The sequence below is a fragment of the Pseudoxanthomonas winnipegensis genome, assembly GCF_030322905.1.
GTDB classification, from domain to species: domain Bacteria; phylum Pseudomonadota; class Gammaproteobacteria; order Xanthomonadales; family Xanthomonadaceae; genus Pseudoxanthomonas_A; species Pseudoxanthomonas_A winnipegensis.
In genome coordinates this window covers 1945389-2056978 of record NZ_CP095475.1, presented here as the reverse complement: position 1 = coordinate 2056978, position 111590 = coordinate 1945389, and the positions used below count along the sequence as shown (strand labels likewise).

103 protein-coding genes, 1 tRNA gene and 1 pseudogene (1 of these 105 only partly in view) are annotated in these 111590 nt (G+C 69.6%); 46 read left to right on the top strand and 59 right to left on the bottom strand.

Annotation, left to right across the window (positions count from 1 at the left end):
* From der to ndk, 7 genes are all read right to left on the bottom strand, one after another.
* A protein-coding gene (gene der, locus MWN52_RS09165; RefSeq protein ID WP_286577547.1) for a ribosome biogenesis GTPase Der crosses the window boundary here: on the bottom strand, nt 1-1380 show its 5' portion. Its footprint begins 21 nt before the window's first position; the window shows 1380 of its 1401 coding nt (coding positions 1-1380); its start codon is at nt 1378-1380; its stop codon lies beyond the left edge, outside the window.
* A gap of 163 nt (nt 1381-1543) precedes the next feature.
* Entirely contained in the window at nt 1544-2731 is a 1188-nt protein-coding gene (gene bamB / locus MWN52_RS09160; protein ID WP_286577546.1) for an outer membrane protein assembly factor BamB, read from the bottom strand.
* On the bottom strand, nt 2731-3372 hold the full coding sequence (locus tag MWN52_RS09155) for a YfgM family protein (RefSeq protein ID WP_286577545.1): 642 nt from the start codon (nt 3370-3372) through the stop codon (nt 2731-2733). Before MWN52_RS09155 ends, bamB begins: the two co-directional genes overlap by 1 nt.
* 61 nt (nt 3373-3433) lie before the next feature.
* Nucleotides 3434-4303 (bottom strand): RodZ domain-containing protein, encoded by an 870-nt coding sequence (locus MWN52_RS09150; RefSeq protein WP_425477711.1) that lies wholly within the window; start codon nt 4301-4303, stop codon nt 3434-3436.
* On the bottom strand, nt 4300-5118 hold the full coding sequence (pilW, locus tag MWN52_RS09145; protein ID WP_130531312.1) for a type IV pilus biogenesis/stability protein PilW: 819 nt from the start codon (nt 5116-5118) through the stop codon (nt 4300-4302). Before pilW ends, MWN52_RS09150 begins: the two co-directional genes overlap by 4 nt.
* A complete protein-coding gene (rlmN, locus tag MWN52_RS09140; RefSeq protein ID WP_130518654.1) occupies nt 5105-6316 on the bottom strand; it encodes a dual-specificity RNA methyltransferase RlmN in 1212 nt (403 codons plus the stop codon). The genes pilW and rlmN overlap by 14 nt, the downstream gene beginning before the upstream one ends.
* Before the next feature lie 7 nt (nt 6317-6323).
* Nucleotides 6324-6749 (bottom strand): nucleoside-diphosphate kinase, encoded by a 426-nt coding sequence (ndk, locus tag MWN52_RS09135; RefSeq protein ID WP_130518656.1) that lies wholly within the window; start codon nt 6747-6749, stop codon nt 6324-6326.
* 217 nt (nt 6750-6966) lie between these two features.
* Here ndk and MWN52_RS09130 point away from each other — a divergent pair, with 217 nt between their 5' ends.
* The 3 genes from MWN52_RS09130 to MWN52_RS09120 all read left to right on the top strand — a co-directional run bounded on the left by MWN52_RS09130 (nt 6967) and on the right by MWN52_RS09120 (nt 11420).
* Nucleotides 6967-7599, top strand: a complete 633-nt coding sequence (locus MWN52_RS09130) for a TetR/AcrR family transcriptional regulator (RefSeq protein WP_130518658.1) — start codon at nt 6967-6969, stop codon at nt 7597-7599.
* Nucleotides 7600-7627: 28 nt separating this feature from the next.
* A complete protein-coding gene (locus MWN52_RS09125) occupies nt 7628-10048 on the top strand; it encodes a 3-hydroxyacyl-CoA dehydrogenase/enoyl-CoA hydratase family protein (protein WP_286577544.1) in 2421 nt (806 codons plus the stop codon).
* Between the two features lie 163 nt (nt 10049-10211).
* Entirely contained in the window at nt 10212-11420 is a 1209-nt protein-coding gene (locus MWN52_RS09120) for an acetyl-CoA C-acyltransferase (protein WP_286577543.1), read from the top strand.
* 320 nt (nt 11421-11740) lie between these two features.
* Here the strand turns inward: MWN52_RS09120 and galU are convergent, their stop codons facing one another.
* The 8 genes from galU to cmk form a co-directional block, all read right to left on the bottom strand.
* Nucleotides 11741-12640, bottom strand: a complete 900-nt coding sequence (gene galU, locus MWN52_RS09115) for a UTP--glucose-1-phosphate uridylyltransferase GalU (RefSeq protein ID WP_130518664.1) — start codon at nt 12638-12640, stop codon at nt 11741-11743.
* Nucleotides 12637-14547: a polysaccharide biosynthesis protein gene (locus MWN52_RS09110; RefSeq protein WP_286577542.1), complete on the bottom strand. Its 1911-nt coding sequence runs from the start codon at nt 14545-14547 to the stop codon at nt 12637-12639. The genes galU and MWN52_RS09110 overlap by 4 nt, the downstream gene beginning before the upstream one ends.
* A 7-nt stretch (nt 14548-14554) precedes the next feature.
* Nucleotides 14555-15526 (bottom strand): MraY family glycosyltransferase, encoded by a 972-nt coding sequence (locus MWN52_RS09105; RefSeq protein ID WP_286577541.1) that lies wholly within the window; start codon nt 15524-15526, stop codon nt 14555-14557.
* Nucleotides 15526-16704, bottom strand: coding sequence for a lipopolysaccharide assembly protein LapB (lapB, locus tag MWN52_RS09100; protein WP_286577540.1), 1179 nt, complete (start codon nt 16702-16704; stop codon nt 15526-15528). Before lapB ends, MWN52_RS09105 begins: the two co-directional genes overlap by 1 nt.
* Nucleotides 16705-16710: 6 nt before the next feature.
* Nucleotides 16711-16992, bottom strand: a complete 282-nt coding sequence (locus MWN52_RS09095) for a LapA family protein (protein WP_130518670.1) — start codon at nt 16990-16992, stop codon at nt 16711-16713.
* Between the two features lie 109 nt (nt 16993-17101).
* Nucleotides 17102-17410: an integration host factor subunit beta gene (locus MWN52_RS09090; protein WP_130518672.1), complete on the bottom strand. Its 309-nt coding sequence runs from the start codon at nt 17408-17410 to the stop codon at nt 17102-17104.
* An 81-nt stretch (nt 17411-17491) separates the two neighbouring features.
* Nucleotides 17492-19183 (bottom strand): 30S ribosomal protein S1, encoded by a 1692-nt coding sequence (gene rpsA / locus MWN52_RS09085; protein WP_130518674.1) that lies wholly within the window; start codon nt 19181-19183, stop codon nt 17492-17494.
* Between the two features lie 162 nt (nt 19184-19345).
* Nucleotides 19346-20026 (bottom strand): (d)CMP kinase, encoded by a 681-nt coding sequence (gene cmk / locus MWN52_RS09080; RefSeq protein ID WP_130523030.1) that lies wholly within the window; start codon nt 20024-20026, stop codon nt 19346-19348.
* Between the two features lie 177 nt (nt 20027-20203).
* On the opposite strand from cmk, the gene ykgO reads away from it, so the two are divergent.
* From ykgO to MWN52_RS09050, 6 genes are all read left to right on the top strand, one after another.
* The gene (gene ykgO / locus MWN52_RS09075; RefSeq protein ID WP_010342887.1) at nt 20204-20329 is read left to right on the top strand and encodes a type B 50S ribosomal protein L36; all 126 of its coding nucleotides are present in this window, start codon (nt 20204-20206) and stop codon (nt 20327-20329) included.
* A 101-nt stretch (nt 20330-20430) separates the two neighbouring features.
* Nucleotides 20431-20757: a hypothetical protein gene (locus MWN52_RS09070; RefSeq protein WP_130531304.1), complete on the top strand. Its 327-nt coding sequence runs from the start codon at nt 20431-20433 to the stop codon at nt 20755-20757.
* Nucleotides 20758-20879: 122 nt separating this feature from the next.
* On the top strand, nt 20880-21911 hold the full coding sequence (locus tag MWN52_RS09065) for an agmatine deiminase family protein (RefSeq protein WP_286577539.1): 1032 nt from the start codon (nt 20880-20882) through the stop codon (nt 21909-21911).
* A gap of 110 nt (nt 21912-22021) precedes the next feature.
* Nucleotides 22022-22906 carry a carbon-nitrogen hydrolase gene (locus MWN52_RS09060; protein WP_130531300.1) on the top strand — a complete coding sequence of 295 codons (885 nt, stop codon included), beginning with the start codon at nt 22022-22024 and terminating at the stop codon, nt 22904-22906.
* A 22-nt stretch (nt 22907-22928) separates the two neighbouring features.
* On the top strand, nt 22929-23468 hold the full coding sequence (locus MWN52_RS09055; RefSeq protein WP_286577538.1) for a GNAT family N-acetyltransferase: 540 nt from the start codon (nt 22929-22931) through the stop codon (nt 23466-23468).
* Nucleotides 23469-23471: 3 nt separating this feature from the next.
* A complete protein-coding gene (locus MWN52_RS09050; RefSeq protein WP_286577537.1) occupies nt 23472-24704 on the top strand; it encodes a TraB/GumN family protein in 1233 nt (410 codons plus the stop codon).
* A 37-nt stretch (nt 24705-24741) separates the two neighbouring features.
* Here the strand turns inward: MWN52_RS09050 and MWN52_RS09045 are convergent, their stop codons facing one another.
* The 4 genes and pseudogenes from MWN52_RS09045 to MWN52_RS09030 form a co-directional block, all read right to left on the bottom strand.
* Complete coding sequence (locus MWN52_RS09045; protein WP_286577536.1) at nt 24742-27822, bottom strand: efflux RND transporter permease subunit; 3081 nt, start codon at nt 27820-27822, stop codon at nt 24742-24744.
* 82 nt (nt 27823-27904) lie between these two features.
* Complete coding sequence (locus MWN52_RS09040; protein WP_286577535.1) at nt 27905-28774, bottom strand: aspartyl protease family protein; 870 nt, start codon at nt 28772-28774, stop codon at nt 27905-27907.
* Between the two features lie 178 nt (nt 28775-28952).
* A pseudogene (locus tag MWN52_RS09035) lies at nt 28953-32357 on the bottom strand (efflux RND transporter permease subunit); the annotation flags it as partial.
* A gap of 10 nt (nt 32358-32367) precedes the next feature.
* Nucleotides 32368-33507 carry an efflux RND transporter periplasmic adaptor subunit gene (locus MWN52_RS09030; RefSeq protein ID WP_286577533.1) on the bottom strand — a complete coding sequence of 380 codons (1140 nt, stop codon included), beginning with the start codon at nt 33505-33507 and terminating at the stop codon, nt 32368-32370.
* A 272-nt stretch (nt 33508-33779) separates the two neighbouring features.
* Here MWN52_RS09030 and MWN52_RS09025 point away from each other — a divergent pair, with 272 nt between their 5' ends.
* Nucleotides 33780-34166 (top strand): c-type cytochrome, encoded by a 387-nt coding sequence (locus MWN52_RS09025; protein WP_130531287.1) that lies wholly within the window; start codon nt 33780-33782, stop codon nt 34164-34166.
* 7 nt (nt 34167-34173) lie between these two features.
* Nucleotides 34174-34626, top strand: coding sequence for a c-type cytochrome (locus MWN52_RS09020; protein WP_130518693.1), 453 nt, complete (start codon nt 34174-34176; stop codon nt 34624-34626).
* Between the two features lie 762 nt (nt 34627-35388).
* Here the strand turns inward: MWN52_RS09020 and MWN52_RS09015 are convergent.
* On the bottom strand, nt 35389-37179 hold the full coding sequence (locus MWN52_RS09015; protein WP_286577532.1) for a transmembrane repetitive protein: 1791 nt from the start codon (nt 37177-37179) through the stop codon (nt 35389-35391).
* 14 nt (nt 37180-37193) lie between these two features.
* Nucleotides 37194-37787 carry an NfuA family Fe-S biogenesis protein gene (locus MWN52_RS09010; RefSeq protein WP_130518698.1) on the bottom strand — a complete coding sequence of 198 codons (594 nt, stop codon included), beginning with the start codon at nt 37785-37787 and terminating at the stop codon, nt 37194-37196.
* 95 nt (nt 37788-37882) lie between these two features.
* On the opposite strand from MWN52_RS09010, the gene MWN52_RS09005 reads away from it, so the two are divergent.
* Nucleotides 37883-38230 (top strand): 4a-hydroxytetrahydrobiopterin dehydratase, encoded by a 348-nt coding sequence (locus tag MWN52_RS09005; protein ID WP_130518700.1) that lies wholly within the window; start codon nt 37883-37885, stop codon nt 38228-38230.
* Entirely contained in the window at nt 38227-38664 is a 438-nt protein-coding gene (locus MWN52_RS09000; protein ID WP_286577531.1) for an energy transducer TonB, read from the top strand. Before MWN52_RS09005 ends, MWN52_RS09000 begins: the two co-directional genes overlap by 4 nt.
* Nucleotides 38665-38882: 218 nt before the next feature.
* On the opposite strand, the gene MWN52_RS08995 is transcribed toward MWN52_RS09000, so the two are convergent.
* Nucleotides 38883-39788 carry a LysR substrate-binding domain-containing protein gene (locus MWN52_RS08995; RefSeq protein WP_286577530.1) on the bottom strand — a complete coding sequence of 302 codons (906 nt, stop codon included), beginning with the start codon at nt 39786-39788 and terminating at the stop codon, nt 38883-38885.
* 140 nt (nt 39789-39928) lie between these two features.
* On the opposite strand from MWN52_RS08995, the gene MWN52_RS08990 reads away from it, so the two are divergent.
* From MWN52_RS08990 to MWN52_RS08975, 4 genes are all read left to right on the top strand, one after another.
* Complete coding sequence (locus MWN52_RS08990) at nt 39929-41197, top strand: MFS transporter (protein WP_286577529.1); 1269 nt, start codon at nt 39929-39931, stop codon at nt 41195-41197.
* Between the two features lie 46 nt (nt 41198-41243).
* Nucleotides 41244-41735: a pyridoxamine 5'-phosphate oxidase family protein gene (locus tag MWN52_RS08985; RefSeq protein WP_130518709.1), complete on the top strand. Its 492-nt coding sequence runs from the start codon at nt 41244-41246 to the stop codon at nt 41733-41735.
* A gap of 132 nt (nt 41736-41867) precedes the next feature.
* A complete protein-coding gene (locus MWN52_RS08980) occupies nt 41868-42077 on the top strand; it encodes a hypothetical protein (RefSeq protein WP_130522435.1) in 210 nt (69 codons plus the stop codon).
* 203 nt (nt 42078-42280) lie between these two features.
* Nucleotides 42281-43381 (top strand): Glu/Leu/Phe/Val dehydrogenase dimerization domain-containing protein, encoded by a 1101-nt coding sequence (locus MWN52_RS08975; protein ID WP_286577528.1) that lies wholly within the window; start codon nt 42281-42283, stop codon nt 43379-43381.
* A 102-nt stretch (nt 43382-43483) separates the two neighbouring features.
* On the opposite strand, the gene MWN52_RS08970 is transcribed toward MWN52_RS08975, so the two are convergent.
* Complete coding sequence (locus MWN52_RS08970; protein WP_286577527.1) at nt 43484-46249, bottom strand: autotransporter serine protease; 2766 nt, start codon at nt 46247-46249, stop codon at nt 43484-43486.
* 261 nt (nt 46250-46510) lie between these two features.
* Between MWN52_RS08970 and MWN52_RS08965 the strand changes: the two genes are divergently transcribed.
* From MWN52_RS08965 to MWN52_RS08945, 5 genes are all read left to right on the top strand, one after another.
* A complete protein-coding gene (locus MWN52_RS08965; protein ID WP_286577526.1) occupies nt 46511-47686 on the top strand; it encodes a thiolase family protein in 1176 nt (391 codons plus the stop codon).
* Between the two features lie 137 nt (nt 47687-47823).
* Nucleotides 47824-48174 (top strand): hypothetical protein, encoded by a 351-nt coding sequence (locus MWN52_RS08960; RefSeq protein ID WP_130518717.1) that lies wholly within the window; start codon nt 47824-47826, stop codon nt 48172-48174.
* Nucleotides 48175-48676: 502 nt separating this feature from the next.
* Nucleotides 48677-49051: a hypothetical protein gene (locus tag MWN52_RS08955; RefSeq protein ID WP_130518719.1), complete on the top strand. Its 375-nt coding sequence runs from the start codon at nt 48677-48679 to the stop codon at nt 49049-49051.
* Nucleotides 49052-49843: 792 nt separating this feature from the next.
* A complete protein-coding gene (locus MWN52_RS08950) occupies nt 49844-50356 on the top strand; it encodes a bactofilin family protein (RefSeq protein ID WP_286577525.1) in 513 nt (170 codons plus the stop codon).
* Nucleotides 50353-50736, top strand: coding sequence for a hypothetical protein (locus MWN52_RS08945; protein WP_286577524.1), 384 nt, complete (start codon nt 50353-50355; stop codon nt 50734-50736). Before MWN52_RS08950 ends, MWN52_RS08945 begins: the two co-directional genes overlap by 4 nt.
* A gap of 43 nt (nt 50737-50779) precedes the next feature.
* On the opposite strand, the gene MWN52_RS08940 is transcribed toward MWN52_RS08945, so the two are convergent.
* Genes MWN52_RS08940 through MWN52_RS08930 form a run of 3 tightly spaced genes read right to left on the bottom strand, consistent with a single transcriptional unit; the run spans nt 50780 to nt 53144 of the window.
* The gene (locus MWN52_RS08940) at nt 50780-51037 is read right to left on the bottom strand and encodes a DUF6587 family protein (RefSeq protein ID WP_130519761.1); all 258 of its coding nucleotides are present in this window, start codon (nt 51035-51037) and stop codon (nt 50780-50782) included.
* Complete coding sequence (gene feoB, locus MWN52_RS08935) at nt 51037-52896, bottom strand: ferrous iron transport protein B (RefSeq protein ID WP_286577523.1); 1860 nt, start codon at nt 52894-52896, stop codon at nt 51037-51039. Before feoB ends, MWN52_RS08940 begins: the two co-directional genes overlap by 1 nt.
* Nucleotides 52893-53144, bottom strand: coding sequence for a FeoA family protein (locus MWN52_RS08930; RefSeq protein ID WP_130519757.1), 252 nt, complete (start codon nt 53142-53144; stop codon nt 52893-52895). Before MWN52_RS08930 ends, feoB begins: the two co-directional genes overlap by 4 nt.
* A 140-nt stretch (nt 53145-53284) precedes the next feature.
* Here MWN52_RS08930 and MWN52_RS08925 point away from each other — a divergent pair, with 140 nt between their 5' ends.
* From MWN52_RS08925 to yeiP, 3 genes are all read left to right on the top strand, one after another.
* On the top strand, nt 53285-53773 hold the full coding sequence (locus MWN52_RS08925) for a GNAT family N-acetyltransferase (RefSeq protein WP_130519755.1): 489 nt from the start codon (nt 53285-53287) through the stop codon (nt 53771-53773).
* 81 nt (nt 53774-53854) lie between these two features.
* Complete coding sequence (locus MWN52_RS08920) at nt 53855-54625, top strand: SDR family NAD(P)-dependent oxidoreductase (protein WP_130522427.1); 771 nt, start codon at nt 53855-53857, stop codon at nt 54623-54625.
* Nucleotides 54626-54744: 119 nt separating this feature from the next.
* Nucleotides 54745-55311: an elongation factor P-like protein YeiP gene (yeiP, locus tag MWN52_RS08915; protein WP_130519751.1), complete on the top strand. Its 567-nt coding sequence runs from the start codon at nt 54745-54747 to the stop codon at nt 55309-55311.
* 42 nt (nt 55312-55353) lie between these two features.
* Here yeiP and MWN52_RS08910 read toward each other — a convergent pair whose 3' ends face one another.
* From MWN52_RS08910 to MWN52_RS08900, 3 genes are all read right to left on the bottom strand, one after another.
* Nucleotides 55354-57219 carry a DUF7844 domain-containing protein gene (locus MWN52_RS08910; protein ID WP_345783511.1) on the bottom strand — a complete coding sequence of 622 codons (1866 nt, stop codon included), beginning with the start codon at nt 57217-57219 and terminating at the stop codon, nt 55354-55356.
* On the bottom strand, nt 57216-57527 hold the full coding sequence (locus MWN52_RS08905) for a DUF2388 domain-containing protein (protein ID WP_130519749.1): 312 nt from the start codon (nt 57525-57527) through the stop codon (nt 57216-57218). The genes MWN52_RS08910 and MWN52_RS08905 overlap by 4 nt, the downstream gene beginning before the upstream one ends.
* A gap of 95 nt (nt 57528-57622) precedes the next feature.
* Nucleotides 57623-59011 (bottom strand): FAD-binding oxidoreductase, encoded by a 1389-nt coding sequence (locus MWN52_RS08900; RefSeq protein ID WP_286577522.1) that lies wholly within the window; start codon nt 59009-59011, stop codon nt 57623-57625.
* A 142-nt stretch (nt 59012-59153) separates the two neighbouring features.
* Here MWN52_RS08900 and serA point away from each other — a divergent pair, with 142 nt between their 5' ends.
* Nucleotides 59154-60392 (top strand): phosphoglycerate dehydrogenase, encoded by a 1239-nt coding sequence (gene serA / locus MWN52_RS08895; RefSeq protein WP_286577521.1) that lies wholly within the window; start codon nt 59154-59156, stop codon nt 60390-60392.
* 198 nt (nt 60393-60590) lie between these two features.
* Here serA and MWN52_RS08890 read toward each other — a convergent pair whose 3' ends face one another.
* Nucleotides 60591-61142, bottom strand: coding sequence for an NUDIX hydrolase (locus MWN52_RS08890; RefSeq protein ID WP_286577520.1), 552 nt, complete (start codon nt 61140-61142; stop codon nt 60591-60593).
* Nucleotides 61143-61305: 163 nt separating this feature from the next.
* Here MWN52_RS08890 and MWN52_RS08885 point away from each other — a divergent pair, with 163 nt between their 5' ends.
* The 5 genes from MWN52_RS08885 (at nt 61306) to mtnC (ending at nt 66372) form a co-directional block, all read left to right on the top strand.
* Nucleotides 61306-62823 (top strand): amino acid permease, encoded by a 1518-nt coding sequence (locus tag MWN52_RS08885; RefSeq protein ID WP_130519742.1) that lies wholly within the window; start codon nt 61306-61308, stop codon nt 62821-62823.
* A gap of 86 nt (nt 62824-62909) precedes the next feature.
* Complete coding sequence (locus MWN52_RS08880) at nt 62910-64337, top strand: amino acid permease (protein WP_130531249.1); 1428 nt, start codon at nt 62910-62912, stop codon at nt 64335-64337.
* A gap of 36 nt (nt 64338-64373) precedes the next feature.
* A complete protein-coding gene (locus MWN52_RS08875) occupies nt 64374-65015 on the top strand; it encodes a methylthioribulose 1-phosphate dehydratase (RefSeq protein ID WP_286577519.1) in 642 nt (213 codons plus the stop codon).
* Between the two features lie 95 nt (nt 65016-65110).
* On the top strand, nt 65111-65668 hold the full coding sequence (locus tag MWN52_RS08870) for a 1,2-dihydroxy-3-keto-5-methylthiopentene dioxygenase (RefSeq protein ID WP_131660004.1): 558 nt from the start codon (nt 65111-65113) through the stop codon (nt 65666-65668).
* Complete coding sequence (gene mtnC, locus MWN52_RS08865) at nt 65668-66372, top strand: acireductone synthase (RefSeq protein WP_130522422.1); 705 nt, start codon at nt 65668-65670, stop codon at nt 66370-66372. The genes MWN52_RS08870 and mtnC overlap by 1 nt, the downstream gene beginning before the upstream one ends.
* A 450-nt stretch (nt 66373-66822) precedes the next feature.
* On the opposite strand, the gene MWN52_RS08860 is transcribed toward mtnC, so the two are convergent.
* From MWN52_RS08860 to MWN52_RS08810, 11 genes are all read right to left on the bottom strand, one after another.
* Nucleotides 66823-67332 carry a hypothetical protein gene (locus MWN52_RS08860; protein ID WP_286577518.1) on the bottom strand — a complete coding sequence of 170 codons (510 nt, stop codon included), beginning with the start codon at nt 67330-67332 and terminating at the stop codon, nt 66823-66825.
* 78 nt (nt 67333-67410) lie between these two features.
* A complete protein-coding gene (gene uraH / locus MWN52_RS08855) occupies nt 67411-67746 on the bottom strand; it encodes a hydroxyisourate hydrolase (protein ID WP_286577517.1) in 336 nt (111 codons plus the stop codon).
* Nucleotides 67743-69164 carry an FAD/NAD(P)-binding protein gene (locus MWN52_RS08850; protein ID WP_286577515.1) on the bottom strand — a complete coding sequence of 474 codons (1422 nt, stop codon included), beginning with the start codon at nt 69162-69164 and terminating at the stop codon, nt 67743-67745. Before MWN52_RS08850 ends, uraH begins: the two co-directional genes overlap by 4 nt.
* Nucleotides 69161-69559: an oxalurate catabolism protein HpxZ gene (hpxZ, locus tag MWN52_RS08845; protein ID WP_130522418.1), complete on the bottom strand. Its 399-nt coding sequence runs from the start codon at nt 69557-69559 to the stop codon at nt 69161-69163. The genes MWN52_RS08850 and hpxZ overlap by 4 nt, the downstream gene beginning before the upstream one ends.
* The gene (locus tag MWN52_RS08840; protein ID WP_286577711.1) at nt 69556-70749 is read right to left on the bottom strand and encodes a pyridoxal-phosphate-dependent aminotransferase family protein; all 1194 of its coding nucleotides are present in this window, start codon (nt 70747-70749) and stop codon (nt 69556-69558) included. Before MWN52_RS08840 ends, hpxZ begins: the two co-directional genes overlap by 4 nt.
* A 37-nt stretch (nt 70750-70786) precedes the next feature.
* Nucleotides 70787-72010 (bottom strand): allantoate amidohydrolase, encoded by a 1224-nt coding sequence (locus MWN52_RS08835; RefSeq protein ID WP_286577710.1) that lies wholly within the window; start codon nt 72008-72010, stop codon nt 70787-70789.
* Nucleotides 72011-72048: 38 nt separating this feature from the next.
* Nucleotides 72049-73047 (bottom strand): nucleoside hydrolase, encoded by a 999-nt coding sequence (locus MWN52_RS08830; protein WP_286577514.1) that lies wholly within the window; start codon nt 73045-73047, stop codon nt 72049-72051.
* On the bottom strand, nt 73044-74624 hold the full coding sequence (locus MWN52_RS08825) for a gamma-glutamyltransferase family protein (protein ID WP_286577512.1): 1581 nt from the start codon (nt 74622-74624) through the stop codon (nt 73044-73046). The genes MWN52_RS08830 and MWN52_RS08825 overlap by 4 nt, the downstream gene beginning before the upstream one ends.
* Nucleotides 74624-76006: an AtzE family amidohydrolase gene (locus MWN52_RS08820; protein ID WP_286577511.1), complete on the bottom strand. Its 1383-nt coding sequence runs from the start codon at nt 76004-76006 to the stop codon at nt 74624-74626. Before MWN52_RS08820 ends, MWN52_RS08825 begins: the two co-directional genes overlap by 1 nt.
* Nucleotides 76007-76011: 5 nt before the next feature.
* On the bottom strand, nt 76012-76977 hold the full coding sequence (locus MWN52_RS08815) for a PDR/VanB family oxidoreductase (RefSeq protein WP_286577510.1): 966 nt from the start codon (nt 76975-76977) through the stop codon (nt 76012-76014).
* Nucleotides 76977-78038 carry an aromatic ring-hydroxylating oxygenase subunit alpha gene (locus MWN52_RS08810; protein WP_286577509.1) on the bottom strand — a complete coding sequence of 354 codons (1062 nt, stop codon included), beginning with the start codon at nt 78036-78038 and terminating at the stop codon, nt 76977-76979. The genes MWN52_RS08815 and MWN52_RS08810 overlap by 1 nt, the downstream gene beginning before the upstream one ends.
* Nucleotides 78039-78159: 121 nt before the next feature.
* Here MWN52_RS08810 and MWN52_RS08805 point away from each other — a divergent pair, with 121 nt between their 5' ends.
* The 9 genes from MWN52_RS08805 (at nt 78160) to uraD (ending at nt 85738) form a co-directional block, all read left to right on the top strand.
* Nucleotides 78160-79122 carry a LysR family transcriptional regulator gene (locus MWN52_RS08805; RefSeq protein WP_286577508.1) on the top strand — a complete coding sequence of 321 codons (963 nt, stop codon included), beginning with the start codon at nt 78160-78162 and terminating at the stop codon, nt 79120-79122.
* A 108-nt stretch (nt 79123-79230) separates the two neighbouring features.
* Nucleotides 79231-79509, top strand: coding sequence for a CopG family ribbon-helix-helix protein (locus MWN52_RS08800; protein ID WP_286577507.1), 279 nt, complete (start codon nt 79231-79233; stop codon nt 79507-79509).
* Nucleotides 79497-79787 (top strand): type II toxin-antitoxin system RelE/ParE family toxin, encoded by a 291-nt coding sequence (locus tag MWN52_RS08795; RefSeq protein WP_286577505.1) that lies wholly within the window; start codon nt 79497-79499, stop codon nt 79785-79787. The genes MWN52_RS08800 and MWN52_RS08795 overlap by 13 nt, the downstream gene beginning before the upstream one ends.
* A gap of 178 nt (nt 79788-79965) precedes the next feature.
* Nucleotides 79966-81390 carry an XVIPCD domain-containing protein gene (locus MWN52_RS08790; RefSeq protein ID WP_286577504.1) on the top strand — a complete coding sequence of 475 codons (1425 nt, stop codon included), beginning with the start codon at nt 79966-79968 and terminating at the stop codon, nt 81388-81390.
* Between the two features lie 9 nt (nt 81391-81399).
* Entirely contained in the window at nt 81400-82200 is an 801-nt protein-coding gene (locus MWN52_RS08785; protein ID WP_286577502.1) for a hypothetical protein, read from the top strand.
* A 180-nt stretch (nt 82201-82380) separates the two neighbouring features.
* The gene (locus MWN52_RS08780; RefSeq protein ID WP_286577501.1) at nt 82381-83733 is read left to right on the top strand and encodes a nucleobase:cation symporter-2 family protein; all 1353 of its coding nucleotides are present in this window, start codon (nt 82381-82383) and stop codon (nt 83731-83733) included.
* Nucleotides 83733-84230, top strand: coding sequence for a GNAT family N-acetyltransferase (locus tag MWN52_RS08775; protein WP_286577500.1), 498 nt, complete (start codon nt 83733-83735; stop codon nt 84228-84230). The genes MWN52_RS08780 and MWN52_RS08775 overlap by 1 nt, the downstream gene beginning before the upstream one ends.
* Nucleotides 84231-84293: 63 nt before the next feature.
* Complete coding sequence (puuE, locus tag MWN52_RS08770; RefSeq protein ID WP_345783510.1) at nt 84294-85232, top strand: allantoinase PuuE; 939 nt, start codon at nt 84294-84296, stop codon at nt 85230-85232.
* A complete protein-coding gene (gene uraD / locus MWN52_RS08765; protein WP_286577498.1) occupies nt 85229-85738 on the top strand; it encodes a 2-oxo-4-hydroxy-4-carboxy-5-ureidoimidazoline decarboxylase in 510 nt (169 codons plus the stop codon). Before puuE ends, uraD begins: the two co-directional genes overlap by 4 nt.
* Nucleotides 85739-85952: 214 nt before the next feature.
* Here the strand turns inward: uraD and MWN52_RS08760 are convergent, their stop codons facing one another.
* From MWN52_RS08760 to MWN52_RS08715, 10 genes are all read right to left on the bottom strand, one after another.
* Nucleotides 85953-87293: a carbohydrate-binding protein gene (locus MWN52_RS08760; RefSeq protein WP_286577497.1), complete on the bottom strand. Its 1341-nt coding sequence runs from the start codon at nt 87291-87293 to the stop codon at nt 85953-85955.
* A gap of 607 nt (nt 87294-87900) precedes the next feature.
* The gene (gene hisIE / locus MWN52_RS08755; RefSeq protein ID WP_286577496.1) at nt 87901-88620 is read right to left on the bottom strand and encodes a bifunctional phosphoribosyl-AMP cyclohydrolase/phosphoribosyl-ATP diphosphatase HisIE; all 720 of its coding nucleotides are present in this window, start codon (nt 88618-88620) and stop codon (nt 87901-87903) included.
* 11 nt (nt 88621-88631) lie between these two features.
* Nucleotides 88632-89408: an imidazole glycerol phosphate synthase subunit HisF gene (hisF, locus tag MWN52_RS08750; RefSeq protein WP_130519688.1), complete on the bottom strand. Its 777-nt coding sequence runs from the start codon at nt 89406-89408 to the stop codon at nt 88632-88634.
* Nucleotides 89402-90160, bottom strand: coding sequence for a 1-(5-phosphoribosyl)-5-[(5-phosphoribosylamino)methylideneamino]imidazole-4-carboxamide isomerase (gene hisA / locus MWN52_RS08745; protein WP_286577495.1), 759 nt, complete (start codon nt 90158-90160; stop codon nt 89402-89404). Before hisA ends, hisF begins: the two co-directional genes overlap by 7 nt.
* A gap of 23 nt (nt 90161-90183) precedes the next feature.
* A complete protein-coding gene (hisH, locus tag MWN52_RS08740) occupies nt 90184-90786 on the bottom strand; it encodes an imidazole glycerol phosphate synthase subunit HisH (protein ID WP_286577494.1) in 603 nt (200 codons plus the stop codon).
* Nucleotides 90783-91859: a bifunctional histidinol-phosphatase/imidazoleglycerol-phosphate dehydratase HisB gene (hisB, locus tag MWN52_RS08735; RefSeq protein ID WP_286577493.1), complete on the bottom strand. Its 1077-nt coding sequence runs from the start codon at nt 91857-91859 to the stop codon at nt 90783-90785. Before hisB ends, hisH begins: the two co-directional genes overlap by 4 nt.
* Entirely contained in the window at nt 91856-92959 is a 1104-nt protein-coding gene (hisC, locus tag MWN52_RS08730; protein ID WP_286577491.1) for a histidinol-phosphate transaminase, read from the bottom strand. The genes hisB and hisC overlap by 4 nt, the downstream gene beginning before the upstream one ends.
* Nucleotides 92956-94287 carry a histidinol dehydrogenase gene (gene hisD, locus MWN52_RS08725; protein WP_286577490.1) on the bottom strand — a complete coding sequence of 444 codons (1332 nt, stop codon included), beginning with the start codon at nt 94285-94287 and terminating at the stop codon, nt 92956-92958. Before hisD ends, hisC begins: the two co-directional genes overlap by 4 nt.
* On the bottom strand, nt 94284-95198 hold the full coding sequence (hisG, locus tag MWN52_RS08720) for an ATP phosphoribosyltransferase (protein WP_130522397.1): 915 nt from the start codon (nt 95196-95198) through the stop codon (nt 94284-94286). Before hisG ends, hisD begins: the two co-directional genes overlap by 4 nt.
* A gap of 11 nt (nt 95199-95209) precedes the next feature.
* Nucleotides 95210-95533, bottom strand: coding sequence for a YerC/YecD family TrpR-related protein (locus tag MWN52_RS08715; protein ID WP_130519675.1), 324 nt, complete (start codon nt 95531-95533; stop codon nt 95210-95212).
* 156 nt (nt 95534-95689) lie between these two features.
* Here MWN52_RS08715 and MWN52_RS08710 point away from each other — a divergent pair, with 156 nt between their 5' ends.
* On the top strand, nt 95690-96958 hold the full coding sequence (locus tag MWN52_RS08710; protein WP_286577489.1) for a hypothetical protein: 1269 nt from the start codon (nt 95690-95692) through the stop codon (nt 96956-96958).
* 382 nt (nt 96959-97340) lie between these two features.
* On the opposite strand, the gene hisS is transcribed toward MWN52_RS08710, so the two are convergent.
* Complete coding sequence (hisS, locus tag MWN52_RS08705; protein WP_286577488.1) at nt 97341-98723, bottom strand: histidine--tRNA ligase; 1383 nt, start codon at nt 98721-98723, stop codon at nt 97341-97343.
* Nucleotides 98724-98876: 153 nt separating this feature from the next.
* Here hisS and MWN52_RS08700 point away from each other — a divergent pair.
* A tRNA-Pro gene (locus MWN52_RS08700) sits at nt 98877-98953 on the top strand.
* A 110-nt stretch (nt 98954-99063) separates the two neighbouring features.
* On the opposite strand, the gene MWN52_RS08695 is transcribed toward MWN52_RS08700, so the two are convergent.
* Nucleotides 99064-99936 (bottom strand): LysR family transcriptional regulator, encoded by an 873-nt coding sequence (locus MWN52_RS08695; protein ID WP_286577487.1) that lies wholly within the window; start codon nt 99934-99936, stop codon nt 99064-99066.
* 110 nt (nt 99937-100046) lie between these two features.
* On the opposite strand from MWN52_RS08695, the gene MWN52_RS08690 reads away from it, so the two are divergent.
* The gene (locus MWN52_RS08690; protein ID WP_130531184.1) at nt 100047-100565 is read left to right on the top strand and encodes a phenolic acid decarboxylase; all 519 of its coding nucleotides are present in this window, start codon (nt 100047-100049) and stop codon (nt 100563-100565) included.
* A 503-nt stretch (nt 100566-101068) separates the two neighbouring features.
* Nucleotides 101069-101266, top strand: coding sequence for a hypothetical protein (locus MWN52_RS08685; RefSeq protein ID WP_286577486.1), 198 nt, complete (start codon nt 101069-101071; stop codon nt 101264-101266).
* 104 nt (nt 101267-101370) lie between these two features.
* Here MWN52_RS08685 and MWN52_RS08680 read toward each other — a convergent pair whose 3' ends face one another.
* Genes MWN52_RS08680 through MWN52_RS08665 form a run of 4 tightly spaced genes read right to left on the bottom strand, consistent with a single transcriptional unit; the run spans nt 101371 to nt 104445 of the window.
* Nucleotides 101371-102099: a glycosyltransferase family 2 protein gene (locus MWN52_RS08680; RefSeq protein WP_286577485.1), complete on the bottom strand. Its 729-nt coding sequence runs from the start codon at nt 102097-102099 to the stop codon at nt 101371-101373.
* Nucleotides 102096-102698 (bottom strand): class I SAM-dependent DNA methyltransferase, encoded by a 603-nt coding sequence (locus MWN52_RS08675; RefSeq protein ID WP_286577484.1) that lies wholly within the window; start codon nt 102696-102698, stop codon nt 102096-102098. The genes MWN52_RS08680 and MWN52_RS08675 overlap by 4 nt, the downstream gene beginning before the upstream one ends.
* Nucleotides 102695-103453, bottom strand: a complete 759-nt coding sequence (locus MWN52_RS08670; protein WP_286577483.1) for a PIG-L deacetylase family protein — start codon at nt 103451-103453, stop codon at nt 102695-102697. Before MWN52_RS08670 ends, MWN52_RS08675 begins: the two co-directional genes overlap by 4 nt.
* A complete protein-coding gene (locus tag MWN52_RS08665) occupies nt 103441-104445 on the bottom strand; it encodes an acyl-CoA dehydrogenase family protein (RefSeq protein ID WP_286577482.1) in 1005 nt (334 codons plus the stop codon). Before MWN52_RS08665 ends, MWN52_RS08670 begins: the two co-directional genes overlap by 13 nt.
* A 380-nt stretch (nt 104446-104825) precedes the next feature.
* Between MWN52_RS08665 and MWN52_RS08660 the strand changes: the two genes are divergently transcribed.
* Nucleotides 104826-107627, top strand: a complete 2802-nt coding sequence (locus tag MWN52_RS08660) for a TonB-dependent receptor (protein WP_286577481.1) — start codon at nt 104826-104828, stop codon at nt 107625-107627.
* A 7-nt stretch (nt 107628-107634) separates the two neighbouring features.
* Complete coding sequence (locus MWN52_RS08655) at nt 107635-109236, top strand: alkaline phosphatase D family protein (RefSeq protein WP_286577480.1); 1602 nt, start codon at nt 107635-107637, stop codon at nt 109234-109236.
* Between the two features lie 15 nt (nt 109237-109251).
* Here the strand turns inward: MWN52_RS08655 and MWN52_RS08650 are convergent, their stop codons facing one another.
* Together MWN52_RS08650 and aroA are read right to left on the bottom strand one after the other, a co-directional pair.
* Entirely contained in the window at nt 109252-109893 is a 642-nt protein-coding gene (locus MWN52_RS08650) for a hypothetical protein (RefSeq protein WP_286577479.1), read from the bottom strand.
* A 119-nt stretch (nt 109894-110012) separates the two neighbouring features.
* Nucleotides 110013-111323: a 3-phosphoshikimate 1-carboxyvinyltransferase gene (aroA, locus tag MWN52_RS08645; RefSeq protein WP_286577478.1), complete on the bottom strand. Its 1311-nt coding sequence runs from the start codon at nt 111321-111323 to the stop codon at nt 110013-110015.
* Nucleotides 111324-111590 lie beyond the last annotated feature (267 nt).

The window sequence follows — 111590 nt, the reverse complement described above, 5'->3', positions numbered from 1 at the left end:
GCGGATCAGGCGCTTCTTCTTGGCGATCTGGCGCTCGGTCAGCACGTTCTTCTTGCCCTCGTAAGGGTTGGCGCCCTCGCGGAACAGGAAGCGCACCGGCGTTCCGACCAGCTTGAAGCGCTTGCGGAAGAAGTTCTCCAGGTAGCGCTTGTAGGATTCGGGCAGCACCTTCAGGCGCGTGCCGTGGACGATGAACGTCGGCGGGTTCTCGCCGCCCGGATGCACGTAGCGCAGCTTGGAGACATGGCCGCGGATGCTCGGCGGCGGGTTGGATTCGTAGGCGATCTCCAGCGCGGTGTTGACCTCGCTGGTGCTGAAGGTCTTGGTGGCCGAGGCATGCGCGCGGTGGATGGCGCGGAACAGCTCGCGCAGGCCCGAGCCGTGCTTGGCGGAGATGCGCACGGCCTCGGCCCATTCGACGAAGCCCAGCTTGCGCGAGAGCAGCTGCTCGGCCTGCTGGCGCTGGTAGTCGGTCAGCCCGTCCCACTTGTTGACCGCCACCACCAGGGCGCGGCCGGCGTCGAGGATCGCGCCCAGCACGCTGGCGTCCTGGTCGGTCACGCCTTCGCTGGCGTCCAGCAGCAGCACCGCGACCTGGCACTGCTCGATGGCCTGAAGGGTCTTGACGATGGAGAACTTCTCCACCACCTCGTCCACGCGGCCCTTGCGGCGCAGGCCGGCGGTGTCGACCAGCCGGTACAGGCGGCCCTCGCGCTCCAGGTCCACCGCGATGGAGTCGCGCGTGGTGCCCGGCACCTCCGAGGCGATCATGCGCTCCTCGCCCAGCAGGCGGTTGACCAGCGTGGACTTGCCCACGTTGGGCCGGCCGACGAAGGCGATGCGCATGCGCTGGGGGTCTTCGTCCAGCAGTTCGCCGGCGCCCTCGGCCGGGACGCGTTCGAGCACTTCCTCGACCAGTTCGTCCACGCCCTGGCGATGCGCGGCCGAGAGGGTCAGCACATCGCCGAAGCCGTAGCGGGCGAAGTCGGCGCGAGCGGCCTCCTCGTCCACGCCGTCGATCTTGTTGAGCACCAGCAGGGTCGGCCGCGCGGTCTTGCGCAGCCAGGCCAGGATCTCGTCATCCAGCGCCGAGGCCCCCTCGCGCGCATCGACGATGAACAGCACCAGGTCGGCCTCGGCCGCGGCAGCGCGCGACTGGCGCGCGGTGGCGCCGGCCAGGCCCTCCTCGTCCCCGGCGATGCCGCCGGTGTCGACCAGCACGAACGGGGTCTCCGGCTGCAGCCGGCACACGCCGTAGTTGCGGTCGCGGGTCACGCCGGGCTGGTCGTGCACCAGCGCGTCGCGGGTGCGCGTGAGCGCATTGAACAGCGTGGACTTGCCCACGTTGGGGCGGCCCACCAGGGCGACGAGAGGCAGCATTGGAAACCAGACCTGGAAGGCGAAGAACGAACGGGGCCGGTGCCGACGGCCCGCCGTGCGGACCAGGCGGCGCGGCCATGGGCACGCGGCGAAGGCGGCACAGGATACGAAAACGGGGAGCCGGACGCATGTTCCGGCTCCCCGTGGGTCTTGCGTGGAGGGCTTACTTGATGCGGAACGCGGTCAGCTTGCCGTCGATGTTCTGGACCAGCAGCACGCCATCGGCGACCACCGGGTTGGCACGGATCGGGTCGCCGCCGGCGCGTTCGCGCGCGGCCAGCTCACCGTTGTCCAGGCGCAGCCAGTGCACGTAGCCGTCGTAATCGCCGACCACCGCGTAGTCGCCCTGCACCGCCGGCGCGGTCAGCGCGCGGCGCAGCAGCTTCTGGTTGGACCACAGCGAACCGCCGCTGGTCTTGTCCAGCGCCCACACCACGCCGCCCTTGTCCGACAGCACGACGCTGGACGGGGCCAGGCCCAGGCCGGCGACGCCGCCCTTGTCGCGGCTCCACATCGGGCGGCCGCTGGGGCCGTCGATGGCCAGGGTCGCGTTCTTGTAGCTGGAGGCGTAGAGCGTGGTGCCGTCGATCACCGGCGGCCCGTCAACGTCGGCCATGCGGTCCAGCTCGGTGCGGCCCTCGGGCTGGCCCACGGTCTGGTCCCACAGCGCATGGCCGTCGTTGAGCGCCAGCGCGGTCATGGTGCCGTCGTCGTTGCCCACGAACACCAGGCCCGGGCCCAGCGTGACCGGGCCGTTGCCACGCACGGTCAACGCCGGCTGCTCGCGGTTCCAGAACCAGCGGCGCACGCCGTCGGTCACCTGGAAGCACAGCACCTGGCCGTCGTTGGCGTGCACCAGCACGTTGCCCTGGCCGATGGTCGGCGGGGCGATGATCTCGTTGCTGGCCTTGGCGGTCCACTTCTCCTCGCCCGTGGCCGGGTCCAGCGCGAAGAGCTTGCCCGACAGCGTGCCGACCACCACCAGCCCGTCGCCGGCGCCGACGGCCGAGACGCGCTCGTCCTTCATCTTGTGGTGCCACAGTTCCTTGCCGGTCTGCAGATCCAGCGCCTTGACCCCGCCCTCGATCGCCGCGGCGTAGACGTGGCCGTCGGCCACGGCCGGGCCCTCGCGCACGCCGAGCAGCTTCTCGCCCTTGCCCACGCTGGTGGACCAGAGCTTGTCGACCTGGATGCTGGGCTCGAACTTCTCCAGCTTGACCGGCTCGGTGGCGGCCTTCTCGGCGGCCTTCTTGTCGTCGGTGAACCAGCCCTTGACCGTGCTGCAACCGGACAGGACCGCCACCAGCGCGACCACGGCGGCCGCACGCTTCATGTTCACAACCACTTTCATCAGATCGACTCCGCGGACCCGGGCGGCGTGCCGCCGGCGTTGGTGAGCTTGATTTCGACCATCTGGCGCTGCGGCGAGGCCACGTCCAGGCTGGTCAAGGCTTTCAGATAGGTCTCGCGGGCCTGGTCGCGCTTGCCCGCCAGGACCAGCGCATCGCCGCGCACTTCCAGCGCCGAGGCGCTGTCGTAGGAGGCCAGCAGCTTGATCGCCTCGTCCTGCTTGCCCGCGGCATTGAGCAGGCGCGCGGCGTGCAGGTCGGCGTACGGCTTGACCGGCGAATCGGCCTTGACCGCCTTGAGCGTCGCCAGCGCGGCGTCGTTCTGCTTGGCCTTGACCTGCGCCTGGGCCAGCTGCAGCAGCGCCAGCTCGGTGTAGATCGAATCGGCGTCGTGCTTCTGCAGCGCGGCGACCTTGTCCTGCGCGGCCTTCAGATCGGTGCCGCCGATGGCCTTGACCGCCTCGGCGTAGCTGGCATAGCCGGCCTGCGACTGCTGCTCGCGGTGCTGGCCGTACCACTTCCATCCGAAGATCAGCGCCAGCCCCAGCGCGATACCGCCGATAATCCCGGCGCCGTTGTTCTTGAGCCAATTGCGGACGCGCTCACTCTGCTCGTGCTCGTCCAGCAGGTCATCGATTGCCATGCGTACTCTCGCCCCGCCATTGCGCGGGGTCATCTAATTGCGACAGGTGGACCCTCGCGGGTCAGTCCTGAACCGGCGCGAGTGATCCGTCGGAGGATACCGCAAAGCGTGCCACGTTGGCCCGCTGATACGGCGTCAGGTCCACCGTACTCCCGGCTCGCTGAACCTGAACCGCGTTCGCATTGCCCAGTTTGACCCGGGCCACCTGCCCGGCCTGGAAGCTGCGCGTCTGGCCGGCCTTAAGCAGGCCGCGCTCCAGGCTCTGGCCATCGGGGCCCTGCACGTCGACCCAGCTGTCGCCGCTGAAGGTGAGCGTCAGCGCGGCGGCGGCCGGCGGGGTCTCACGGGTCAGGCGCGGCGCCATCGAGGCGGTGATCGGGGCGTTGTCCGGCTCGACCTGCGGCGCGGGCGCCGGGGCGGCCACGGGCGCGGCGGCGGTGACGTTGGAGGGCGCCAGCGGCGCCATCGCCTTGGGCACTTCGTCAAGCGAGGCGGTCTTCAGCGCCGGCTTGCCCGAATTGTTGGAGACCACCAGCCAGAACGGCACGGCGAAGAAGCACACCGTGATCACCACATACACCGCGCGGCGCGCGGTGGACTCCAGCACGCGCTGGTAGCGCGGGGTGTGGGTGCGGCTGACCAGCTCCACCGGGCGCACGGCCTGCAGCAGCGACTGGTCCAGGTAGGCGCCGATGTCCACGCCCAGGGCGCGGGCGTAGCTGCGCACGTGGCCGCGGACGAAGACCGGGGCGCCCAGCGCCTCCCATTGGCCGGATTCGAGAATCTCGACCACCCTGGCCGGCACCTTGAGCCTGGTGCCCGCCTGGGCGACGGTCATGCCCTGCTGCTCGCGCGCCTGGCGCAGCAGCGCCGCGATCTGCGCCTGCTGCGCTTCGCCGGATGCGGGTTGGGTCGTGTTGCGATCCATCATGGTCTTGCACTATCCCCGGGACTTGCCGCAGCGGCTTGTGGGAACTCCGCCCGCAGACGCTGTCGATATCTCTCGGCGGCAGCCTTGTCGCCAAGCCTGTTCTCAATGTCAGCCGCAAGTTGTAACACGCTTGCGTCGACGGGTGCAGCCGCGATGCGCCGCTCGATGAAGGCGCGCGCGTCCATGTCGTGGCCGATCCGGTGTTCGTTGCGCGCCATCGACAGCAGCGCATAGGCATTGTTCGGGTCCAGCGCCAGCGCCTTGCGCAGGTCGCGCTCGACCCGCTCGTACTGGCCGGTCTGCAGGGCGCAGCCGCCGGCGTTGGCCAGGGCCGCGGCCGGGGTCGGATAGCCCGGCGCGGCGATGGCGCGGTCGAACCAGACCAGCGCCTCGGCCGGATAGCCGTTGGCGCACAGCCAGGCCCCGTAGTTGTTCATCATGCCGCCGTCCTGCGGCGCCAGTTCGGCCGCCTGGCGGTAGTGCTCGCCGGCGCCCTTGGTGTCGCCGCGCGCGCCATCGACGATGGCCAGGATGGTGTGGGCCGCGGCGGACTTCGGGTTGGCGCGCAGCACCTTGTTCGACTCGCGCTCGGCGGTGTCCAGGTCGCCCACGCGCAGGCGCTGCTCGGCCATGCCCAGCGATTCGCTCTCCTCGATCCGCTTGCGCGTGGCCTTGTCGTCGCTGACGTGATAGTCGCTGGCCGGCGTCTGCACCGGCTTGACCCCGCCCTTGGGCCGCACGAAGGTCAGCCGCGAGCAGCCGGTCGCGGCCACGGCCACGAGCAGCCCGGCGAGCAGGAGGTTATGCGGCCGCATCGCCCAGGCCCTGCTCGCGCAGCTGGCGGTTGAACTCGGCCTGGCGCCGGGTGCGGTCCATGACCTGGCCCTTGAGCTGGCCGCAGGCCGCATCGATGTCGTCGCCGCGGGTGCGGCGCACCATCGTCAGCACCTGCGCATCGAGCAGGATCTTCTGGAACGCGCGGATCTGCGCCTCGTCCGAGCGCTCGTAGCGCGTGCCCGGGAAGGGATTGAACGGGATCAGATTGACCTTGCCCGCTTCGCGCGACTGCATCTGGTTGCCGAACTGGCGCATCAGCCGCGCCAGCGAACGGGCGTGCTCGGGCTGGTCGTTGACGCCCTTCATCAGGGTGTACTCGAAGGTGATCGAGTCGCGCTTGGGGCTGGCCTTGAGGTAGCGCGCGCAGGCGGCCATCAGCTGCTCGACCGGGTACTTCTTGTTGAGCGGCACCAGCTGGCTGCGCAGTTCGTCCTGCGCCGCATGCAGGGAGACCGCCAGCGACACGTCGCTCTCGGTGGAGAGACGGTCGATCATCGGCACCATGCCGGCGGTGGACAGCGTCACGCGCTTGCTGGCCAGGCCGTAGCCCAGGTCGTCGCGCATGATGCTCATGGCGCGCACGACGTTGTCGAAATTGGCCAGCGGCTCGCCCATGCCCATCATCACCACGTTGGTGAGGCGACGGATCTGCGCCGGCACGTTGCCCAGGTGGCGCGCGGCCACCCAGACCTGGCCGATGATCTCGGCCGTGGACAGGTTGCGGTTGAAGCCCTGCGTGGCGGTCGAGCAGAACTGGCAGTTCAGCGCGCAACCGACCTGCGAGGACACGCACAACGTGCCGCGGGTCTTGTCCGGGATATAGACCGTCTCGATGGCGTTCTTGCCATCGGCGCCCATCGACAGCAGCCACTTGTGCGTGCCGTCGGCGGAGGGCTTGTCGAACACCACGTTCGGCACCACCACCTCGGCGTGCTGCTGCAGCTTGGCGCGCAGCGGCTTGCCCAGGTCGGTCATGCCGTCGAAGTCGGTGACGTAGCGGTGATGGATCCACTTCATCACCTGGTGGGCGCGGTAGCGCTTCTCGCCGAGGGTCTCCTCGAAGAAGCGCTCCAGGCCCGCCCGGTCCAGGTCGAGCAGATTCTGCTTGCGCGCCGGCGCACCGGCGAGCGGCTCGCCGGTGGTGGTCACGCTGGGAATCGGCGCGATCTGGCTCATCGAAGGCTCAGCGCGAAACCACTTCGGTGGCGGCGAACCAGTACGCCACTTCGATCGCCGCGTTCTCCAGCGAGTCCGAACCATGGGCGGCGTTGGCGTCGATCGAATCGGCGAAGTCGGCGCGGATGGTGCCCGGCGCAGCGTCCTTCGGATTGGTGGCACCCAGCAGCTCGCGGTGCGCGGCCACGGCGTTCTCGCCTTCCAGCGCCTGGATCATCACCGGGCCGGAGATCATGAACTCGACCAGCGCGTTGAAGAACGGGCGGTCCTTGTGCACGGCGTAGAAGCCCTCGGCCTCGCGGCGCGACAGCTGCTTGTACTTGGCGGCCACGATCTTCAGGCCGGCCTTCTCGAAGCGGGCATAGATCTCGCCGATGACGTTCTTGGCGACGGCATCGGGCTTGATGATGGACAGGGTGCGCTCCAGCGCCATGAGAGTTCTCCGAAGTTCGGGGCCAGGGTCGACCCAAGTTGGCTTAAGAAAAAACCCGCGTGGAAACGCGGGCTTGAATTTGATTTCTGCGGCAATTCTAACGGATTGCAAGGCCGCTTGCATCTGTCCGCAGGCGTCTTTGACGCAGTGCAACATGACATCGGGATCGGGCTCGGCGCAAACTCAAACAAGCGTTTGATTCAGAGCCCCCGTTCACATGGTCACCGGCACCCAGTTCTCGACCAAGGACCGCATTCTCGGCGCCGCCGAGGAGCTGTTCGCCCTGCATGGCTTCGCCGGCACCTCCCTGCGCCAGGTCACCACCCGGGCCGACGTCAACATCGCCGCGGTCAACTATCACTTCGGCTCCAAGGAGAACCTGGTCAACGAGGTCTTCCGCCGGCGCATGGACGTGATGACCGCCGCACGCCTGGGCCAGCTGGAGCAGGCCCTCAAGCGGCCCGGCGAGCTGGAGCCCATTCTGGCCGCCTTCGTCGAGCCGGCCCTGGCCATGGCCCAGGACGGCCAGGGCGGCGGCGCCTTCGTGCGCGTGATCGCCCGTGCCTATGCGGAGAAGAACGACAACCTGCGCAAGTTCCTCTCCGACCACTACGGCCATGTCCTGCGCGAGTTCGCCAAGGCCATCGCCGCCTGCCTGCCGGGCCTGAGCAAGCAGGAGCTGTACTGGCGCCTGGACTTCCTGGCCGGCGCCCTGACCTATGCCATGGCCGACTTCGGCCTGATCAAGCGTCCCGCCGGCGTCACCGAAGCGGCGCATCGTGAACTGGCCGCCCGTGAACTCATCCGCTTCGCCGAGGCCGGCTTCCGCGCCGGCAGCGTCCAAGCGTAATTTCAATCAAAACAAAGGTTTGTTGAATATGTCTGAGAAACTGCTTGTACGCCGCGCCGCCGTGCTCGGCGCCGGCGTGATGGGCGCGCAGATCGCGGCCCACCTGACCAATGCGGGCGTGGACACGATCCTGTTCGACCTGCCCGCCAAGGAGGGCCCGGCCAGCGGCATCGTGCTCAAGGCCATCGCCAACCTGGGCAAGCTCTCCCCCGCCCCGCTGGCGGCCAAGGGCCTGGCCGAGGCCATCACCCCGGCCAACTACGGCAGCGACCTGGACCTGCTGCGCGGCTGCGACCTGATCATCGAGGCCATCGCCGAGCGCATGGACTGGAAGCAGGACCTCTACGCCAAGATCGCCCCGTACGTGGCCGACCACGCCGTGCTGGCCTCCAACACCTCGGGCCTGGGCATCAACAAGCTGGCCGAGGTGCTGCCCGAGCAGCTGCGCCACCGCTTCTGCGGCGTGCACTTCTTCAACCCGCCGCGCTACATGCATCTGGCCGAGCTGATCCCGGCCAAGGGCACCGACAAGGCGGTGCTCGAGGGCCTGGAGAGCTTCCTGGTCACCACGCTGGGCAAGGGCGTGGTCTATGCCAAGGACACGCCGAACTTCATCGGCAACCGCATCGGCGTGTTCTCGATCCTGTCCACCATCCACCACACCCAGGAATTCGGCCTGGGCTTCGACGAGGTCGATGGCCTGACCGGTCCGCTGGTCGGCCGGCCGAAGTCTGCCACCTACCGCACCTCCGACGTGGTCGGCCTGGACACCATGGCCCATGTCATCAAGACCATGGCCGACACCCTGCCCGACGACCCGTGGCATGCGTTCTTCAAGTCGCCCAAGTGGCTGGAGGCCCTGATCGCCAAGGGCGCGCTGGGCCAGAAGACCGGCGCGGGCATCTTCCGCAAGGTCGGCAAGGACATCGTGGTGCTGGACCTGGAGCAATTGAAGAGTCTGGCCAAGGATGGCCAGGCTTCTGCGGAGGGATCCGCAGGTGCCTACCGCACGGCCGACCGTGGCGCCGCGCCGGAAGTGGTCGAGATCCTGAAGATCAAGAACCCGGCCGAGAAGTTCGCCAAGCTGCGCGAGAGCCAGCACCCGCAGGCCCAGTTCCTGTGGGCGACCTTCCGCGACCTGTTCCACTACAGCGCTTACCACCTGGCCGATATCGCCGAGACTGCGCGCGATGTGGACCTGGCCATCCGCTGGGGCTACGGCTGGTCGCTGGGCCCGTTCGAGACCTGGCAGGCCGCCGGCTGGAAGCAGGTGGCGCAGTGGATCGCCGACGACATCGCCGCCGGCAAGAGCATGAGCAGCGCGCCGCTGCCGAACTGGGTGTTCGACGGCCGCGACGGCGTGCACGGTGCGGAAGGCTCCTACAGCCCGGCCAAGGACGCCAAGCTGCCGCGCTCGGCGCTGCCGGTCTACAAGCGCCAGCGCTTCCCCGATCCGGTGCTGGGCGAGCAGTACCCGCAGGGCGAGACGGTCTACGAGAACGACGGCGTGCGCCTGTGGCACGACGGCGACGAGGTGGCCGTGGTCAGCTTCAAGACCAAGATGCACACCGTCTCGGACCAGGTGCTGGACGGACTGCAGGAAGCCGTCGGCCGCGCCGAGCGCGACTTCAAGGGCCTGGTGATCTGGCAGCCCAAGGAGCCCTTCTCCGCCGGTGCCGATCTGGCCGGTGCCCTGGGCGCGCTGCAGGCGGGCAAGATCGCCGAGTTCGAGGCGATGGTCGCCAACTTCCAGGCCACCAGTCAGCGCATCAAGTATTCGCTGGTGCCGGTCGTGGCCGCCGTGCGCGGCCTGGCCCTGGGCGGTGGCTGCGAGTTCCAGATGCACAGCGCCAAGACCGTGGCCGGGCTGGAGAGCTATATCGGCCTGGTCGAGGCCGGCGTGGGCCTGCTGCCCGCCGGCGGCGGCCTGAAGGAACTGGCCGCGCGCGCCTCGGCGGCCGCGGGGCCTGGCGGCGATGTGTTCGCCGAGCTGAAGAAGACCTTCGAGACCATCGCCATGGCCAAGGTCTCCAACTCGGCCGTCAATGCCCAGGAGCTGGGCCTGCTGCGTCCGACCGACAAGATCGTGTTCAACGCCTACGAGTCGCTGTACATCGCCAAGAACGAGGCCGCGGCGCTGGCCGAGTCCGGCTATCGCCCGCCCCTGCCCGCGCGCCGCATCCAGGTCGCCGGCGACGTCGGCATCGCCACCTTCAAGATGATGCTGGTCAACATGCTGGAAGGCCGCTTCATCAGCGAGTACGACTACGAGATCGCTACCCGCATCGCCACCGTGCTGTGCGGCGGCGAAGTGGATCGTGGCGCGGTGGTGGACGAGGAGTGGCTGCTCAGGCTGGAGCGTCGCCACTTCGTCGAACTGGCCCAACAGGAAAAGACCCAGGCGCGGATTGGGCACATGCTCAAGACGGGGAAGCCGCTTAGGAACTGAGATTGGGGATTTGGGATTGGGGATTCGTAAAAGCGAGTCTCCATACCCAACCACTCTCGCCTCCAACAAATTCATCCGCCGGGCAGATGCATTCGGACACCAGGATCCGCTCCAACGAATCCCCACTCCCGAATCCCCAATCCCGGCTTTCGGAGAAAGCCAAATGACCAAGCAGATCCAGGACGCCTACATCGTCGCCGCCACCCGCACGCCGGTCGGCAAGGCGCCCAAGGGCATGTTCCGCAACACCCGTCCCGACGACATGCTCGCCCACGTGCTCAAGGCCGTGGTCGCGCAGGCGCCGGGCATCGACCTGGGCCGCATCGACGACGCCATCATCGGCTGCGCCATGCCCGAGGGCGAGCAAGGCATGAACGTGGCGCGCATCGGCGTGCTGCTGGCCGGCCTGCCCAACACCGTGGCCGGCCAGACCATCAACCGCTTCTGCTCCTCCGGCCTGCAGGCCGTGGCGCTGGCGGCCGACCAGATCCGCCTGGGCAATGCCGACCTGATGCTGGCCGGCGGCACCGAATCGATGTCGATGGTGCCGATGATGGGCAACAAGATCGCCCTGTCGCCGTCGGTGTTCAAGGACGACCACGTCGCCATCGCCTACGGCATGGGCATCACCGCCGAGAAGGTGGCCGAGGAATGGAAGGTCTCGCGCGAGGAGCAGGACGCCTTCGCCCTGGCCTCGCACCAGAAGGCCATCGCCGCGATCCAGACCGGCGAGTTCGCCTCGGAGATCACCCCGTACGAAATCCACTCCTACCAGCCCAATCTCGCCGACGGCAACACCATCGCCCTGCGCAAGCTGCGGGTCGAGCACGACGAAGGCCCGCGCCCGGACAGCTCGCTGGAAGGCCTGGCCAAGCTGCGCCCGGTGTTCCGCAACGGCCAGTTCGGCGGCAGCGTCACGGCCGGCAACTCCTCGCAGATGAGCGACGGCGCCGGTGCGGTGCTGCTGGCCTCCGAGCAGGCGATCAAGGACTACGGGCTGACCCCGCTGGCGCGCTTCGTCAGCTTCTCCGTGGCCGGCGTGCGCCCGGAGGTGATGGGCATCGGCCCGATCGCGGCGATCCCCAAGGCGCTCAAGCAGGCCGGCCTGACCAAGGACCAGCTGGACTGGATCGAGCTCAACGAGGCCTTCGCCGCGCAGTCGCTGGCCGTGATCCGCGACAGCGAGCTCGACCCGTCCAAGGTCAACCCGCTGGGCGGCGCCATCGCCCTGGGCCACCCGCTGGGCGCGACCGGCGCGATCCGCACCGCGACCATCGTCCACGGCCTGCGCCGCCGCCAGCAGAAGTACGGCATGGTGACCATGTGCATCGGCACCGGCATGGGCGCGGCGGGCATCTTCGAAGCGCTTTGAGACTGGGCGTTGGGGTGCACCCCGTCCGACCACGCCGCCGTAAGCGCTAGTGGCAGCCGTGCGTGGAAGATCAGCGATAGTGATCAGCGGCGGTGATGGAGTTCGGTGTTGTTGTGGGAGCCGCCATGGCGGCGATCGGGCTTTACCGGTAAAGCTTCATCGTCGCCATGGCGACTCCCACGGCATCAGTTGGCAGCGAACGTTGCGCTGGTGAGATCGTCGGCTCGGGCCTCTCTGCAGGCTTCCGGGTCTGGAAACGAAAAAGGCGGCCCATGGCCGCCTTTTTTCGTGGTCGGAGCTAGCCCGCGCGCGGGACGGACTCAGTCCTCGCGCACACCCAGTTCCTTGAGCGCTTCGCGCATCGCCTTGGCCGCCGCTTCGCCGATCTTCTCGCTGTGCAGGGCGTAGCTGATGGTCGCCTCGACCAGGCCGATGTGCGCGCCGCAGTCGAAGCGCGTGCCCTTGAAGCGATACGCATGCACCGGCTTCTGCTGGAGCAGCGTGGCGATCGCATCGGTCAGCTGGATCTCGCCGCCCGCGCCCGGCTTGGTGGCTTCCAGCAGCTTGAAGATGCTGCCGTCGAGCACGTAACGGCCGACCACGCCCAGGTTGCTCGGCGCATCGGCCGGCTTGGGCTTCTCCACCATGGCGGTGATCTTGCCGCTGCGGTCGTTGAACGCCTCGGTGGCGACGATGCCGTAGCTGTCGGTCTTGTCCGGGGCGACGTCCTGCACCGCGATCTGGCTGGCGCCGGTGGCCTCATGGGCATCGGCCATCTGCTTGAGCGCGCCGGCGCCGCTGCGGTTGACGATGAGATCGTCCGGCAGCATCACCGCGAACGGCTCCTCGCCCACGATCGGCTTGGCGCACAGCACCGCATGGCCCAGGCCCAGCGCCTCGGGCTGGGTGACGAAGATCGCGCGCACGCCATCGGGCAGCGGCTTGCGCACTTTCTCCAGCAGCTCGTGCTTGCCGGACTGCTCCAGGCGGTGCTCGAGCTCATAGGCCTTGTCGAAGTAATCGCCGATGGCGTGCTTGTAGCGGTTGGTGACGAAGATCAACGTATCGCAACCGGCCTCGACCGCCTCATCGACGGCGTACTGGATCAACGGCCGGTCGATGATCGGCAGCATCTCCTTCGGCACGGTCTTGGTGGCCGGCAGGAAGCGCGTGCCAAGTCCGGCGACGGGGAAGACTGCCTTGCGAATACGTTGGGTCATCGGTGGTTCCTGGCCTCTCGAGTGGGGAATTGGACGACGGTGTTCATGGCCTCATGCTCCGGCGCCGGGATGAACTCCGGGATCGCCGCATGCAGCACGCGGCGCATGGTTTCATCATCGTAATCGGCGACAGCTTGACGCAGCTGTTGCAATGCCCGCGTGACAGCCTCGAGCGAAACGTCGCGGGCGCGGGCCTCGAGGATCTTCGAATGCGCGGTCGGCCGGTACAGCTCCTCCGCATGGAACAGCGTCTCGTGCAGCTTCTCGCCGGGGCGCAGGCCGGTATAGGTGATGGCGATATCGCGCCCGGGCTGCTTGCCCGCCAGGCGGATCATCTGCTCGGCCAGGATGCGGATCGGGATCGGCTCGCCCATGTCCAGCGTGTAGATCGAGGCGTGCGCGGCGCTGGCGGCGGCCTGCACGATCAGCTGACAGGCCTCGGGGATGGTCATGAAGTAACGGGTGACGTCCGGATGGGTCACCGTGACCGGGCCGCCGGTGCGGATCTGCTCGCGGAACAGCGGCACCACCGAACCGGCCGAGTCCAGCACGTTGCCGAATCGCACCGTGGTGAAACGCGTACCGCCGCCCCGCTCGTCCAGGCTCTGGCAGGTCATCTCGGCCAGGCGCTTGCTGGCGCCCAGCACGTTGGCCGGGTCCACTGCCTTGTCGGTGGAAATGAAGACGAAGGTGCCGACCTTGGCCTCGCGACAGGCGCGCGCCATGGTCTCGGTCACCAGCACGTTGTTGCGGATCGCCTCGCGCAGTTGGCCTTCGAGCAGCGGCACGTGCTTATAGGCGGCCGCGTGGAAGACCGCGTCGGGCTGGACGATGGCCAGCGCGCGGCGGATGGCCGCCGGATCGCCGCAGTTGCCTAGGAACGGGATCACTTCCAGATCGGGGAAGGCCTTGGTCAGCGCCTGGTGCGAGCGGATCAGCGCCCACTCGCTGATTTCCATAAGCGCGATGCGGGCCGCACCATGGCGGGCGCACTGTCGGCACAGCTCCGAGCCGATCGAACCACCGGCGCCGGTCACCAGCACCGTGCGGCCACCGAGCCAGCCGCGGATCAGCTTCCAGTCCGGGGTCACCGGCTTGCGGCCGAGCAGGTCGTCGATCGCGACCTCCTTCAGCTCGCCCGGCATCGAGCGGCCTTCCAGGATGTCGACCAGACGCGGCACCGTGCGGAACGGCAGCCCGGCGTTCTCGCAGATGCCGACCACACGCTGCATCTGCGAGGCGTCCAGCGAGGGCATCGCGATCACCACCAGGCGCGCGGCGGTTTCGCGCGCGATGTTGGCGGCATCGTCCAGCTTGCCCAGCACCGGCACGCCACGCAGCTTGGTGCCCTGCAGCTTCTCGTCGTCGTCCAGCAGGCCGACCGGTTCCCAGGCGCCGCTGCGGCGCAGGTCGCGCAGCAGCGCCTCGGCGGCACGGCCCGCGCCCAGGATCAGCACGCGCTTGGCGCGCACATCGACCGCATCGGCGATTTGATGGTCCTTCCAGGCGCGATAGAGCAGCCGCGGCAGGCCGAGCAGGCCGACAAGACCGAACGGGTACAACAGCAGCGCCGCGCGCGAGACCGCGTCGATGCGGTTGTAGATCACCAGGCAGATGGCGATGACGAGCAGGCCGATCAGGCCCGCCTTGAAGATGTTGGCCAAGTCCGGAACGCTGGCGAAGCGCCACAGGCCGCGATACAGGCCGACGCGCCAGAACACGATGCCCTGAGCGATCAGGACGATGGCGCTTTCGGTGGACCACCACGGCAGCGGCGGCGCGCCCGGCACCATGGCGTAACGTAGCCAATGCAGTCCGTGCCAACACAGCCACACCATCAGCAGGTCGTGGCACACGATCGCCACGCGCGGCACGGTGACCGAGAGGCGCGAGCGCCAATTCTTCATGCAGTCCTCATCCTTGGAGTCCGGTCCTGGCCTGCAGCCGCACCCAAGTCCATGAGGCGAAGGCAAAGCAAGTTGCTGCGATCACCAGGGCGGACCATCCGTCCCAGTGCCATGACATCACCATCATGATCGTAGCGGTCAGCGTGAAGATGGCACAAGCGGCTGTCACCCTGGTATGCCCCAGACGACGGGCGGTGCGCTGGTAGGCGTGCGTGGTATGCGGCTGCCACCACGGCTCGCGAGACAGTACACGACGCGAAAGGGTGAAACCCGCGTCAACGCTGAACATGGTCAGCGGCAGCAGCACCAGGATCGGCGATGCAGCCTGCGCGGCTGCGACCGCTGTAAGCGCTGCCAAGGCGTATCCCAGCGCACCGCTGCCGACATCTCCCAGGAAAATGCGGGCCCGCGGAAAGTTGAACGGGAGAAAACCCAGACAGCCCGCGCACAGCGCCAGCGCCAGCAGGGACCAGCCCGAAGGCAGCACCAGCGCGAACCCGGCCGCGGCGATCGCGGCCTGGCTCGCCGCCAGCCCGTTGATGCCGTCCATGAAATTCCAGATGTTGATCAGGCTGGCGGCCAGGACGAAGCCGGCCACGACCAGCCAAATTGCATACCCCAGCCGCCACAGCGCGATCGCCAGCAGCGCGGCGGCGATCAGGTGGATGGAAAAGCGCAGCCGCGCCGAAAGCGGGCGATGGTCGTCCAGCCAGCCGATGCCGGCGACCAGGGCGAAGCCCACCGCGAACAAGACGATGGGTGTGCCCTGCCCGGCGTCCGCGTTCCAGGCCTGCCAGACGCAGCCCAGCAGCACGACCGCCACGATGGCGATCCCGCCGCCGCGTGGGGTGGCGATCTGATGACTGCGACGCTCGCCCGGCGCATCCATCAGCCCGCGCCGCAGCGCGTAGAGGCGCGTCAACCAGGTCAGGAGCGCGGCAAGCGCGGCCAGACCCACGCCATAGGCCAGGACCGGCATCAGACGACGGCGTAGTTCAGCAGCGGCTTGACCGTGCCCCACTCCTTGCAGCTCGGGCATTGCCAGTGGTGGGTGCGCGCGCCGAAGCCGCAGCGCGTGCAGCGATAGCTGGGATTGCGCACCAGCAGTTGGTCGGTGATGTGCTTGAGGTCGTGCAGGGTGGCGTCCGCATCGGTGCCCTCGGACAGGGTCAGGTCGATCAGCGCCGCCTCGCCGCGCACCGAAGGCCGGTCCTTCAGCTGGCGCGCCAGGTAGACGCGCGCCTGGTGCAGGCCATCGTGGCGCTCGACCAGCCGGGTCAGCGCCAGCACCGGGGCGATGCCGCGGTAGTGCTCGCACATCTCCGACAGGAACGCGCGTGCGCCCGGCACGTCGCCCACCTGCTCGTAGCTGGCCAGCAGCCCGGGCAGGATTTCGGGTAGGTAGTCCGGGTCGTGACGCGCGGCGCGCTCGAAGGCGCGGATCGCGGCCTCCGGGTGGCCGGCCTCGACCTCCAGGCGCCCCTCCAGGATACCGGCGCGCACGCTCTTGGCGTCGGCCTGATAGGCGCGCGCGACGGCGGCGCGCGCGGCCTCGACCTCGTTGGCCGTGCGATAGCGCTCGGCCAGTTCGCACTGGAACATCGCCACCAGCTTGCCCATCGGCTCGCCGGTGACTTCCTCATAGCGCGTGGCGTTGTCGATCGCCTTCTCCCAGTCGCGCTCGGCCTGGTAGATGCTGATCAGGTGACGCAGCGCCTGCGGGGCGCGCTGGTCGATGCGCGCCAGGTCGGTGAACACCGTTTCGGCGCGGTCGAGTAGGCCCGAGCGCATGTAGTCCTCGCCCAGCGCCAGCAGGGCCTGCACGCGCTGCGCGTCGGTCAGGTCGTTGCGCTGGACCAGCCCCTGGTGCAGGCGGATGGCGCGATCGACCTCACCGCGGCGGCGGAACAGATGGCCCAAGGCGACCTGCGTCTCGAAGGTCTCCTTGTCCAGCTCGGCCACATGCAGGAACAGCTCGATGGCCTTGTCGTTCTGCTCGTTGAGCAGATAGTTCAGGCCGCGGAAGTAGGTGCTGGACAGGTGGCTGACCTGGGTGACGTTGTGGCGCTGGCCGCCACGACGGCCGATCACCCAGCCCACCAGTGCGGCCAGCGGCACGAACAGGATGAACCAGAACCACTGGTCGAGGAATTCCATCGGGCGTCAGACTCCCGGACCCGGCGGCACCGCGTCGTTACGCGTGGCAGGGGCGCTGACGCGACCGGCCTTGCGCAGGCGTGCGTACAGCGGCCAGGCCACGGTGGCCAGCACGATCAGCGCGCCGATGCACACGCCGGCCAGCAGCGAGACGATGATGGCCGCGCCCGAGCCGGTGGAGATCTGCGTGACCAGCAGGTTGAGCGTGATGGGCTGGGTATTGAGGATGCCGATGATGAGCCCGATGGCCAGACAGACCAGGGCAATGATCAGGCGAACGATATTCATGGGATCCCTCCGGGAGGCGAATGGCGCCTAGCTTAGCCGAGGCAGCCAGCTGGGGAAGGCTGGGCGTAAGCCCTTGTTGCGGAAGCGACGCTACGGCGCGAGTGGCGCGCTAGTCGCTGCCGATTTCTTCGATCGGGGCCACGGTGCTGACGCGTTCGCGCAGCTCCTTGCCCGGCTTGAAATGCGGGACATGCTTGGCCGGCAGGGCCACGGCGTCGCCGGTCTTAGGGTTGCGCCCCATGCGCGGCGGACGGTAATGCAGGGAAAAACTGCCGAAGCCACGGATCTCGATACGCTCGCCGCGGGTCAGCGCGCTTCCCATCATCTCCAGCAGCGACTTGACCGCCAGGTCGACGTCGTCCGGCTTCAGGTGCGGCTGTCGGCGGGTCAGAATCTCGATCAGTTCGGATTTCGTCATCGGCTGCGGGGTGCGCGTTGGGCATGACCATGGCCGGCCCGGACGAACCGGGCCGGCATGGTTTTCAAGCGTGTTGCGGGATTACTCGGACTTGCCGCCGTCCAGCTGCGCGCGCAGCAGCGCACCCAGGCTGGTGGTACCGGTGGCGGCCTCGGCGGCGGTCTTGTTGTACTCGGCCAGCGCCTCGGCGGTCTCCGCCTCGTCCTTGGCCTTGATCGACAGCTGCATCGTGCGGCCCTTGCGGTCCATGCCGATGAACTTGGCCTCGACCTTGTCGCCGACCTTCAGGTGCTGGCTGGCATCGTCCACGCGCTCGTGGCTGATGTCGCGGGCCGAGACATAGCCCTCGATCCCGTCGGCCAGCTCGATCGTGGCGCCCTTGGAATCGACTTCCTTGACGGTGCCTTCGACCTTGGAGCCCTTCGGATGCGAGGCCATGTACTGGCCGAACGGATCCTGCTCCAGCTGCTTGACGCCCAGGCTGATGCGCTCGCGCTCCGGATCGACGGCCAGCACCACGGCGTCCAGCGTGTCGCCCTTCTTGAAGTTGCGGGCGATGTCCTCGCCGGTCGAGTTCCAGCTGATGTCCGACAGGTGGATCAGGCCGTCGATGCCGCCGTCCAGGCCGATGAAGATGCCGAAGTCGGTGATCGACTTGATCTGACCGGACACCTTGTCGCCCTTCTTGTGGATGGCCGCGAAGGTCTCCCATGGATTGGCGGCGACCTGCTTCATGCCCAGCGAGATGCGGCGACGCTCCTCGTCCACGTCCAGGACCATGACTTCCACCTCGTCACCGACCTGCACGACCTTGGACGGGTTGACGTTCTTGTTGGTCCAGTCCATCTCGGACACGTGCACCAGGCCTTCCACGCCCGGCTCGATCTCGACGAACGCGCCGTAATCGGTGACGTTGGAGACCTTGCCGAACACGCGGCTGTTGGACGGATAGCGGCGGGCGATGTTGTCCCACGGATCCTCGCCCAGCTGCTTCAGGCCCAGGCTGACGCGGTTGCGCTCGCGGTCGTACTTGAGCACGCGCACTTCCAGCTCCTGGCCGACTTCCACCACCTCGGACGGATGGCGCACGCGCTTCCAGGCCATGTCGGTGATGTGCAGCAGGCCATCGATGCCGCCCAGGTCGACGAACGCGCCGTAGTCGGTGAGGTTCTTGACCACACCCTTCAGCACCACGCCTTCCTGCAGCTTGTCCATCAGGGCCTCGCGCTCCTCGGAGTGCTCGGACTCGACGACGGCGCGGCGGGAAACGACCACGTTGTTGCGCTTGCGGTCCAGCTTGATGAGCTTGAACTCCAGCTCCTTGCCTTCCAGGTAGCCGGGATCGCGCACGGGGCGCACATCGACCAGCGAACCGGGCAGGAACGCGCGCACGTCCTTGATGTCGACGGTGAAGCCGCCCTTGACCTTGCCGCTGATGCGGCCGGTGATGGTCTCGTTCTTCTCCAGGGCTTCTTCCAGCTCGTCCCACACCATGGCGCGCTTGGCCTTCTCGCGCGACAGGACGGTTTCGCCAAAGCCGTTCTCGAGCGAGTCGAGCGCGACCTTCACCTGGTCGCCCACACCCACGTCGATCTCGCCGGCGTCGTTACGGAACTGTTCGATCGGCACGATGCCTTCGGACTTCAGGCCGGCGTTGATCACCACCACGTCGTTGCGCACCTCGACCACGGTGCCGACGACGATGGCGCCCGGCTTCAGCTTGGCCAGATGGGTCTGGCTCTGCTCGAACAGTTCTGCAAATGATTCGGTCATTGTTGATTACTCAGTTGGACACACGGACAGGTGCTCACCGCCTGCGCGGCCTGGCCCCTGTCCACCCGTTGCGGCACCAAGGTCGGCTGCCGTGTGTTGGTTGGTTGGATGACCACCCCGGCCGACATGGACGAGGTGGAGTTGATGTCTGCCGCGATCGACTCAGGCGGCGGGCGATGGCACCAGGGCCAGCACCCGCGTCACGACGGTCTCGATGTCCAGGCCGGTGGTGTCGATGAGGACGGCGTCTTGCGCCGGCCGCAGCGGCGCCACCGTGCGCTGGGCATCGCGGGCGTCGCGCGCGAGGATCTCGCGCAGCAGACCGTCGATTGTGACTGAAACCCCCTTGTCTTTCAACTGCTTATAGCGACGCTCGGCCCGCTCCTCGGCGCTGGCGGTCAGGAACACCTTGTAGGGGGCGTCCGGGAAGATGACCGTGCCCATGTCGCGGCCGTCGGCGACCAGCCCGGGCGCGGTGCGGAACGCCCGCTGGCGCTCCTTCAGCGCCGAGCGCACCTCGGGGATCGCGGCGATCGCCGAGGCCACCGTGCCGGTGGTCTCCAGGCGCAGCTCGTCGGTGGCGTCCACGCCGTTGACCAGCACCCGCATCTCGGCGCCGTCCTGGTCGCGGAAGCTAACGTGGGTGTCGAAGGTGCAGCGCACCAGGGCGGCGGCGTCGGACAGGTCCAGGTCGGCCCAGCTGGCCGCCACGCCGACCGCCCGGTACAGCGCGCCCGAATCCAGGTAGTGCCAGCCCAGCCGGGTCGCGGCCAGGCGGCTGACGGTGCCCTTGCCCGCCCCGGACGGACCATCGATGGTGAGAACGGGAACGGAGGCTGTCATCATGTGGCGGCTCGGCAGGGGAAACGCCGCATTATCGCCGACGCGCGCCTCCTCGCCGGCACCCTCCGGAGCGGACGCGAAGAAATTTCCGGCCAACTGCTTGAATCGACTCGGAAAGCCAGGCTAGAATGGCGGGCTTAGTAGGTTCCATCCCATTCCACGCCGAGGTTTTACGTCATGAAGGTCCTGTCCTCCCTGAAGTCGGCGAAGGCCCGTCACCGCGACTGCAAGGTGGTCCGCCGTCGTGGCAAGGTCTTCGTGATCTGCAAGTCCAACCCGCGCTTCAAGGCCCGCCAGCGCTGAGTTCCAGCGCTGTACGGTGCACCGGAAACCGCCCTTCGCCGGGCGGTTTTTTGTTGCGGTCGCTCTGCTATAAAGACGACCTTACCTGGGGGAACCTCGTGATGAAGCCTCGCATGCGCCTGCTGTCCCTGATTGCCCTGGCTGCGCTGGCCGGCCCGTCCGGCGCGGAGACCCTGCTGGTCGACCGGGCGCGCGATCCGGCCTCCAACCTGCCCGTGCGCGGGCTGACCACCGGCCAGGTGGAAGCCAGGTTCGGCGCGCCGCAGCAGCGCCTGGACCCGCGCGGCGGGCAGAAGCGCCAGTGGCCGACGATCAACCGCTGGGTCTACCCCAACTTCACCGTGTACTTCGAGAAGAACAAGGTGATCGACGTGGTGACCAACAAGGCCAGCCCCAGCGAGATCGGCCCCAAGCCGCCGATCCGCTGAAGCCGGTTCACGCGCGGCCTGCGATGCGCAGGCCGGCTCGCGGTCATCGCCCCGATGCGAGCACCGCATAATCAAGCAAGACCTGCCGGTGTGCGATCCCGGCGCAGCTGATGGAAAACCCGATGACCAATGTCCGTTTCCCCGCGGAGTGGGAACCCCAATCCGCGATCCTCATCGCGTGGCCGCATGCCGGTACCGACTGGGCCGCGCGCCTGGAATCGGTCGAAGAGACCTATATCGCCCTGGTGGCGGGCATCACCCGCTTCGAGCCGGTGGTGATCTGCGTGGCCGACGCGGACCTGCAGGTCTACGCCGAGGCGCGCCTGCGCTCGGCGCGCGTGGACATGGACCGCGTGCGCTTCGTCGAGGCGCCATACGACGACACCTGGCTGCGGGATTCCGGCCCGATCAGCCTGCGCAGCGCCGACGGCTTCAGGCTGATGGACTTCCGCTTCACCGGCTGGGGCGGCAAGTACGAGGCTTCGCTGGACGATCTGCTGGTCGGCACGCTGGCCGGGGCCGGCGTGTTCCGCGATGCCTATGTGCAGCGCGTGGACTTCGCGCTGGAGGGCGGCGGCATCGAGACCGATGGCGCCGGCACCCTGCTCACCACCTGGCGCTGCCTGCACGAGCGCCATCCCGATGCCACGCGCGGACAGATCACCGAGACGCTGAAGACCTCGTTGCGGCAGCAGCGCGTGCTGTGGCTAGACCATGGTTATCTGGAAGGCGACGACACCGATGCCCACATCGATACCCTGGCCCGCTTCGCACCGGGCGATGCCATCGTCTACCAGGCCTGCGACGACGCCGGCGACGCGCACCACGCCGAGTTGACCGCGATGGGCGATGAGCTGGCCGCGCTGCGCACGCCCGATGGCGCGCCCTACACGCTGTATCCGCTGCCGTGGGCGCAGCCGATCCTGGACGACGGCCGTCGCCTGGCCGCCAGCTACGCCAATTACCTGATCCTCAACGGCGCGGTGCTGATGCCCGCCTACGGCGATCCGGCCGATGGCCCTGCCGCCGAGGTGCTGGCCAAGGCCTATCCAGGTCGGGAGATCGTGCAGATCCCCTGCCGGCCGCTGATCTGGCAGAACGGCAGCCTGCACTGCGTGACCATGCAGCTGCCCGAAGGCCTGCTGGCCGCGTGAACCCGCGCCGTGCGGCATCGCGCCCGGCCGCGTGAGCGGCCTTGCGCGGACGCAGGGCGTCCCACACATCCGCGTTACCATTCCTTCTCCCCTGCTGTCGCACTGCCGCCATGACCCGTCGCACCCTGCCCGTTGCCCTGATCCAGGAAAAGAACCACGGCGACGCCGATGCCAATCTGACGGTGATCGAGCAGCGCGTGGCCGAGGCCGCCAAGCGCGGCGCCAAACTGGTGCTGCTGCAGGAACTGCATAACGGCGCCTATTTCTGCCAGCACGAGTCGGTGCACGAGTTCGACCTGGCCGAGCCGATCCCGGGCCCGAGCACCGCGCGCCTGGCCGAGTTGGCCAAACAGCACAAGGTGGTGCTGGTGAGCTCGCTGTTCGAACGGCGCGCCGCCGGGCTGTACCACAACACCGCGGTGGTGTTCGACGCCGACGGCAGCACGGCGGGCAAGTACCGCAAGATGCATATCCCGGACGACCCGGGCTTCTACGAGAAGTTCTACTTCACCCCGGGGGATCTGGGTTTCAAGCCGATCGACACCTCGGTCGGCCGCCTGGGCGTGCTGGTGTGCTGGGACCAGTGGTATCCGGAAGGCGCGCGGCTGATGGCGCTGGCCGGTGCCGACCTGTTGCTCTACCCCACCGCCATCGGCTGGGATCCTGACGATGCGCAGGACGAGAAGACCCGCCAGCGCGATGCCTGGGTGCTGAGCCACCGCGGCCACGCCGTGGCCAACGGCCTGCCGGTGCTCAGCTGCAACCGTGTCGGCCACGAGGCTTCGCCGCTGGGCGCCTCGGGGATCGACTTCTGGGGCAATAGCCATGTGCTGGGGCCGCAGGGCGAGTTCCTGGCCGAAGCCGGCGGCGAGGCGGAGATCCTCAGCGTCGAGGTCGACCTGCAGCGCAGCGAGCACGTGCGCCGCATCTGGCCGTTCCTGCGCGACCGCCGCATCGACGCCTACGGCGACCTGACCCGCCGTTACATCGATTGATGGCCCAGCGCGCGCCGTCCGCATGAACGCCGCGCTGCCGCGCATCCGACCCGTGCGCGTCGAGGACATGCCGGCGATCACGGCGATCTACGCCGCGCAGGTCGACGGCGGCGTGGCCACCTACGAATACGATCCGCCGGACGTGGACGAGATGCGGCGCCGCATGCAGGCGCTTCTGGATCAGGGCTATCCGTATCTGGTGGCCGAGTGCGACGGACGGCTCGCCGGCTACACCTACGCCGGCAGCTACCGCGCTCGCAGTGCCTACCGCTTCACCGTGGAGAACACGGTCTACGTGGATGCGGCCTTGCACGGCCGGGGCATCGGCAGCGCGTTGCTGCAGGCGCTGATCGAGGCCTGCACCGCGCGCGGCTTCCGCCAGATGATCGCGGTGATCGGCGACTCGGACAACGCCGCCTCGGTGCGCTTGCACCAGCGCGCCGTCTTCCGCACCGTGGGCGTCTTCCAGGGCATCGGCCGCAAGCACGGCCGCTGGCTTGACCTGCTTCAGATGCAGCGTGCGCTGGGTGAAGGCGCTGCTGGCGCTCCTTTCGACGAGTAATCCATGACCGATTCCGATTCCACCGCCCTGCCCGCCACGCCCGCGCACGAGGAGGCGGCCGAACAGCCGCAGCGCGTGGTGCAACGCGATGGCGTGCGCTACACGCTGCTGGGCACCGCGCACGTGTCCAAGGCCAGCGTGGAGGCGGTGCAGCAGGCCATCGACAGCGGCGCCTACGACGCGGTGGCGGTCGAACTGGACGCCCAGCGCCTGCAGGCCCTGAGCGATCCGGACGCGCTGGCCAAGCTGGACCTGGTGCAGGTGATCCGCAAGGGCCGCGTGGCGCTGTTCGCCGCCAACCTGGCGCTGGCCGCGTATCAGCGGCGCCTGGCCGAGCAGTTGGGCATCGAGCCCGGCGCCGAGCTCAAGCGCGCGGTGGACGTGGCCCGCGCGCGCGGGCTGGCCGTGCACCTGATCGATCGCGAGGTCGGCCTGACCTTCAAGCGCGCCTCGGCCAAGCTGGGCCTGTTCGGCAAGCTCAAGCTGGGCGCCGGCCTGCTCGGCGGCCTGTTCGCCTCCGACGAGGTGGGCGAAGCGGAGATCGAACAGCTCAAGCAGGGCGACATGCTCGAGGCCAGCTTCGGCGAGTTCGCCAAGGAGAGTCCGGCCCTGTACGAGGCGGTGATCGCCGAGCGCGACCGCTACATGGCCGCCAGCCTGCGCGAACAGGCCGGCGGCGCACGCGAAGTGCTGGCCGTGGTCGGCGCCGGCCATCTGCAGGGCCTGGCCAGGCATCTGGCCGAGGACCAGGCCGACCCGGCCGTGGTGCGCAGCGAACTGGAATTCGTCCAGCCCAAGCGCAAGCTGCCCTGGATCATGATGCTGCTGAGCGTGCTGGTGCTGGGCGGCATCGTCTGGGGCTTCTACAGCGGCGGGCTGAAGGTCGGCAGCACGCTGCTGGTGCAGTGGCTGCTGCTGACCGGCGGCCTGGCCGGGCTGGGCTGCCTGGCCGCGGCCGGCCATCCGCTGAGCATCCTGGCGGCGATCGTCGCCGCGCCGCTCAAGCCGTTCCGCCCGGGCCTGCCGGCCGGCGCCTTCAGCGCGCTGGTCGAGGTGCACCTGCGCAAGCCGGCCTACGGCGACTTTCTGGCGCTGCGCGACGATGCGCAGACGCTCAAGGGCTGGTACCGCAACCGCGTCTGCCGCGTGGTGCTCACCTTCATGCTGACCAACTTGGGCAGCATGGCCGGCTTCTGGATCACCGGCGTGCTGGTGGCGCGCAAGCTGCTGGGCTGAGGCGCGGCCCGGCGACGGACGCCGACCGGCACGGCGCTCAGGCCGTGCCGACCGCCGCCTCCTGCGGCACGCCGCGGGCGCGGCGCACCAGCCGGCCCATGCCGGCGCGCAGGTCGTCCAGGATCGCGTAGATCGTCGGCAGGAACAGCAGGCTGACCACGGTCGAGAACGCCAGGCCGCCGGCGATGGCGCGGGCCATCGGGAAGTACGGCGGGCCGTCGCCGCCCATCTGCGTGCCGCCCATGGCGATGGGCACCATCGCCAGGATCGCCGTGCCCATGGTCATCATGATCGGGCGCAAGCGCTCGCGGCTGCCTTCCACCAGCGCGTCGGTGCGGCTCAGGCCGCCGCGGCGCAGCGTGTTGATGTGCTCGATCATCACGATGCCGTTGTTCACCACCACGCCCATCAGCACCAGGATGCCGATGAAGGACATCACGCCGAAGGCGGTGCCGGTGAGCCAGAACAGCCAGAACACGCCGAAGATCGAGAACACCACGCCGGACATGATCGCCGCCGGGAACAGCAGCGACTCGAACACCGCGGCCATCACCAGGTAGATCATCAGCAACGCGATGACCATGTTGAACAGCATCTGCTGCATGGCCTCGCCGTCGTCCTGGTAATCGCCGCCGTCGAAGGTGTAGTGGTAGCCGGCCGGGAAGGCCATCGACTTGAGCACCGCCTCCATCGCCTCGCGGCCCTTGGGCGCGGTGACCTGCTCGGCCAGGTTGGCGGTGATGGCCAGCGTGGTCTGGCGGTTGCTGCGCGAGATCTGCGAGGCCGAGGGCGCCATGTCGATGCTGACCATCGACATCAGCGGCACGCTGCGCCCGTCCTTGGCGCGCACCATGAAGCCCTCCAGGTCGGCGATGGTCGACTGCTCGGCGCCGGCGAAGCGCAGGGTCACCGGCACCTCGGTGTCGCCGCGGCGCAGCTCGCGCAGCTTGCCGCCGCGCAGGGCGATGTTGACGAAGCTCGCCACGTCCTGGGCCGAGAAGCCGAACGCGGCGGCGCGTTCGCGATCCACGTGCACCTTCAGCTCGCTGCTCTGGTCGCCCGCGTCGATGCGCACATCGCGCAGCTCGGGGCGGCTGGCCAGCGCCGGCAGCACATCGCGGGCGATCTCCTGCAGCACGGCGGTCAAATCGCCGGTCAGCTGCACCTGCACACCGTTCTTGTTGCCCCCGCCGTTGCCATTGCCGCTGCCCATCACGATCTCGGCGCGCGCCGACTTGGGCATGCCCTTGCGCAGCAGCTCGACCCGGCGCTTGGTCTCGTCCGGATCGGTGGTGTCGAACTTGACCGAGCTCGAGGCGCCTTCGCTTTCGCTGAACCACGAATAGATCTGCGTGATGCCCAAGGCCTTGCGCTGGCTTTCCAGGTATTGCTCGGCGCGCGCCACTTCGGCCGACATCTGGTCGCGCGTGTAGGAGCCGCGGAACTGGTACAGCACCGAGGTCTCGCCGGCCTGCCCGCCGCCGAACATGTCCATCTCGGTCAGCCTCATCGGCACCAGGCTGGCGGCCACGATCAGCACGATGCCCAGCACGCTCCAGCCGCGGTGCTCCAGCGTCCAGCGCAGCATTCGCGCATAGCGGCGCTGCAGCCACGGGATCAGGCCGCGCTCGGAGCGCAGCAGCGGCGGGGTCTTCATCCGCGCCGACAGCATCGGGATCAGGCTGATCGCCACCAGCCAGGAAGCCAGCAGCGAGACCGAGATGGTCACCGCGATCTGCGCCATGAAGATGCTGATCTGGTTGGTCTCGCCGAACAGGTTGGGCACGAACACGATGCAGTGGCACAGCGTGCCGGCCGACAGGGCGATGGCCACGTGCCTGGTCCCGAGCAGCGCGGCCTTGACCGGTTCGCCCGGCATCTTCTCGCGCTCCTGGAAGATGCTCTCCACCACCACCACGGCGTTGTCGACCAGCATGCCGACCGCCAGCAGCAGGCCCATCATCGTCAGGATGTTGAGCGTGACCCCGGCGAAGTACATGAAGCCCAGGGTCATCACGAAGCAGATCGGGATGGCCAGGGTCACCATCAGCGTGGACGGCCAGTGGCGCAGGAAGAAGAACAGCACGGCGATGGACAGCAGCAGGCCGATCGCGCCGGCCTCGGCCAGTTCCAGCAGCGAGGAGGTGACGTTCTCGCCCTGGTTCTCCATCACCTTGATCTGCACGTCGGACAGCTCGGGCTGGGCGCGGATCGCGTCCACCTCGGCCAGCGCGTCGCGCGAGACCTGCACCAGGTTGGCGCTGCGCTCCTTGTAGATGTCCATGCCCACGGCCGGCTTGCCGTCCAGGCGGCGGCCGTAGTCCATGCGCGAGGGCTTGAGCTGCACGCTGGCGATGTCGCCCAGGCGCAGACCGCTGTCGGCGATCACCAGCTCGCGCAGCTGCTGCAGGTCGGCGACCTCGCCCATCGGCTGCACGCGCAGGCGCTGGCCGTGGTCGTCGATCTGGCCGGCGGAAATCGAGAAGTTGGCCGCCTGCAGGCGCGTGGTCAGGTCGTTGAGATTGAGGCCGTGCGCGCTCAGGCGATCCGGCGCGATCGCCACCTCCACCTCGTTGGGCGCCGCGCCGGAGATCTCCACGCGCGCCACGCCGGGGATGCGCTCCAGCCGGCGCTTGAACTCGCGTTCGATCATGTCGTACGAGGCGGTCATGTCGCGGTCGCCGGCCAGGCGCACGCGCAGGATCGGCTGGTCGCTGCTGGACCACTTGAACACCGAGTAGCGCTTCAGATCGTCCGGCAGGTCGCTGCGGATCGCGTCCAGGCGCACGCGCGCGTCGGAGGCGGCGATGGCGATGTCGCGGTCCCAGTCGCTGAACTCGATGAAGAGGCTGGCCGCATCGGCGGTGGCGGTGCCGCGCAGGCGCTTGATGCCCGGCATGATCGCCAGCGCCTCCTCGGCCGGGCGCAGGATGTTGCGTTCGACCTCCTCCGGCGTGGAGCCCGGATACGGCAGCTGCACGAACAGGAACGGCGCGGAGATGTCCGGGAAGGCCTCCAGCGGCAGCCGCACCGCCGCGATCGCGCCGATCACCAACAGCGAGACGAAGCACATCACCGTGGTCACCGGCCGGCGGATGCTCAGCGCGGCGATGCTCATCCTTCACCTCGGGCACAGGCGTGGGGTCCCCACGCGGGACCGGGGCGTCCAGGCAGGCCTGGAGACAGGCGAGCGCGCGGCATCATGGCGTGCACACCGCCACGCGCATCGCGCGCTGGTCGATCATCAGCACGCTGTCCTTCAGGGCCAGTGCGCCGACCAGCAGCTCCGGGTAGCGATCGGACACCCGGGCGTCGAGATCGCGCAGGACCAGTCCACCGATCTGGACCGGCCCGTGCACGGTCGCCTTGCCGAGTTCGATCGCGGTGTGGCTCAGCTGGCCCGAACCGGCCTCGGCCAGGGAACCGGCCTCGATCTGATCGTAGAGCGCCTTGGGCAGCACCAGCGCCACGTTGGCGCCGGTATCCAGATTGCCCTCCAGCTGGCGCTCGCCGATCCGCACGGGGACGCGGAAGGGCCGGGTGTAGGGCAGCACGTCCGCCCGATCGCCGGGCAGCGACAAGCTGCGGCTGAAGGACAGCATCCGCGCCGGGTAGTCGATGATCAGCAGGCCGTCGGCGAAGAACTCGCGCGCGAGGATGCCGTCGAAGGCGGCTTCGTCCTTCAGTTTGGCGCGATAGTCGCGCGTGATCGCCTCGATGCCTGCGCGTCGCAGGCCGTCCAGCTCGAGCGTATCGATACGGACCGTCTGCGCCACCGCGGTCTGCACGCCGTCCGAATTTCCGGACTGGCCCGCGACGGGCAGATGCAGGCTTTCCGTCAGGCGCGCATCGGCCCGCGCCAGGCCGCTGGCGCCGGTGTCGACGGCGAAGCGATAGCCCGAGCGGCCGTTGACCTTGGCGCGGACATAGATGCGCCCGTCCACCGTTTCGAAGGGCACATGCACCAGCAGCTGGTCGCGGGCGGCAGAGGCCAGCGAAGGACAGGAATCGCCCTTGCCCGCAGGCACCTGTGCCCACCCCGCGCCGCTGAGCATCATCAGGCCTGCCAACAGCGGAAGCGTGCTGAGACCGGGCCAGTGGCGAGGCGTTCGAGAAGCTTTGGACATGCTGTGACTCCAATGATGAAGATGGGGATCGGGCGCGGCAGGCATCGGCGATGGCGAGGCGAGCTCAGGACGCCACGACCGCCGCTTCCCCGCCCGGCTCGTCCGCCGTGCGCAACGCGCCGCGCCGGTCCAGCAGGTCGTAGACCACCGGGATCACCAGCAGGGTCAGCAGCGTGGACACCAGCAGGCCGCCGATCACGGTGATGGCCATCGGCGCGCGCACCTCGGCGCCTTCGCCGGAGGCCAGCGCCAGCGGCAGGAAGCCCAGCAGCGTGCACAGGGTGGTCATCACGATCGGCCGCAGGCGCGAGCGCGCGCCTTCCACCAGCGCCCGCCGCTTGGCCATGCCGCCCGCGCGCAGCTGGTTGACCGAGTCGATCAGGATGATGGCGTTCTTGGTCACCAGGCCGACCAGCAGGATCAGGCCGATGAACACCACTACCGACACCGGCGAGCCGCTCAGCTTCAGCGCCAGCACCGCGCCCACCAGCGCCAGCGGGATGGTGAACAGGATGACGAAGGGATGCAGCAGCGACTCGAACTGCGAGGCCATCACCAGATACACCAGGAACACCGCCAGCCCGAAGGCGAACAGCAGCGAGCGCACCGAATCGCCCAGCTCCTCGCCCTGCCCGCCGATACGCATCGACACGCCGGCGCCCAGCGGATGCGCGGCGGCCAGCGCCTGCACCTCGCGCACCGCACCGCCCAGGTCGATGTCCTTCAAACCGGCCGAGACGATCGCCACGCGGCCCTGGTCGGCGCGGTGGATCTCGCTGGGGCCGGTGGTGGCGATCACGTCGGCCACCGCGTCCAGGGTGACCGGCCGGCTGCTGGAGGGATTGACGATCAGCCGGCGCACGTCCTCGACCGAAGCGCGGTCAGACGCCTGGGCGCGTACCAGCACGTCGATCTTGCGATCGCGGAAGCTGTAGCGCGTGGCCACCTCGCCGCGCACCTTCTGCACCACCGCATCGGCGACCTGGCGCGTGGTCAGGCCCAGCGCGCCGGCGCGCTCCTGGTCGAAGCGGATCTGGATTTCGGGGAAGCCCTGCTCCACCGTCGAGCGCACATCGGTGTAGTGCGCATTGCCGCGCAGCAGCTGGGCCAGGCGCTGACCGGCGACCTCCAGCGTGGCCAGGTCCTGGCCGCGCAGCTCCACTTCCAGCGGCGTGGACAGGCTGAACAACGCCGGCCGCGCGAAATCGACCTGCGCTCCCGGCCAGGCCTGCATTGAGGCACGCAGCGCCTCGGTCTCGCGCGCCTCGATCTGCGGACTGCCGCCACCGGCCATGACCACGGTCAGCTTGCCGATGTTCTCGCCGCTCTCGGTCGGGTTGGCATCCAGCCGCGTGCCGCTGCCGCTGACGCCGAAGATGGCCGCCACGCCGGCGTCCTTGACGTGCTGTTCCTGCAGCGTGCGCAGCACCGCATCGGTGTCGCGCAGCGGCGTGCCCGGGGGCAGCTTGACCGTCATCTCGAAGCGGTCCTGCGCCAGCTGCGGGATCAGGTCGGTGCCCAGGGTCGGCACCAGCGCCGCGGTGCCGGCCAGCGCCAGCGCGGCCAGGCCCAGCACGCGCCACGGGCGGGCCAGCGCGGCCGGCAGCAGGCGCAGGTAGCCGCGCTCCAGCCAGCCGTAGGGCTTCATCGCCACCGCGCTCAGCCGGCGCATCAGCGGTGCGATCAGGAACACCGCGCCCCGCCCCAGCCTGACCACCAGCCAGGCCAGCCCGAACACCGCGCCGCGCACCGCCGCGCCGATGCCGCGGCCGCCCAACGCGAACGGCTTTTGCCAGCGCGCGTCGGGCTGCCAGCGCGGATGCGGCGCCTCGGTGGCGAAGCCCAGCGGCGCACGCCCGCGCAGCGAGCTCAGCATCGGGATCAGCGTCATCGCCACCACCAGCGAGATCGCGATCGCGATCGCCACGGTCAGCGCCTGGTCGCGGAACAGCTGGCCGGCGATGCCGTCGACGAACACCAGCGGCAGGAACACCGCGATCGTGGTCAGCGTCGAGGCCACCACCGCCATGCTCACCTCGCGCGTGCCGGCGATCGCCGCCTGCACGATCCCCAAGCCCCGCTCGCGCGCCTTGGCGATGCTCTCCAGCACCACGATCGAGTCGTCCACCACCAGGCCGGTGGCCAGCGCCAGGCCGCCCAGCGACATCACGTTGAGGCTCAGCCCCAGCCGGTCCATGAAGAAGAACGTGGCCACGATCGACACCGGCAGCGACAGGCCGATCACGAAGGTGCTCCAGCCATCGCGCAGGAACAGGAAGATCACCAGGATCGCCAGCAGGCCGCCGATCACCGCGTCGCGCTTGACCTCGCCGATGGCGTGTTCGATGAAGCGCGACTGGTCGTCCAGCGTGTCCAGGGAGACATCGGCAGGCAGCTGCGCGCGCAGGCGCTCCAGCCGCTGCGACAGCGCCTTGGCGGTGGCCACGGTGTTGGCGTCGCCCTCCTTGTAGATGGCCAGCTCCACCGCCTCGCGCCCGGCCAGGCGGATCACCGCCTCGCGTTCCTTGTAGCCCTGGCGCACGGTCGCCACATCGCGCAACCGCACCGGCATGCCGCCAGCGACGGCGGTGCTGCTGGAGGAAGACGCGCTCTGCACCAAGGCGGCGGCGGCGAGCACTTCGGCCGAGCCGCTGGAGGCGGCGATGGCGGCCATCTGCGCGGCCGCGCTGGCCGCGGCGTTGTCGCCGCCGCTGCGCGTGGTCAGCAGCAGGTCGCCGATGTCCTCCACGTTGCCGAACTGGTTGACCGTGCGCACCAGATAGCGCTGCGTGCCCTGCTCCAGGCGCCCGCCGGACAGGTTGACGTTCTCGGCCTTGAGCCGCTCGATCACGGTGGACAGCGGCATGTGCAGCTGGGCGAGCTTCTGCTGGTCGATGTCGACCTGCACCTCGTCCTCCAGGCCGCCGCCGACCTTGACCGCGGCCACGCCGCTGACCGGCTCCAGTTTCTTCTTCAGGTCCTCGTCGGCGAAGCGACGCAGCGCCACCAGCTGCCGCTGCGCGGCCAGCGCGTCATCGGCCGGCACCTTGGCCGACAGCGCCAGGCGCATGATCGGCTCGGTGGACGGATCGAAACGCAGCAGCACCGGCGCGCTGGCCTCCAGCGGCAGCTGCAGCGCCTCCAGCTTGTCGCGCACCTCCAGTCCGGCCTGGTCCATGTTGGTGCCCCAGGCGAACTGCAGCACCACATCGCTCTGCCCGGTGCGCGAGACCGAGGTCAGCCGGCGCAGGTTCTTGACCACGCCCACCGATTCCTCGACGGGCTCGGACAGCAGCGTCTCGATCTCGGCCGGCGCCGCGCCGGTGTACTCGGTGCGCACCGTCAGCGTCGGATAGCTCAGGTCCGGCAGCAGGTTGACCTTCAGGCTGCGCAGGGCGATGACGCCGAACAGCAGCAGCGTCACCGTCACCATCGCCACCGTCACCCGGCGCCGCACCGCCAGGGCGACCAGGCCGCCGCCGGCGCCGGTCTCGTCGTGCGCGTGCTCCCCATTCCCCGTGTGCATCGCGACGTCCTCAGCGCTTGCCGGCCAGCGCGATCTGCGTCGCCGGCGCCGGCGGAGCCTCGATCACCGTCACCGCGCTGCCGTCGCGCAGGGCGACCTTGCCGGCGGTCACCACCGCATCGCCCACCTTGAGCCCCTTGCGGATCTCGACCCAGGCGCCATCGACATAGCCCGGCTCGACCGCGGTGCGCACCGCCTTTCCGGCGCGCACCAGGTAGACCGCCGGATCGCCATCGTCCAGCAGCGCCGCGCGCGGGATCACCAGCGCGTCGGCACGGTGGTCGTATTCGATCCGCAGCCGGCCGAACATGCCGGCCTGCAGCTGGGTGCCGCCTTCGAACGCGCACACCACGCGGAAGGTGCCGCTGCCGGCGTCCACCACCGGCGCGACGCGATCGACCTTGCCGGTGAACGACTTGCCCGGCAGCGCATCGGCCTGCAGGGTCACCGGCTGGCCGGCGCGCAGCGTGGCCAGTTCGCGCTCGGGCACGTTGAGCGTGGCCTCCAGCCGCGAGCGATCCACCAGGCGGATGATCGGCGTGTTGATCTGCACGAAGTTGCCCGGCTTGATCGAGCGCGAGGCGACCACGCCGGAGATCGGCGCCACCACCGTGGTGTAGGACAGCTCCAGCCGCGCCAGGCGGTTCTGCGCGCGCATGTTCTCCAGGTCGTAGCGCAGCTGGTCGACGTCGTTGGCGCTGATCATCTGCTGGTCGACCAGCTTCAGGGCGCGCTGGTAATTGTTCTCCAGCTTGCGCATCTGCGCCTCGGTCTGCGCCACCGACAGCCGCGCGCGGTCGGCGTCCAGACGCACCAGCGGCTGGCCCGCCCGGACCTCCTGCCCCTCCTCCACCAGCACCGCCAGGGCCACGCCGGAGCTCTTGGCGATGACCTGCGACTCGGCGCGCGGCTCCAGCGTGGTGGTGCCGGCGTAGCTGGCGGCCACGGCGCGATGGGTGGCCTTGACCGCTTCCACCGGCACGGCGTCGGCCGCTTTTTCCTTGTCCTTGCTCTTGTCGGCCTTGGCGTCGGTGGCCTTGGGGTCGGCACCCTGCGCGCTGCCGCAGCCGGGCAAGGCGGTGATCAGCGCCAGCGCGAGGGCGGCGGCGCCCAGGACGGTGGCGGGACGGGCATGGGCGGACTTGGACATGGCGATGCGTCGCTGTTGGTGTTGTAGGCAACTACACCACCAAAACAACAACTCGCCATGCGCCGAAGGTCATGGTGACCTGTGTCCTTGATCGCCCATCCCACCGCACGCGCGCCGACAGCGCGGCACCGCGCGAATCGTGCGTAAGTTGTTGCGCTGCGGCATTTTTTCCGCTGTCGCGCGCTTGCCGGAGACGCTGAACGGCAGGCTATACTCGCCGCAAGCCAAGCGCCGCGGATGGGACGGGGCGCGCGCGAATCCCGGAACACGACATGACGCGATCGTTGTTGCTCGCCGCCTGTTTTGCCCTGCTGTACGCCGGCGTGTCCGGCACGGGCCAGGCCCGCCAGGACGCCCCGGCCCCGGCCGCTGCCCCGACTCCCGCACCCGCCGCCGTCGCCGCCCCGCGCGGCAACGCCGCCGCCGGCAAGCAGCTGTCCTATACCTGCCAGGGCTGCCACGGCGTCATCGGCTACAAGAATGCCTACCCCAACTACCACGTGCCGCGCATCGGCGGGCAGTCGGCCGAGTACCTGGCCCAGGCCCTGACCGAGTACAAGGCGGGCAAGCGCAAGCATCCGACGATGCAGGCCCAGGCCCAGAGCTTCTCCGACCAGGACATCGCCGACCTGGCCGCCTACCTGTCCAGCCTGAAGTAAGCCGACCATGCGCACCGCCTTCGCTACGCGTCTGACCTTCGCCCTGGCCGCCGCCCTGGCGCTGGGCGCCTGCACCAAGCTCGAGTCCACCGACACCGCCGCGGCCGATCCTGGCCATGCCAGCGGCGAGCACGGCAGCGCCTCCTCGGCCGGCCTGCCGCCGGGCAACATCGCCGCCGGCGAGAAGAAGTCGCAGGAAAAGGGCAAGGCCACCGGCCAGAGCTGCATCGACTGCCATGGCGCCGAAGGCGACAAGCCGATCGCGGCCACCTACCCGCATCTGGCCGGCCAGTACGCCGACTACCTGGCCCACGCTCTGCAGGCCTATCGCGCCGGCGATCGCCAGCACGCGCTGATGACGCCGCAGGCCAAGGACCTGAGCGATCAGGACATCGCCAACCTGGCCGCCTACTTCTCCTCGCGCAAGGGTGAGCTGCGGGACTTGCACGGGTTGGATTGAGGGTCTGGCGAGGCGCGGGTCTGCAAGATCTGGACTTAAGCCCTAGGCGAGCTGCGCGATCTGTACGGCCAAGTTGAGTTCCAGGGTGGCTACGCGACCTGAGCAGGACAGGTTGAAAGCTCCGAGGGCAATGCAACCGGTTGAGCCCCGTTTCGCCGGAATGGTTGGCACCAGCCCGCGGTCACGACGGGCGCAGTCCGCTCCCAGGGCGCCTGGCGTCTGGCCTAAACGCCGCCGATAAACCCGCTACCGTCATTCCCGCGAAGGCGGGAATCCAGCGGCTTTAGCGAGACGCGACAAAGACCTGTGGCTCCGCCTTCGCGTGATGCGGGTTTCGCGAGCCGTTCCGCTTTGTCGGGAGCGAGAGCAAAAAGCAAAAGCACCCCTCCCCAACCCTCCCCTTCGCCTTCGGCGAAAGGGAGGGGGCAGAAGCGCTTGGCGCTGTGGTTCCACGCGCGAAGCGCACGACCATGGACTTCGGCGGGCGAGGCGTTTGGCTCTTGAGTTCCATAAGCCAAGCGCTCAGCAGTGGACTCACGCTCCGTGACAAGCGGTGCGACAGCTCGCGACCTGGTGCCCCCTCCCTCGCGCGAAGCGCAGGGGAGCTCGAAATCGCGGCTAGCGATTGAGGGGGAGGGGGCGGGGCTTTCCCGATCAACGCTCAGCCATCAGGCACCATCGCTGTTCCCGAGAACATGGGAACCAGCAGCTTCGAGCGACGAAATCTTTCGTGAGAGCGACCGCCTTTAGGCTCCCCGCCCCTCAACTCCCCACCGGAATCGGATTGCGCTTGACCGGGATGTCCGGCGGCGGCCGCGCCGTGGCGGGGTGGTCGTTGAGGTTGGGGTCGTAGACGCCGCAGGCGCCGCCGGCCTGCAGGATCGACACCACGCACTTGATGCGCTTGGACGTGCCGGGAATCGGGATCTCCAGGTCCTGGATGCCGGCGCGGACCCAGTCCTGCAGCAGGGTGCCGCCGGGCATCCAGTACTTGTCGAACATCGTCGGCTCGTAGCCGAACGCCGGACGGTCCAGCCAGGTGCCGGCGTTGTTCGCATCGATCTTGGCCTGCTGGCGCGAGCCCGGCGCGCCGGGGCGGTCCGAGCGCCCGCTGCCTGACGCATCCGGCACCTTGACGCTGCCATCTGCGTTGAACAGCCCCTGCAGGCCCTGCCCCGCGCTGCCCTGATTACCGGCCTGCGCGTTGCGCGAGGCGCCCCAGTCGTCGGCGCGCGTCTGGCCCGGCGTGCCCCACTCGTCCGCGGCACGTGCACCCGCGCCCGGGCTGCTGGCCTGACTGCCGGCGGTCTGGCCGCCCTGCACCGGCGACGGCGGCGCGCCGCTGTTGGTGGCCGTGTTGGAGGCTTGCTGGCCGGTCTCGGCCGCCGCTTGGCTGGCGCGCTCGGCCTGGCCCTGCTGGGCCTGCGGGCTGCCGGCGTTGGCCGCGCTGGATGCGGCCTCCGCAACGGACTGGGCCGGCGCGGCCGGTGCGGGGGCCGCCGGCATCGGGATCTCGCGCACGCGGGCCTGGGCCGGAGTCGAGGCCGGCAGCTGCACCGGCGCCGGCTCGGGGCTGCGCAGAGCCTGCAGCGCCGGCGCCTGCACCTGGGACACCGGCTCGGGATTGGGGATCTCGCGCTGGCGCACCTGTGTGGGCGGCGCGGCCGGCGCCGGCAGGTCGACCGCGCGCGGGGCGACCTGTTGCACGGCCACGGGCTGCTGGGTCTGCACCGTCTCCACCTCGCGCACGCGCGCGGCCGGCGGCTGCCACTGCACCTGGGGCGCGGGCAACTGCACCTGTGGCGGCGTGGTCGGCGGCAGGATGAAGGTCTGGGTCGGCTGCGCGGTCTCGGTCACCTGCAGCGGCTGTTCGACCGGCGGCGTCGGCGGCGCTGGGGTTTCGGGCTGCGGCGGGGTGGCCGGCTGCTCGGCCACCTGCGGCGGCGTGGGCGTGGGCGTGGGCGGAGACGGAGCCGCCTGCGCCGGCGCGGGCTTGGCGGGCGCTGGCGCGGCGGCCTCGGGCCTCGCCGCCGCACGCGCGGGCCGGCTCGCGCCGCGCGGCGCGGCCGCGGCGGCCTGCTGCGCGCCAAGCGAGGGCGGCTGCGGCCCCGAGCCACCGCCCTCGCCCGGCGTGCCGCGCCCGATGAAGGTCAGCTGCACGCGGCTGCCGTCTTCCTCGGTCGGCGTCGGCGGCAGCGCCATCAGGCTGACGAAGATCAGCAGCGCCAGGAACGCCAGGTGCAGCAGCAGGCTCCCCAGCCGCCCGACCCAGCGGATCCAGCGCTCTTCGCGCGGCGGCGCCTCGCCGTGCTGCCAGTGCAGCGACCACGCGGCCTGCCAGCGGTTCATCGGCCGCGCCACTGGCGCCGTGCGCGGGCGTGCGGCCGCGGCGGCCACCAGCGCCTCGACCGGGGCCCGGCTCAGCGGACCGGCCTGCGCCGGCCGGTTGCGCAGCCAGATGCCCCAGCCGTGCGGCAGGCCGGTGCGTTTTTCCAGAATGGGCGCCGGCCTGCGCTGCAGGAGGGCGGCGATGATCTCGGTGGCAGTCGTCACCGGATGCGGACGGATCAGGCCGCGTCGCGCGGCATGTACGGCGCCTGGCCGCTGTCGTGGTCGGTGGCGTCACGCACCGCGGTCACGCCCGGCACGCGCGTCAGCAAGGTCTTCTCGATGCCCTGCTTCAGGGTGACATCGGCCATGCCGCAGCCGTGGCAGCCGCCGCCGAAGCGCAGGAACACCACGCCCTCGCCCGTCACTTCCTCCACCGCCACGCGGCCGCCGTGCGAGGCCAGCTGCGGGTTGACCTCGTGCTCGACCACCCAGCGCACGCGCTCGACCAGCGAGGCGCCCTCGGCCGGCGCCTTGCCCTTGATGTGCGGCGCCTTGATCGTCAGCTGGCTGCCGGCGCCCTGGGTGACGAAGTCGATCTCGGCATCGTCCAGCCACGGCACGCTGGCCGCGTCCACGTACAGGGTGAAGCCTTCGCAGTCCACGGCCCACTCGTCGCCGGCCAGTTCGCGCGGTTCGGCGAACTCCAGCCGCGCGTCGGCGCGCGGGGTGCCCGGATCGACCGCACTGAGCCGCACGCCCAGGCCGGGCGAGGCCTCGCGCTCGATCAGCTTGCGGAAATGGTGCTGGGCGGTCTCGGAGATCTGGATCATGCGGCGTATTCTAGCGGTCTGCCCGCGCACCGGTCAGAACGGAATGGTCACGCGCGGGAATGCTACGTTCCCCGCGCCACCTGCAGGAGCCCCCGATGTCCGACCTCGTCCCCCTGGCCGCCGCGCACTGCCTGCCGCGCAGCGGCAGCGAGCACCGCCTCAGCCAGGCGCGCATCGCCGAGCTGCTGCCGCAGCTGCCCGGCTGGGAGCTGGCCGAACAGGACAAGGCGCTGGTGCGCACCTTCCGCTTTCCCGACTATTACCGCACGCTGGCCTTCGTCAACGCGCTGGCCTACATCGCCCACGCCGAGGACCATCATCCGGACCTGGGCGTGCACTACGACCGGGTGGTGGTGCGTTTCTCCACCCACGACGTGGGCGGCCTGAGCGAGAACGACTTCATCTGCGCCGCCAAGGCGCAGGCACTGGAACCCGACGCATGAACACCCACACCGTTTCCCGTCCGCTGCGCCTGCTGGCGCTGTCGTGTTTCGCCGTGCTGGCGGCCGCTTGCGGCGAGCAGGCCGCGCCCGAGGCCACCGCCCCGGCCGCCACCGAGCTGACCGCGCTGCAGACCCCGCCGCCGCAGTACCCGCTGGAGGCCGCGTGCAGCGGCCACGGCGGGGTCTCCACGCTGAAGGTCACCGTCGGCACCGCCGGCACGCCGACCGAGGTGGTGGTGGCCAAGGGCAGCGGCAACGCGGCGCTGGACGATGCGGCGGTGGCCGCGGTCAAGCAATGGACCTTCAAGCCGGCCACGCGCGGCGGCCAGCCGGTGGCGCAGACCCTCAACGTGCCGGTGAACTTCCCCGCCCCGCAGGTGCGCCCGGACGCCTGTTTCTCGCTGGACGAGAAGGCCAAGACCCAGGCGCAGTGAGCGACCGGCGCCCGGCATCGCGTTCCGGGTGAATCGCGGTTGGCGCGGCACGTGCCGAAATGCGTGACTGCTCCTGAAGGAAGGACCGTCATTCCCGCGAACGCGGGAAGTGCTTCTCGGCAGACACATGTCTGACGATCCAGCGCCTTTGGCCGCTCCGTGTGAAAGCCACTGGGTTCCCGCCTTCGCGGGAACGACGACGGAGGCATCAGCGGCGATCAGCCTCCGCGGCCGCGCAGCGGCTCGACGCCGGTCATATTGGCCCCGGCCAGGCGCATCAGCTCGATGAAGCGCTGCAGCTTGGCCGGCTGGTGCCGCGCCGGCGGATAGACCAGGTGCACCGGCAGCGGGGTGGCGCGCCAGTCCGGGGCCAGGTGCAGCAGCCGACCCGCGGCGACGTCCTCGGCCACCAGCCAGGCCGAGGCGATGCACGCCCCCAGCCCGGCCAGCGCCGCGGTGCGCAGCGCATGCAGGCTGTCGGTGCTCAGCCTGGGCCGGATCGGGAAATGGCACTGCCGCCCGTCCTGGCGATGGGTCAGGCTGATGTCGTTGCGGTAGAACAGGTTGATCGCCAGCCAGGGCAGCGCGCGCAGGGTCTCGATCACATCGGGCGCCTCGCGCCCTTCCAGCAGTTCCGGCGCGCCGACCACGATGCGTGGCACCTCGGCGATCTGCACCGCCACCACCGAGGGATCCATCACGGTGCCGACGTGGATGGCGCAGTCGATGTTGTCGGCGACGAAGTCCGGCTCGCGCTCGTGCAGCAGCCAGTCCACCGAGACCTGCGGATAGCGGCGCAGGTAGTCGGCCATCGGCTCCATCAGCTGGCGCTGGCCGAAGGCGTGCGGCACCACCACGCGCAGCAGGCCCTGCGGGGCCTGGCCGGCGCCGCGCAGGTCGTCTTCCAGGGCCTGCCAGTCCTGCAGCAGGTCGCGGGCCTTGTCGTAGCAGCGCGCGCCGTCTTCGGTCAGCGTCATGGCGTGGGTCGAACGGCGCAGCAGCTTGAGCCCGAGCAGGCGCTCGAGCGCCTGCAGCCGCCGGCTGACGGTGGGCTGGCTGGCGCCGAGCTGCGCGGCGGCGGCCGACAGGCTGCCGGCCTCGACAATGCGGACGAAGGTCTGCATCAGCTCGAGGCGGTCGGTTCCGGTGGAAATCGGCTCTTGCATACGCCCGACGCATAGGCATTGTGTCGGCGCGCAGGCTACCACGCGCGCCGGACGGCCCGGAGAATACCGCGCACCCCACCTTGCAGCCGCTCTACGCCATGACTCACATTCAATATCCGCATGAAGCGCCAGGCCACACCGGCCTGCCGCGCCGGCTGGTGCTGCTGCTGGCGATCGGCGCCGGCATGAGCGTGGCCTCGCTCTACTACAGCCAGCCCATGCTCGGCGTGCTGGCCGGCGACCTGCACGCCAGCGCCCAGACCGCCGGCCTGGTGCCCACGCTCAACCAGCTCGGCTATGCGCTGGGCATCCTGCTGTGCGCGCCGCTGGGCGATCGTTACGACCGCCGCCGGGTGATCCTGGCCAAGTGCGGCCTGCTGGCGCTGGCGCTGGCCATCGGCGGCCTGGCGCCGGGCATGACCACGCTGCTCTGCGCGAGCCTGGCGATCGGCCTGACCGCCACGGTGGCGCAGGACTTCGTGCCCGCCGCCGCCACGCTGGCGCGGATCGAACACCGTGGCCGCATCGTCGGCACGGTCATGACCGGCCTGTTGCTGGGCATCCTGCTTTCGCGCGTGGGCAGCGGCCTGATCGCCGGAATCTGGGGCTGGCGCGCGGTCTACCTCATCGCTGCCGTGGGCATGGTCCTGGTCGGGCTGGCCTCGGCGCGCTGGGTGCCGCGCTTCGAGCCGACCACCACGGTGGGCTATGGCGCGCTGCTGGCCAGCCTGGTGCCGCTGTGGCGCGCCCATCCGGCGCTACGCCGCGCCACCTGGGCGCAGGCGACGCTGGCGGTCGGCTTCAGCGCGTTCTGGTCGACGCTGGCGGTGATGCTGCAGGACGCGCCCTTCCACCTGGGCAGCGCGGTGGCCGGCGCGTTCGGCCTGGCCGGTGCGGCCGGCGCGCTGATGGCGCCGATTGCCGGCCGCATCGCCGACCGGCGCGGCCCGGGGTTGGTTACCCGCCTCGGCGCCGGGCTGGCGGCGGGCGCGTTCGCGCTGATGCTGGCCGGGCCACTGCTGCCGATGCACGGCCAGCTGGCCCTGCTGGTGGTGGGCACGATCGGCTTCGACCTGGGCGTGCAGGCCACGCTGGTCTCTCACCAGACCATCGTCTACGGCATCGATCCTGGGGCGCGCAGCCGGCTCAATGCGGTGTTCTTCACCGGCATGTTCATCGGCATGGCCAGCGGTGCGGCCTTGGGCAGCGTGCTGATGCAGCACCTGGGCTGGCCGGGCGTGCTGGGCCTGGCGGTGCTGACCTCGCTGCTGGCGCTGGCGATCCGGCTCGGCGCGCACCGCGATGCGGCGGCGGCCGGACGTTGCGCGCACGTCAACGCCGCGCCGCCGCTTCACCACGAAGCATGAGCATCGCGCGCGGCAGGCTGGGGCCACACCCCTCCTGGAGACCCGCATGTCCACCTCGCCGCAAGAGCTCGAAGCCGCCTTCTGGAAGGCCCTCAAGTCCGATCGCACCGTGATGCTGGGGCTGGAGGGCATCGAAGACGGCCATACCCGGCCGATGACCGCGATGATCGAGGGCGACGAAGGTGGCCCGGTCTGGTTCTTCACCTCCATCGACAATGCGATGGTGCAGCAGCTGGGCTCGGGCCACCGCGCGATCGCCGCCTTCGCCGCCAAGGACCACGACCTGTTCGCTAGCGTGCGCGGCACGCTAGTGCTGGATACCGACCGCGCGGTCGTCGATCGCCTTTGGAATCCCTTCATCGCCGCCTGGTACGAGGGCGGCAAGGACGATCCCAAGCTGGCCCTGCTGCGCCTGGATCCGGACCAAGCCGAGATCTGGAAGAACGGCTCCAGCCTGCTGGCCGGGCTGAAGCTGCTGCTGGGGCGCGACCCCAAGCGCGACTATGCCGACAAGGTCGCCAAGGTCAATCTGGCCTGACGCCCCGCACGACGCGCCGCAGCGGATGCTGCGTCGCGTCGTGACCCGTCTCCGGGGCGGGCGGATAGTCGGCTGAACCAGGACCGCGCCGGTCCTGCTTCGCCAGCCGCCCGCCCGCTTCCGGAGATCCGCATGAAAGCCGTGATCGCTCTGCTCGCCGCCGTCGTCCTGCTCGCCATCGGCATCCCGCTCTCGCGCGCCATCAGCAATGGCGAAGAACACACCATCACCCGCACGCTGGATCCGGATGCGCCGCGCCCCGTGCGCGAGACCGCCAAGCCGCGTCCGGCGCAGGTCAGCCACGCCGACACCGATCCCAAGCCGGCCGCCGCGCCGCGCTAGCCCGTCCGATCCAGTCGCAGCGCGCCATGGCGGCGCTCAGGGGGCGCATGTGCGCACCGCACGCGACTGGGTAAACTGTGGCAATGCAACATCGCCGCCCGCCTCAGGGCGGCGTCTTTTTTTGGTTTACAAAACAATCGTCTAGGATACGTTTCGCAAGGATTGGTCGAAGTCTTGGCCTGCGCGGATTGGAGCCCTTCCCCATGATTTTCGAAACCCTCGACACCTCCGGCCACGAACAGGTCGTGTTCTGCCACAACCCCGATATCGGGCTGAAGGCGATCATCGCCGTCCACAGCACGGTGCTGGGTCCGGCGTTGGGCGGGGTGCGCATGCGTCCCTACCCCGATACCGAGACGGCGCTGACCGATGCGCTGCGGCTGAGCCGCACGATGACCTACAAGAACGCCCTGGCCGGCCTGAATGTCGGCGGCGGCAAGGCGGTGATCATCGGCGACCCGAGCCAGGACAAGGCCGAGGCGCTGTTCCGCATGTTCGGCCGCTATGTCGATTCGCTGGGCGGGCGCTACATCACCGCCGAGGACGTGGGCACCGACGTCAACGACATGGAGCATGTCTACCGCGAGACCGAATACGTGGTCGGCGTACACCAGGTGCACCGCGGCTCGGGCGACCCGGCGCCGTTCACCGCCTACGGCGCGCTGCAGGGGCTGATGGCCGCGCTGAACCGCCGGTTCGGCAACGAGGAGATCGGCAAGTACAGCTATGCCGTGCAGGGCCTGGGGCATATCGGCATGGAGTTCGTGAAGCTGCTCAAGGAGCGTGGCGCCAAGCTGTTCGTCACCGACCTCAATCCGACGCTGGTGGCGCGCGCGGTCGAGGAATACGGCGCCGAGGCGGTGGCGCCCAACGAGATCTACGACATTCCCGCCGACGTGTTCTCGCCGTGCGCGCTGGAGGGATCGATCAACCACGAGACCCTGCCGCGCCTGCGCGCCAAGATCATCTGCGGCACGGCCAACAACCAGATGTCGCACGTGGTCGGCGAGGAAGCCATGCGCCGCGGGATCCTGTACGCGCCCGACTATGCGGTCAACGCCGGCGGGGTGATGAACGTCTCGCTGGAGATCGACGGCTACAACCGCGAGCGCGCCATGCGCCTGATGCGCAACATCTATCACAACGTCGGGCGCGTCTTCGATCTGGCCGAGAAGGAGCGGATCGCCCCCCAGTACGCCGCCGACCGCATCGCCGAGGCGCGCATCGCCTCGATCGGCAAGCTCAAGCTGCCGCTCGGCCGCACCGCCCCGCGCTACATGGGCCAGCTGCGCGGCGACCACTGAGCCGCACCAGGGCCGAAAACGAGAACGGGCGCCATCAGGCGCCCGTTCTGCTTTGCGTGACACTTAGAAGCTGGTCATGACGGTCGGGCCCGTGTCGGCGACTCAGAACCCCACGCTGTACCGCACCGATCCCACCGACTCGCTCCCGCGCGCGCCGAAGCGCTGGTCCAGGCCGAAGGACAGGCGCTGGTTGGGGCGCAGCGCGGCCTCCAGCGAGAAGCCGGCCCAGCCGCCCGAGGCCGCCGCGTCGCCGCCCGGGATCGCGCCCCAGGCGTCGATGCCGACGAAACGCGCCTGCCGCGAGAACCCGCTGGCCGACAGCACCGACTGCCATTCCAGATGGCCCGACAGCGACAGCTCCATCGACGCCAGCGACAGCGCCCGCTCCAGGCGTAGCCCGGCGATGGCCTGGGCGCGGCTGGCGTGGCTGGCCGCCGCGGCCAGGCCGAAGCCGGCCGCACCCTGCTCGCTGAAGGCATCGCGCGCCAGGCTGGCGTAGTCCGCCCCCAGGTACGGGGTGAGCGTGCCCAGGCCGGTGCGCAGCGGCACGCCGGCTTCCATGCCGGCAAAGCGCATCTCACCGTCGTAGCGCGCATCGACGCCGTAGGCCGCGTCGCCCAGATAGACCGAGCGGCGCAGGTCGCGGCGGAACTGGCCCACGCCGAACTGCGCCAGCGCATAGCCGGCCTGCCCGCGATGGGCCAGATAGGCCTGCACATGGGTCTGGCGGTCCTGGCCGGCGTCGCCGAGCGTATCGCGCACGCTGTTGGTGTCCATCTGGCCCACGGCCAGGCCCGAGGTCCAGCCCGGCGCCAGGGTCACGTCCTGGCCGGCGATCCAGCCCGACAGATCCAGCCCGGCGGTCGCGCCCAGGCCCGAGGCCTGGCGCCCATCGAACGCCTGGTACCAGCCGTCCGCGCTCGCCCCGCCCTGCGCCACGTGCGCGGCCAGCGCACGCCGGCGCAGATCGAGCAGATCCAGAGTGACGCCGTCGGCCGCCGCATGCGCGCGGCCGGACAGGCTCTCCAGCGAACGCGCGGCCGCCGCGCTGGACGAGGTGCGCAGGAAATCCCCGGCCAGCGACGCCATCGCGCCGCTCTGGGCCTGCTGCTGCGCGTCGAGCTGGGTCAGCGCCGCGTCCACGCGCTGTGCGGCGCCGACCGACGCGGCGCTCATGCCCATCGCGCTGGCGGTGGCGGTGATGTCCAGCCGAGTGATGTCCAGGTACGCCTGGGTGCTGCTGAAGCCCAGCGACGCCTGCAGGAACACGTTCGAGGCCGAGCTCAGCCCGGAGAAGGTGCCGTTGATGGCACTGGCGTCGACCACCGTCTCGCGCGCGCTGCGCACGTAGCCGCTGGCCATGCCCATCACCTTGAGCATGCCGCCCAGGTTGGCGGTGCCATCGACCTGCAGCGGCGTGCCGATCTGGAACTCCAGCGTGGCGCCGGAGGACTGGGTGAAGTCGCCCTCGATCCGCCGCGCGCCCGCCGCGCCGGTGAAGGCGACCGTGCCGTCGTTGCGCAGCGCGCCGCCTACGCCGCCGCCGGTGTTCAGTCGCGCGCCTGCGGCCACGCTGGCGCTGCCCGGGATCGCGCCGCTGGACAGCAGCGCGCCCTGGCTGACGCGGGTCTCGCCCAGGTAGCTGTTCTGCCCGCTCAGGTTGAGCGTGCCGGAGCCGGACTTGGTGATGCCACCGTCGCCGCTGATCGCGTTGGACCAGGTCGAGGTGCCGTCGAAGGACACCGCCACATCGCCCCAGTCCAGCCGCGCCGGCCCGTTGACCGCCTTGCCGACATTCAACAGGCCGTAGCCGAACACCGGATCCACCCCCGCCGCGCCCAGGTCGGTGGCCGTGCCCAGCAGGGTCTGCCGGACCAGGTCATTGGAGAAGTAAGGAAAGGCCTGCCACACCAGCGCCGCGGCGCCGGAGACCTGCGGGGTGGACAGCGAGGTGCCGGTCCACTCCCAGTAGCTGGGCGCGGTCGGGCCGTCGTTGGTGCCGGTGGTGATCACCTTGCCCGGCGCAACCAGACAGTAATGCATGGCCACGCCGCAGGCGTTGGAATACGAGGCCAGCTGGGTCGGGTTGTCGGTGTCCAGCGCCGCCACCGCCAGCCAACCGATCTCCAGGTCGGCCGCCGGTAGCGTGTTGTTCGGGCCGGGCTTGCTCGGCATGGCGGCCGTGTCGGTCGGCTGGGCCTTGCCGTCGTTGCCGGTGGCGAACACCACGATGCCGCCGTTCTGCACGACGAAGGGCCGGTACTCGGCGGCGATGGGCGCGGTGGCGGTCAGGTCGGTCCAGTACACCCCGCCCCAGGAGTTGTTCATCACCTTGACCCCGCGCGCGATCAGGTCCTGGTGCACCTGCGCCAGGCCCAGCGCGCCGCTGGTCGAATTGCCGTTGCCCGAGCCGTCGTCGGTCGGCTCCTTGTCCGAGATGATCCGCGCCGAGACGATGCTCGCCCCCGGCGCGATGCCGCCCGGCCAGGCGCCGAAGGCCCGGCCGGCGGCGATCTGCGCCACGGCCGTGCCGTGGCCGACCACGTCGTCCTTGGTCAGATCGTTGGAAGACCCGCTGACATAAGTGAGGTTGGCGGTGACCCGTGGCGACAGCGCCGGATGGCTGCGGTTGACGCCGGTATCGACGATGCCGATCACCACACCGGTGCCGGTGAAGCCTGCGGCGTGCGCGGCGTCGGCATGGGTGAGGCTCAGATGCTTGGAATAGGTCGGATCCGGCGTGGTCACCACCGGCGCGGGGGTCGTGGTGGGCGGTGGTGTCGTCGATGGCGGATTCGACTTGACGCCCCCGCCCTTGCCGCCGCAGGCGCTCATCACCGCGCACGCCAGCACGTTCAGCACCAGCATCCGGCCCGCAGGCCGCCCCGACCTCGCTCCCTGTCCCCGCATCGCACCCGCTCCCCGGATGGCGCACCCCTGCGCCTGTCCGGCGCAATCTAGCGCAACTGCGGCGGCGCAGGTGGGCTTGTGTCTGCAGAACGCACGTTCACTTTGACGGCCCACACGGCACCTCGGCGCCTGAGGCAAGCGGCCAATGGTCGGGGTGTGCCGCCGCGAGCGCCCCGGAGGATAATGGGGAACTCTTTGGTTCCTCAGGACAGGCTCTCCATGAGCGACATCGTCATCGCCGCCGCCAAGCGCACCGGCATCGGTTCTTTCCTCGGCCAGTTCACCGGCATGCCCACGCCGCAACTGGGCGCCAGCGTCATCGCCGCGGCGCTCGAGCAGGCCGGCGTGCCGGCGCAGGACGTGGACGAAGTCATCATGGGCTGCGTGCTGCCGGCCAACCTGGGCCAGGCGCCGGCGCGCCAGGCGGCGCTGGCCGCCGGCATCCCGCAGTCCACCGGCGCGACCACCATCAACAAGGTGTGCGGCTCGGGCATGAAGGCGATCATGCTGGCGCACGATCTGGTCAAGGCCGGCTCGGCGCGCGTGGTCGTGGCCGGCGGCATGGAGTCGATGAGCAACGCCCCGCACATGATCCCCAACTCGCGCACCGGTAACCGCTTCGGCGATTTCAAGGCGATCGACCACATGGCCTGGGACGGTCTGACCAATCCCTACGACGGTCAGGCGATGGGCGTGTTCGCCGAAGCCACCGTGGAAAAGTATGGCTTCAGCCGCGAGGAGCAGGACGCCTTCGCGATCGAATCGGTCAAGCGCGCGCAGGCCGCGCAAGCCTCCGGCGCTTTCGATGCCGAGATCGTGCCGTTCAAGATCGCCACGCGCAAAGGCGAAGTCACCGTGAGCAGCGACGAGCAGCCGGGCAAGTCGGACATCGGCAAGATCCCCTCGCTCAAGCCGGCCTTCAAGAAGGACGGCACGGTCACCGCCGCCAGTTCGTCGAGCATCTCCGACGGCGCGGCCGCCACCGTGGTGTTGAGCGCCGAGGACGCCGCCAAGCGCGGCCTGCAGCCGCTGGCGCGCATCGTCGCCCATGCCACGTTCTCGCAGCAGCCGGAGTGGTTCACCACCGCGCCGGTCGGCGCGATCCAGAAGGTGCTGGAGAAGGCGGGCTGGTCGGTGCAGGACGTGGATCTGTTCGAGATCAACGAAGCCTTCGCCGTCGTGGCGATGGTGCCGATCAAGGAACTGGGCATCCCCCACAGCAAGGTCAATGTGCATGGCGGCGCCTGCGCGCTGGGCCATCCGATCGGCGCTTCGGGCGCTCGCCTGGTCGTCACACTGCTCAACGCCCTGCGCGTGCAGGGTATGCGCCGTGGGATTGCCACGCTGTGCATCGGCGGCGGCGAAGCCACGGCCATCGCGGTCGAACTGCTCTGAAGACGTTTTCTGTTTTAACGCCAAGTTGACGAATCTGAGCCATACGCCCGCGAATGCTTGACAGTGGAAAACGGATTGTCATGATGTCGCCCGGCGCGCAACTGCGCGTTGCCAAACTAATCGACGAGGATTTACCAATGAGCATCAACAAGACGCTGATCGCGCTGGCAATGGGCCTGGCCCTGGCTGCTTGCTCGAAGCCGGAACAGGCTGCCGACGCCGCCACCGACGCGCAGCAGGCTGCCACCGAGGCCCAGGCTGCCGCCGACACCGCCGCTTCGACCCCGACCGCCGACGCTGCCCAGGCTGCTGCCGACACCGCCGCGACCGCCGCCAACACCGCCGCTGACGCTGCCGCCAACGCTGGCGCCGCGACCACGGACAAGGCTGCCGACGCTGCTGCCGACGCCGCCGAGGCTGCCAAGGACACCGCGCAGGACGCCGCTGACGCTGCGAAGTCCGCCGGTCAGGACGCCGAGAAGAAGTAATCCGCGCTTTGCCGATGGTTCGCCATCGGCAATCGGATTCGAGAAGACCGCCGGGCAACCGGCGCTCTTTTTTTGTGCTCGATGGGATTGCGGGGCAAAGCGGTGAACGTACCTCGCAGCGGCCTGTCCCCAGCCTGGTCGAGGTTCTGCGCTGATCGATCAGGACTGCTTTCGACATCAAGCCGACTGGCTCGACACGCCAGGCAACGGCGCAGCGGTCGGCGACCACGACGAGTGACGCGATACACCGCGCTTCAAGTCATTGCCAAGGTGCGTTGATCGAAGGAAAGGCCGACACCGCGCCCCGTATCGCCGCCCCTCCGACCCATCAATCCCGAGCGCCAGGATCCTTCGATCAAGAAAAAGAACATTTTTGTAAGGAACGGCCCTACATGGCGTTGACATGCGCCTTCGTAGGCTCGCCGCGTCGTGAATGCCGGTGTCCGTGACACCCGCAGACTTCGCGCCACACCATCCATCTTCTTTCGTTGAGGGGAACGCCATGACCAACAAGTTCAACATCGTGCTGATCGCTTCCGTCCTGGCGCTGGGCGCCTGCTCGCAGCAGACCCAGGACCGCGCCGCCGCCACCGCCGACAGCGCCGCGGCCGATGCCTCGGCTGCCGCGGACAAGGCTGCTGCCGCGGCCGACAACGCCGCCGACAAGGCCGCCGCCGCCACCGACGCCGCTGCCGACAAGGCCGCCGTTGCCGCCGACAATGCCGCGGCCGCGGCCAGCAACGCCGCCGAGAAGGCCGAGAACGCGACGCAGGCCGCTGCGGCCGACGCCGCCGCCGCCGTGTCCGAAGGCGCCAACGCCACCGCCGACAAGGCGGCCGAGGTCTCCAAGGACGCGCGCGAGGCTTCCAAGAAGTAAGCCGCTTCCGCACGCTGCAGTACCGGAAAAGGCCCGCGCGAGCGGGCCTCTTTCTTTGGTTGCTCGCCGACGTGCCGAGCCGGTGAAAGCCGTTTCGCCTACTAGCCTCAGGCCGCTAGGCGCGGCTCCTCTCGGCTAGGTCCGCCATCTAGGATCAGCGCTCTGATGGAGGTTCCCACCGCCTCATGCTCCGGTGGGAGCCGCCATGGCGGCGATGAGGCTCTATCGGGAAAGCCCCATCGCCGCCATGGCGGCTCCCACGGGGAAGGGGCGGCATTCTATGTGTGCGCTGTCCTGGCCCGCTCTCCGCCTGGCCCGCCAGATCGAGGCCCACAGCGGATCAGGCCTCCTTTCGACTTTCGACCCGAAGCCCTCTGACGTGACACGCGCAGCAGCGGGCCGGCGGGCGGTGGCCGCGCCTAGCGAGGCAGGACGCCGAGCGCCCGAATCAGGGCAGGATGCCCTGATTGAGGGAGAAGCGGCCACCGCCCGCCGGACCGCTGCCCAAACCGAAGCCGCACGCTCGACCACCGCAATCCTCCAATCGGAAGAACGGCTTCCTCTTGCTACGTCCCAGCGGGCCGAGTCGACCTGGAAGCGGCCCACCCGCAGTTTCCGAATGGCTTGTGAGTCGCTGACGAACCTGCCCCCGCTCCTTGCATTTGCCCCAACACCCAGGACATGCAACGCTCCGGCACGGCCGTCCGACGGGCGGTTTGGTGAGACCAGTCACAGCGCCTGTGCGGCGCAAGCCGCGATAGTCGCGTTTCCCCCGACAGGAGACCCTGCGACATGTCCATGTGGAAAGATCCGCTGTCCAGCAAGAAGGACGCCCCGCCGGCCCCGGTCATCGAGCCGTCCCCGCCGCCGGCGGCCAGCGCCGAGCCCGTCGCGCCCACCCCGCTGACCAGCGCCCCGAGCCCCGCCTCGGCGTCCACCGCCCAGTCGGCCGGCCGCGAACGCAAGGAATCGCTGATCGCCTCGGACCTGACCATCGAGGGCAAGATCGAGGGCAGCGGTCACGTGCGCATCGCCGGCCGCTTCAAGGGCGATGTCAATGTGCAGGGCGACCTGACCATCGAACACGGCGCCAAGCTGTCCGGCGGCGTCAAGGCCAGCAAGATCACCATCGCCGGCGAGCTGGAAGGCAATATCGAGGCGGCCAAGCACGTCGAACTGCTGGCCTCCGGCGCCCTGACCGGCGACGTCAAGTGCGGCACGATGACCGTGGCCGCCGGCGCCCGCATGCGCGGCCAGGCCGACTTCGGCTGGGACGGCAGCGAGAAGCAGCACGACGCGGCGTGAGCACCCAGCGCCCCGGCACGGCAGGCGCCACCCGCGCCTGCCCGCATTGCAAGGCGATGATCCTGGAGACCGCGGCCGTGTGCCCGTCGTGCAAGCATCACCTGCGCTTCGACGACTCGGCCACCGCGGCCCGGCGCGAGGTGCAACGCGTGGTGCCGCTGATGGTCCAGGGCACCGTCAACCATCCGGCCGACGCCGCCACGGCCTACGAATACACCGCGGTGATGGTGATCAGCGACGAACAGGGCCGCGAGATCGACCGCCACGTGGTCGGCGTCGGCGCCCTGCGACCGGGCGAACAGCGCACCTTTTCGCTGGCGGTGGAGATGTTCCCGCACAGCGGCGGCCAGGCGCCGCGCGGGAAGCGCCGCCTGTCCTGAAGGTGTTGCATCCGGCTGCACGCGCGAGGCGTGCGGCCAAGCCTTACTTGCGCGTGGCCGGCTTCTGCGGCCCGCAGCTGCTGCAGCCGCCGCAGGCGGCATCGACCGCCCTGGCCGGCGGCGCCAGCGCCCTGCCCAGCCGCTGCATCCACGGCGGGCGCCCGTCCCGCAGCAGCGGCAAGGCCAGCGCGGTGCGCGCGCGCCGGGTGGCGTTGGGGAACTGCTTGTGCGCCACGACCCAGGCGCTGACCAGCACGGCCAGCGCGATCACCAGGTACTGCAGCGCCAGCGCCGGTGCCATCAGCCCGCCCCCAGCATGACCGCGACCTGGTAGGTCAGCAGCGAGGCGATGTAGGCCAGCGCGAACAGATAACCGGCCGACACCGCCATGCGCTTCCACGAATTGGTCTCGCGCTTGATGGTGGCCAGCGTGGACAGGCACATGGGCGCGTAGATGTACCAGACCAGCAGCGACAGCGCGGTGGCCAGCGACCAGCCGTCGTGGATCAGCGGCGCCAGCGCCTGCGCCTTGGCATCGTCGTCGCCGGCCGACAGCGCATAGACGGTGGCCAGCGAGGACACGGCGACCTCGCGCGCGGCCAGGCCCGGGATCAGCGCGATGCAGATCTGCCAGTTGAAGCCCAATGGGGCGAACACATAGCTCAGCGCATGGCCGATGCGCCCGGCGAAGCTGTAGTCGATCGGCGGCAGCGTGGCATCGGCCGGCGCGCCGGGGAAGGACAGCAGGAACCACAGCAGCACGGTGAGGGCCAGGATGATGCCGCCCACGCGCTTGAGGAAGATCATCGCGCGCTCGTACAGGCCCAGGGCCAGATCGCGCAGGTGCGGGATGCGGTAGGACGGCAGCTCCAGCAGCAGCGGGTGCTCGCTCTTGTCGCGGCGCCAGCGCTTCATCACCCAGGACACCACCAGCGCGCTGACGATCGCCGCCACGTACAGGCCGAACAGCACCAGCCCCTGCAGGTTGAACACGCCGCCGACCTGACGCTGCGGGATGAAGGCGCCGATCAGCAGCGCGTACACCGGCAGACGCGCCGAGCAGGTCATCAGCGGCGCCACCAGGATGGTGGCCAGGCGATCGCGCGGATCCTGGATCGAGCGCGTCGCCATGATCCCGGGGATGGCGCAGGCGAAGGAGGACAGCAAGGGAATGAACGAGCGTCCGGACAGGCCGGCCTTGGACATCAGCCGGTCCAGCAGGAAGGCCGCGCGCGGCAGGTAGCCGGATTCCTCCAGCGCCAGGATGAAGGCGAACAGGATCAGGATCTGCGGCAGGAACACGATCACCCCGCCCAGGCCGGCGATGATGCCGTCGGTGAGCAGGCTGTTGAGCGGCCCTTCCGGCAGCGCGCCGCCGACCCATTCGCCCAGCCAGGCGGTGCCGGCATCGATGGCGTCCATCAGCGGCGCGGCCCAGGCATAGACCGCCTGGAAGATCAGGAACATCACCACCGCCAGCGCCAGCAGCCCGAACACCGGATGCAGCAGCCAGCGGTCCAGCGTGTCGTCCACGCGCGCGGTGCGGGTGGGCATGCTCACCGCCAGCGACAGCAGGCGGCGCGTCTCGGCGTGCAGGTCGGCGTCCTCGGGCAGCACGTGGCTGGGCAGCTGCGGCTGGGCGGCCATCCGGTCGATCTGCTCCAGCAGCGCCCGCGCGCCGTTGGACTTGACCGCCACGGTCTCCACCACCGGGATGCCCAGCTCGCGCTGCAGCACGTCCAGGTCGATCTGGATGCCGCGCCGGCGCGCGGCGTCGGCCATGTTGATCGCCAGGATCACCGGCAGGCCCAGGCGCAGCACTTCCAGCACGAAGCGCAGGTTGAGGCGCAGATTGGTCGCATCGACCACGCACACCAGCGCGTCCGGACGCGGCTCGCCGGGCAGGAAGCCGCGGCACAGGTCGCGGGTGATCGCCTCGTCCAGGCTGGCGGCGTTGAGGCTGTAGGCACCGGGCAGGTCCAGCAGCGCATAGGTCTGGCCGTTGACGCCGGTGAAGCGGCCTTCCTTGCGCTCGACGGTCACGCCGGCGTAGTTGGCCACCTTCTGCCGGCTGCCGGTCAGCAGGTTGAACAACGCGGTCTTGCCGCAGTTGGGGTTGCCGATCAGCGCCAGGCGCTGCGGCGCGGTGGCCGTGTTCATGCCCCCGCTCCGCGCTCGACGCGCAGGCGCACGCGCGCGGCCTCGGTCCGGCGCAGCGCGAAGCGGGTGAAGCCCACCTGCACCAGCAGCGGATCGGCGCCGATCGGCCCCTGCGCCACGATCTCCACCTGCTCGCCGGCGACGAAGCCCAGCTCGCGCAGACGCCGGGCGATGGTGTCGTTGGGGCCGCGGTCTTCGACCGAATCGACGATGGCCTGGGTGCGCTGGGGCAGATCGGACAACATCACGCGAGCGGGCTCAAATGAAAACAGTTCTCAATAGTACCACCGTGATCAAGACGTGAGGCTGTCTGTCGGGTCACCGGACAGGACGCTGCGGGCCAGCCCGGCGTACGATGCGCACCCCTCACCCAGCGCGTTCACCGCCGATGTCCGCACCGTTCCTGATCCGGCCCATCCAGCCCACCGATGACGCCGCGATGGCGGCGATCATCCGCGCCGTCATGCCGGACTTCGGGGCCTGCGGGCCGGGCTTTGCGATCAACGATCCGGAGGTGGACTGGCTCAGCCGCGCCTATGCGCAGCCGTGCAGCGCCTACTTCGTGGTCGAGGTGGACGGCCAGGTGCTGGGCGGCGGCGGCGTGGCACCGCTGGAGGGCGGCCCGGCCGGGACCTGCGAGCTGCGCAAGATGTACTTCCTGCCCCAGGCGCGCGGGCTGGGCGCCGGCGCGGCGATGATGCGCCAATGCCTGGAGGCCGCGCGTGGCTTCGGCTTCAGCCAGTGCTATATCGAGACCCTGCGCAGCATGGAGGCGGCCATGCGCCTGTACGAGAAGAGCGGCTTCACCCCGCTGCCCGCCCCGCTGGGCGCCACCGGCCACGGCGGCTGCGACCGCTGGTACGCGCTCGCGCTTTGAGCGGCGCTGCCGCGCCGCGGAAGGGCGCGCCGGCGCATGCCATTAGACTTGTCGCCTTTACGCGTTCCGCAGGAGCCTTGCATGCAGCTGTCCGAATCCCGCGCCGTGATCACCGGCGGCGTGTCCGGCCTTGGCCTGGCCACCGCCCAGCGCCTGGTCGCCGCCGGCGGCAAGGTGGTCCTGCTGGACGTCAACGACGAAAAGGGCGAGGCGGCCGTGCAGGCGCTGGGCCGGGCCAACGCGCGCTATCTGCGCACCGACGTCACCGACGAAGGCGTGGTGTCGGCCAGCATCGCCGAGGCGCGCGCCTTCCTGGGCGGGCTGAACGTGGCGGTCAACTGCGCCGGCATCCTCGGCGCCGGCCGCGTACTGGGCAAGGACGGGCCGATGGCGCTGTCCACCTTCCGCAACACGGTGCTGGTCAACCTGGTGGGCAGTTTCAACGTGGCCAAGGCCGCCGCCGAGGCGATGCAGGACAACGCGCCCGGCGAGGACGGCGAGCGCGGGGTGATCGTCAACACCGCCAGCGTGGCCGCCTACGAAGGCCAGATCGGCCAGGCGGCCTACGCCGCGTCCAAGGCCGGCGTGGTCGGCATGACCCTGCCGATGGCGCGCGAACTGGCGCGTTTCGGCGTGCGCGTGGTGACCATCGCGCCGGGCGTGTTCTGGACGCCGATGGTCGACGGCATGCCCGAGGCGGTGCAGCAGTCGCTGGCCGCGTCCATCCCCTTCCCTTCGCGCCTGGGCCAGCCGGCCGAATACGCCGACACCGTCGCCTACATCCTGCAGGCGCGCTACCTAAACGGCGAGACCATCCGCCTGGATGGCGCCACGCGCCTGGCCCCCAAGTAAGGCGGGCGTGAGCCAGGCGCGCGCGGAAAGCCGCTGCAACGCGCCCGCCTTCGCTCACGCCTCGCCGCTCAACGCTCCCCCTCCTCCCACACTCATTTCTTCAATCAGGTCTTCGATCCATGAAAGCTGGTGACATCAAGAAGGGCAACGTCGTCGAATACAACAACGGCGTCTACCAGATCCGCGACATCGAGCGCTCCTCGCCGCAGGGCCGCGGCGGCAACGTGCGCTTCCGTTTCATCATGTACAGCGTGCCGGGCGGCAACAAGCTCGACGCCAGCTTCGATGCCGACGACAACCTGAGCGAGGTCGAACTGCTGCGCCGCCAGGCCACCTTCTCCTACAAAGACGGCGAGGCCTTCGTGTTCCTCGACGACGAGGACTACACTCCCTACACCCTGGACGCGGACGTGCTGGGCGACGACGCCGGCTACATCACCGACGGCCTGACCGGCTGCTATGTGCAGGTGATCGACGAGCAGCCGGTGGCGCTGCAGCTGCCGCAGCACGTCACGCTGGAAGTCATCGAGACCCCGCCCGAGCTCAAGGGCGGCACCGCGACCAAGCGTCCCAAGCCGGCCAAGCTGTCCACCGGCATCGAGATCATGGTGCCCGAGTACATCACCACCGGCGAGCGCATCCTGATCAACACCACCACCGGCGAGTTCGGCGGTCGGGCGGACTGATCCTCGCCGCGCCGGCGCCCGCGAGCGTGCCGGCGCGACGCCTCAGGGCGCGAGCCCGCGCAGGCTGGGCACGCCAGTGTCGCGCTGGAGCCTGCGCAGGCGCTCGCCCAGCGCGGCCAGATTGGCCTGCGTACCGTCGATCTGATCGCGCAGGTCCTGCGGCAACAGCAGGTGCGCGTCATGTTCCAGCGTATCGCGCGCGGCGTGCTGCCGGCCGAGCAACGCGCTGCCCTTGGCCTGCAGGAAGTCGCGCTCGGCCTGTTGCGGCAGGCCGTAGCCGGGCTGGCCCTGCAGCAGCAGCGCGGGCTGGGCGAACAGCCCCTCGTGCTCCAGGAGCTCGCGCAGGCGGGTGCGGCCGGCATCCAGGTCGGCATCGCCTCCCCCGTGCAGGAAGCGACGCTTGAGCGCATCGCGTGCCAGCAGGTCCTGGCGACGGCGCGCGGCCTGTTCCAGCACCAGCAGTGCGGCGCTGGCGCGCAGGTCCGCGCGTTCGATCCATGGCGTACGCCGCTGCGGCGGCTGCGACAGCCAGTCCTCGACCGACTGCGCGGGCAGCCCCAGGCGCGCGCGGGCGATGTCCAGCATCGCCTGGTATTGCGCGCTGGCCGGTGCAAAGTAATAGCCGGCGCGGCCGGCCTGCTCCAGGTCAGCCAGCGCCTGGCCATCGGCGATGCGCGCCTGTTCAAGGCGGCGCAGCAGGCCGTTGGGCGTGATGCCCGACAGCTGCCCGCCCGCATCCAGCGCGGGCACGCCGTCGCGCAGCAGCTTGTAGGTCTCGAACGCGCAGTTGTTGGAGGCGAAGCGGTAGCCGCCGTCGTAGCTCCAATGCACCTGCGCGGCGCGCTGCAGCAGCGCGGCGATCTGCGCGCGCGACAGCGTCAGCGGCACCGAGCGCAGGCCGCGCAGCTGGCCCTGGGTGTAGTCGTCGATCACCTGCAGCATGGGCAGCAGGTACAGGCGCGAGGGATAGCGCCCGGTCAGGCCGCCCCAGCTCGAGATCTGCACATCGTCGATGAAGGCGCGGAACGAGAGCACGCGCTGGTACTGCAGGTCCAGCCGGCAGTCCGGCCCGCGCGGCCGGCCCGGCGCGCAGATCACCAGGCGCAGCATGCTGTGGCCCCAGCGGCTCATCGGCGCGTCGTTGCCGTCGGCCAGCAGGTAGTCAACGGCGTAGACCCGTTCGGGGTCCAGCACCAGCAGCGGCACTGCCGGCCGGTCCTCGAAGAACGCGACGCCCGGCGCGCAGTCGCGGCCGGCCTGCGGCGTCGAGCCCAGCCGCTGGGCGAAATACGCGTCCAGCAGCGGGCGGCGGCAGGCGTAGTCGGCATCGAGGATCCGATGCTCCAGATTGACCGCCACGTATTCCTGCGGCGAGAACAGCTCGTACGCATCGGGCGTGCGGTCGGTGAACGCGTTATGGCGCAGGCGCAGCTTCAGGCGCGGCCAGCTGCCGATCTGCCAGCCGGCCAGATCGAGCAGGCGCGGATCGCGCGAGAAGCCGCCGGCCGCGCTGCGATCCAGCAGGTGCGCCAGTTCGTGGACCAGGGCGGCGCGCGCCGGCGTACGCGCGGCCTCGTCGCTGGCCCGCATCCAGTCGTACAACAAGCTGCGTGGCAGCAGCACCTGGCCGGCGCCGGTCGCACGCCCATGCACAGCCGCGGGCAGGTCGTCGCGCCACTGCACCGGCACGGTGTCCAGCGCCTGGCGCCAGGCGGCCGGCAGGCGCGCCTGCACGTCATCGAACAAGGCCTGCGATGCCGACCGCTCGTCGGCATCCAGCGCGGCAGTATCCAGCTGCAGCTGCAACGCCGCCTGCGCGATCTGCGGCAGGCCGCATCCGAGCAGGCAGAACACCAGCAGCCGAGCGCCCAGCCACCGCGAACGCGGCGGCCGGTCAGGCGGGTTCACAGGGCCAGGATCGCCTGCGCCAGCTGCAGGTCGGAACGCTGACGCGCGTCAGCGTCGCGTTCGCGCAGGCTTCGCAGGGCCGCCTCCAGGCGAGCGCCGCGGATCGCGCCGTCGCTGGCCACGAAGCTGGCCGCGTCCACCCGCGCATCGAGCACCAGCTTGTCGTTGTCTGAAGAGCTGTCCGAGGACGCCGAAGACCCGGCGCTGCCCGCGCTCGAGGTGCCGCCGGCGGCACCGGCCGCCGAACTCATCGCCCAGGCCGGCGCGGCCATTCCCAGCAGCAGGCCCACTACGATCCACTGACGCATCGATCCACTCCACGCATTGAACGGGGCGCCGATGGCGCCCGCGATGCGCAAGGCTACCGCAGCCGCGGCCGGGCGGACCACCGATCCGCAGGCGCTTAGGGATCGAACAGCTTGCCCGGGTTCAGCAGGCCCTGCGGGTCGAGCGCCTTGCGGATGCCGCGCATCAGCGCGATCTCGGCCGGCCCGCGCGTGCTGTCCAGATAGGGCTTCTTGACCAGGCCGATGCCGTGCTCGGCCGAGATGCTGCCGCCATGGGCCTTCAGCGCCTGCGCCAGCAGTTTGGTCACCTGCTCGCAGTCGCGCACGAAGTCCGTTTGCGCCATCTGCTCGGGCTTGAGCACGTTGATGTGCAGGTTGCCGTCGCCGATATGGCCGAACCACACCACCTCGAAATGTGGATAGGCCTGGCCCAGCAGCGCCTGGGTCTGCTCCAGGAAGGCCGGCATCTGCGAGATCCGCACCGACACATCGTTCTTGTACGGCACGTAGGGCGCTAGCGACTCGGTGATCCCCTCGCGCAGGCGCCACAGCTGCTGGGCCTGCGCGTCGGACTGGCTGATGACGCCATCGGCGACCCAGCCGGCCTCCATGCAGGCCTCGAAGGCCGCCATCGCCGCCGCCTCGCTGTCCTCGTCGCCCACGGCGAACTCGGTCACCACGTAATACGGATAGACCTCTTCGAACGGCTTGACCGCGCCATGCGCCAGCACGTGCCTGAGCGCGATGTCGGTGAAGAACTCGAAGGCCTCCAGCCGCAGCCGTTCGCGGAACGCGGCGAATACCTCCATCAGCCCCTCGAAGCTGGTCAGCGCCAACAGCATCACATTGGTCGGCGGCGGCGGATCGGTCAGGCGCAGCGTCGCCTCGACCACGATGCCCAGCGTGCCTTCCGAGCCGATCATCAGCTGGCGCAGGTCGTAGCCGGAGGAGTTCTTGACCAGCGCGCGGTTGAGATCGAGCAGCTCGCCCTGCGCGGTGACCACCTTCAGCCCGGCGATCCATTCGCGGGTGTTGCCGTAGCGGATCACGCGGATGCCGCCGGCGTTGGTGGCGATGTTGCCGCCGATCGAGCACGAACCGCGCGCGGCGAAGTCCACCGGATACTCCAGCCCGTGCTCGCGCGCGGCGTTGTGCACGGCTTCCAGCGGCATGCCGGCCTGCACGGTCAGGGTGCGGTCGACGCGATCGAAGGCCAGCGCCTTGTTCATGCGCTCAAGGCTCAGGACCAGCTCGCCATCGGCCGCCACCGCGCCGCCGGACAGGCCGGTGCGGCCGCCCGAGGGCACCACCCGGACCTGGCGCTGCGCGGCCCAGCGCATCACCGCCTGCACTTCCTCGACGCTGCCCGGCAGGGCGATGGCCAGGGGGTTGGGCGTCCAGCGCCGGGTCCAGTCGCGGCCGTAGTGTTCCAGGTCGCCGGCGTCGGTCTTCAGGCGCAGGTCGGGCACCGCTACGCGCAGCGAATCAAGCAGGGAATCGGTCATGACGGTTGCGCGCGAAACGGCTTGTTTTCAAGGGTGCGCCAGCGTGCCAGCCCTGCAACGCCACGTCCAGATGGCGCGACGGCGTGGCCCGGGCCCAATCTGGCATAGTGGCGCCCCGCTTCGCTCCCCACCCGCTGCCCCCATGTCGAAGAAGACCTCGTTCCCGAAGGAAGACATCCGCGTATTGCTGCTGGAGGGCGTCAGCCAGACCGCGGTGGAGACCTTCAAGGCGGCCGGCTACAGCCAGATCGAGCTCCACTCCAAGTCGCTGCCCGAGGACGAGCTGAAGGCCTGCATCGCCGAGGCCCACATCATCGGCATCCGCTCGCGCACGCAGCTGAGCGCAGAGGTGCTCGGCCACGCGCGGCGCCTGATCGCGGTGGGCTGCTTCTGCATCGGCACCAACCAGGTCGACGTGGAGGCGGCCGAGCTGGCCGGCATCCCGGTGTTCAACGCGCCCTACTCCAACACCCGCAGCGTGGCCGAGCTGGTGATCGCCCAGGCGATCATGCTGATGCGCGGCATCCCGCAGAAGTCGGCCGAATGCCATCGCGGCGGCTGGTCCAAGTCGGCCGCGGGCAGCCACGAGGTGCGCGGCAAGACCCTGGGCATCGTCGGCTACGGCCATATCGGCACCCAGGTCGGCGTGCTGGCCGAGGCGATGGGGATGAAGGTCATCTTCCACGACATCGAGACCAAGCTCTCGCTGGGCAATGCCGCCCCGGCGCTGAGCCTGGAGGACCTGCTGGAACGCGCCGACGTGGTGACCCTGCACGTGCCGGAAACGCCGGCCACCAAGGACATGTTCGGCCCGGCGCAGATCGCCGGCATGAAGCGCGGCGCGCACCTGATCAACGCCTCGCGCGGCACGGTGGTGGATATCGACGCGCTGGCCGAGGCGCTGCGCGCCGGCCAGGTCGGCGGCGCGGCGGTGGACGTGTTCCCGGTCGAGCCCAAGGGCAATGGCGATGCCTTCGTCTCGCCGCTGGCCGGCCTGGACCAGGTGATCCTGACCCCGCACGTGGGTGGCAGCACGCTGGAGGCGCAGGACAACATCGGCGTCGAGGTGGCCGCCAAGCTGGTGCGCTACAGCGACAACGGCAGCACCCTGTCGGCGGTGAACTTCCCCGAGGTCACCCTGCCCGGCCACGAAGGCAGCCGCCGCATCCTGCACATTCACCGCAACGTGCCGGGCGTGTTGTCGCAGATCAACGACGTGTTCCGCAACCAGGGCGTCAACATCGACGGCCAGTTCCTGCGCACCGACCCGCAGGTCGGCTATGTGGTGATCGATGTCACCGCCTCGGAGGAACAGGCGGCGGTGCTGAAGGACGCGATGGCCGCGATCGAGGGCACGCTGCGGGTGCGGGTGCTGTACTGATCCTCGACGAAACCTGATGTGTGGGAGCCGCCAATGGCCAAAAAGGCCACAAGGGCGGCTTCCACCTGTAGAGCGGAGCTTGCTCCGCTGGGGCCTTCCCCCCACGAACCGAACGAAGAGCAGCGGAGCAAGCTCCGCTCTACAACGGACCGCGGCCTGATCTGGGAGACAGTTGCTCCCACAAAAATCAAGGCGCGGTCAGTTGGCGGCTGAGGCCAGCCACTTGCGCGCCATGCGGCTGAGCGAAGGGTCCGGATCGGCGGCGACCTCGGCGATTGGCCGCCAGGCCAGGGCCAGGGATTCCTCGTTGCCGACGAAGGCCTCGCTGCCCAGGGCGCGCACCACGTAGCGCACGTCGAAGTGCCAGTGCCCCGGCACCTCGCCACGCTCGGGGATCCAGTGACGATCCAGATCGAAGATCGCCGCCGCGTCCACAGCCAGGTCGGTCAGGCCGGTCTCCTCCTGCGCCTCCTTCAGCGCGACCGCCGGCAGCGCCTCGTCGCCGTCGGCATGGCCGCCGGGCTGCAGCCAGCGCCGCAGCTTGGCGTGGTGCATCAGCGCCGCGCGCGCACCATCGCCGCTGACCAGCCAGGCCGAGGCCGTGAAATGGGACTCCAGCCGCGCCCGCACGAACGCGTCCGGGTGCGAGAGCAGCGCCAGGAAGTTGGCGACCGCCTCGTGTTCAGCCGGCCAGCGTGCCTGGTAAGCCTGAAGTTGCGCCGTCAGCGCGGCGCGGGAATCGTCGGACATAGGACCTCGCCCCATGCCCGGGCCGGCGACCGGTCGGGCCGCGGCAAGGGCACAAGGTAACTTGTGCAACGGACAGTATGCCGGGTAAGGTTCGGCGATCCCATCCGCGCGCCAAGGGGGCAGCGGATCCCTTTCGCCTTTACCGACCCTGGGGAATTCCGCGATGCTGTTCTGGCGCGTCAAGCCGCTCGACAAGATTCTTGAAACCGCCGAGAAGAAAGCGCTGACGCGCCAGCTCGGTGCCTTCCAGCTGACCATGCTGGGCATCGGCGCGGTGATCGGTACCGGCATCTTCGTGCTGACCGCCGAAGCGGGCCAGAAGGCCGGCCCGGGCATGATGATCGCCTTCGTGATCGCCGCGGTGGTCTGCGGCCTGGCCGCGCTGGCCTATTCCGAACTGGCCTCGATGGTGCCGGTCTCCGGCTCGGCCTACACCTACACCTACGGCGTGCTGGGCGAGCTGATCGCCTGGATCGTGGGCTGGGCGCTGGGCCTGGAATACGGCATCGGCGCTGCGGTGGTGACCGTGGGCTGGTCGGGCTACATGAACGGCCTGCTCGCCAACACGACGCTGTTCGGACTGGTACAGCCCGGCGCGCTGGCGCTGCCACCCGCGCTGCAGACCGGCTTGTTCGCCGGCGGCAGCTTTAACATCCTGGCCTTCGGCATCGCGCTGCTGGTGACCTGGCTGCTGGTGATCGGCACCTCCAAGAGCGCCAAGGTCAACTCGGTGCTGGTCGCGATCAAGATCATCGCGCTGACCCTGTTCATCGTCATGGCGCTGCCGGTGGCGACCTCGCACACGGCCAACTTCACCCCGTTCCTGCCCGGTGGCTGGGGCAGCCCGCTGGGCGGCATCGGCGTGCTCGGCGCGGCCGCGTCGATCTTCTTCGCCTACGTGGGCTTCGATGCGATCTCCACCGCGGCCGAGGAGACCAAGAACCCCAACCGCAACATCCCCATCGGCCTGATCGCCTCGCTGGCGGTGTGCACCATCTTCTATCTGCTGGTGGGCTATGCCGCGGTCGGCGCGGTCGGCGCGCAGCCGATCATGGGCCCGGACGGCGTGCCGCTGGAGCCGGGCAGCCAGGCCTTCGCCGCGGCCTGCAAGGGCTCCGAGGCGCTGGTCTGCAGCCATGAGCCGCTGGCCCACGTGCTGCGCCTGATCGGCTGGCCGAACCTGGGCAACTGGATCGGCGTGGCCGCCATCCTGGCGCTGCCGTCGGTGATCCTGATGATGATGTTCGGCCAGACCCGCATCTTCTTCACCATGTCGCGCGATGGCCTGCTGCCCGAGCGTCTCTCGCGCGTGCATCCGCGCTTCCACACCCCGCACGTGATCACCCTGGCCACCGGCCTGGTGGTGGCCTTCTGCGGTGCGCTGTTCCCGGTGGGCAAGCTGGCCGACACCTCCAACTCCGGCACCCTGCTGGCCTTCGCCATGGTGTCCATCGGCGTGCTGGTGCTGCGCAAGCAGCAGCCCGACCGTCCGCGCCCGTTCCGCACGCCGTTCGCCTGGGTCGTGTGCCCGCTGGCGGTGGCCGGCTGTCTGCTGCTGTTCGTCAACCTGAGCATGGTCGCCAAGGGCGTGTTCGCCGGCTGGGCGGTGCTGGGCCTGATCATCTACACGCTCTACAGCCGCAAGCGCAGCCATCTGGCGCCTGGCAACGAGCAGCACTAAGCAGATCGCGCCGCTTCGTACGACGCACCCCGACAACGGCCGCTAGACGGCCGTTGTTTCTTCCACTCCCCGCACCGGATCCCTCAATGAAGCAGCTGCTCCGCATCAAACATCCCGGCCAGCTCACCCAGGATGCGCAGGACCTGCAGCTGCATCGCACGCTGGGACCGTGGGGCCTGACCGCGCTGGGCATCGGCGCGGTCATCGGCGGCGGCATCTTCGTCATCACCGGCCAGGCCGCCGCGCAGCATGCTGGGCCGGCGATCATGCTGTCCTTCGTGCTGGCCGCGCTGTGCTGCACCTTCTGCGCGCTGGCCTATGCCGAGTTCGCCGCGATGGTGCCGGTGTCCGGCTCGGCCTATACCTACACCTACGCCACGCTGGGCGAGGCGGCGGCCTGGTTCATCGGCTGGATGCTGGTGCTCGAATACGGCGTGTCGGCCTCGGCCGTGGCGGTGAGCTGGACCGGCTATTTCCTCAGCCTGCTCGACCAGTTCGGCATCCATCTGCCGGCGGCGCTGGTCAGCGCACCGCTGGACGGCAAGCTGCAGCCCACCGGCGCCATCGCCAACCTGCCGGCCGCGGCCATCGTGCTGCTGCTGACCTGGCTGTGCTATGTCGGCATCCGCAAGTCCTCGGCCATGAACATGGCCATGGTGGTGCTGAAGACCTGTCTGATCCTGCTGGTCATCTTCGCCGGCTGGAAGTACGTGGACCCGGCCAACTGGCATCCCTTCATCCCCGAGGCGCAGGGCCCGGGCAAGTTCGGCTGGGACGGCGTGGTGCGCGGGGCGGCGATCGTGTTCTTCGCCTACATCGGTTTCGAGGCGGTGTCGGTGGCCGCGCAGGAATCGACCAAGCCGCAGCGCGACCTGCCGGTGGGCATGCTCGCCTCGCTGGTGATCTGCACCGTGCTCTACATCGCCATGGCCGCGGTCATGACCGGCCTGGTGCCTTATTCCATGCTCGGCACCGACGAGCCGGTGGTCACCGCCGTGGCCGCGCATCCCGAGCTGGGCTGGCTGCGCCTGGTGGTGGAGATCGGCGCGCTGATCGGCCTGTCCTCGGTGGTGCTGGTGATGATCATCGGCCAGCCGCGCATCTTCATGATCATGGCCCGCGACGGCCTGCTGCCGACGGTGTTCACCCGCATCCATCCCAAGTACCGCACCCCGCACATCAACACGGTGATCACCGGCATCGGCATCGCGGTGCTGGCGGCGGTGTTCCCGCTGGACGTGCTCGGCGAGCTGACCTCGATGGGCACGCTGATCGCCTTCGCCTCGGTCTGCGCCGGCGTGCTGATCCTGCGCCGCACCCAGCCCCAGCTGCCGCGCCCGTTCCGCATCCCCTTCGCCTGGGCGATCTGCCTGGCCGGCATCGGCAGCTGCCTGCTGTTGCTGTCGACCATGACCGCGCACAACTGGATGCTGATGGTGATCTGGACGGTGATCGGCTTCGTCATCTACGCCGCCTACGGGTTCCGCCACAGTCGGCTGCGCGGCCAGGGCTGACGTCGATCGGTCAAGCCGGCGCGGTAAAATGGCGGCATGAACAGCCTCCCCTTCGATGCCGCGCGCCTGGCCGTGCTGGCCGACGACATCACCGCCAACGTGGCCGAGCTGGCGCGCCTGGGCTGGACCCCGGCCACCAGCAGCAACTTCTCCGAGCGCCTGGACGATCGCCATGCCGCGATCACCGTCTCCGGCGCTGACAAGGGCCGCATGGGCCGCGAGCACATCATGGTCGTGGACCTCGACGGCCGGCCGGTGGCCACCGACAAGCGTCCCTCGGCCGAGACCCTGCTGCACACCCAGCTCTACCGGCGCTTCCCGGAGGTGGGCTGCGTGCTGCACACCCACTCGCTGGTGCAGACCATCGCCTCGCGCCTGTACGCCGGCGCCGGCCATATCCGCCTGGAAGGCTACGAGCTGCTCAAGGCCTTCCACGGCAACAGCACCCACGAGATGGCCATCGACGTGCCGGTGCTGCCCAACACCCAGGACATGACCGTGCTGGCCGCGCAGGTGGATGCGCTGCTGGACCAGGGCCCGCTGTGGGGCTATCTGATCGACGGCCACGGCCTGTACGCCTGGGGCCGCACCATGGCCGAGGCGCGCCGCCACCTGGAGGCGTTCGAGTTCCTGTTCCACTGCGAGCTGGAGCTGCGCAAGCTCGGCGCGCGCGGCTGAATCGCACTGCTGCGTTGCATGGCGGCGACGCTGCCCCTCGCCGCCGCTGCTACCCTTTTCCGCCCGGCCTTCGCCCCCCCTGCCAGGAGCCCGCCATGAGCCGTCTTCGCATCTTCGACCACGCCGATCCGTCCACGCCGCTGTTCGCCAGCTACGACCCGGATTTCATCGCCACCGAGCTCGAGAAGATCGGGGTGCTGTTCGAGCGTTGGCAGGCCTCCAAGCCGATCGAGCCCGGCGCCTCGCCCGAGGCGGTGATGGACGCCTATCGCGCCGACATCGACCGCCTGGTCGCCGAGCGCGGCTTCAAGTCGGTGGACGTGGTCAGCATCGCGCCCGATCACCCGGCGCGTGCCGAGATGCGCACCAAGTTCCTGGACGAGCACTTCCACAAGGAGGACGAGGTGCGCTTCTTCGTCGCCGGCTCGGGATTGTTCACCCTGCATGTGGACGACAAGGTCTACGAGATCGAGTGCGTCAAGGACGACCTGATCGCCGTGCCGGACGGGACCAGGCACTGGTTCGACATGGGCGAGTCGCCCAGCTTCGTGGCGATCCGCTTCTTCACCGAGCCGGACGGCTGGGTCGGCCACTTCACCGGCGAGACCATCGCCGCCAGCTTCCCGCGCTACACCCCGGAGCGGGCTTCCTGATGGGCGTTGTGCAGGCGGTGCTCACCGATATCGAGGGCACGACCAGCAGCATTTCCTTTGTCAAGGACGTGCTGTTTCCGTATGCGCGACGTGCGCTGCCGGGCTTCGTCGCCGCCCACGGCGACGACCCGGACGTGCGCCGCTGGCTGGATGCGGTCAGCGCGGATGCGCCGCAGGCGCAGGACGATGCCGCGCGCGTGGCGGTGCTGCAGGACTGGATCGACGCCGACCGCAAGCACACCGCGCTCAAGGCGCTGCAGGGCATGGTCTGGGAGGCCGGCTACCGCGATGCGGACTTCACCGCGCACATGTATCCGGACGCGGCCCAGGCGCTGCAGGACTGGTATGGCGAGGGCCTGGCGCTGTACGTCTATTCGTCCGGCTCGGTGCCGGCGCAGAAGCTGTTCTTCGGCCATAGCGATGCCGGCGACCTGACGCCGCTGGTGTCGGGCTGGTTCGATACCGAGATCGGCGGCAAGCGCGAGCGCGACAGCTATGCGCGCATCGTCGAGCGCATCGGCGTGGCACCGCGCGAGGTGCTGTTCCTGTCCGACGTGGTGGCCGAGCTGGACGCCGCGCGCGAGGCCGGCCTGCAGACCGTGCTGCTGGACCGGCTGGAGGACTATCCGACCCCGCGCGATGCGGCCGCCTGCAACGGGCATCCGCGGGTGACCTCGTTCGCGCAGATCGAGCCGGCGGCCTGAGCGGGCCCCGCGCTTTTCAAGAACGATTCGCATTTCGCCATCACTTTCGCGCGCTGGCTAGACTTCCGTCCGCGCCGTCAGCCCGCTCCCGCCAGCGACGACGTGCACCGGTCACCGCCCGCCCGCTTTCGCCAGCCAGCCGACCGTTTCAGGACGCCCCGTTTGGGGCGTTTGGTGTTTTTGGGATTCGGGATTCGGGATTCGGGATTCGGGATTCGGGATTCGGGATTCGGGATTCGGGATTCGGGAATCGGGAATCGGGAATCGGGAATCGGGATTGGAGCGGAGGGGGTGCTCTTCGCTGCGGGGGATTGGACGCGGAATCGTGGGTTGCTGAAGACCGCGGCAATCCTCGTACCGTCGTTCCCGCGAACGCGGGAATCCAGCGCCTCTGGCGCTTTGGGCGAGCATCACTGGATTCCCGCGTTCGCGGGAATGACGTGTTCGGGCTTAGTCACCTTTTGTGCCGTGCGCTGACGTCGCGCGCTCGGCGTACCAGCGCGCGATGACCTCGCGCTCCTGCGGCGTCATCTGCGTGGTGTTGCGCATCGGCATGGCCTGCAGTTGGACCACCTGAAGCTGGATGGCGGCGGCGTTGCGCTCGACATCGCCCATGTCGTCCAGGCTCAGGCCGTAGGCGGCCCAGGGCATGATCGTGGCGTGGTCGGAATGGCAGGCCTGGCAGCGGGTCTGCACGATGCTCCACACCGCCTGCTCCTGCGGCGACAGCGGGCGAGCCATGGCCTGCGCCCGCTCGGCCTTGTCCTGCGCGGCGCGCGAGGCCAGCTTCAGGGCAAGCGATGCGGCCAGCACCAGCAGCGCGGCGATCAGCGGCAGGCCCCAGGTGCGGCGGCCGCGCCGCCAGCGCAGACCGAACCAGACCAGCAGCGCCGCGGCCAGCAGCCCCATGGCCGAGACCATCCAGGCGATCAGCGGGGAGACCTCGTGCAGGCTGGGCATGCGTAGACCGGAAGCGAACGGGCAAAGCGCCGTGCGCAACGCCGGACGCGGGCAGTCAGTGTAGCCGCGTCGCGCCTGTCAGCTGCCGCGATAGGTCGAATAGCCGAACGGCGAGATCAGCAGCGGCACGTGGTAATGCCCCTGCCCCGCGATGCCGAAGTCCAGCGGAATCACGTCCAGGAACGGCGGCTCCGGCAGCGCCACACCGGCCGCGCGGAAGTACGCCGCCATCGCGAACACCAGCCGGTAGCGCCCGGCTTCCAGCGCCTGTTCGCGCAGCGTCGGGCAGCGCCCGTCGGCATCGGTGACGCCCTGCCAGCGCAGCGCGCCGTCGGCGTCGAACAGCTGCACCGCCACGCCGGCGGCCGGGCCGCCGCGGCTGGTGTCCAGCACGTGGGTGGAAAGCGTGGTCATGCGGCGGACTCCTGCGGCAGCGGCCACTGGCCGGTGAACTCCTCCTCGTCGAAGGCCAGGAAGTCGCGCACCACCGCGGCGCGGTCGTCGACGAAGAGCTGATTGGCCACCGCCTGCGCCAGGCGCGGCAGTGCGTACTTCAGGCCCGATAGCGCGGCGGCCGACAGCCCCAGGTTGATCAGCGCCGAGTAGTTGAATGCGAACAGGCCGTGCAGCCTGGCCGCGTCCTCGTCCGTGCGCGGCTGCAGTTCGAAGCCCGGGCCCAGGTAGGGATGCGCGTCGAGCAGCGCATTGGCGGCACCGGCCGGCGGCACGTAGCGATCGCGCCAGCGCGCGATGGCCGGTGCCAGCGCGGCCAGCTCGGGGCGCAGGTCCGGATCGGTCACCAGGCCGGTGGCGATGGCGAGAAAATCGAAGGCCTGCGTGCCCTGCGGCGTGGTTATCACCGCCTGGCCATCGCGCTCGGCTACCGACAGCCACGGCGCGCCCAGATGCAGGTGGAAGCCCGGCATGGCCACCGCGCGGGCGAAGGTGTCGTTGGTGGGCGGCTGGTTGCGGGCGAAGAAGCTGGCCATCAGCGCGTACTTGTCGGCATCGGGCAGCGCCGGGAAGCGCGCGATGATGCCGGCCTGCTCCATGTGCCGGATCGGATTGACCCGCGGCAGCTGCGCGCGACGCACGAACACATGCGCCTCGCGCACCCCGCGCTGCAGCGCGTACTGCGCGTTGTCGAACGCCGACGCGCCGCCGCCGAGGATGGCGATGCGCTTGCCGGCCAGCGCGGCGTAGTCCAGCGGCCCGGAGGTGTGCGCATAGCGCGTGGGCGGCAGGTGGTCGGAGACGAACTTGGGCACCACCCACTGGCCGCCGCCCTGGATGCCGGTGGCCAGGATCACCTTGCGCGCCAGCAGCGTGCCGCCATCGTGCAGGTGCAGGCGGTGCAGGCCCTGCTCCGGCAGAGGTTCGAGCAGGGCCAGGCGCGTGTTATTGCGCACCGGCAGGCGCAGCACGCCGCGGTACCAGCGCAGGTAGGCCATCCAATCCTCGCGCGGGATCTTGTCCAGCGCCTCCCAGCCTGCCGCGCCGTGCTGAGCCTCCCACCAGGCGCGGAAGGTCAGCGAGGGGAGCCCCAAGTCGATCGAGGTGATCTGCTTGGGCGTGCGCAGCGTGACCATGCGCGCATAGCTGAGCCACGGCCCCTCGCGCCCTTCCGGGCATTCGTCGATCACCAGCAGGTTGGAGACCCGCTCGCGCAGCAGCGCGAAGGCGGCGCCCAGCCCGCTCTGCCCGCCGCCGACGATCACCACATCGAAGACATGGCCCTGGTCGTGCGTGCGCGGCCGCGTCCAGTCCGGCTTGCCGTGGTCCAGGCAGGCCAGGTCGTGGGCCACGCGGGTTTCCAGATCGGCCAGACTCACGCGTGCGTGCCCTCCAGCGAGACATGCGCCGCGACGACCTTCCAGCCGTCGGCGAAGCGCACCCAGCTCTGGCTCTGGCGGCCGCGCCGGGCGGCGCCTTCGCGGAAGAACTCGGCATTGGCGGTGGCGAAGTCGGCGCCGAAGGTGGCGATCTCCACCCGTCCCAGCCGGCGCTGCGGCGAGCCGCCGCGGCCGATGCGGAACGCGCGGATTTCCTCGATGCCGTACAGCACCTCGCCCACGCCGTAGCGCACGGTGCTGGGCGCGGCATGGAACAGGCGATCGAGCGTGGCGATGTCGTCGGCCATCAGCGCCCGTTCGTAGGCCTCGAAGGCCGCGCGCACCTCGGCCACCACGGCCGGGTCGTTGAGCGTCGGCTCGCCGCCTGCGCTCATGCCGCCACTTCCGCATTCCACGCCGCAAGCGCGGCGTCGATGGCGGCGCCGGGCGTACAGGCGAAGCCCTGCAGGCGCAGCACGGTCTCCAGCGCGCCCAGCGTGATCAGCACCTTGTGCTTGGCCGCGTTGTAGCCCATCGCGCCGATGCGCCAGACCTTGCCCTGCAGCGGGCCGAAGGCGGTGCCGATCTCGATCTCGAAGTCCTCGCGCATGGCGCGGCGCACCGCCTCGCCATCGACGCCGGCGGGGATCACCAGGCCGGTGACGTTGCTCATGCGGTGCGCGTCGTCGCCGAACACCTCCAGCCCCAGCGCGCGCGCGCCAGCGGTCACGGCGCGGCCGGCGGCGTGGTGGCGTGCATAGCGTCGCGCCAGGCCTTCCTGCAGCGCGATGCGCGCGCATTCGCGGGCGCCGTAGAGCATGGTGGTCGCTTCGGTGTGGTGGTTCAGGCGCTTGTCCGACCAGTAGTCCATGACCATGGCCAGGTCGAAGTAGTTGGAACCGATGCGCGGGCCGTCGCCATCGTCGATGTCCTCGCGCGCGATGCCGCGCTCGACATGGCGGCGGGCGAAGATGCGCTCGGCCGCCGCCTCGGAGACGGTGATCGGCGCCGAACCCGACGGCCCGCCCAGGCACTTCTGCAGCCCGCCGGTGACGATGTCCACCTGCCAGCGGTCGGCGGCCAGCTCCATGCCGCCGATGGTGGCCGTGGCATCCACGTACGACAGCGCGCCGTAGCGGCGGCACAGCGCGCCGAAGCCTTCCAGCGGCTGGGCCATGGTGGTGGAGGTGTCGCCGTGGATGGTCGCCACCAGCGTCGGGCGCACGCGCTTGAGCGCGTCCTCGATGGCGTCCAGCGACACCACCTGGCCCCACGGGGCCTCGACCGTTTCGATCCTGGCGCCGATGCGGCCGAGGATCTCGGTCAGCAGCAGGCCGAAGCGGCCGAAGTTGACCACCAGCACCGTGTCGCCCGGCGCCACCAGCGACACCAGCGCGGCCTCGATGCCGGCGCGCGCGGTGCCGTCGACCAGGAAGGTCCACCGATTATCGGTGCCGAAGATCGGGCGGTACAGCGCCATGACCTCGTTCATGTAGGCGGTCATTTCCGGATCGAACTGCCCCAGCAGGTCGGCCGACATGGCGCGCAGCACGCGCGGATGCGCATTGACCGGGCCCGGTCCCATCAACAGGCGCTGCGGCGGATCGATCTCGCCAAAGACTTCAATTGCCACGTATCGCTCCCAAACGTTCGATGAAATCCAGCATGGCCGCCACAGCCAGGCCGGCGTCGGCCGCGCTGGCGCGCTCGGCCGGGTTGTGCGAGATGCCGCCGTCGCAGCGCACGAACAGCATCGCCGTCGGGCACAGCGCACGCATCACCATCGCATCGTGGCCGGCGCCGGAGACCAGCCGGCGCGGCGCGATGTCCTGCGTTTCCACGGCCTGGGCCAGCAGTTCGACCAGGTGCATATCGCACGGGCTGGCGGCCAGGTCCTGCACCTGCACGGCCTCGACCTGCACGCCGCGCGCGGCGGCGATGGCCTCGAAGCGGCGCAGGATCTGCGCCGCACCGGCATCGCGCCGCGCGTTGTCGCCGGCGCGCACATCCAGCGAGAAGCTCACCCGGCCGGGAATCACATTGGTCGCGCCCGGCAGCACCTGCATGCGGCCCACGGTGGCGACCAGGTCGCTCGCCGCCTCGCGGGCGACGGCCTCGACCGCCAGCACGCAGTCGGCGGCGGCGGTGAGCGCATCGGCGCGCAGTGGCATCGGGCTGGTGCCGGCGTGGCCGGCACGCCCGCGCACGCTGACCTCGAAGCGCAGCTGCGCGGCGATGCCGGTGACCACGCCCAGCGCCAGGCCCTCGGCCTCCAGCACCGGGCCTTGTTCGATATGTGCTTCCAGGTAGCCGATGACCTCGTCGGGGCGGCGCGCGGCCTGATGGAACTGCGCCGCCGCCAGGCCCCAGCCGGCCAGTGCCTGCGCCACCGATACGCCGGCCGCATCGACCACGCCGTCGAGGGCGCCGGGCGCCAAGGTGCCGGCCACCGCGCGACTGGTGAACATCGAAGCAGGAAAGCGCGAGCCTTCCTCGTCGCCGAAGGCGATCACCTCGATGGCGAACGGCATGCGCTCGCCGCGCGCGTGCAGCGCGGCCGCGCATTCGATGCCGAGCATGATGCCCAGCGGGCCGTCGTAGCGGCCGGCGTCGCGCACGCTGTCCAGGTGGCTGCCGATCAGCAGCGCCGGCGCGTCGCGGTGCGCGCCTTCGTAACGGCCGATCAGGTTGCTGGCCGCGTCCAGGCGCGTGGCCATACCGGCCTGGCCCATCCACTCGGCCACCGCCACTTGTGCGGCGCGATGCGCCGGCGTGAGCCAGGCGCGATACAGGCCGCTGTCCGCATCGCTGTACGGCGCCACGCCCAGCGCATCGCAGCGGGCGATGGCGCGCTCGCCGGCGGCACGATGCAGCGCCGGGGCATTCACGGCTGCACCCGCGCGGCCTTGGCCGCCGGCGCCAACGCCGCGGCCACCAGCGCCAGCACGCGCGCCTTGTCCACGTCCAGGCAGGCGCTGGCATTGGGCGCGCCCTGCCCTTCACGGGTCATGCCGTCGTCGTCCACCGTGATGTGCAGCGGCACCGGCGTGCATACCGCCGGGTCCAGCAAGCGCGCCACGGGGACCACGTCGAACAGCGTCGGCGTCGTGCCCCAGGGGCTGCGCGCGGCCCACAGCGCATAGAGCCTGGACAGCGGCCCGGCGTAGGGCGTGGGCGCGGCGAAGATGCGCGCCTGCAAATCGGCTGGCAGCGCGATCTCGGTCGAATCCAGCGGCTGCACCTCCACCGGCACGCCGCTGGCCAGCAGGTCGCGCAGCGCCTGCGGGGCCAGCTTGATGTTGTATTCGGCGCTGGGCGTGTCGCTGTTGGTGCCGGCCACCGGCCCGTAGCCGCGCCGCAGCGAGCCGCCCATCAGCACCACGCGCCTGAGCCGGGCGAAGGCCACCGGATCGCGCTTGAGCGCGGCCTGCACCGTGGTCAGCGGCCCCAGCGCCAGCAGCGTCACCTGCCCGGCCGGCCGCTGGCGCAGCACGCGCAGCATTGCCTCGACGCCATCGGCGCGCACCGGCCGATCGGCATCGCGCAGCCAGCCGGCCTGACCGATCTCGCCCTCGCGCGTGCCAACGGCGGGTCCGGCGGCGACCGGCACCCGCGTGTGGTCCGTGTCCTGCAGCAGTTGCGCCACCAGCTGCGCGCGCAACCGGGTGTCGCCATAGGTCGTGGTCACCAGCAGCGGCCGCAGGCGCGGCGAGGCCAGCACCAGCGACAGCGCGAAGCCGTCGTCGATATCGGTGCCGAAGTCGTTGTCCACGATCACCGGGATCGGCGCTTCCTGCGCGTGCGGCTCGGCCGCTCGCGCGGCCGGCACCATCAGGCAGGCGAGCATGGCGAGGGCGCAGCGCGCGCGCAGCAGGGCACTCACCATCCGGCCACCACCCCGTCGCTGCGCGGATCGACCGCGCCACTCAGGGTCCCGTCGGCCTCGCGCACCAGCGCGCCGGCATGGCCCATCACCGAGGTGTAGGCCGGCAGCAGTTCGACCGCATGCCCGGCCGCGCGCAGCGCGTCGATCAGCGCCGGGTCGAACCGGTCCTCCAGCTTCAGCGAGGTGCTGTCCTCGCCCCAGGTGCGACCCAGCAGCCAGCGCGGCGCGCTGACCGCCTGCTGCAGCGGCATGCCGAAGCGCGCGTAGCGGCTGAACACCGCCGCCTGGGTCTGCGGCTGGCCTTCGCCGCCCATGGTCCCGTAGCTCATGACGCTGCCATCGTCGAACACCGCCAGCGCGGGATTGAGGGTGTGGAAGGGCTTGCGGCCGGGCTTGAGCGCGTTCCAGCCATCGCTGGCCAGGCGGAAGCTGCAGCCGCGGTTCTGCCAGGTGATGCCGTTGCCCGGCAGCACCAGCCCTGAGCCGAATTCGAAATAGGTCGACTGGATGCAGCTGACCGCCTGGCCGCGCGCATCGAGCGCGCCGAACCAGCAGGTGTCCCCGGCCTGCGAGGGCTGCGGCCAGGGCAGCGCCTGGGCCGGATCGATGCGCGCGGCCATCGCGTCGAGCGCGGCCGCATCGTCCAGCAGCGCCTGCGCATCCAGCGTCATCCAGTCCGGGTCGCCGACGTGCGCATCGCGCACCAGGAAGGCCTGCTTGGTCGCCTCCACCAGCCCGTGCAGGTGAGCGAAGCTCTCGCCCTGCGTCACCTCCAGCCGGTCGAACAGCGCCAGGATCAGCAGCGAGGCCAGCCCCTGCGTCGGCGGGGCGTGGTTGTAGAGCGTGGCATCGCGCACGCGCACATGCAGCGGGGTGCTGGCCTGCGCGCGATGCGCCTGCAGGTCGGCCAGCGCCAGCGGGCTGCCCAGCGCGGTCAGGTCCGCGGCGATGCTGCGCGCCAGTTCGCCGCGGTAGTAGTCGTCCAGGCCGGCATCGGCCAGACGCTGCAGGGTCGCGGCCAGCGCGGGCTGGCGCAGTAGTTCGCCTTCGCGCAGTGGCATGCCGGCGGGTTCGAACGTCGCGGCCCAGGCGCCGGGCTGGACGCGCAGCTCCGCGCCCTTAGCCAAGGCGATCTGCGCCCCGCCCGCGGTGACCGACACGCCGGCCCGGGCGTGGTGGATCGCATCTTCGAGCAGGCGCGCCAGCGGCAGGCGGTTGCCCTGCCCCGTCAGCGCCTGCGCCCAGCCCGAGACGGTGCCGGCCACGGTGTTGGCCGCGCCCGGCCCGCGCCACGGGATGGCCGAGAGGCCCGCGTAGAAGTCCAGCGTCGCCGCCTGCGCGCTGCGGCCGCAGGCATCGATGGCATGCACGCGGCCATCGGGCTCGCGGATCAGCCAGAAGCCGTCGCCGCCGATCCCGGTCATGTGCGGATACACCACGGCCAGCGTCGCGGCGATGGCCACGCAGGCCTCCACCGCGGTGCCGCCATCGCGCAGCACGTCGCGACCGGCCTGCGCGGCCAGATGATGCGGGGCCACGGCCAGGCCGCGGCGGGCGCGCAAGGTGTGCAGCATCAGCTGGAAGCTCCACTGGGCGCATGCGCGCCGGTCAGTCCGCTGGCTTCCAGCGCGCGCGCCACGGCGAACAGCCGGTCCTCACGCCCCGGGGCGGCGATCAGCTGCACGCCCAGCGGCAGCTGGCCCGGCCGCCACAGCGGCGCGGCCAGCACCGGGCAGCCGGCCAGCCCCAGCGGCTGGGTGAACAGCCCCAGATTGGCGCGCGCCGACACCGGCGCGCCGTCGATCTCGATGGTGGCCTGGTCGATGCGCGGCGCCACGCAGGGCACAGCCGGCGCGATCAGCACATCGACCGTGCGCCACAGCTGCGCCATCGCCTCAGCGAACCACGTCGCGAAGCGCTGTACGTCCAGCAGCGCCTGCGCCGGCTGCAGCTGCCCGGCCAGCAGGCGATCGCGCACGGCCGGATCGAAGGCGTCGGGCTGCGCCTGCAGCGCCTGACAATGCAGGTACGCGCCCTCGATGGCCGTCATGACGAAGGCCGCCATGCGCGAGGTCCTGGCCTGCGGCAGCTCGACGCTCGCGCCCGCACCCAAGGCCGCGCAGATCGCTTCGAGCCCGGCGCGCAGTGCGGGATCGAGGTTGGCATCGAACCAGCCGCCCAGCCACGCGATGCGCAGGGCGCCCACGTCCACCGGCGCCAGCGTCGCATCGGCCATCACTTCATGCACCGCCTGCAGCACGTCCAGCGACTGCGCGAACGGCCCGGCCACGTCCAGCGCCTCGACGAACGGGAACACGCCGTCCAGCGGCACCTGCCCATGCGTGCTGCGCAGGCCGTAGATGCCGCACAGCGCTGCGGGCACGCGGATCGAGCCATTGGTATCCGAACCCAGCGCGAACGGCACCAGCCCCGCCGCCACCGCCGCCGCCGAGCCGCCGGAAGACCCACCCGCCAGGCGCTCCAGGTCGTGCGGATTGCGCGTGATGCCGAAGTGCGCATTGACCGTGGCGAAGCCGTAGGCGAACTCGTCCATATTGGTCGTGCCCACCAGCACCGCGCCGGCGCGCTTGAGCCGGCGCACCACCTGCGCATCGCGCGCGGCCGGCGGCGCCGCAAGGCGCATCGCCGCACCGGCGGTGGTGGTCAGGCCCTGCACGTCGAACAGATCCTTGACCGCGAACGGCAGGCCCGCCAGCGGCGCGTTCGCGTCCGCGCTCGCCGTGAGGCCGGCCTCGAAGATGCGGGTGAAGGCCACCAGCGCCGGATTGCGCGCGTGCAGCGTCTGCAGCAGCTCGGGCATGGCTACACGCACATCGACCGCATCGCCCGCTTCGGCGGGCGCCGATGACGGAGGCTGGAAATCCGCCAGCGCAGCGGTATAGCCGCCGAGCAGGTCGAGGTTCTGCTGCACGCCCGGGCGCGTGGGAGAGTCCATCGTGATCACAGCGCCAATGTAAGCCGCGGGCTGCGGCTGCGCGAGCAGCACAGGGTGATCTGCCGGTTGCTGGCCTTCTCCGCCTCGCTCTGCACGGTATCGCGATGATCGGGAATGCCTTCGACCACATCGGTCAGGCAGGCGCCGCACAGGCCCATCTCGCACGACAGGCTGACCGGCACGCCGGCCTCGGCCAGGACCGCGGCGATGGTGCGCTCGGGCGCGACGGTGAACACCTGCCCGCTCGAGGCCAGCGCCACCTCGAAGGCCGTGTCCGCGCCGGCCTCGACCGAGGCCAGCGGCGCGACCGGCGCGAAGGCCTCGCTGTGGATGCGCGCCGCGTCCCAGCCGCGCGCCAGCGCGGCCTCGCGCAGATGCGCCATGAAGGCGCCGGGCCCGCACAGATAAAGCTGGTGATCCTCGCCCGCCCCGTCCAGCGCCGCGGGCAGCACCTGCCGCGCGTCGCGGCCTTCCTCGGCGCTGTGCAGATGCGCACGCGCGCCGAACTCGCCCTGCAGCTGGCGCAGGAAGGCAATCTCGCCGCGGCTGCGCACGTAGTAATGCAGCTCGAACGAGGCGCCACCCGCCTGCAGCTGATGCGCCATCGCCAGCAGCGGCGTGATGCCGATGCCGCCGGCCACCAGCACGTGGTGACTGCCCGCGCGCAGGGCGAACAGATTGCGCGGCGCCGAAATGCTCAGCGCCTGGCCCACGCGCAGGCGCTCGTGCACGCTGGCCGAGCCGCCGCGCGAGGCGGCCTCGCGGCGCACGCACAGCACGTAGCGCGAGGTGTCGGCCGGCGTGCTGGCGATCGAGTATTGGCGCACCAGCCCGCCGGGCAGGTGCACGTCCACGTGCGCGCCGGCCTCGAACGCCGGCAGCGCCTGGCCATCGGCACGGACCAGTTCGACGGCCAGATTGCCGGCGCCCTGCCGGCTCATCGCGTCGATGACGACCTCGATCGTATCCATCAGGCGAGGAAGAACTCGCCGAAGCCCATTTTCTTCAGGCCGCGACGGTAGGCGATGGAACTGCGGTCGGCCGGGATGTGCGCCTCCAGCGTCATGTCCAGCGGCAGGCGCTCGGGCTTCTGCAGCTCGACCATCGCCCGGTCCTCCTCGAACACGCGCAGGTTGAAGGCGTGCACCTCCTCCACCGGCTGGTCCAGGTTGAAGTTGCGCGCGATCGGCACGAACAGACGGGTCCTGCGCGCCGACACCGGCGAGGCGCAGTTGAAGATCACCAGCCGCTCATCGCCCGGGAAATGGATCGTCAGCGAGGCGCAGAACGGCAGGTGCACCTCGAAGTGGCGCAGCCAGGGATAGTCCGGCGGCGCCAGGTGATGGAAGCCCACGCCGTAATTGCTGACGTTGCTGACGTAGTCCACGGTGAAGCCGGTCGGCGTCTCCACCGGCACGTAGTCCGGCACCAGCTGGTTGGCCGGGTCGGCAAAGGTGCCGGTATGGATCCAGGCGAAGTGCGCCACGTCCAGAAAGCCTTCCACCTGCCGCCCGGCGAAGCCGTTGATGTCGAACGGCGGGCAGTTGATCTGCTGGAAGCCCGCCTGGTCCCAGTGCGGCATCACCGGCAGCGGCGCCGGGTTGTCCGCATCCGGCGCCAGGCACACCCAGACCAGGCCGTAGCGCTCGACCGTGGGATACGTCGCCAGATGCAGCTTGGCCGGGATGGCCTGGCCGGGGCTGGAAGGAATGCGGTTGCAGCGCCCGCCCGCGCCGAAACGCAGGCCGTGGTACGGGCAGACCACGCCTTCGCCATCGTTGGTACCCATGCTTAGCGGCACCCCGCGGTGCGGGCAGACATCGCGCGCCACCACCACCTCGCCGTGCACGCGGTAGACCACCAGCGCCTCGTCCAGCAGCACCGCCTGCAGCGGCGCGCCGGTGACCTCGCTGCTGTTGGCCACCGGGTGCCACTGACGCGCCAGCAGCCGCCAGTCGTGCTCGGTGAAGGTGCTGCCCGGCGGCAGCGCGCTGTAGGGATTGGCCGGATGGGCGGACGCGATGGCGGACATGAGGCGGGCGACCTGGCGGGGGCGGTTGCGGGGTGCGCCCCTACCTTGCGGCGGCGCACGTGTTGCAGTCCATCCAAGATTTTTCAATCATGCGTTGCAAAAAACAGAACAGGTGCGCCCAGTGCTGCCCTTCTCCCGCTTCGCCAGCTACTTCATCGAGGTCGCCGCCCAGGGCAACCTGCGCAAGGCCGCCGAGGTGCTGCACGTCTCGCCTTCGGCCATCCACCGCCAGATCCAGGGCGCCGAGCAGCAGCTGGAGACCGAGCTGTTCGAACGCCTGCCCACCGGCATGAAGCTCACCGCCGCCGGCGAGCTGCTGCTGGGCGATCTCAAGCGCTGGCGCAAGGAGCACACCCGCACCCTCGAGCGCGTCGGCGACCTGCGCGGCCTGCGCCGCGGCCACGTCAGCATCGCGCTGATCGACGCGCTGAGCGAAGGCTTCGTGCCGCAGTTGCTGGCCGAACTGACCCGCGAGTACCCCGGCTTCTCCTTCGACCTGCGCGTCATGGGCAACCGCGTGGCCAGCGAACTGGTGGCCGCGGCGGAAGTGGATTTCGGCGTGCTGCTGGACCCGGTCGAACACGGCAACCTGGAGGTGCGCACCGCCATCGACATCCCCGTCGGCGCCGTGCTGCCGCCCGACCACGCCCTGGCCGATGAAAAGAGCCTGGCGATGAGCCGGCTGCTGGACGAACGCCTGCTGGTGCCCGCCGCGCCCCTGGTGATCGAGGAACGCACCCGCAGCCTGTACGTGCGCCACGGCGTGGACCCGCGCCGGGTCACCACCTGCAACGACACCCGCCTGATCCGCTCGCTGATCCGCGACGGCGGCGGCGTGGGCGTGCTGAGCCTGATCGACGTGGCCGCCGACCTGGAACGCGGCACCCTGGCCTTCGTCCCCCTGCACGGCTGGCAGGCCCGCCCCCTGCAACTGGCCGTCTGCACCGCCCCCCGCCGCCAACCCAGCCGCGCCGCCCAGCTGGTGCTGGCGCGGGTGGTGAGCGCGGTGCAGGGGCTGCCGGCGCGGTTGGTGGGGAGATCAGGGAAAACCTCGAAGCGGAAGTCGATCAGCTCGAACAGCTGATCCCGCTGCGCCTTTTCGAACCCACGCTGGGCGCAGCAAGTGGACAGCCCAACGATGAAGGCATAAGGTAGGCACAGGTAATACCTCTGACTACACCGGATCGCGACCATGGCATCGCCGACCTCGCTCAAGCTCGATCAAGCGATGAAAGAGCGCATTCAGCACCTGGCGGACACCCGTCGCCGGTCCCCGCACTGGATCATGCGCGAGGCCATCGCACAGTACGTCGAACGCGAGGAGCAGCGCGAGGCCTTCCGTCAGGACACGCTGCGCGCATGGGAGGAGTTCCAGCGGACCGGCCTGCATCTGACCGGAGCCGAAGCCGACGCGTGGCTGGCCAGGCTCGAAGCGGGTGAGGACGCGGAGCCGCCCGCATGCCACACCTGAGCTGGGCGCCCGCCGCAGTCTCAGATATTCAACGCCTTTACCGCTTCCTGCTGCCCAAGAATGCCGACGCCGCCCGGCGCGCCATCAAGGCCATCCGCGAGGGCGTCAAGATCCTCGCCCGGCAGCCACGCATCGGACGGCCCATCGAAGACCTGCCAACGGAATTCCGCGACTGGCCGATCGATTTCGGCGACGATGGGTATGTGGTCCGATATCGGATCGAGAATGAGGTAGTGACAATCCTGGCGGTGCGACACCAGAAGGAAGCTGGATTTTGAGGACGCCCATGAAACTGATCCTCGCCAGTGACGTTTATGAGGGCTCACGATCCAGGCCCCTCAAGCTCGGCCGCTACGGCCAAAGAGCGCATATTCGGCGGCGGCCGACATGTGATGCAGCACCGCCAGTGGTCATATAGGCTAGAACCCGTGTTTTAAGGCGAACAAGGAATGTGCCATGCCCGAAATGGATATCAGTGCCTCGGCCGACGAGGTCGTCGCCCTTCTGCAGCAAGGTCAGGCTCGTCAGGCGGCTGCCCGGCTCACGGAACTGCGGCAGGACCAAGCCACCGTGGTCCAGGAATCGCTAGACAGGTATGTCGCTGCGCGTGCCAGGGAACAGCTGAACGACCTGCGCCACCCCGGCGCGGCCGCTGCCGCAGACAGTGCAACGGTGCGCCCCATGTTGGACAGTCTCGCCGAAGCGGACAGGCCACCGCGGATGCCCGCGCGGGACGAAACAAGCGCCCTGTCACAAGCGCAGCAGCACGATGTCTACGGCAGCATCGTCGCGGTGCGTGGCGACTCCGCTGCGCGCGATGCCATGTCCACGACCGACCGAGTAATCCTCGGACTGCGTCGCGAAGACAGGACGACGGAAAAGAATGGCCAGGGCGTCTACAACGATCGCATCGTGGTGCTCTGGACCGACGACCACGGCGGAAAACACGCGAGGGAGTACAACGACGCCACGACCGAGCCCACCGCCCAGTACGACGGACACGCCAAGACCATCCCCGCAAGTCCTGGTTTCGGGAATGTCACGACGCGAACGAAGACAGAAGGCGACGATGTCAACGGCGATCGTGTCAGGGACATGGGTCGACTCGCGGACGGCACCACTGAAATGCGCGCAACGACTCATCCCTACCGTGGTCATCCAGACGAATTCGCGCTTCGCCCCTCATCGGCCGCGCTGACCGCAGGCGCAAACCGCGTCGAGCGTGACAGCAACGGCGATGGCTGGTTCGATGCCCGGGATACCCATGGGGTCCAGGATCTCAACGACACCTTCAAGATCCATCGCGGGAGTTCGCGCAATACCGATTCGGCTGGTTGCCAGACCATTGGCGGAGGACGATACGACGACTTCGTCCAGACCGTGCGCGCGACGCCGGGTCAGGACCGTTGGCAGTATGTGCTGACGTCCGTAGCGCCGGGCCGACCTCACACGCTTGACCCGGGCACGCACGTCGATCCCGCCAATGACCCAAGACACGCCCAGCACAGCGACCACGCCATACAGCAGCAGATCAGCACGCGTCTGCAGGCCATGGGAGGCCGGTACGCACAGCACGCCGAGGATTACAGCCTGCTGATGCTGCACGAGGCCAAGGCCGGCGGCATCACGCGCGTGGACGATGTGGTAACCAGTAACGCCACGGGCACCCGCGCGGCTGGTGAAACGCTGTTCCTGGTGCAGGGCCGCCCTGGCGACCCGGGGGCCCTGCGCGTGGGGGTCAATGCCGCCGAGCTCCAACAGACCTCTGTGGAGACCAGCCTGCAACTGCTCCAGCAGCAGACGCGGGAACAGGCCGTCCACGCGCCCATCCAGCACGCCCCCGCGCAGCAGCACGCTGCGCCTGCCCTGGGTGGCCGCTGACCGATGAAGATGGGCACCTACATCCGTCTCCACACCGCGGCAGCCCTGCTGATGTGCAGCGCATGCGCCTGCGTACCCGCCGACAGGTCCGATACCAGGCCTGCAGGAATGGCGACTGCCTCGGCGCCGCACGCCTCCACACCGATGCAGGCCGCGCCTGCGGGGGGCGGATTACCGCCGTTGCCGGAGGCCTCCGGAAGCTCGAGGGAAGGCGGCGCATACGAACCACTGCCACCCGTGGCCAGGCAGGTACTGGAGCATCTGGGCTGCGAGGTGCAAGCGTCCGCGAAAGCGCAGATCTTCATGATTTCCGGTGCCGGCAGGGACAGCGATTTGCTGGTCACGGATAAGAGCGGGCCCGAGTTCCGCTACTGGATGCGGTCCTTCAACAGCGCTGGCGACACGACGGGCTACCTCGTGCAGTTGAACGGATGTCCGGCCAGAACAGTCGGCATGCGTGCCTACGTGGTCGAGGGAAGCTCGGCGCCCGTGGACGTCACTGCGACACTCGCGACGAAGATCGCGGGCATTACGCCCAAGTACACCGACCAAGGGGTGAGCGATCTGTTCGCCCTGACGCTGCAACTGGACAAGGTCCCAGTCGTGCGATGGATTGCCGAAGCAGACCCGGACCGCAGCCTTGTCGAGGACGAGCGCACGTTCGGCCACGGGAGTTTCGTCCACGGCGGATTCCTGGTCTGGCAGAAGGACCACTTCGAGGTCCTGCAGAAGGTGCCCGCGCAGCTCTGGCCATGCGATGACAGCCAGTTGTTTCCGTGCGGCGGAGATCCGTTCGTGATCGGGCGCTGATCCGGAGATTCTGCAGCGCCTGGAGTCATCAATCGCACGGAACACGGCTTGGAGCGCAGCCTCGCGACATCTGACCCGACCTCACCAGGTTGAGTCGCACAAAACGACGCCAGCGCCCAAGGATTGTGCGTCGCACCATCCGCAAGCTAAGTTCGCGACTCGCCCCCATCGAGCCTGCCGATGTCCCGCGCCCTGCCCTCGCCTTCGCCGATCGATGCCGTGCCGCCGGCGGGGCCGCTGTGGCTGCTGGCGATCCAGCATGTGCTGGTGATGTATGCCGGGGCGGTGGCGGTGCCGTTGATCGTGGCCGGGGCGCTGCATCTGTCGCGCGAGGACACTGCCTTCCTGGTGAGTGCGGACCTGTTCTGCTGCGGGCTGGCGACGCTGGTGCAGTCGCTGGGGCTCGGCGGCTTCGGCATCCGCCTGCCGGTGGTGATGGCGGCCACCTTCGCCAGCGTGGGGCCGATGATCGCCATCGGCGGCAATCCGGCGCTGGGCCTGCCCTATGTGTTCGGCGCCAACCTGGTCGCCGGGGTGGTCGGCATCCTGGCCGCGCCGCTGATCGGGCGGCTGCTGCGGCTGTTCCCGCCGGTGGTCACCGGCACGGTCATCACCGTGATCGGGCTGACCCTGGTCGGGGTGGCGGTGAACTGGGCCGCCGGCGGCGTGGGCGCGGCCGACTACGGCGCGCCGATCAATCTGGGCCTGGCCGCGGTGGTGCTGCTGGGCGTGCTGGCGCTGCTGCGGCACGGGCGCGGTTTCGTCGCCAATATCGGCGTGCTGCTGGGGCTGGCCGGCGGCATGGTGGTGGCCGCCCTGGCCGGGCGCGTGGACGTGAGCGGCCTGCGCGAGGCGGCGTGGCTGGCGCCGGTGCTCCCGTTCCACTTCGGCGCGCCCAAGTTCGAGCTGTGGTCCTGCGTGACCATGTGCGTGGTGCTGTTCATCGTGTTCGTCGAGTCCACCGGCATGTTCCTGGCGCTGGGCGACATCGTGCAGCGCCCGGTGGATCGCCCGGCGCTGGTGCGCGGGCTGCGCGTGGACGGGCTGGCCACGCTGCTGGGCGGGGTGTTCAACGCCTTCCCCGATACCTCGTACTCGCAGAACATCGGCCTGGTGGCGCTGACCGGCGTGCGCAGCCGCTGGGTGTGCGTGCTGGCCGGGGCGATCCTGATCGTGCTGGGGCTGGTGCCCAAGCTGGCGGTGCTGGTGGCCTCGGTGCCGCCGGCGGTGCTGGGCGGCGCGGGGCTGGTGATGTTCGGCATGGTCACCGCCAACGGCATCCGCGTGCTGGGGCTGGTGGACTTCCAGGGGCGCCGGCACAACCTGCTGATCGTCGCGGTGGGCGTAGGCCTGGCGATGGCGCCGGTCGCCGCGCCGGCGGTGTTCGACCAGTTGCCCAAGGCGCTGGCGCCGCTGCTGCACAGTGGCATCGCCCTGGCCACGCTGGCCTGCGTGGCGCTGAACCTGTGGTTCAACGGCCTGGGCGGCGCGCGATCCTCCGAACCGCTGTCGCCCGAGCCACCGCACGCCTGATGCCCGCCCCTGCGATCCGCCCCTGGCAACCGGCCGACCGCGATGCGGTGGGCGCGCTGATCGTCGGCATCCAGCGCGGCCAGTTCGGCCTGGACATCGACCTGGCCGCGCAGCCGGACCTGATCGATGTGGAAGGCTTCTACGGCCAGGGCCAAGGCGGCTTCTGGGTCGCCGAGGACGCGGGCCGGATCGTGGGCTGCATCGGCCTGCGCGACATCGGCGAAGGCGAGGCCGCGCTGCGCAAGATGTTCGTGGTGGCCAGCCATCGCGGCCACGCGCACGGCGTGGCCCCGCGCCTGCTGGCCACGCTGCTGGCGCATGCGCAGGCCCGCGGGCTGCGCGCGATCTACCTGGGCACCACCGACCGCTTCCTCGCCGCGCACCGCTTCTACGAGAAGCATGGCTTCGCGCCGATCGCGCGCGAGGCGCTGCCGCCGCGCTTCCCGCTGATGGCGGTGGACTCGCGCTTCTACGTCCACTCTCTGGCCCACGCGTGAGCCAGCGCTTCAATTCGGCGCCGCACCTTCCTAGAGTGGGCCGCCCCCAGGAGAACAGCCACGATGCCTGATCCAAGCCTGCCCTACCCCCGCGACCTGATCGGTTACGGCCGCGATGCGCCGCATGCCGACTGGCCGGGCGGTGCGCGGATCGCGGTGCAGTTCGTGCTCAATTACGAGGAAGGCGGCGAGAACAACGTCCTGCACGGCGATGCCGGCTCGGAGCAGTTCCTCAGCGAGATCGTCGGCGCGGCCTCGTATCCGGCGCGGCACATGAGCATGGAGTCGATCTACGAATACGGCTCGCGTGTGGGCGTGTGGCGGATCCTGCGCGAGTTCGAACGGCGCGGCCTGCCGATGACGGTGTTCGGCGTGGCCATGGCGCTGGCGCGCCACCCCGAGGCCACCGCGGCCTTCGTCGAGCTGGGCCATGAGGTGGCCAGCCACGGCTGGCGCTGGATCCACTACCAGGACATGGACCCGGCCACCGAGCGCGAACACCTGCAGCGTGCGGTCGAGCTGCACACACGGCTGACCGGCAGTGCGCCGCTGGGCTGGTACACCGGGCGCGACAGTCCCAACACACGGCGACTGGTGGTCGAGCACGGCGGCTTCGCCTACGACGCGGACTATTATGGCGACGATCTGCCGTTCTGGACCCAGGTCGAGACCGCCGACGGCGCGCGCAAGCCGCATCTGGTGGTGCCCTACACGCTGGACGCCAACGACATGCGCTTCGCCACCCCGCAGGGCTTCAACACCGCCACGCAGTTCTTCGACTACCTGCGCGACAGCTTCGACGTGCTCTACGCCGAGGGCGAGGACGCGCCGAAGATGCTCTCGGTGGGCATGCATTGCCGGCTGCTGGGGCGGCCGGGACGCTTCGTCGCGCTGCAGCGCTTCCTGGACCACATCGCCAGGCACGACAAGGTGTGGGTGTGCCGGCGCATCGACATCGCGCGCCACTGGCAGCAACGGCATCCGTTCGTGGTGGCCGCATGATCGCCCTGGCCGAACTCAACGCCTTGCCGCGCGATGCCTTCATCGGCGCGCTGGCGGGCATCTTCGAACACTCGCCGTGGGTGCCGGCCGGCGCCGCGGCGATGCGGCCCTACCCCTCACGCGAGGCGCTGCATGCGGCCATGTGCCAGGTAGTGCGCGAAGCCGGCGTCGAGGCGCAGCTCGGCCTGATCCGCGCCCACCCCGAGCTGGCCGGCAAGGCCGCCATCGCCGGCGAACTGACCGCGCATTCGGCCAGCGAGCAGCGCGGCGCCGGCCTGGATCAGTGCACGCCCGCCGAATACGCCGAACTGGTGGAGCTCAACCGCCGCTATCGCGAACGACACGGCTTTCCCTTCATCCTGGCCGTACGCGGCCACACGCGCGCCAGCATCATCGCCGCGCTGCGCGAGCGCGTGGAGCAGCCGACCGAGGCGGAGATCGCCACCTGTCTGGAACAGATCGAGAAGATCGCCAGGCTGCGCCTGGACGATCTGGTGGTCGATTGATGGCTTAAAGCAACACTTGCTCCCCCCTGTAGAGCGGAGCTTGCTCCGCTGGGGCCTCCCCCACGAACCGAACGAAGAGCAGCGGAGTCCCCAAAGGGGATTGCCACAAGCTCCGCTCTACAGACGGGCAGCCGCTAGAGTCGGGGAAACAGATGTTCCCACCCCACCGAGCGACTAAAACAAAAGGGCCGCCTTCCCTGGCAGCCAACCCCACTCAGAACCCCAGATCGGTCAGGAAGCGCTTGGTGTAGGCCAGCACGCCCGGGCCGGTGTAGGAGTTGCAGATCGGCGAGGCGTAGTCCGACGGCGCCGCGCACGGCGTATCGCGATCCAGCGACCAGTGGTGGACGCCGGCCAGGCCGTTCTGCGCGGCATACAGCGCCACGGTGTCGACGTCGGCCAGGGTGAAGATCTCGTCGGCCGTATCGTTGCGACCCAGCATCGGGGTCACCTCGATGTGCTGCGGCGCGATGCCGTAGGTGTGGCGCAGGTTCTCCACGGCCTTGATGGTCGAGGCCCCCATGTCGCACAGCCCGCCGCTCTTGAGCACGCAGTTGGACGCCTGGGCGCGACCGAAGTCCATCACCATCAGGTTGATCGTGTAGTGCTGTAGGCCGGAGGCCAGCAGCGCCTGGATCACCTGGTTGCCGAGCGCGTTGACGCCGCCGTAGCTGCCGTCGGACGCGGCCAGCGTGGCCAGGGTGAAGGAGAAGCGGATGCCGGGATACTGGCTCTCGACCACCTTGGCCGCGGCCACCAGCGCGTCGGTCTGGGCCTGGGTCTGGCCGCCTTCGATGTCGAAGTCCACGCCGATCATGTGCGGGGTGTAGTAGCGGGCGATGAAGTTGGCCAGGCCCGTCGCGCTGCCGCAGGTGAAGGTGCCCGAGGCGCCGCCGGTGGAGACGATGTAGTTCACGCCGGCATTGTTGAGCACCGGAATATTGGCGTTCTTGAAGGCATCGGCCGACACGCCGCCCCAGGTCTCGCTGCCGCAGGTGCCGGTCGCGAAGGCCAGCGTCACCGCCTGCAGGTTCGGCACCTGCGTGGAGATCAGGCTGCCCGCGCCCGCCACCGGCAAGGCGGTGCCGGTGACCTTGGACTGCATCACGTTGGTGTTCCAGTTGAGGTTGATCGTGACGTCCTTGTAGGGACTGAACACGAAGCTGGGATAGGTCGGGTTGGTCGGCGTCCCGCCACCGCCCCCACCACCGCCACCACCTCCCCCGCCGCCGCCGCCACCGCCGCCACCGCCGGTGGACGAACAGGCGCCTTGCGAGGTCCAGGGCTGGCCCGACCCGGCACCGCCGTTATGGGTGGTCGGGTCGTCGCCCTGGGTCCACCAGTTGGCCACGTAGTTGATGCCGCTCTTGCTGGCGGTATTGCCGCCGGTATAGACGGACGAGGCGCTCCATGCCGCCGCGCATGCGGTCTGAGCCTGCGCCGACTGCATCGGAACGAAGGTAACGACGGCCGCCGAAGCCAGCGATCCGAGGATGCCGGTGGTGGCGCTTGCACTGATCAACGACCACAACGTCGATTTGCGGGTGGACATCATGTCTCTCTCCAGTGGATGGCGCGGTTGCTTTAAACCCCGCCTGGGCGTTGTTGGCCCGCCTCCCCCTGATGGCAGGCGCCAGCTGCGACTGCGGCATATGGCGTTTTTGACATCTGCCGCAAACCGACCGTGCTTTGCTGAAGACAACGTTGTCAACGGATGATGTTCGGTTCTGTGGCCGCAGTCGCAATGGCTTCTTCGCGCGCGCTGATCGATGAAAATTTGGCCTGCGGGTGACGCTCGCTTGTCGAAATCAGGCCATGGAATTGCATCGCCACGTCATGCGTTGGCCGCTGCACGCATTGGGCGAAGCCAGGTCGAAACAACGTATCGGTCCGCTACCGCCGCGCATCGGGACAGCGGTCACGCCGACCGCGTCGCCGCAGGACTTCCGCGCCTCGCAGGCATTGCGACGGCTATGCCCCGGAGCTGATGGGCGCGTCTTGTCGCGGCGCCGCCTGCCATGTCCGTTGCGGACAAGCGGCGATGTCGTGGGCCGTTGTCCGATCGCGGACAAGCGCACGCCGTGCTGGCAACGTTTTCTCGGCGCGTTGCAGCCGCGATGAAGACGCGGCTTGCTGCGCCGCGTCGCGTGAGGAACCGTTTTCTAGCCGGCGTGGCGCTGCCGCAGCACCGCGACCGCGTCGCCCAGGGATAGGCCGCGCGCGCGCAACAGGACGGTGAGGTGATAGAGCAGATCGGCGCTTTCGCCGAGCAGTTCCGTATCGCCCTGGGCGACGCCGGCCAGCGCGGTTTCCACGCCCTCCTCGCCCACCTTCTGCGCGATGCGGCGGGTGCCGCCCTCGAACAGGCGCGTGGTGTAGCTGCCTTCCGGGCGCTGTGCATGCCGCTGGGCGATCAGCGCATCGAGCTCCCCCAGGAACGCGACGCCATCGGTGGGAGCCGGCCTTGTGGCCTCTTGGCCAATGGCGGCGATGGGGCTTTCCCGGGAAGGCTCTTTCGCCGCCATGGCAGCTCCCACGCCCACCAAGGCCGGGGCCTCGGCAAAGCAGCTGGGCCGCTGCAGGTGGCAGATGTGCCCGTGCGGGCGCGCCAGCACCAGCAGCGTGTCGTTGTCGCAGTCGGCCTGGATGTCGACCAGGTCCAGGAAGTGCCCGGAGGTCTCGCCCTTGGTCCACAGGCGCTGCTTGCTGCGGCTGAAGAAGGTGACGTGGCCGCACGCGCGCGTGACCCGCAGGGCTTCTTCGTTCATGTAGCCCAGCATCAGCACGCGCAGCGTGTCGGCGTCCTGCACCACGGCGGGCAGCAGGCCCTCGCCCTTGGCCCAGTCCAGTGTGTCGGTCGTACCCATCGGTTCGGAATCCATTGGAAGGCCGCTCACGCGGCCGGGCGCACGGCGATGCCGGCATCGGCCAGCGTGCGCTTGAGGTCGGGGATGGCGATGGCGCCGCTGTGGAACACGCTGGCGGCCAGCGCCGCGTCCACATCGGCGTCCTGGAACGCAGCGACGAAGTGCTCCGGCGCGCCGGCGCCGCCCGAGGCGACCAGCGGCACGTGGCACAGCGCGCGGGCGGCCTTGAGCTGTTCGATGTCGTAGCCGCGGCGCACGCCGTCGCTGTCCATGCAGTTGAGCACGATCTCGCCGGCGCCCAGGTCCTGGGCCTGCACGATCCAGTCCAGCGTGCGCAGGCCCTCGGCGCGGGTCTTGCTCGGGTCGCCCGTATAGCTGCGCACCCGCCACTGCCCGTCCGCCTCGCGCACCGAATCGATGCCCACCACCACGCACTGCACGCCGAAGGCCGTGGCCAGCTCGCCGATCAGCGCCGGCCGCTCCAACGCCGGGGTGTTGATCGAGACCTTGTCCGCGCCGGCATGCAGCACCGCGCGCGCGGTCTCCACGCTGCGGATGCCGCCGGCCACGCAGAACGGGATGTCGAGCAGGCGCGAGACCTTCTCCACCCAGCCGTAATCGACCGAGCGGCCTTCCGGGCTGGCGCCGATGTCGTAGAACACCAGTTCGTCGGCACCGGCGTCGCGATAGCGCAGCGCCAGTTCGGCGATGTCGCCCATGTCGATGTGGTCGCGGAATTTCACGCCCTTGACCACGCGTCCGCCGCGCACGTCCAGGCAGGGCACGATGCGCCGGCTCAGCATGAGGCGGCCTCCGCGAAGGCCTGCTCCAGCGTGAAGCGGCCTTCCAGCAGCGCGCGGCCCAGCACGATGCCGCCGCAGCCGGCGAGCTTGGCCTTGCGCACGTCGCCGACCGCATGCACGCCGCCGGAGGCCTGCACCTGCACGCCGGGCAGCAGCGCGACCAGATGCCGGTAGAGGGCGAAGTTGGGGCCGCTCAGCATGCCGTCGCGGGCGATGTCGGTGCACAGCAGCTGCTGCAGGCCGGCGTCGGCATAGCGCATGGCGAGTTCGTCCAGGGCCACGCCCGAGCCCTCGGTCCAGCCGTGGATCGGCAGCTGCCACACGCCCGCCGCGTCCTGGCGCGCGTCCAGCGCCACGGTAATGCGCTCGGGGCCGAACTCGGCCAGCCAGCTCAGCACCTCCAGCGGTGCGCGCACCGCCAGCGAGCCGATCACCACGCGTGTCGCGCCCGCCTCCAGCAGTGCGAGCACATCGCTGCGCCCGCGCACGCCGCCGCCGGTCTGCACCTGCAGGCCGGTGGTCTGGTGCAGCGCCCGCAGCAGCGGCGCCAGGGTGTAGCCGCCGGCGCGCGCCGCATCCAGATCGACCAGATGCAGCCAGCGCGCGCCCTGGTCGGCGTAGCCTCTCGCGGCGGCCAAGGGGTCGTCGCCGTAGGTGGTTTCGCGGTCGTAGTCGCCCTGGGCCAGGCGCACCACGCGCCCGCCGCGCACGTCGATGGCGGGATAGAGCTGGAAGGAAGAGTCGGAAGTCATGAGCCAAGGTGCGGGCGCAGGCATCAGGCCAGGCCGTATTCGATGAAGTTATGCAGCAGGCGCGCGCCGGTGGCAGCCGAGCGCTCGGGGTGGAACTGTGCGCCGGCCACGCGGCCGCGCTGCACCACCGCCGCGAAGGCCTGGCCGTGCGTGGTCGTGCTCAGGCAGTCCTCGCCGACCGGCGCGGCGTAGCTGTGCACGAAATAGGCCTGGTCATGCGCGCCGATGCCGGCGGTCAGCGAGGCCGCGCGCGTCGGGGTGAGCGTGTTCCAGCCCATGTGCGGCACGCGGATGCCGTCGGCCACGGGCAGCTTGCCGACGCGGCCGGCCAGCAGACCCAGGCACGGGGTGTCGTCCTCTTCGGAATGTTCGAACAGCACCTGCATGCCCACGCACACGCCCAGCAGCGGCGCCTCGAGCGAGCGCAAGGTGTCGATCAGGTCCAGTTCGTGCAGCCGCGCCATCACCTGCGCCGCCGCGCCGACGCCGGGCAGGATCACCCGCTGCGCGCCGCGGATCACCTGCGCATCGGTGGTCAGCTGCGCCTCCACGCCCAGCCGGCCCAGCGCATAGCGCACCGAGCCGATGTTGGCGCCGCCGGCATCGATCAGGGCCAGCGTGGTCACAGCGCCCCCTTGGTCGAGGGCAGCTCGGAGCCTTCGCGCCGGATCGCCTGGCGCAGCGCGCGCGCCAGCGCCTTGAAGCAGCCCTCGACTTGGTGGTGGTCGTTGTCGCCGCGCACCTGCAGGTTGAGGTTGAGCCCGGCCGCATCGCACAGCGAGCGGAAGAAATGCGGCACCAGCTCGGTCGGCATGTCACCCACGCGCTCGCGCTTGAACCCACCGTCGAAGACCAGATACGGCCGCCCGGAGAAGTCCAGCGCCGCGCTGACCAGGCACTCGTCCATCGGCAGGGTGAAGCCGTAGCGGCCGATGCCGCGCTTGTCGCCCAGCGCCTGCTTCAGGGCCTCGCCCAGCGCCAGCGCGGTGTCCTCGATGGTGTGGTGCTCATCGATGTGCAGATCGCCGGTGGTCTGGATCTGCAGCGCGAAGCCGCCGTGCTTGCCGATCTGCTCGAGCATGTGGTCGAAGAACGGCAGGCCCGTGTGGATCTTCGGCTCGGCCACCTTGTCCAGGTCGAGCTCGACCAGGATGTCGGTCTCCTTGGTCTTGCGCCGCACGCGAGCGGTGCGCGGCTTGTCGGCCAGCGCATGGGCGATGCCGGCCCAGTCCCACTCCCCGCCGAACTGCGCGGTCTTGAGCTGGAAGCCGCGGATGCCCAGGTTCTCGGCGAAGCGGATGTCGGTCTCGCGATCGCCGACCATGGCCGAGCCGTCCAGGTCGATGCCGCGATCGCGCAGGTAGTGCATCACCAGGCCCAGGCCCGGCTTGCGCGTGGGCGCGTTGTCGGCCGGCCAGCTGCAGTCCACCAGCACCTCGCGAAAAGTGATGCCCTGGCTCTCGAAGATCTGCAGCATCAGATCGTTGGGGCCGTCGAAACGTTCGCGCGGATAGGCTTCGCTGCCCAGCCCGTCCTGGTTGGTGACGATGACGAACTGGAAGCCGGCATCGCGCAGCTTCAGCAGCGCCGGGATCACGCCCTTGACGAAGCGCAGCTTCTCGTAGGCGTCGATCTGGAAGTCGGCCGGCTCCTCGATCAGGGTGCCGTCGCGGTCGACGAAGAGGATCTTCTGGCTCATGCGGCCACCGCCTGCGCATTGAGCGCGGCCAGGACGCGGGCGTTCTGCTCGGGCGCGCCGATGGTGATGCGCAGCGCATCGCCCAACTGCGGCGCGGCGCGCTGGTCGCGCACCACGATGCCGGCGGCCAGCAGCGCGCCGAACGCGCCTTGCGCATCGTCGAAGCGCACCAGGAGGAAGTTGGCGTCGGAGGCGTACACGCGGCGCACGCCGGGCAGGACCGACAGCGCCGCGGCCAGCCGCGCGCGCTCCTCGATCACCGTGGCGATGCGCGCGCGCGTGGCCGCCAGGGCGGCCGGCGACAGCCCGGCTACGGCCAGCTCGGCGCAGGGCGTGGGCACCGGATACGGCGCCTGACAGGCGCGCAGCACGGCCACCAGGCGCGCATCGGCGATCACCACGCCCACGCGCGCGGCGGCCAGGGCGTGGGCCTTGGACAGCGTGCGCAGCACGGCCACTTCCGGATAGCGCGCACGGAAGGTCAGCGCCGAGGGCACTTCCGAGAACTCGCCGTAAGCCTCATCGACCACCACCAGGGCGCGGCCCTGCAGGCGCTGCAGCAGCGCCTCGATCTCGGCCAGCGGGATCGACGCGCCGGTCGGGTTGGCCGGCGAGCACAGGAACACGAGCTTGGCACCCTGCTCCAGCACCGCCCGCGCGATTGCGTCGAAATCCGGCGCGAAGCCGTCAGGCCCGTCGACCAGCGGCGCCTCGATCAGCCGCGCATCCTGCAGGCGCGCGCTGACCGCGTACATGCCGAACACCGGCGGGGTGACGACCACCGCATCGCGCCCGGCCACGCACAGCGTGCGCACCAGCAGATCGATGGCCTCGTCGCTGCCGCGGCCGATCAGCAGTTCCTCCGGCGCGCAGCCGTACAGACCGGACAGCGCGGCCTTCAGCGCGGCCGGCTGCGGATCGGGATAGCGGCGCGAGGTCGCGCTGGCGTCGGCCGGATTGCTCCAGGCGCTCTCGTTGGCGTTGAGCCAGACATCCCCGCGCAGGGCTTCGGTACGGGCGGACTTGTAGCCGCCGAATCCGCGCAGGTCCGGGCGGACCAGGTCGAGCAGATCGCGTGGCATCGGATCGGGCGCGCTCATCGGGCCGCCTCCGCCAGGCGCAGGCGCACGGCGTTGGCGTGGGCCTCCAGGCTCTCGGCCTCGGCCAGGGTCACCGCGGAGGGTCCGATCGCCAGGATGCCCGCGGCACTGGCCGACTGCACGCTGACGAAGTTCTGGAAGCTGGCCACGGACACGCCGCTATAGGCGCGCGCCGCGCCGCTGGTGGGCAGCACGTGGTTGGTGCCGCTGCAGTAGTCGCCCAGCGCCTCGGGCGTGTAGTCGCCCAGGAACACCGAACCTGCCGCCTCGACCCTGGGCAGCCACACGCGCGGTTCGCGCAGGGCCAGGATCAGGTGCTCGGGCGCGTAGCGGTTGCTGATGGCGAAGGCCTCCTCCAGCGTCCGCACCTGGACCAGGCGCGAGGCCGACAGCGCGCGGCGCGCGATGTCCGCCCGCGGCAGCGCGGCCAGCTGCGTGGCCAGCGCGGCCTCGACGCGATCCAGCAGGCCGGCATCGTCGGACAGCAGCAAAACCTGCGAATCCGGACCGTGCTCGGCCTGCGACAGCAGATCGGCGGCGACGAAATCGGCATTGGCGCCGGCATCGGCGATCACCAGCACCTCCGACGGGCCGGCCGGCATGTCGATGGCGGCCGCACCGCTCTGCGCGACCTGCTGCTTGGCCTCGGTGACGTAGCTGTTGCCCGGGCCGAACAGCTTGTCGCAGGCCGGCACCGGGCCGGCGCCGTAGGCCATCGCGGCGATGGCCTGGGCGCCGCCGAGCACGAACACCCGGCTCACGCCGGTCAGGCGCGCGGCGACCAGCACGGCCGGATCGGCGGTGCCGTCCTTGCGCGGCGGCGTGCACAGCACCACCTCGCGGCAGCCGGCCAGCTGGGCGGGCACGCCGAGCATCAGCGCGGTCGAGGGCAGCGGCGCGCTGCCGGCCGGCACATACAGGCCGACCCGGCCGATCGGGCGGATCACGCGTTCGCAGACCACGCCCGGTGCGGTCTCCACCGCATACGGCTGGGCCATGCCGGCCTTGTGGAAGGCGGTGATGCGCGCGGCGGCCTCGACCATGGCCTGCTTCAGCGCCGGGTCGATGGCGGCTTCGGCAGCGGCGAATTGTTCCTCGCCGACTTCGAAGGAGGCCGGCGCGGCGCCGTCGAAGCGCTGGGTGATCGCACGCAGCGCGTCGAGCCCGCCGCTGCGCACCTCGTCGATCAGCGCGGCGACGGTGCGGCGGGTCTGCTCGGCCACGGTCTGCGCCGGGCGCTCCAGGGTCTGCGCCTGGGCCTGCGCATCCAGCGCGTTCCAGACGATGCGCTGTGCGTTGGGGGATTCGGGACGGAGATGCGCGTTCATGCCAGCGAGCGCTCCACCGACAGCACCATCAGGCCGCGCGCGCCGGCGCGTTCGAGTTCCTCCAGCTGCTGCCAGCTGATGGCCGTGTGGCACATGGTCTGCAGCGAAATGCCCTCGGCGTGTTCGCCGGGCAGCTGCACCAGCGGCTCGGCATCGGCCAGCAGGCGGCTCAGCGCGGGCACGGTGTCGGGCGCGGCGCGGAACATCAGCAGCTTGCTGTCCTTGAGCTTGAGCACGCCGTCCATACGCCGCAGCAGCATCGCCGACAGGTCGGCGCGCGCATCGTTGAAGCCGCGCACCGGCCCGGCCAGCACGGCCTCGCTTTCCAGCAGGGTCTCCACCGGCTTGAGCTGGTTGGCCTTCAGCGTCGCGCCGCTGGAGACCAGGTCGCAGATCAGGTCGGCGGTATCGAGTTTGGGCGCGATCTCGACCGAGCCGGACAGCTCGACCACCGCGGCCTCCACGCCGCGCGCGGACAGCCACTGGCGCAGGATCGCCGGATAGCTGGTGGCGATACGCAGGCCCTGCAGTTGCTGCGCGCCCTGCCATTCCCAGCTCTCCGGGATGGCCAGCATCAGCCGGCAGCCGCCGAAGCCCAGCGGACGCACCTCGCGATAGGCGGGCGACAGGCCGATCTCCAGGCGCGCATTGGCCTGCTCGTCCAGCTCGTTGCGGCCGACGATGCCGTAGTCGCATACCCCATCGGCGATCAGGCCGGGGATGTCGTCGTCGCGCACCAGCAGTAGGTCCACGGGCAGGGATTCGCCGTAGCAGAACAGCTTGTCGCGGCTCTCGCGCCAGCTCAGGCCGCAGGCGGCCAGCAGGCTGCGCGCCGGGTCGGCCAGGCGGCCGGATTTCTGGATGGCGATGCGCAGACGGTCGCGCGTCGCGTTGGCAACGATGGGAGGCATGGCAGAGAACTTCAGTGAGAGGCGGTGGTACGCGACTGCTGGCGGCGCAGGGCGGCGGCATAGCCGCCGGTGCCGGTTTCCAGCGTGCGCGCCACGCGCCCGATGGTGGTGACGCTGACCTCGGTCAGCTCGTGGATCTCGCGGTAGGGCACGCCCTTGAGCAGCAGCGGCACCACGCGCCAGCGATCGGCCATGGCTTCCAGCTCGGCGGGCGTGCACAGATCGACCAGGAACGCGCGCACTTCCTCCGGCTTGGTCAGACCCGCCAGCGCGCGCGCCAGCGACTGCTGGGCCAGGCTGGTGGTCTTCTCGTCGGTCTCGGTGCGGCGCTTCATGGACGTCTCAATGTATTAACGCGCTATCACATTAGCACATTCGCACGAATCAGGACAACCCGCCGCCCGGCCGTACGATGAACCCCCTCCCCGGCCGCGCTAGGATCTGGCCCGGGAACCCGGCCCGCCCGGCCGATTCGCGACAAGGAGTCCGCCATGCCCGTCCTTCACTCCGCCACCTTTGCCGCCGCGCTGGTGGCCGGCGTCCTGTGCAGTCTCGGGGCATCCGCCCGCATGCCCGAGCCCAGCGTCGCGGCTGCGCCCGAGCCACCGGCGGACGTGCGGCCGCCTCTGGACAGCCGCGCCAAGCTCGATGCCTGGCTCAGGGCCCACCGGGGCAAACCCAGCCCGCTGGACGCGTTCAGCGCCGGTGGCCGGCAACGCTTCCTGGCGGGGCTGGGGTACGGGGAACGCGGTGTCGTGTCCCTGCCGTTCGAGGACCTGACCTGGGAGCTGGATCAGGCGCAGGCCCAGGCGGTGCTCACCCTTCTCGGCCTGGGCGACGACCCGATCGCCACCACGCTCAGGACCGATCCCGTCCCGTCCGCATGGCGCGGGGATCGCAAGACCCCGAGCGACATCGATCGGCGCTACACGCAGTACATCGAGATGACCGGCGCTGTTGCGGAAGGCGATGCGTTGACGCGTGCGCGGCACATGGACGCCCTTTATCGCCAACTGTTTCCCAAGACGCTGGTCGAGCAGGCCGACAAGCTGACCGATCCAGACCTCCTGCTGCTCGCCCGCGCCGCGGCCAACGCTGCCGGGAGCGGCAGCGATCAGTCGGCGACCCAGGATCTGCTCGCGCTGCTGGTTCTGCTCGAGCAGCGCGGGATGGAACGCGGTTCGTTGATTCAGGATGCGCAGCGCGCCCTGCTGGCCTCAGGGAAGCTCGACGATGCACGCGCGCTGGCCACGCAGCATCCCACCATCGCCTTGGCCTCGATCCCCGCCGTCGGCACGCCCGCCGATGCCCTGCCCACCGGCCCGCGTTGGTGGCGCCTGTCCGCCGATGCGACCCGCATGGACGCCGAATCCGCCGACCTGGCCCAGACGCAGATCCTGGTCCTCGCCGGCTGCCACTTCTCCGTGGATGCGGCGCAGGACATCGCGGCCGATCCCGAACTGGGCCCGGTCTTCGCCAGGCATGCGCATTGGCTCGGCCAGCCACCGGGCGTGGAAGACCTCGACGCCTGGAAGGCCTGGAATGCGAGGTTCCCCGGCACACCGATGTACCTCATCACCCAGCGCAGCGACTGGACGCTCTTGCCCGCCTGGCGCATGCCGACCTATGCCATCGTCCGGGACGGCAAGGTCGTGGACCAGGCCAGTGGTGCGTTCCGGAACGTCCCCGACAGACGCCTCGCGCTGATCGAGATGCTACGCCGCCATGGGCTGATGCCGCTGGCGGGGGCGAAGAACTGATCGCACCCGATGCGCCTGTGGGAGCCGCCCTTGTGGCCTTCTCGGCCAATGGCGGCAATGAGGCTTTCCCGGCGAGGCCTCATCCTGACGCTGACATTTTTTCGGTAGAGCCCCATCGCCGCCATTGGCCGAAAAGGCCACAAGGGCGGCTCCTACCTGTAGAGCGGAGCTTGCTCCGCTGCGTTTCGACCGGATCATCGGCAAGCCCCAGCGGAGCAAGCTCCGCTCTACAAGGAGGCTGCGGCTTGATCTGAGAGACAGTTGGTCCCACCGAGCGCGGCCACTTCGCTAAAGAAGAAGGGCGCCGATGGCGCCCTTCTTCTTGTTCCAGCTTCAGCCGATGCCGGCAACCAGCGCCGGCCTGGCCCACCGCAGTGCGCGATCAACGCCCTGCCAGCGCGCTCACCTGCGCCAGTTCCACGCGCAGCGTGGTGGCCAGTTCCTCGCGCGGGACCTCGAACTGCAGTTCGCGCACCAGGTCCTTCACGGTGACCACGCCGCGGGCCAGTTCGTCCTCGCCCGCCAGGGCGACGAAGCGGATGCCGGCGCGCGAGGCGTACTGGAACTGCTTGCCGAGCTTCTTCGGCTCCATCTGCACTTCGGTGTTGATGCCGCCGGCGCGCAGGCGCTGGGCGATGTCCAGCGAATCGGGCAGCTGCGCCTCGTCCATCAGCGCCACCAGGGCCTGCACGCTGCTGACATCGGCCTCCTGGATCAGCCCGGCCTCGCGCAGCTGCCAGAACAGGCGCGTCAGCCCGATCGAGATGCCCACGCCGGGCAGCCTGGACTTGCTGTAGTGGCTGGCCAGGTTCTCGTAGCGCCCGCCCGAGCAGATCGAGCCGATCTGCGGATAGGCGTCCAGCTGGGTCTCGTAAACCGTGCCGGTGTAGTAGTCCAGGCCGCGGGCGATCGAGAAGTTCAGGCAGTACGCGCTTTCGGGCACGCCCAGCGCCTTGACCAGGCTCAGCACCTCGCGCAGCTCGGCGATGCCCTCGTTGAACACCGCGCTGCCCTGCCCCAGGCGCTCCAGCTGCGCCAGCGCATCGTCGTGGCCGGTGGAGCGCACGGCGACGAAGGCCAGGATCTGTTCGACCACCTCACCCGACAGGCCGAAGCCTTCGCCGGTCAGCGTCTCGCGCACGTAGTCGGCGCCGCGCTTGTCCAGCTTGTCGACCTCGCGCAGGACCAGCATCTGCGCCTGGCCGTCGGCCACGCCCAGGTTCTCGAAGAAGCCGCGCATCAGCTTGCGGTTGTTGAGCTGCACGGTGAACGCGCCGATCTGCAGCTCTGAGAAGACCGCGTGGATCACCGCCAGCACCTCGGCATCGAAGCGGATGCTCAGCTCGTCCTTGCCGATCACGTCGATGTCGCACTGGTAGAACTCGCGGAACCGGCCGCGCTGGGCGCGCTCGCCGCGATACACACGCTGCATCTGATAGCGCCGGAACGGGAAGGCCAGCTCGTGCTCGTGCTCGGCCACGTAGCGCGCCAGCGGCACCGTCAGGTCAAAGCGCAGCGCCAGCTCGGGCAGGCCCTCGTTGGCCTGGGCCAGCGCGCCGGTGGACTGGGCGAAATACACCTGCCGCTCGGTCTCGCCGCCGGATTTGGTCAGCAGGACCTCGGACAGCTCGAACACCGGCGTCTCCACCGGCAGGAAGCCGAAGCGCTCGTAGTTGCGGCGGATCGTGTCCAGCATGCGCTGGAAGGCGATCTGGTCACGGGGCAGCAGCTCCATGACGCCAGGCGGCGTGCGCGGCTTGATCAAGCGGGTGACTCCGGCGGAACGTGGGGCCGCATATTCTATGCGCCGGCGCGGCTCGCGGCAGCGTCCGCCACGCGCGAAACCCCCATCGATGCAGATCGATGCACTTCCCCTCTTGCCGACCCGCCCGCCTTTGCCTAGAATGCGCGGCTCCTTCGGGGTGTAGCTCAGTCTGGTAGAGCGCTACGTTCGGGACGTAGAGGTCGCAGGTTCGAATCCTGTCTCCCCGACCATTTGCAAGTGGTCTTGATCAAGCCGCCCATGAGGCGGTTTTTTCATGTCTGGCCTCAGCCAAGGTGCGCGCGCCGCATGCGCATCGATCGACAAGCGACGCGCGCGGCCGTCAGACCGCAGGTCCGTTCCGAATCAGGTCGGCCAGTGCGGCAACCGCCTGCGAAGCGGCCGCCTCGCTGCTTCCTTTCCACAGATTGAGCGGAATGGCGCGCCGGCTGCCGGCGCCCAGGATCAGCGGCACCAGCGCGCCGGTGGCCAGATCCTCGTGAATCAGGTCGGTTGGCAGCCAGCCGAAGCACAGGCCGCGTCGAACGGCGTCGGCTGCGCCTTCGACGGTGTTCATCAGCCAGACGCGCTGATTCGGCGGCCGCACCGACTCGAACTGCGCGCCACGGATCTCGGCCAGCACATGCCTGAGCCGCTGCCTGCACGGCGCGCGCGCCTTGGCGAGCGGATGGCCCGGCGCGGCGACGGCGAGCAATTCGACGCTGACGATGGTTGCGTCCCCGATCTGGTCGCCCGGTGCCGGCAGCACGGCCACTTCGTGGCGGGCCAGCAGGTCCTCATCCGGCCACTGGCGGACGGTCTGCACCAGATGGATGTCGATGCCGGGATGGCGCGCGGTGAAGGCCGCCAGGGCGTCGAACAGACGCGCGCGCGGGAACAGCACATCCACCAGCAGGCGCACGCGCACGGGCTCGCCGCCGGCGATGCCGCGGCCCCGACGCTCGACCTGCTCCAGCGCGTCGATCAGCGGGGTGGCTTCAGCCAGCAGCGCCTCACCCGTGGGCGTGAGCACGGCGCGGCGTCCCTCCAGCGTCAGCAGGTCCACGCCGAGGGCCTCGCGCAAGCGCGCCACGGCGTAGCTCACCGAGGACTGGCTGCGGTTGAGCGCCACGGCGGCCGCGGCAAAGCCGCCCTCGCGCACGATCGCGCGCAGCACGGCCCATTGCTCGAGCGTCGAACGAGGCATGGCGGTCATGGCGCGGATCCTATCGGATTATTCGATCCTTTTGCGCCGAAATCAGCGTTTGAACGTCGAATAATCCGAACACAGACTATGGCGTGTTCTCAACTCCTCAGGAGTTCGCCATGTCCGATCCCTTCGAATCCACCAAGCCCGAAGAACTCGTCGACTTCGTCGGCACCCACATGATCTACACCTACGACAACGGCTGGCAGTACGAGCTGTACGTCAAGGACGAGCGCACCGTGGACTATCGCATCCATAGCGGCATGGTCGGCGGGCGCTGGGTGCGCGACCAGGCCGCGCACATCGTCAGGCTCTCGCCCGAGGTCTACAAGATTTCCTGGGACGAACCCACCGGCACCTGCGTCAGCGTTTCGGTCAACCTCAAGGCGCGCAAGCTGCACGGGGTGATCTTCTTCCCGCAATGGGTGGCGCAGGCGCCGGAAAAGACCGTGTGCTTCCAGAACGAACATCTCGGCCAGATGCGCGCCTACCGCGATGCCGGCCCGACCTATCCGAAGCTGGTGGTGGACGAGTTCGCCACGCTGACCTTCATCGAGAACCGCGGCGCCCACGACGAAAGCGTCATCGCCTGCCCGCCGTCCGAACTGCCGCCCGGCTACGCGGCACGGCGCAACTGAGGCACCGACGCGCCCCATCGAGGAGTCGCTCACGCGCTTTGCCGTGCGACTCCTCGCTGGCGCCGTGCTCACAGCGCCGGGCGGCCTCGCGCCGGCGCGCACCTCACCGACTCTCCTGCCCCGCTATGCCGAGGGCGCCAAGCGCGTGCGTGCCCCGATCGAACGCGCCCAGCTCGACGAGATGGGCGCGCTCGTCCATGCCAGTCAAGCGCACCCGCTCGGTGCGCGCGGCACATGAGCATGCGGAGCCGCCTTGAGGCGCTTGCTAGCGTCAGAGGGCGCAACTGAACCTGCTGATTGACCCTCTGTCTCAGGATGTGCGACGCAAGGCGCGCACGCTGGTCGATCTTTCCCGCTGCCCTGCTCGCATCTTGCCAGGCCGCCTTGTCGGCGATTGGCGCGATGGAAGATGCGGCGTCAGGCCTCGGGGATCCCTGCAGGAGCAACGCATGGCGGCCTTCGTATTTCGCAGCCAGGGGCGACCCACCCACGATTCACTGGTCATGCGGGTCATCAGGGCCCTGACCGAGCTGGAGATCGACGGCGCGGGCATCGAGCTGCTGGCCCGTGGCATCCGCGCCGCGTCGGACGGCGAAGGCAGTCTGGTCATCGCCGACGTCTCCGGCCCACCGGGCTGGCAGACCCATGCCGATGCGCTGCTGGCGCGGCACGGGCTGAAGTGCTCGCCCTATACCACGTAAGGCCTCGGGTTTACGCGTTCCTCGTCAGTTCTCTCGGCGCCATGACGCTGCCAGCTCGGTCACCCGCCTGCAAGAAGCCGAATCGAATCGGTGACAGCGCGGCGCTACCCTTCGGCCTCGGTCGCGTTGGGCACAGGCTGTCCGTGCATGGGAGCCAACGGCTTGGCCTGGGCCTGCATCAGGGACAACTCGAGCCGTTGCAGGAACTGGGAGAAGCCGCCGCTCGCCTTGGCCTGGCGCCTGGCGCTGGTGCGCACGACCGGGTACGGCGACCAGGCGATGCGGGCGCCGAAGGCCTGCAGGGCCTTGACCAGGGCGACATCCTCGCTGCTGGTCGCGTCGGAGAATCCGCCGCAGCGCAGATAGCTGGCGACGCTCACGCCCATGTTGGCGCCGTGGATGCGGCCATGATCCACACCCACCGGCTCGGAGGCCTCGAAGGCGCAGGCGGTTCCGGGCGCATAGTCCAGCCAGTCGCTGACTTCGACCACGCCGCAGAAGGCGTCGGTCTGCAGGGCACGCTGCTGGAACAGCCAGTCGCTCGGCACCTCGGAGTCCGCATCGGTGATGGCCAGCCAGTCCGCGCCCAGTGCGATGGCGCGCTCGGCGGCCGTGGCGCGCGCCAGCCCGACGCCACCGGGCATGGGCACCTGAATCACGCAGGCGCCGAAGGACGCCGCGATGTCGGCCGTCGCGTCCGTGCACCGATCCGATGCCACGACCACGATGACCGCTTCGTCGAGTTCCGGGTGGTTCGCCGCATGGCAGACCGACGCCAGGCAACGGCCGATCACCTCAGCCTCGTCATGCGCCGGGATCAGGACCGCGATCACCGTAATCCTTCCTGCTGGGCCACGGACAGCGGCCGGCCCGCCCAGGCCTCGAGCAGGAAGTCGCTGTCCTCGTAGCGATAGGCCAGCGGCAAGGACAGCAGCTGGCCGATGCAGCGATGCACCTCGGTCCCGTCCTGGCAGGCTTCCTCGAACGGGTGCCGCCAGTGACAGGCCACCAGCAGGCCGTCGGGGGTGAGCGCGTCCTGGATCTGTTCGACCAGATCCTTCAGCTCTTCCGGCTGCAGGTAGTAGCCGACCTCGCTCACGACGATGAGATCGAAGCTGCCGCGCGGGCAATCGCGCGGATGGCAGGCCTGGATGACCTCCACGTTGGCGCAGTCGGCGACGCGCTGCCTGGCCTGCTCGACCGCCTCGGCCGCCATGTCGGTGGCCAGCAGCTGTTCGCAGCGCTGCGCCAGGCAGTGGGTCGTCTCGCCGTTGGAGCAGCCCAGTTCCCAGCCGCGTGCGAAACGGGCCCGCGGCAGCGTGGCCATCAGGATTTCGCGCTTGCGGGCCTCGTACCAGCGGGTCCGGTAGCCGAACGGATCCAGATGCTGATAGAGGGTGTCGAAATAGTGCGCGCGTGCCTGGGCACTCATGGGATGAAGACCTCGAAGGGGCGCTGGAACCGGGCCAAGGCCCAGTCCGGCAGGATGGGATCCGCGACCGGCGGGCTGACCGCGCCGATCTGCGATGCGAAGGCTTCGATGGCGTGGCACTTGGCCTGCAGGACGTTGGTAGGAAGCGGCATCCGCACGGCATGACGCAGGAAGACGCTGGGCGCCGGGCCGTCCCAGTGCCAGGCCCAGACCGGGTACTGCACGAGCCGTGCGCCTCGCGCAGCGCAAGCCTGGATCGCGGCCTGCGTGCAGGCCTCGTGGTCCGGGTGGCCGTCGTGCGCGTAGGTGACCAGCACCAGGTCGCTGGGTGAAAGCACATCAGTGAGCCGGTCGGCGACCTGCGACACGCTGGCGCCGATCCTGCCGTCGCCGACGTTCATCCGGACGATGCTGGCCGGCGCGACATTCAGCCTACCCAAGGCCTCGACCAGCTCGCGCTGACGCACCTGCGACAGGCGCTCGGGGCGCCACGCCGGCTCGCTGGGATAGGCCGCCTCGCCATCGGTCACCGAGACCACCAGGACCTGCATGCCGCTACTGCGGGCCAGGGCCATGGTGCCGCCACAACCTAGGACTTCGTCGTCCGGATGCGGTGCGACCACGACAAGACGCTCGGCACCCTGGAAGAGTTCTTCAGGCGTGATGGATGCGAGCGCTGCCAGCGCGGGTGAGCTCGCCCACTGACGTTCGCTGAGCCCCTGCCCCGCGATCTGCACCGTGCTCAGAGCGCCCATGCGCCCTCCGCCTGGTGCAACGCCTCCCCGAGCCACTGCTCGTCGCGCTGTCCGTGACATTGGCGGATGAAGGCCTGCAGATCCGCGCAGCGCTGGGCATGCTCGGCATCGGTGCACAGCGAGGCCGGTCCAAGCGCCAGCGCCGCGCGCTCCATGACATCGCGGCAGACCCGGTCCACGAAGCAGCGCACGCGGGTGACCGCATACCGGTGGCTGTCCTGTGGCTGGCGGTCGATGTCGCGCGCGAGCTGGCGGAGCATCAGCTGCGCGGCGGTCAGCTGCGCATCGATCGCGCCGAGGTGGGCGGCGCAGAACGGATTCTTCGACACGCCGGGCGAGCGGCGCACGCGCTCGGCGATCGCGGTCGCCGCGCCGAACCAGCAGGCCGCGATGCCCGCGCCGCCGTGCCAGAAGCCGGGTCGTTCCAGATAGAACTCCGGCGTGCTTACCAGGCGGGCGGCGGCTGCGGAGAAGTGTCCCTCACCGGTGGGAACGCCGACCATGCCCGGGCCCGACCACTGACTGGCATCGAGGCGGAACGTGCCCGGCGCCAAGGTGATGGCAGCCAATGGGCGGCGATCGTCGTGGGCGACGGTCACCAGCGCGTGGCTGATCAAGCCCTGCGGGCCGCTGCACCAGGGCTTGATCCCGCTGACACGGCCGGCGTGCGCGTCATAGCGGACGGTTTCGGTCGGGCCGCCGGCGGCCCAGACCGCCCAGAGGGTGTCCGCAGGCGGGCGAGCTTCGCCGGCCTCGGCGAGGATCGCCAGCGCGTCGTAGTGCGCCTCGAGCACCTTGACCAGCGGAAGGCTCTCGGCGCCGAACCGGGCAAGCGCACGCCAACGCTCCAGCGTTTCGCCGCCACCCGGCCTGGGCAGGTCGGGCGTCTCGCGGATCTGGCGCCGCACGCGCGAGGCGAGCCAGTCCGATCCGGAAGTGTCAAAGGACGCGACATGCAACGCCGTCGCGTGGGAAGTGTTGGCACCTGACATACATCTGAAACTAGGTGGGCACTTGTATATCGCGCGTGATTCGCCAGCGGCACGGCTCATCGGAGGCTAACGCTTTGCGCGCATAGGTCCGTGTGATGCGCCGCCCGCGCATTTCATCTCCACGCTTGGATATCCAGCTTGTGTGGTTTCGCTAACGCGCTGTCGGCTGCACGGGGATGCTCCGCCCACTGCCGCGCAGCACCTCCGACCTGATGGTCTGCATGTGGCGATGCGACGCGCCGGGTTGCGGATCGACGGATCGAGCGCGGCAGCTCGACTGTGACGCATGTCGCCGCTGAGGGACTGCGCGTGCTCACGGTCACGAAGGCGCAATAGGCGTTACACACGCTGTCGGGCTTTGCACACCTGGACCGCTTTCGATGCCTGATGCCGCTCCTGCCTGTCCGAAGGCGCGACGCCGTCGCGCCCTGGGCGCCTGTCTGGTCTGCACCGCTCTGGGCGCTTCGTCGGCCGCGCTGGCGGTGGATCGCTCGCCCGTCCCCCCCACCGACACCACTCGCAGGCCCGACGACACCACTCGCAGGCCCGACGACACCGCCACGACAGCGGTCGGCGGCAGCCCCAGCGATGCTGACGCTGTCGCCGCTGGAGCCGAAAAGGGTCCCAACACACTGGAGACGGTCAAGGCCATCGCCGCGCACGAGGTGATCGAGCAGAAGAAGCGCGCGGCGGTGGTCAAGGATTCGGTGATCTACGACGAGATGGACAGCTATGGCGACGAGACCCTGGCCGAGAGCCTGATGGCCGCGCCCGGCATCAGCGCGGTGGAGGACGCCGGCGAGCCGCGCTTCGTCACCATCCGCGGCATCCAGCCCAATCTCAACTTCACCAGCCTGGACGGCATCGCCATCGCCAGCGTCGGCAACAGCGGCTCGGGCGAGCGCATGAACAATCTGCAGCTGATCCCCAGCGACATCGGCACGCGCACGGACATCTACAAGACCTTCTGCGCGCAGCAGGCGCCCGATGCGATCGGCGGCATCATCGACATCGTCAGCCGCAGCGCGTTCGACCGCGCCGGGCGCTATGTCTTCGCCGACGCGGCCGGCATCTATTCCACCGCCTCGACCGATGTCCAGCGCAGCGCCGGCGGCAACCACAAGACGCTCGGGCATTACGGCAAGAGCGCCAAGCTGGTGTTCTCCGACACCTTCGGCGCGGACGATCAGTTCGGCATCGTGGCGGTCGGCCGCTACCAGCAGCGCTCGCGCAACAGCGTCAAGCGCTGGGTGGAGAGCAACTACTTCTTCGATGCGGCCGGCAATTACCTGACCGACGGCAGCACCGGGCCGGACACGCTGCCGGGCTGGAACGGCCTGCGCGCGCCCGGCAACTTCAGTACCGGCACCTACACCAACTACATCACCAACTTCGGCGGCTCGCTCAAGCTGGAGTGGCGACCGGTCGACGCGCCCTACCTCGCCTCGTTGCTGATGTATGGCTATCGGTTCTACGAAAACTCCACCATGAACAAGACCGACCTGTATTCGAACGCCAAGTTCGACATCCAGGACCAGACCGCCGACGGCGGCACCACGCAGATCAACAGCATTTACATCAAGAACCGGCACGACCGCTGGGACCGCGCCAACTTCGGCGCGATCGCCAGCTTCGACTGGGACATCGACGAGGCCTCGCGCCTGAGCCTGCGCGCCGGCCACACGCAGGAGACCTTCGACAACACCCAGGTGTACTGGGGCGTGCGCGCCTATCCGACCGGGCTGTTCGTGGACTATGCCAACGACGACCACGGCTTCCCCAACGCGATCGCCGTGTCCGACCCGCGGCTGCTGCTCGGCTCGGCCTACAAGCTCAACCCGGCCCAGGCCTACGTCTCGCCGCGCGATGCACAGGAGCGCATCGAACACGTGCGGCTGGACTTCACCCACAACACCGGCGATGAGGCGCGCGGCTTCGGCCTGGCCAGCGGCGCCGAGTATCGGCACCTGAACATCTGGCAGGACGTGGACTTCACCTACTACACCACCAAGGACACGCTCAACGCCTACCTCTATCCCGGCGCGACGCTGGTGGGCACGGTGCCGGGCTTTCCGTTGATCGACAACGCCAAGCTCACCGATGGCCTGGTGCCCAGGCTGGCCAACAACGACAAGGCCTATCGCAACGCCGACTTCAGCAGCGACTACAAGTACGTCGAGGACATCGCCGATGCCTACGTCTCGGCCCAGTACGCCTGGGACCGGGCGCTGCTGCTCGGCGGCCTGCGTTACGACCACACGCGGTTCGATGCCTTCAGCCCGTACAGCGATGACGGCGGCACCACGTACACGGCCGATTTCAGGAGATCCAAGGGCGGCTACAGCAACCTGCTGCCGTCGTTGAATGCGCTGTTCAAGCTCGGCGAGCGCCAGCGCCTGCGCTTCTCGGTCAGCCAGACCCTGGGCCGGCCCACGCCGGGCAATGTCGCCCAGGCCAGCAGCACCAGCTGCGCCGAGGACGAGGACGGCGGCGGCTACTGCACGATCAGGCGCGGCAATCCCAAGCTGCATCCGCGCAAGTCGACCAATCTGGACCTGGCCTGGGACCTGTACTTCAACGGCAACAACGGCATCGTCTCGCTCGCGCTGTTCGACAAGACCATCAAGGACGACATCTACACCCTGACCACCTACCAGGTCCTCGACGATGTCACCTACAAGGTGACCCAGCCGATGAACACCGACGAGTCGACGCTGCACGGTGCCGAACTCGCACTGGCCAACCGTGCGCTGCGCTGGGGCGATCAGCGCTTCGACCTGTACTTCAACGCGACGAGGCTGTTCGGCAAGACCGAATACGTCACCAGCGACGGCCAGCCGCGCGCGCTGGACCGCCTGCTCTACCAGCCGGACTGGTCGCTCAACGGCTCGGCGATCTGGCGCATGCCCTGGCACAACGCGCAGCTGCGCGTGTCGGGCAACTATCGCTCCAAGATGCTGGTGGACTTCGGCGATACGACATGGCTCGATTCGTATTACGACCCGTACATGACCTTCAACCTGGGCTTCAGCCACCGGGTCTCCAAGCACGTCTCGTTCAAGTACGAGGCCAAGAACCTCTTCAATACCCAGCCCACCTACAGCATGGGCCCGGGCGGCAGGTACCGCACCGAGATCGACGACTACGGGCGCTTCTTCTACTTCCACATCATCTATCAGTGAGGCCAACATGCCGGGCATCGATCGTCGCCGCTTTCTTCAGCTCTCCGGCCTGTCGGCGCTCGGCGCCTGGATGGGCACCGCCTCGGTGCTGGCCGCCGAGCAGGACGCCGCCGGCCTGAGCCTGCGCAACCTGCTCAAGTCGCCGAAGTTCGACACCACGCCCTTCACCGTGGGCGTGGCCTCGGGCGACCCGGCCCCCGATGGCATGGTGCTGTGGACGCGCCTGGCGACCGCGCCGCTGGAATACGGCGGCGGCATGCCGACCCGGCCGATGGTGGTGGGCTGGGAGCTGGCCGAGGACGAGGGCTTCCACAGGATCCTGCGCAGCGGAACGACGCTGGCCCATCCCGAACTGGGGCACGCGGTGCACGTCGAGCTGGAAGGCCTCGCCCCGGCGCGGCCCTACTGGTACCGCTTCAACATCGCCGGCTATACCAGCGCGATCGGCCGCACCGCCACGCTGCCGGCGGCCGATGCGGACCTGGCGCGCGTGCGCTTCGCCGTGGCCGGCTGCCAGCAGTACGAGGAAGGCCACTACACCGCCTGGCGCCACATCGCCAACGAGCCGCTGGACTTCGTCTTCCACTACGGCGACTACATCTACGAGGGCGCGACCAATACCACCGCCAGCCGCAAGGTCAACGGCCGGCCCTTCACCAACCTGCGCAACCACGTCGGTCCCGAGCTCTACACGCTGGACGACTACCGCCGCCGCTATGCGCAGTACAAGACCGATCAGGATCTGCAGGCCGCGCATGCGGCGGCGCCGTGGTTCGTGACCTTCGACGATCACGAGATCGACAACAACTGGGCCAGTGTCGACGACCAGGACGGCACGCCGAGCGAGCTGTTCCTGCTGCGGCGTGCGCAGGGTTTCCAGGCCTATTACGAGAACATGCCGCTGCGCCGCAGCGCCTTTCCGCGCGACGGGCACCTGCAGCTGTACCGGCGCGCGCGCTGGGGCAGGCTGCTGGACGTGCACTTCCTCGACACCCGGCAGTACCGCAGCAAGCAGCCGGCCGACATGGCCGACCGCGCCGTGGTCGAGTCCCCGCAGCGCACGATCATGGGACAGGCGCAGGAACGTTGGCTGTTCGACGGGCTGGCCGACCCGGCACCGCGCTGGCAGGTGATCGCCCACCAGGTGGCGCTGGGCGACTACACGCTCGAGAAGAAAGGCCAGCTGGTGAAATCCGACGACCAGTGGTCCGGCTATCTGTCCAGCCGCCGCCGGCTGCTGGGCCATATCGACCAGGCCGGACACCGCAACGTGGTCACCGTCTGCGGCGATGCGCACCGCCACTACGCCAGCGATCTGGTGCAGGACAACGCCGAATCCGGCGTGATCTCCAGCGAGTTCCTGGCCACCTCCATCACCTCCGGCTCCGATGGCCTGGGCGTGGACCAGGAGGCGCGCGACACGCTGGCCCATAACCCGCATCTGAAGGTCACCACCGACAAGCGCGGCTATGTGCTGTGCACCGTCGAGCGCGACGCCTGCGTGGGCGATCTGAAGACGGTGGACCGCGTGATGGTGCCGGGCGCGAAGCTGGAACGCTTCGCGCGCCTGGCCATCGAACACGGCAAGCCCGGCCTGCAGCCGGCCTGAGCCGGCGGCGTAGCCTCAGCGCGGGTGGTGAAAATCCGCCCGGTGGTCGTTGCCGATGCGCGGGCGCGACGGGGACAGCGCGCCCGGCGCATCGAAGTCGCGCGCGTGCAACGGGTTGACCTCGAACAGGTTGGCCAGGCGCAGGCCGGCCTCTTCGCTGAGCAGCAGCGCCAGTTCGAACTGCTCGGCCACGAACGGCAGCAGCACCGCCGCGCCCGAGGGATCGCGTTCGACCTGCTGGTCGAACCGCCGTTGCAGCGAGGCGATGCCCTGCAGGGTCAGCACCAGATCCTGCAGCAGCGCCCCGCTCTCGCCCAGGCGATACAACTCGGGAATCAGCTGGCGCAGCGCTTCGGGCACGGCCGCGGCCTGGCGACCCGAGGCGCCCAGTAGGGCGGCATCGGCGCCGACCGCGCGCAGGCCGAGCGCGGCGGTCAGGCCGGCGGTGATCTCATCGCAGGCCGCGCCGGCCAGCAAGGCCAGGCTGCGCGCCTTGAGGCGTTCGGCCTCGCGCTCGGCGCGCTGCCGCGCGCGCTGTTCGCGCCGTACCACCAGCAGCACGCCGACGATCGCGGCGATCGACAGCAGCGCCTGCACCCACGCCGCCCAGACCTGCGGCGGCCAGGTCTGGCAGCCCAGCCCCATGCACGCATCCATGGCATTCCCCCTGTTTCAACGGGGCCAGCATGCAGGCCTGGCCGGTCACGGACAATGTGCCCGAGGGCTCCCGAAGGACGACGGCGTCACAGTTTCGACGCCTCGTCCGGCCGCTGGATTCAGCGCGCCGGCGTCAGCCCGAATCCCGCGCCCACCGCCAGGGTGTCGAAGCCCGGGAACGAGGTCGCCACGTTGGCGATGTCGCGCACCAGCACCGCGCCGGACGACAGCTGGCCGGCGATGCAGAAGGCCATGGCGATGCGGTGGTCGCCGTGGCTCTCGATGGTGCCGCCACCGATGGGGCCGCCGTGGATGGTCGCGCCGTCGGGCGTCTCGTCCACCCGCACGCCCAGCGTGCGCAGGCCGGTGGCCATGGCCGCCAGACGATCGGATTCCTTGACGCGCAGTTCGGCCGCGCCGCTGACGATGGTCTGGCCTTGCGCGGCGGCGGCGGCCACGAACAGCGCCGGGAACTCGTCGATCATGTCCGGCACCACGCTTTCGGGAATGCGCGCGCCCTTCAGCGCGGCGTAGCGCACGCGCAGGTCGGCGACCGGCTCGCCGCCGTGTTCGCGCGCATCGTGCACCTCGATGTCGGCGCCCATCAGGCGCAGCGCCTCGAGCAGGCCGGTGCGGCGCGGATTGAGGCCCACCGCCTTCAGCGTCACATCCGAACCGGGAATGATGCTGGCGGCGACCAGGAAGAACGCCGCCGAAGAGAAGTCCGCCGGCACCGCGATATCGGTCGCACGCAGGCGCTGGCCACCGCGCAGGCGGGCGTAGCCTGGCGAGAAGTCGATGTCCACGCCGAAGGCCGAGAGCATGCGTTCGGTGTAGTCGCGCGTGGGGTGCGGCTCGCGCACGGTGGTGTCGCCGTCGGCATACAGGCCGGCCAGCAGCAGGCAGGACTTGATCTGCGCGCTGGCCACCGGCGAGGCGTAGTCGATCCCGTGCAGCGCCTGGCCGCCGTGGATGCGCAGCGGCGGCGTGCCGTCCTTGCGCGTCTCGATGCTGGCGCCCATCTGCGCCAGCGGCGCGGTGACGCGACGCATCGGCCGCCTGGACAGCGATTCATCGCCGATGAGCACGCTGTCGAAGGGCTGCGCGGCCAGCAGGCCGGCGAGCAGGCGCATGCCGGTGCCGGCATTGCCGCAGTCCAGCTCGCCAGCCGGCGCCTGCAGTCCGTCCACGCCCACGCCGTGCACGATGCGCGTGGACGGCGACGGCGTCTCGATGCGCAAGCCCAGCCGTTCGAAGATCGCCGCCGTGGCGCGCGTGTCCTCGCCTTCCAGGAAGCCTTCCACGCGCGAGGTGCCGTCGGCCAGCGCCGCGAACATCACCGCCCGGTGCGAGACCGACTTGTCACCAGGGACGGCCAGCGCGCCATGCAGCGCCGAGCCAGGTTGAGCGATCCAGGATTGCGAGGTCATCGTCTTGTCCAGTCCAGCGGCCCACGCCGCGTTGTGCTTCAAGGTCTTGCTGCCGTTTCACCGCAGCTACCACTAAAACTGCCGCTGTTGCTGTTGCTGTTGCTGTTGCTGTTGCTGTTGCTGTTGCTGTTGCTGTTGCTGTTGCTGTTGCTGTTGCTGTTGCTGTTGCTGTTGCTGTTGCTGTTGCTGCTCCCGCTTTGCCCCCTCATCCGCAGCGGCGCCACCAGCGGGCAAACCCCGCAGGGGCGACGCACATGGATGTGCGTC

Excerpts from the sequence above, each read along its gene's own strand:
- MWN52_RS08990 (WP_286577529.1), top strand. The coding sequence starts at position 39,929 with ATGACTCACATTCAATATCCGCATGAAGCGCCAGGCCACACCGGCCTG.
- hisD (WP_286577490.1), bottom strand. The coding sequence starts at position 94,287 with ATGAACGCGCATCTCCGTCCCGAATCCCCCAACGCACAGCGCATCGTC.
- MWN52_RS09020 (WP_130518693.1), top strand. The coding sequence starts at position 34,174 with ATGCGCACCGCCTTCGCTACGCGTCTGACCTTCGCCCTGGCCGCCGCC.
- serA (WP_286577521.1), top strand. The coding sequence starts at position 59,154 with ATGTCGAAGAAGACCTCGTTCCCGAAGGAAGACATCCGCGTATTGCTG.
- MWN52_RS08790 (WP_286577504.1), top strand. The coding sequence starts at position 79,966 with ATGCCCGAAATGGATATCAGTGCCTCGGCCGACGAGGTCGTCGCCCTT.
- MWN52_RS08800 (WP_286577507.1), top strand. The coding sequence starts at position 79,231 with ATGGCATCGCCGACCTCGCTCAAGCTCGATCAAGCGATGAAAGAGCGC.
- galU (WP_130518664.1), bottom strand. The coding sequence starts at position 12,640 with ATGACCCAACGTATTCGCAAGGCAGTCTTCCCCGTCGCCGGACTTGGC.
- hisIE (WP_286577496.1), bottom strand. The coding sequence starts at position 88,620 with ATGGATTCCGAACCGATGGGTACGACCGACACACTGGACTGGGCCAAG.
- MWN52_RS08825 (WP_286577512.1), bottom strand. The coding sequence starts at position 74,624 with ATGCTGCACACCTTGCGCGCCCGCCGCGGCCTGGCCGTGGCCCCGCAT.
- MWN52_RS08880 (WP_130531249.1), top strand. The coding sequence starts at position 62,910 with ATGAAGCAGCTGCTCCGCATCAAACATCCCGGCCAGCTCACCCAGGAT.
- rpsA (WP_130518674.1), bottom strand. The coding sequence starts at position 19,183 with ATGACCGAATCATTTGCAGAACTGTTCGAGCAGAGCCAGACCCATCTG.
- uraH (WP_286577517.1), bottom strand. The coding sequence starts at position 67,746 with ATGACCACGCTTTCCACCCACGTGCTGGACACCAGCCGCGGCGGCCCG.
- hisG (WP_130522397.1), bottom strand. The coding sequence starts at position 95,198 with ATGCCTCCCATCGTTGCCAACGCGACGCGCGACCGTCTGCGCATCGCC.
- MWN52_RS08955 (WP_130518719.1), top strand. The coding sequence starts at position 48,677 with ATGACCAACAAGTTCAACATCGTGCTGATCGCTTCCGTCCTGGCGCTG.
- bamB (WP_286577546.1), bottom strand. The coding sequence starts at position 2,731 with ATGAAAGTGGTTGTGAACATGAAGCGTGCGGCCGCCGTGGTCGCGCTG.
- MWN52_RS08985 (WP_130518709.1), top strand. The coding sequence starts at position 41,244 with ATGTCCACCTCGCCGCAAGAGCTCGAAGCCGCCTTCTGGAAGGCCCTC.
- MWN52_RS08650 (WP_286577479.1), bottom strand. The coding sequence starts at position 109,893 with ATGGATGCGTGCATGGGGCTGGGCTGCCAGACCTGGCCGCCGCAGGTC.
- MWN52_RS08965 (WP_286577526.1), top strand. The coding sequence starts at position 46,511 with ATGAGCGACATCGTCATCGCCGCCGCCAAGCGCACCGGCATCGGTTCT.
- MWN52_RS09150 (WP_425477711.1), bottom strand. The coding sequence starts at position 4,303 with ATGATGGATCGCAACACGACCCAACCCGCATCCGGCGAAGCGCAGCAG.
- MWN52_RS09045 (WP_286577536.1), bottom strand. The coding sequence starts at position 27,822 with ATGAGCATCGCCGCGCTGAGCATCCGCCGGCCGGTGACCACGGTGATG.
- ndk (WP_130518656.1), bottom strand. The coding sequence starts at position 6,749 with ATGGCGCTGGAGCGCACCCTGTCCATCATCAAGCCCGATGCCGTCGCC.
- MWN52_RS09055 (WP_286577538.1), top strand. The coding sequence starts at position 22,929 with ATGAACGCCGCGCTGCCGCGCATCCGACCCGTGCGCGTCGAGGACATG.
- MWN52_RS08760 (WP_286577497.1), bottom strand. The coding sequence starts at position 87,293 with ATGATGTCCACCCGCAAATCGACGTTGTGGTCGTTGATCAGTGCAAGC.
- MWN52_RS09155 (WP_286577545.1), bottom strand. The coding sequence starts at position 3,372 with ATGGCAATCGATGACCTGCTGGACGAGCACGAGCAGAGTGAGCGCGTC.
- puuE (WP_345783510.1), top strand. The coding sequence starts at position 84,294 with ATGCCTGATCCAAGCCTGCCCTACCCCCGCGACCTGATCGGTTACGGC.
- cmk (WP_130523030.1), bottom strand. The coding sequence starts at position 20,026 with ATGACAGCCTCCGTTCCCGTTCTCACCATCGATGGTCCGTCCGGGGCG.
- MWN52_RS08715 (WP_130519675.1), bottom strand. The coding sequence starts at position 95,533 with ATGAAGCGCCGCACCGAGACCGACGAGAAGACCACCAGCCTGGCCCAG.
- ykgO (WP_010342887.1), top strand. The coding sequence starts at position 20,204 with ATGAAGGTCCTGTCCTCCCTGAAGTCGGCGAAGGCCCGTCACCGCGAC.
- MWN52_RS09025 (WP_130531287.1), top strand. The coding sequence starts at position 33,780 with ATGACGCGATCGTTGTTGCTCGCCGCCTGTTTTGCCCTGCTGTACGCC.
- hpxZ (WP_130522418.1), bottom strand. The coding sequence starts at position 69,559 with ATGAGCGCAGGCGGCGAGCCGACGCTCAACGACCCGGCCGTGGTGGCC.
- MWN52_RS08775 (WP_286577500.1), top strand. The coding sequence starts at position 83,733 with ATGCCCGCCCCTGCGATCCGCCCCTGGCAACCGGCCGACCGCGATGCG.
- MWN52_RS08960 (WP_130518717.1), top strand. The coding sequence starts at position 47,824 with ATGAGCATCAACAAGACGCTGATCGCGCTGGCAATGGGCCTGGCCCTG.
- MWN52_RS09005 (WP_130518700.1), top strand. The coding sequence starts at position 37,883 with ATGTCCGACCTCGTCCCCCTGGCCGCCGCGCACTGCCTGCCGCGCAGC.
- MWN52_RS09050 (WP_286577537.1), top strand. The coding sequence starts at position 23,472 with ATGACCGATTCCGATTCCACCGCCCTGCCCGCCACGCCCGCGCACGAG.
- aroA (WP_286577478.1), bottom strand. The coding sequence starts at position 111,323 with ATGACCTCGCAATCCTGGATCGCTCAACCTGGCTCGGCGCTGCATGGC.
- MWN52_RS08670 (WP_286577483.1), bottom strand. The coding sequence starts at position 103,453 with ATGGGCGCTCTGAGCACGGTGCAGATCGCGGGGCAGGGGCTCAGCGAA.
- MWN52_RS08995 (WP_286577530.1), bottom strand. The coding sequence starts at position 39,788 with ATGCAGACCTTCGTCCGCATTGTCGAGGCCGGCAGCCTGTCGGCCGCC.
- hisB (WP_286577493.1), bottom strand. The coding sequence starts at position 91,859 with ATGAGCCAGAAGATCCTCTTCGTCGACCGCGACGGCACCCTGATCGAG.
- MWN52_RS09110 (WP_286577542.1), bottom strand. The coding sequence starts at position 14,547 with ATGAAGAATTGGCGCTCGCGCCTCTCGGTCACCGTGCCGCGCGTGGCG.
- MWN52_RS09065 (WP_286577539.1), top strand. The coding sequence starts at position 20,880 with ATGACCAATGTCCGTTTCCCCGCGGAGTGGGAACCCCAATCCGCGATC.
- MWN52_RS08840 (WP_286577711.1), bottom strand. The coding sequence starts at position 70,749 with ATGGGACCGGGCCCGGTCAATGCGCATCCGCGCGTGCTGCGCGCCATG.
- MWN52_RS08890 (WP_286577520.1), bottom strand. The coding sequence starts at position 61,142 with ATGTCCGACGATTCCCGCGCCGCGCTGACGGCGCAACTTCAGGCTTAC.
- MWN52_RS09000 (WP_286577531.1), top strand. The coding sequence starts at position 38,227 with ATGAACACCCACACCGTTTCCCGTCCGCTGCGCCTGCTGGCGCTGTCG.
- MWN52_RS08710 (WP_286577489.1), top strand. The coding sequence starts at position 95,690 with ATGCCCGTCCTTCACTCCGCCACCTTTGCCGCCGCGCTGGTGGCCGGC.
- mtnC (WP_130522422.1), top strand. The coding sequence starts at position 65,668 with ATGGGCGTTGTGCAGGCGGTGCTCACCGATATCGAGGGCACGACCAGC.
- MWN52_RS08870 (WP_131660004.1), top strand. The coding sequence starts at position 65,111 with ATGAGCCGTCTTCGCATCTTCGACCACGCCGATCCGTCCACGCCGCTG.
- rlmN (WP_130518654.1), bottom strand. The coding sequence starts at position 6,316 with ATGAGCCAGATCGCGCCGATTCCCAGCGTGACCACCACCGGCGAGCCG.
- MWN52_RS08860 (WP_286577518.1), bottom strand. The coding sequence starts at position 67,332 with ATGCCCAGCCTGCACGAGGTCTCCCCGCTGATCGCCTGGATGGTCTCG.
- MWN52_RS08695 (WP_286577487.1), bottom strand. The coding sequence starts at position 99,936 with ATGACCGCCATGCCTCGTTCGACGCTCGAGCAATGGGCCGTGCTGCGC.
- MWN52_RS08685 (WP_286577486.1), top strand. The coding sequence starts at position 101,069 with ATGCGGGTCATCAGGGCCCTGACCGAGCTGGAGATCGACGGCGCGGGC.
- hisC (WP_286577491.1), bottom strand. The coding sequence starts at position 92,959 with ATGAGCGCGCCCGATCCGATGCCACGCGATCTGCTCGACCTGGTCCGC.
- MWN52_RS08820 (WP_286577511.1), bottom strand. The coding sequence starts at position 76,006 with ATGGACTCTCCCACGCGCCCGGGCGTGCAGCAGAACCTCGACCTGCTC.
- lapB (WP_286577540.1), bottom strand. The coding sequence starts at position 16,704 with ATGGAATTCCTCGACCAGTGGTTCTGGTTCATCCTGTTCGTGCCGCTG.
- MWN52_RS09105 (WP_286577541.1), bottom strand. The coding sequence starts at position 15,526 with ATGCCGGTCCTGGCCTATGGCGTGGGTCTGGCCGCGCTTGCCGCGCTC.
- MWN52_RS08780 (WP_286577501.1), top strand. The coding sequence starts at position 82,381 with ATGTCCCGCGCCCTGCCCTCGCCTTCGCCGATCGATGCCGTGCCGCCG.
- MWN52_RS08950 (WP_286577525.1), top strand. The coding sequence starts at position 49,844 with ATGTCCATGTGGAAAGATCCGCTGTCCAGCAAGAAGGACGCCCCGCCG.
- MWN52_RS09070 (WP_130531304.1), top strand. The coding sequence starts at position 20,431 with ATGAAGCCTCGCATGCGCCTGCTGTCCCTGATTGCCCTGGCTGCGCTG.
- MWN52_RS09060 (WP_130531300.1), top strand. The coding sequence starts at position 22,022 with ATGACCCGTCGCACCCTGCCCGTTGCCCTGATCCAGGAAAAGAACCAC.
- MWN52_RS08925 (WP_130519755.1), top strand. The coding sequence starts at position 53,285 with ATGTCCGCACCGTTCCTGATCCGGCCCATCCAGCCCACCGATGACGCC.
- MWN52_RS08660 (WP_286577481.1), top strand. The coding sequence starts at position 104,826 with ATGCCTGATGCCGCTCCTGCCTGTCCGAAGGCGCGACGCCGTCGCGCC.
- MWN52_RS09120 (WP_286577543.1), top strand. The coding sequence starts at position 10,212 with ATGACCAAGCAGATCCAGGACGCCTACATCGTCGCCGCCACCCGCACG.
- feoB (WP_286577523.1), bottom strand. The coding sequence starts at position 52,896 with ATGAACACGGCCACCGCGCCGCAGCGCCTGGCGCTGATCGGCAACCCC.
- MWN52_RS08980 (WP_130522435.1), top strand. The coding sequence starts at position 41,868 with ATGAAAGCCGTGATCGCTCTGCTCGCCGCCGTCGTCCTGCTCGCCATC.
- MWN52_RS08970 (WP_286577527.1), bottom strand. The coding sequence starts at position 46,249 with ATGCTGGTGCTGAACGTGCTGGCGTGCGCGGTGATGAGCGCCTGCGGC.
- pilW (WP_130531312.1), bottom strand. The coding sequence starts at position 5,118 with ATGCGGCCGCATAACCTCCTGCTCGCCGGGCTGCTCGTGGCCGTGGCC.
- MWN52_RS08665 (WP_286577482.1), bottom strand. The coding sequence starts at position 104,445 with ATGTCAGGTGCCAACACTTCCCACGCGACGGCGTTGCATGTCGCGTCC.
- uraD (WP_286577498.1), top strand. The coding sequence starts at position 85,229 with ATGATCGCCCTGGCCGAACTCAACGCCTTGCCGCGCGATGCCTTCATC.
- MWN52_RS08675 (WP_286577484.1), bottom strand. The coding sequence starts at position 102,698 with ATGAGTGCCCAGGCACGCGCGCACTATTTCGACACCCTCTATCAGCAT.
- MWN52_RS09010 (WP_130518698.1), bottom strand. The coding sequence starts at position 37,787 with ATGATCCAGATCTCCGAGACCGCCCAGCACCATTTCCGCAAGCTGATC.
- MWN52_RS08875 (WP_286577519.1), top strand. The coding sequence starts at position 64,374 with ATGAACAGCCTCCCCTTCGATGCCGCGCGCCTGGCCGTGCTGGCCGAC.
- MWN52_RS08815 (WP_286577510.1), bottom strand. The coding sequence starts at position 76,977 with ATGGATACGATCGAGGTCGTCATCGACGCGATGAGCCGGCAGGGCGCC.
- MWN52_RS08810 (WP_286577509.1), bottom strand. The coding sequence starts at position 78,038 with ATGTCCGCCATCGCGTCCGCCCATCCGGCCAATCCCTACAGCGCGCTG.
- MWN52_RS08795 (WP_286577505.1), top strand. The coding sequence starts at position 79,497 with ATGCCACACCTGAGCTGGGCGCCCGCCGCAGTCTCAGATATTCAACGC.
- MWN52_RS09125 (WP_286577544.1), top strand. The coding sequence starts at position 7,628 with ATGTCTGAGAAACTGCTTGTACGCCGCGCCGCCGTGCTCGGCGCCGGC.
- MWN52_RS08940 (WP_130519761.1), bottom strand. The coding sequence starts at position 51,037 with ATGGCACCGGCGCTGGCGCTGCAGTACCTGGTGATCGCGCTGGCCGTG.
- MWN52_RS08655 (WP_286577480.1), top strand. The coding sequence starts at position 107,635 with ATGCCGGGCATCGATCGTCGCCGCTTTCTTCAGCTCTCCGGCCTGTCG.
- MWN52_RS08905 (WP_130519749.1), bottom strand. The coding sequence starts at position 57,527 with ATGCGTCAGTGGATCGTAGTGGGCCTGCTGCTGGGAATGGCCGCGCCG.
- MWN52_RS09095 (WP_130518670.1), bottom strand. The coding sequence starts at position 16,992 with ATGAATATCGTTCGCCTGATCATTGCCCTGGTCTGTCTGGCCATCGGG.
- hisA (WP_286577495.1), bottom strand. The coding sequence starts at position 90,160 with ATGACTTCCGACTCTTCCTTCCAGCTCTATCCCGCCATCGACGTGCGC.
- MWN52_RS08920 (WP_130522427.1), top strand. The coding sequence starts at position 53,855 with ATGCAGCTGTCCGAATCCCGCGCCGTGATCACCGGCGGCGTGTCCGGC.
- MWN52_RS08900 (WP_286577522.1), bottom strand. The coding sequence starts at position 59,011 with ATGACCGATTCCCTGCTTGATTCGCTGCGCGTAGCGGTGCCCGACCTG.
- MWN52_RS08885 (WP_130519742.1), top strand. The coding sequence starts at position 61,306 with ATGCTGTTCTGGCGCGTCAAGCCGCTCGACAAGATTCTTGAAACCGCC.
- MWN52_RS08785 (WP_286577502.1), top strand. The coding sequence starts at position 81,400 with ATGGGCACCTACATCCGTCTCCACACCGCGGCAGCCCTGCTGATGTGC.
- MWN52_RS09130 (WP_130518658.1), top strand. The coding sequence starts at position 6,967 with ATGGTCACCGGCACCCAGTTCTCGACCAAGGACCGCATTCTCGGCGCC.
- MWN52_RS08690 (WP_130531184.1), top strand. The coding sequence starts at position 100,047 with ATGTCCGATCCCTTCGAATCCACCAAGCCCGAAGAACTCGTCGACTTC.
- yeiP (WP_130519751.1), top strand. The coding sequence starts at position 54,745 with ATGAAAGCTGGTGACATCAAGAAGGGCAACGTCGTCGAATACAACAAC.
- hisF (WP_130519688.1), bottom strand. The coding sequence starts at position 89,408 with ATGCTGAGCCGGCGCATCGTGCCCTGCCTGGACGTGCGCGGCGGACGC.
- MWN52_RS09030 (WP_286577533.1), bottom strand. The coding sequence starts at position 33,507 with ATGTCCAAGTCCGCCCATGCCCGTCCCGCCACCGTCCTGGGCGCCGCC.
- MWN52_RS08975 (WP_286577528.1), top strand. The coding sequence starts at position 42,281 with ATGATTTTCGAAACCCTCGACACCTCCGGCCACGAACAGGTCGTGTTC.
- MWN52_RS09090 (WP_130518672.1), bottom strand. The coding sequence starts at position 17,410 with ATGACGAAATCCGAACTGATCGAGATTCTGACCCGCCGACAGCCGCAC.